The organism is Mesorhizobium sp. ORM8.1 (assembly GCF_053005525.2).
In genome coordinates this window covers 6,032,949-6,148,291 of sequence record NZ_CM132600.1, presented here as the reverse complement: position 1 = coordinate 6,148,291, position 115,343 = coordinate 6,032,949, and the positions used below count along the sequence as shown (strand labels likewise).

Annotated in this window: 90 protein-coding genes and 10 pseudogenes (2 of these 100 cut by a window edge); 50 read left to right on the top strand and 50 right to left on the bottom strand. The window is 64.4% G+C overall.

Features of this window, described 5'->3' with window-relative positions:
• Together pcaC and pcaD are read right to left on the bottom strand one after the other, a co-directional pair.
• Window positions 1-66: the beginning of a 4-carboxymuconolactone decarboxylase gene (pcaC, locus tag ACVDG8_RS30710; RefSeq protein WP_447251807.1), read on the bottom strand. 339 nt of this gene lie to the left of the window's left edge; only the first 66 of its 405 coding nucleotides appear in the window; the start codon lies at window positions 64-66; its stop codon lies off the left edge, out of view.
• Complete coding sequence (gene pcaD, locus ACVDG8_RS30705; protein WP_447251806.1) at window positions 59-871, bottom strand: 3-oxoadipate enol-lactonase; 813 nt, start codon at window positions 869-871, stop codon at window positions 59-61. The genes pcaC and pcaD overlap by 8 nt, the downstream gene beginning before the upstream one ends.
• A gap of 92 nt (window positions 872-963) precedes the next feature.
• Between pcaD and pcaQ the strand changes: the two genes are divergently transcribed.
• The 9 genes and pseudogenes from pcaQ to ACVDG8_RS30660 all read left to right on the top strand — a co-directional run bounded on the left by pcaQ (window position 964) and on the right by ACVDG8_RS30660 (window position 10,854).
• Complete coding sequence (pcaQ, locus tag ACVDG8_RS30700) at window positions 964-1,881, top strand: pca operon transcription factor PcaQ (RefSeq protein WP_447251805.1); 918 nt, start codon at window positions 964-966, stop codon at window positions 1,879-1,881.
• A gap of 179 nt (window positions 1,882-2,060) precedes the next feature.
• Window positions 2,061-3,377, top strand: a complete 1,317-nt coding sequence (locus ACVDG8_RS30695) for an ABC transporter substrate-binding protein (RefSeq protein ID WP_447251804.1) — start codon at window positions 2,061-2,063, stop codon at window positions 3,375-3,377.
• Window positions 3,378-3,410: 33 nt separating this feature from the next.
• Window positions 3,411-4,142 (top strand): ABC transporter ATP-binding protein, encoded by a 732-nt coding sequence (locus tag ACVDG8_RS30690; protein ID WP_447257140.1) that lies wholly within the window; start codon window positions 3,411-3,413, stop codon window positions 4,140-4,142.
• Window positions 4,139-4,867, top strand: coding sequence for an ABC transporter ATP-binding protein (locus ACVDG8_RS30685; protein ID WP_447251803.1), 729 nt, complete (start codon window positions 4,139-4,141; stop codon window positions 4,865-4,867). Before ACVDG8_RS30690 ends, ACVDG8_RS30685 begins: the two co-directional genes overlap by 4 nt.
• Window positions 4,864-5,758 (top strand): annotated as a pseudogene (locus tag ACVDG8_RS30680) (branched-chain amino acid ABC transporter permease). Before ACVDG8_RS30685 ends, ACVDG8_RS30680 begins: the two are co-directional and overlap by 4 nt.
• A 15-nt stretch (window positions 5,759-5,773) precedes the next feature.
• A complete protein-coding gene (locus tag ACVDG8_RS30675) occupies window positions 5,774-6,814 on the top strand; it encodes a branched-chain amino acid ABC transporter permease (RefSeq protein ID WP_455707868.1) in 1,041 nt (346 codons plus the stop codon).
• Window positions 6,815-6,816: 2 nt separating this feature from the next.
• Window positions 6,817-7,602, top strand: a complete 786-nt coding sequence (locus tag ACVDG8_RS30670; RefSeq protein ID WP_447257139.1) for a coniferyl-alcohol dehydrogenase — start codon at window positions 6,817-6,819, stop codon at window positions 7,600-7,602.
• Window positions 7,603-7,642: 40 nt separating this feature from the next.
• Window positions 7,643-9,088, top strand: a complete 1,446-nt coding sequence (locus ACVDG8_RS30665; protein WP_447251800.1) for an aldehyde dehydrogenase — start codon at window positions 7,643-7,645, stop codon at window positions 9,086-9,088.
• 101 nt (window positions 9,089-9,189) lie between these two features.
• The gene (locus tag ACVDG8_RS30660) at window positions 9,190-10,854 is read left to right on the top strand and encodes a sulfatase-like hydrolase/transferase (protein WP_447251799.1); all 1,665 of its coding nucleotides are present in this window, start codon (window positions 9,190-9,192) and stop codon (window positions 10,852-10,854) included.
• On the opposite strand, the gene ACVDG8_RS30655 is transcribed toward ACVDG8_RS30660, so the two are convergent.
• The 5 genes and pseudogenes from ACVDG8_RS30655 to ACVDG8_RS30635 all read right to left on the bottom strand — a co-directional run bounded on the left by ACVDG8_RS30655 (window position 10,851) and on the right by ACVDG8_RS30635 (window position 15,745).
• Window positions 10,851-11,705, bottom strand: a complete 855-nt coding sequence (locus ACVDG8_RS30655) for a sugar phosphate isomerase/epimerase family protein (protein WP_447251798.1) — start codon at window positions 11,703-11,705, stop codon at window positions 10,851-10,853. The genes ACVDG8_RS30660 and ACVDG8_RS30655 overlap by 4 nt on opposite strands.
• A 4-nt stretch (window positions 11,706-11,709) precedes the next feature.
• On the bottom strand, window positions 11,710-12,486 hold the full coding sequence (locus ACVDG8_RS30650; RefSeq protein ID WP_447251797.1) for an ATP-binding cassette domain-containing protein: 777 nt from the start codon (window positions 12,484-12,486) through the stop codon (window positions 11,710-11,712).
• A 97-nt stretch (window positions 12,487-12,583) separates the two neighbouring features.
• Window positions 12,584-13,360: pseudogene (locus ACVDG8_RS30645) on the bottom strand (ABC transporter permease); the annotation flags it as partial.
• A gap of 257 nt (window positions 13,361-13,617) precedes the next feature.
• Entirely contained in the window at window positions 13,618-14,607 is a 990-nt protein-coding gene (locus ACVDG8_RS30640) for a sugar ABC transporter substrate-binding protein (protein ID WP_447251795.1), read from the bottom strand.
• 61 nt (window positions 14,608-14,668) lie between these two features.
• Window positions 14,669-15,745, bottom strand: coding sequence for a LacI family DNA-binding transcriptional regulator (locus ACVDG8_RS30635; RefSeq protein WP_447251794.1), 1,077 nt, complete (start codon window positions 15,743-15,745; stop codon window positions 14,669-14,671).
• Window positions 15,746-15,888: 143 nt separating this feature from the next.
• Here ACVDG8_RS30635 and ACVDG8_RS30630 point away from each other — a divergent pair.
• The 3 genes and pseudogenes from ACVDG8_RS30630 to ACVDG8_RS30620 all read left to right on the top strand — a co-directional run bounded on the left by ACVDG8_RS30630 (window position 15,889) and on the right by ACVDG8_RS30620 (window position 21,567).
• Window positions 15,889-16,919: pseudogene (locus ACVDG8_RS30630) on the top strand (hydroxyacid dehydrogenase).
• A 350-nt stretch (window positions 16,920-17,269) separates the two neighbouring features.
• Entirely contained in the window at window positions 17,270-18,409 is a 1,140-nt protein-coding gene (locus ACVDG8_RS30625) for an efflux RND transporter periplasmic adaptor subunit (RefSeq protein ID WP_447257138.1), read from the top strand.
• The gene (locus ACVDG8_RS30620) at window positions 18,409-21,567 is read left to right on the top strand and encodes an efflux RND transporter permease subunit (RefSeq protein ID WP_447251793.1); all 3,159 of its coding nucleotides are present in this window, start codon (window positions 18,409-18,411) and stop codon (window positions 21,565-21,567) included. Before ACVDG8_RS30625 ends, ACVDG8_RS30620 begins: the two co-directional genes overlap by 1 nt.
• A 25-nt stretch (window positions 21,568-21,592) precedes the next feature.
• Here the strand turns inward: ACVDG8_RS30620 and otsB are convergent, their stop codons facing one another.
• From otsB to ACVDG8_RS30580, 8 genes and pseudogenes are all read right to left on the bottom strand, one after another.
• Window positions 21,593-22,393 (bottom strand): trehalose-phosphatase, encoded by an 801-nt coding sequence (gene otsB, locus ACVDG8_RS30615; RefSeq protein WP_447251792.1) that lies wholly within the window; start codon window positions 22,391-22,393, stop codon window positions 21,593-21,595.
• The gene (locus ACVDG8_RS30610; RefSeq protein ID WP_447251791.1) at window positions 22,390-24,177 is read right to left on the bottom strand and encodes an alpha,alpha-trehalose-phosphate synthase (UDP-forming); all 1,788 of its coding nucleotides are present in this window, start codon (window positions 24,175-24,177) and stop codon (window positions 22,390-22,392) included. The genes otsB and ACVDG8_RS30610 overlap by 4 nt, the downstream gene beginning before the upstream one ends.
• Window positions 24,178-24,427: 250 nt before the next feature.
• A pseudogene (locus tag ACVDG8_RS30605) lies at window positions 24,428-26,589 on the bottom strand (amylo-alpha-1,6-glucosidase).
• Between the two features lie 34 nt (window positions 26,590-26,623).
• Entirely contained in the window at window positions 26,624-27,682 is a 1,059-nt protein-coding gene (locus ACVDG8_RS30600; protein WP_447251789.1) for a glycosyltransferase family 4 protein, read from the bottom strand.
• A 100-nt stretch (window positions 27,683-27,782) separates the two neighbouring features.
• Window positions 27,783-28,601: an ABC transporter permease gene (locus ACVDG8_RS30595; RefSeq protein ID WP_447251788.1), complete on the bottom strand. Its 819-nt coding sequence runs from the start codon at window positions 28,599-28,601 to the stop codon at window positions 27,783-27,785.
• Window positions 28,602-28,603: 2 nt separating this feature from the next.
• Entirely contained in the window at window positions 28,604-29,887 is a 1,284-nt protein-coding gene (locus tag ACVDG8_RS30590) for an ABC transporter permease (protein ID WP_455707360.1), read from the bottom strand.
• 8 nt (window positions 29,888-29,895) lie between these two features.
• Window positions 29,896-30,947: pseudogene (locus ACVDG8_RS30585) on the bottom strand (ABC transporter substrate-binding protein).
• Window positions 30,944-32,107, bottom strand: coding sequence for an ABC transporter ATP-binding protein (locus ACVDG8_RS30580; protein WP_447251785.1), 1,164 nt, complete (start codon window positions 32,105-32,107; stop codon window positions 30,944-30,946). The pseudogene ACVDG8_RS30585 and the gene ACVDG8_RS30580 overlap by 4 nt, the downstream one beginning before the upstream one ends.
• Before the next feature lie 284 nt (window positions 32,108-32,391).
• Between ACVDG8_RS30580 and ACVDG8_RS30575 the strand changes: the two are divergent.
• The 8 genes and pseudogenes from ACVDG8_RS30575 to ACVDG8_RS30540 form a co-directional block, all read left to right on the top strand.
• Window positions 32,392-32,589, top strand: a pseudogene (locus tag ACVDG8_RS30575) (GntR family transcriptional regulator); the annotation flags it as partial.
• 257 nt (window positions 32,590-32,846) lie between these two features.
• Window positions 32,847-33,797 carry an aminotransferase-like domain-containing protein gene (locus tag ACVDG8_RS30570; RefSeq protein WP_455707359.1) on the top strand — a complete coding sequence of 317 codons (951 nt, stop codon included), beginning with the start codon at window positions 32,847-32,849 and terminating at the stop codon, window positions 33,795-33,797.
• Window positions 33,798-33,805: 8 nt separating this feature from the next.
• Window positions 33,806-35,044 (top strand): NAD(P)/FAD-dependent oxidoreductase, encoded by a 1,239-nt coding sequence (locus tag ACVDG8_RS30565; RefSeq protein WP_447251783.1) that lies wholly within the window; start codon window positions 33,806-33,808, stop codon window positions 35,042-35,044.
• 160 nt (window positions 35,045-35,204) lie between these two features.
• Entirely contained in the window at window positions 35,205-36,410 is a 1,206-nt protein-coding gene (locus ACVDG8_RS30560; RefSeq protein WP_447251782.1) for an ROK family transcriptional regulator, read from the top strand.
• 297 nt (window positions 36,411-36,707) lie between these two features.
• The gene (locus ACVDG8_RS30555) at window positions 36,708-38,417 is read left to right on the top strand and encodes a thiamine pyrophosphate-binding protein (protein WP_447251781.1); all 1,710 of its coding nucleotides are present in this window, start codon (window positions 36,708-36,710) and stop codon (window positions 38,415-38,417) included.
• A 70-nt stretch (window positions 38,418-38,487) separates the two neighbouring features.
• Window positions 38,488-41,364, top strand: coding sequence for a peroxidase family protein (locus tag ACVDG8_RS30550; RefSeq protein WP_447251780.1), 2,877 nt, complete (start codon window positions 38,488-38,490; stop codon window positions 41,362-41,364).
• Window positions 41,361-41,522, top strand: coding sequence for a hypothetical protein (locus ACVDG8_RS30545; protein ID WP_455707358.1), 162 nt, complete (start codon window positions 41,361-41,363; stop codon window positions 41,520-41,522). The genes ACVDG8_RS30550 and ACVDG8_RS30545 overlap by 4 nt, the downstream gene beginning before the upstream one ends.
• The gene (locus ACVDG8_RS30540) at window positions 41,506-42,756 is read left to right on the top strand and encodes a hypothetical protein (RefSeq protein WP_447251778.1); all 1,251 of its coding nucleotides are present in this window, start codon (window positions 41,506-41,508) and stop codon (window positions 42,754-42,756) included. The genes ACVDG8_RS30545 and ACVDG8_RS30540 overlap by 17 nt, the downstream gene beginning before the upstream one ends.
• A 12-nt stretch (window positions 42,757-42,768) precedes the next feature.
• Here the strand turns inward: ACVDG8_RS30540 and ACVDG8_RS30535 are convergent, their stop codons facing one another.
• The 11 genes and pseudogenes from ACVDG8_RS30535 to ACVDG8_RS30485 all read right to left on the bottom strand — a co-directional run bounded on the left by ACVDG8_RS30535 (window position 42,769) and on the right by ACVDG8_RS30485 (window position 54,555).
• Window positions 42,769-43,563 (bottom strand): ABC transporter permease subunit, encoded by a 795-nt coding sequence (locus ACVDG8_RS30535; RefSeq protein WP_447251777.1) that lies wholly within the window; start codon window positions 43,561-43,563, stop codon window positions 42,769-42,771.
• Between the two features lie 2 nt (window positions 43,564-43,565).
• Window positions 43,566-44,423, bottom strand: a complete 858-nt coding sequence (locus ACVDG8_RS30530; protein WP_447251776.1) for a 2-aminoethylphosphonate ABC transporter permease subunit — start codon at window positions 44,421-44,423, stop codon at window positions 43,566-43,568.
• Complete coding sequence (locus ACVDG8_RS30525) at window positions 44,416-45,531, bottom strand: ABC transporter ATP-binding protein (RefSeq protein ID WP_447251775.1); 1,116 nt, start codon at window positions 45,529-45,531, stop codon at window positions 44,416-44,418. Before ACVDG8_RS30525 ends, ACVDG8_RS30530 begins: the two co-directional genes overlap by 8 nt.
• Before the next feature lie 64 nt (window positions 45,532-45,595).
• Complete coding sequence (locus ACVDG8_RS30520) at window positions 45,596-46,627, bottom strand: 2-aminoethylphosphonate ABC transporter substrate-binding protein (protein WP_447251774.1); 1,032 nt, start codon at window positions 46,625-46,627, stop codon at window positions 45,596-45,598.
• 255 nt (window positions 46,628-46,882) lie between these two features.
• Entirely contained in the window at window positions 46,883-47,815 is a 933-nt protein-coding gene (locus ACVDG8_RS30515; protein ID WP_455707357.1) for a 2-hydroxyacid dehydrogenase, read from the bottom strand.
• Window positions 47,816-47,896: 81 nt separating this feature from the next.
• Window positions 47,897-48,259, bottom strand: a complete 363-nt coding sequence (locus tag ACVDG8_RS30510) for an aminotransferase class III-fold pyridoxal phosphate-dependent enzyme (protein WP_455707356.1) — start codon at window positions 48,257-48,259, stop codon at window positions 47,897-47,899.
• Window positions 48,260-48,368: 109 nt separating this feature from the next.
• Window positions 48,369-49,241, bottom strand: a pseudogene (locus ACVDG8_RS30505) (aminotransferase class III-fold pyridoxal phosphate-dependent enzyme); the annotation flags it as partial.
• Entirely contained in the window at window positions 49,238-50,356 is a 1,119-nt protein-coding gene (locus ACVDG8_RS30500; protein ID WP_447251771.1) for a TIGR03364 family FAD-dependent oxidoreductase, read from the bottom strand. The gene ACVDG8_RS30500 and the pseudogene ACVDG8_RS30505, both read right to left, overlap by 4 nt.
• Before the next feature lie 6 nt (window positions 50,357-50,362).
• Window positions 50,363-51,774 (bottom strand): annotated as a pseudogene (phnY, locus tag ACVDG8_RS30495) (phosphonoacetaldehyde dehydrogenase).
• A 300-nt stretch (window positions 51,775-52,074) separates the two neighbouring features.
• Complete coding sequence (gene phnA / locus ACVDG8_RS30490; protein ID WP_447251770.1) at window positions 52,075-53,334, bottom strand: phosphonoacetate hydrolase; 1,260 nt, start codon at window positions 53,332-53,334, stop codon at window positions 52,075-52,077.
• A gap of 18 nt (window positions 53,335-53,352) precedes the next feature.
• Window positions 53,353-54,555 (bottom strand): 2-aminoethylphosphonate--pyruvate transaminase, encoded by a 1,203-nt coding sequence (locus ACVDG8_RS30485; RefSeq protein ID WP_447251769.1) that lies wholly within the window; start codon window positions 54,553-54,555, stop codon window positions 53,353-53,355.
• Window positions 54,556-54,705: 150 nt separating this feature from the next.
• Between ACVDG8_RS30485 and ACVDG8_RS30480 the strand changes: the two genes are divergently transcribed.
• On the top strand, window positions 54,706-55,575 hold the full coding sequence (locus ACVDG8_RS30480) for a LysR substrate-binding domain-containing protein (RefSeq protein ID WP_447251768.1): 870 nt from the start codon (window positions 54,706-54,708) through the stop codon (window positions 55,573-55,575).
• A 28-nt stretch (window positions 55,576-55,603) separates the two neighbouring features.
• Here ACVDG8_RS30480 and ACVDG8_RS30475 read toward each other — a convergent pair whose 3' ends face one another.
• Complete coding sequence (locus ACVDG8_RS30475; protein ID WP_447251767.1) at window positions 55,604-56,980, bottom strand: aspartate aminotransferase family protein; 1,377 nt, start codon at window positions 56,978-56,980, stop codon at window positions 55,604-55,606.
• A 197-nt stretch (window positions 56,981-57,177) separates the two neighbouring features.
• Between ACVDG8_RS30475 and ACVDG8_RS30470 the strand changes: the two genes are divergently transcribed.
• From ACVDG8_RS30470 to ACVDG8_RS30460, 3 genes are all read left to right on the top strand, one after another.
• A complete protein-coding gene (locus ACVDG8_RS30470) occupies window positions 57,178-58,290 on the top strand; it encodes an NAD(P)/FAD-dependent oxidoreductase (protein WP_447251766.1) in 1,113 nt (370 codons plus the stop codon).
• A 137-nt stretch (window positions 58,291-58,427) separates the two neighbouring features.
• Window positions 58,428-59,504 carry a pyridoxal phosphate-dependent aminotransferase gene (locus ACVDG8_RS30465; protein WP_447251765.1) on the top strand — a complete coding sequence of 359 codons (1,077 nt, stop codon included), beginning with the start codon at window positions 58,428-58,430 and terminating at the stop codon, window positions 59,502-59,504.
• A 27-nt stretch (window positions 59,505-59,531) separates the two neighbouring features.
• Window positions 59,532-60,449 carry an allantoinase PuuE gene (locus ACVDG8_RS30460; RefSeq protein ID WP_447251764.1) on the top strand — a complete coding sequence of 306 codons (918 nt, stop codon included), beginning with the start codon at window positions 59,532-59,534 and terminating at the stop codon, window positions 60,447-60,449.
• Between the two features lie 24 nt (window positions 60,450-60,473).
• Here ACVDG8_RS30460 and ACVDG8_RS30455 read toward each other — a convergent pair whose 3' ends face one another.
• The 4 genes from ACVDG8_RS30455 to ACVDG8_RS30440 all read right to left on the bottom strand — a co-directional run bounded on the left by ACVDG8_RS30455 (window position 60,474) and on the right by ACVDG8_RS30440 (window position 66,834).
• Entirely contained in the window at window positions 60,474-61,376 is a 903-nt protein-coding gene (locus ACVDG8_RS30455) for an SMP-30/gluconolactonase/LRE family protein (RefSeq protein WP_447251763.1), read from the bottom strand.
• Between the two features lie 72 nt (window positions 61,377-61,448).
• Entirely contained in the window at window positions 61,449-63,866 is a 2,418-nt protein-coding gene (locus ACVDG8_RS30450) for a GcvT family protein (protein WP_447251762.1), read from the bottom strand.
• Between the two features lie 152 nt (window positions 63,867-64,018).
• Entirely contained in the window at window positions 64,019-65,674 is a 1,656-nt protein-coding gene (locus tag ACVDG8_RS30445) for an ABC transporter substrate-binding protein (protein WP_447251761.1), read from the bottom strand.
• A 266-nt stretch (window positions 65,675-65,940) separates the two neighbouring features.
• Window positions 65,941-66,834: a LysR substrate-binding domain-containing protein gene (locus tag ACVDG8_RS30440; protein ID WP_447251760.1), complete on the bottom strand. Its 894-nt coding sequence runs from the start codon at window positions 66,832-66,834 to the stop codon at window positions 65,941-65,943.
• A 166-nt stretch (window positions 66,835-67,000) separates the two neighbouring features.
• Here ACVDG8_RS30440 and ACVDG8_RS30435 point away from each other — a divergent pair, with 166 nt between their 5' ends.
• From ACVDG8_RS30435 to ACVDG8_RS30415, 5 genes are all read left to right on the top strand, one after another.
• On the top strand, window positions 67,001-68,398 hold the full coding sequence (locus ACVDG8_RS30435; protein ID WP_447251759.1) for an MmgE/PrpD family protein: 1,398 nt from the start codon (window positions 67,001-67,003) through the stop codon (window positions 68,396-68,398).
• A 67-nt stretch (window positions 68,399-68,465) separates the two neighbouring features.
• Window positions 68,466-69,374: a dihydrodipicolinate synthase family protein gene (locus ACVDG8_RS30430; RefSeq protein WP_447251758.1), complete on the top strand. Its 909-nt coding sequence runs from the start codon at window positions 68,466-68,468 to the stop codon at window positions 69,372-69,374.
• A gap of 7 nt (window positions 69,375-69,381) precedes the next feature.
• The gene (locus tag ACVDG8_RS30425; protein WP_447251757.1) at window positions 69,382-70,350 is read left to right on the top strand and encodes a D-2-hydroxyacid dehydrogenase; all 969 of its coding nucleotides are present in this window, start codon (window positions 69,382-69,384) and stop codon (window positions 70,348-70,350) included.
• Between the two features lie 53 nt (window positions 70,351-70,403).
• Entirely contained in the window at window positions 70,404-71,945 is a 1,542-nt protein-coding gene (locus tag ACVDG8_RS30420; RefSeq protein WP_447251756.1) for a trimethylamine methyltransferase family protein, read from the top strand.
• A gap of 69 nt (window positions 71,946-72,014) precedes the next feature.
• On the top strand, window positions 72,015-73,505 hold the full coding sequence (locus tag ACVDG8_RS30415) for an N-acyl-D-amino-acid deacylase family protein (protein WP_447251755.1): 1,491 nt from the start codon (window positions 72,015-72,017) through the stop codon (window positions 73,503-73,505).
• Here the strand turns inward: ACVDG8_RS30415 and ACVDG8_RS30410 are convergent.
• From ACVDG8_RS30410 to ACVDG8_RS30380, 7 genes are read right to left on the bottom strand one after another with little or no spacing between them, the layout of a single operon-like run.
• On the bottom strand, window positions 73,490-74,155 hold the full coding sequence (locus ACVDG8_RS30410) for a cysteine hydrolase family protein (RefSeq protein ID WP_447251754.1): 666 nt from the start codon (window positions 74,153-74,155) through the stop codon (window positions 73,490-73,492). The two genes, ACVDG8_RS30415 and ACVDG8_RS30410, sit on opposite strands and share 16 nt — an antisense overlap.
• Window positions 74,152-75,423: a Zn-dependent hydrolase gene (locus ACVDG8_RS30405; protein ID WP_447251753.1), complete on the bottom strand. Its 1,272-nt coding sequence runs from the start codon at window positions 75,421-75,423 to the stop codon at window positions 74,152-74,154. Before ACVDG8_RS30405 ends, ACVDG8_RS30410 begins: the two co-directional genes overlap by 4 nt.
• Window positions 75,420-76,574, bottom strand: coding sequence for an NAD(P)/FAD-dependent oxidoreductase (locus tag ACVDG8_RS30400; RefSeq protein WP_447251752.1), 1,155 nt, complete (start codon window positions 76,572-76,574; stop codon window positions 75,420-75,422). The genes ACVDG8_RS30405 and ACVDG8_RS30400 overlap by 4 nt, the downstream gene beginning before the upstream one ends.
• Entirely contained in the window at window positions 76,571-77,884 is a 1,314-nt protein-coding gene (locus ACVDG8_RS30395; protein WP_447251751.1) for a Coenzyme F420 hydrogenase/dehydrogenase, beta subunit C-terminal domain, read from the bottom strand. The genes ACVDG8_RS30400 and ACVDG8_RS30395 overlap by 4 nt, the downstream gene beginning before the upstream one ends.
• 11 nt (window positions 77,885-77,895) lie before the next feature.
• Complete coding sequence (locus ACVDG8_RS30390) at window positions 77,896-78,810, bottom strand: nitrilase-related carbon-nitrogen hydrolase (protein WP_447251750.1); 915 nt, start codon at window positions 78,808-78,810, stop codon at window positions 77,896-77,898.
• Window positions 78,795-80,216, bottom strand: a complete 1,422-nt coding sequence (gene hydA, locus ACVDG8_RS30385; RefSeq protein WP_455707355.1) for a dihydropyrimidinase — start codon at window positions 80,214-80,216, stop codon at window positions 78,795-78,797. Before hydA ends, ACVDG8_RS30390 begins: the two co-directional genes overlap by 16 nt.
• A gap of 28 nt (window positions 80,217-80,244) precedes the next feature.
• Entirely contained in the window at window positions 80,245-80,595 is a 351-nt protein-coding gene (locus tag ACVDG8_RS30380; protein ID WP_041007422.1) for a RidA family protein, read from the bottom strand.
• A gap of 237 nt (window positions 80,596-80,832) precedes the next feature.
• On the opposite strand from ACVDG8_RS30380, the gene ACVDG8_RS30375 reads away from it, so the two are divergent.
• The 7 genes from ACVDG8_RS30375 (at window position 80,833) to ACVDG8_RS30345 (ending at window position 86,977) form a co-directional block, all read left to right on the top strand.
• Window positions 80,833-82,080, top strand: a complete 1,248-nt coding sequence (locus ACVDG8_RS30375) for an MFS transporter (RefSeq protein ID WP_447251748.1) — start codon at window positions 80,833-80,835, stop codon at window positions 82,078-82,080.
• Window positions 82,080-82,844, top strand: a complete 765-nt coding sequence (locus ACVDG8_RS30370; protein ID WP_447251747.1) for an SDR family NAD(P)-dependent oxidoreductase — start codon at window positions 82,080-82,082, stop codon at window positions 82,842-82,844. Before ACVDG8_RS30375 ends, ACVDG8_RS30370 begins: the two co-directional genes overlap by 1 nt.
• Before the next feature lie 24 nt (window positions 82,845-82,868).
• On the top strand, window positions 82,869-83,891 hold the full coding sequence (locus tag ACVDG8_RS30365) for an NAD-dependent epimerase/dehydratase family protein (protein WP_447251746.1): 1,023 nt from the start codon (window positions 82,869-82,871) through the stop codon (window positions 83,889-83,891).
• Between the two features lie 26 nt (window positions 83,892-83,917).
• Window positions 83,918-84,850: a polysaccharide deacetylase family protein gene (locus tag ACVDG8_RS30360; protein ID WP_447251745.1), complete on the top strand. Its 933-nt coding sequence runs from the start codon at window positions 83,918-83,920 to the stop codon at window positions 84,848-84,850.
• 15 nt (window positions 84,851-84,865) lie between these two features.
• Entirely contained in the window at window positions 84,866-85,345 is a 480-nt protein-coding gene (locus ACVDG8_RS30355; RefSeq protein WP_455707354.1) for an amidohydrolase family protein, read from the top strand.
• Window positions 85,315-86,010 (top strand): hypothetical protein, encoded by a 696-nt coding sequence (locus tag ACVDG8_RS30350; RefSeq protein WP_455707353.1) that lies wholly within the window; start codon window positions 85,315-85,317, stop codon window positions 86,008-86,010. The genes ACVDG8_RS30355 and ACVDG8_RS30350 overlap by 31 nt, the downstream gene beginning before the upstream one ends.
• A gap of 193 nt (window positions 86,011-86,203) precedes the next feature.
• Entirely contained in the window at window positions 86,204-86,977 is a 774-nt protein-coding gene (locus tag ACVDG8_RS30345; protein WP_447251743.1) for an SDR family NAD(P)-dependent oxidoreductase, read from the top strand.
• A gap of 19 nt (window positions 86,978-86,996) precedes the next feature.
• Here ACVDG8_RS30345 and ACVDG8_RS30340 read toward each other — a convergent pair whose 3' ends face one another.
• Window positions 86,997-89,066: an oxidoreductase gene (locus ACVDG8_RS30340; protein WP_447251742.1), complete on the bottom strand. Its 2,070-nt coding sequence runs from the start codon at window positions 89,064-89,066 to the stop codon at window positions 86,997-86,999.
• Window positions 89,067-89,271: 205 nt separating this feature from the next.
• Here ACVDG8_RS30340 and argE point away from each other — a divergent pair, with 205 nt between their 5' ends.
• On the top strand, window positions 89,272-90,429 hold the full coding sequence (gene argE / locus ACVDG8_RS30335) for an acetylornithine deacetylase (RefSeq protein ID WP_447251741.1): 1,158 nt from the start codon (window positions 89,272-89,274) through the stop codon (window positions 90,427-90,429).
• A 6-nt stretch (window positions 90,430-90,435) separates the two neighbouring features.
• Here the strand turns inward: argE and ACVDG8_RS30330 are convergent, their stop codons facing one another.
• The 11 genes and pseudogenes from ACVDG8_RS30330 to ACVDG8_RS30280 all read right to left on the bottom strand — a co-directional run bounded on the left by ACVDG8_RS30330 (window position 90,436) and on the right by ACVDG8_RS30280 (window position 102,241).
• Window positions 90,436-91,365, bottom strand: a complete 930-nt coding sequence (locus ACVDG8_RS30330) for a LysR family transcriptional regulator (protein ID WP_447251740.1) — start codon at window positions 91,363-91,365, stop codon at window positions 90,436-90,438.
• Window positions 91,366-91,410: 45 nt separating this feature from the next.
• Entirely contained in the window at window positions 91,411-92,901 is a 1,491-nt protein-coding gene (locus ACVDG8_RS30325; protein ID WP_447251739.1) for an aldehyde dehydrogenase, read from the bottom strand.
• Between the two features lie 20 nt (window positions 92,902-92,921).
• The gene (locus ACVDG8_RS30320; RefSeq protein ID WP_447251738.1) at window positions 92,922-93,593 is read right to left on the bottom strand and encodes a DUF1028 domain-containing protein; all 672 of its coding nucleotides are present in this window, start codon (window positions 93,591-93,593) and stop codon (window positions 92,922-92,924) included.
• 4 nt (window positions 93,594-93,597) lie between these two features.
• Window positions 93,598-94,014 carry a RidA family protein gene (locus ACVDG8_RS30315; RefSeq protein ID WP_447251737.1) on the bottom strand — a complete coding sequence of 139 codons (417 nt, stop codon included), beginning with the start codon at window positions 94,012-94,014 and terminating at the stop codon, window positions 93,598-93,600.
• Between the two features lie 45 nt (window positions 94,015-94,059).
• Window positions 94,060-95,334, bottom strand: coding sequence for a flavin-containing monooxygenase (locus tag ACVDG8_RS30310; RefSeq protein WP_447251736.1), 1,275 nt, complete (start codon window positions 95,332-95,334; stop codon window positions 94,060-94,062).
• A gap of 144 nt (window positions 95,335-95,478) precedes the next feature.
• Window positions 95,479-97,082: pseudogene (locus ACVDG8_RS30305) on the bottom strand (GMC family oxidoreductase).
• A 95-nt stretch (window positions 97,083-97,177) separates the two neighbouring features.
• Entirely contained in the window at window positions 97,178-97,984 is an 807-nt protein-coding gene (locus ACVDG8_RS30300; protein WP_447251734.1) for an ABC transporter ATP-binding protein, read from the bottom strand.
• An 11-nt stretch (window positions 97,985-97,995) separates the two neighbouring features.
• Window positions 97,996-98,862 carry an ABC transporter permease gene (locus tag ACVDG8_RS30295; RefSeq protein ID WP_455707352.1) on the bottom strand — a complete coding sequence of 289 codons (867 nt, stop codon included), beginning with the start codon at window positions 98,860-98,862 and terminating at the stop codon, window positions 97,996-97,998.
• Between the two features lie 74 nt (window positions 98,863-98,936).
• Window positions 98,937-99,926, bottom strand: coding sequence for an ABC transporter substrate-binding protein (locus ACVDG8_RS30290; RefSeq protein ID WP_447251732.1), 990 nt, complete (start codon window positions 99,924-99,926; stop codon window positions 98,937-98,939).
• Between the two features lie 324 nt (window positions 99,927-100,250).
• Window positions 100,251-101,468 carry an NAD(P)/FAD-dependent oxidoreductase gene (locus tag ACVDG8_RS30285; RefSeq protein WP_447251731.1) on the bottom strand — a complete coding sequence of 406 codons (1,218 nt, stop codon included), beginning with the start codon at window positions 101,466-101,468 and terminating at the stop codon, window positions 100,251-100,253.
• A gap of 8 nt (window positions 101,469-101,476) precedes the next feature.
• Window positions 101,477-102,241 (bottom strand): HpcH/HpaI aldolase family protein, encoded by a 765-nt coding sequence (locus ACVDG8_RS30280; protein WP_447251730.1) that lies wholly within the window; start codon window positions 102,239-102,241, stop codon window positions 101,477-101,479.
• Between the two features lie 100 nt (window positions 102,242-102,341).
• On the opposite strand from ACVDG8_RS30280, the gene ACVDG8_RS30275 reads away from it, so the two are divergent.
• From ACVDG8_RS30275 to ACVDG8_RS30215, 13 genes and pseudogenes are all read left to right on the top strand, one after another.
• Window positions 102,342-103,085 (top strand): shikimate dehydrogenase family protein, encoded by a 744-nt coding sequence (locus ACVDG8_RS30275; protein WP_455707351.1) that lies wholly within the window; start codon window positions 102,342-102,344, stop codon window positions 103,083-103,085.
• 60 nt (window positions 103,086-103,145) lie between these two features.
• Complete coding sequence (locus ACVDG8_RS30270; protein ID WP_447251728.1) at window positions 103,146-103,952, top strand: SDR family NAD(P)-dependent oxidoreductase; 807 nt, start codon at window positions 103,146-103,148, stop codon at window positions 103,950-103,952.
• Window positions 103,953-103,965: 13 nt separating this feature from the next.
• A pseudogene (locus ACVDG8_RS30265) lies at window positions 103,966-104,313 on the top strand (RidA family protein).
• A gap of 49 nt (window positions 104,314-104,362) precedes the next feature.
• Window positions 104,363-105,151, top strand: coding sequence for a FadR/GntR family transcriptional regulator (locus tag ACVDG8_RS30260; protein ID WP_447251727.1), 789 nt, complete (start codon window positions 104,363-104,365; stop codon window positions 105,149-105,151).
• Window positions 105,152-105,419: 268 nt separating this feature from the next.
• A complete protein-coding gene (locus ACVDG8_RS30255) occupies window positions 105,420-106,130 on the top strand; it encodes an SDR family oxidoreductase (protein WP_447251726.1) in 711 nt (236 codons plus the stop codon).
• An 11-nt stretch (window positions 106,131-106,141) separates the two neighbouring features.
• On the top strand, window positions 106,142-106,891 hold the full coding sequence (locus ACVDG8_RS30250; protein ID WP_447251725.1) for an SDR family NAD(P)-dependent oxidoreductase: 750 nt from the start codon (window positions 106,142-106,144) through the stop codon (window positions 106,889-106,891).
• Window positions 106,892-106,976: 85 nt separating this feature from the next.
• Window positions 106,977-107,924, top strand: coding sequence for a LysR substrate-binding domain-containing protein (locus ACVDG8_RS30245; RefSeq protein WP_447251724.1), 948 nt, complete (start codon window positions 106,977-106,979; stop codon window positions 107,922-107,924).
• 89 nt (window positions 107,925-108,013) lie between these two features.
• Window positions 108,014-109,048 carry an amino acid ABC transporter substrate-binding protein gene (locus ACVDG8_RS30240; protein ID WP_447251723.1) on the top strand — a complete coding sequence of 345 codons (1,035 nt, stop codon included), beginning with the start codon at window positions 108,014-108,016 and terminating at the stop codon, window positions 109,046-109,048.
• A gap of 76 nt (window positions 109,049-109,124) precedes the next feature.
• A complete protein-coding gene (locus ACVDG8_RS30235) occupies window positions 109,125-110,288 on the top strand; it encodes an ABC transporter permease subunit (protein ID WP_447251722.1) in 1,164 nt (387 codons plus the stop codon).
• Between the two features lie 3 nt (window positions 110,289-110,291).
• Window positions 110,292-111,371, top strand: a complete 1,080-nt coding sequence (locus ACVDG8_RS30230) for an amino acid ABC transporter permease (RefSeq protein WP_447251721.1) — start codon at window positions 110,292-110,294, stop codon at window positions 111,369-111,371.
• Window positions 111,372-111,382: 11 nt separating this feature from the next.
• Window positions 111,383-112,147, top strand: a complete 765-nt coding sequence (locus ACVDG8_RS30225) for an amino acid ABC transporter ATP-binding protein (RefSeq protein WP_447251720.1) — start codon at window positions 111,383-111,385, stop codon at window positions 112,145-112,147.
• Between the two features lie 52 nt (window positions 112,148-112,199).
• The gene (locus tag ACVDG8_RS30220) at window positions 112,200-113,606 is read left to right on the top strand and encodes an FAD-binding oxidoreductase (RefSeq protein WP_447251719.1); all 1,407 of its coding nucleotides are present in this window, start codon (window positions 112,200-112,202) and stop codon (window positions 113,604-113,606) included.
• Window positions 113,607-113,723: 117 nt separating this feature from the next.
• Window positions 113,724-115,343: the 5' portion of a thiamine pyrophosphate-binding protein gene (locus tag ACVDG8_RS30215; protein WP_447251718.1), read on the top strand. It continues 51 nt past the right edge of the window; the window shows 1,620 of its 1,671 coding nt (coding positions 1-1,620); the start codon lies at window positions 113,724-113,726; its stop codon lies beyond the right edge, outside the window.

Below are 115,343 nucleotides of genomic sequence, written 5' to 3'. Positions count from 1 at the left end.
GAGCACGGAGCGGCGGACTTCCAGCCCGGTCCGGTATCGGTTTGCGGTCTTGGACACATCATCCATGAGCAGGCTTTCCCTCAGGCAACGAGGCGACGAAGTCGCGTATCAAATTGGTCAGCACGTCCGGCTGCTCGACGCAGGGAATGTGCCCGGCATTGCGGATCACTTCGAAGCGCGCGGCGGGGATCAGCGCGGCCAGCGAACGCACGAGGTCGGGCGGCGTCGAACCGTCCTGGTCGCCGACGATGCACAGCGTCGGCACCGCGACACGGCGCGCGCTGTCGGTGAAGTCGGCGTCGCGCACCGCCATGCAGGTGCCGATATAGCCAGGCAGCGGCTGTCGGGTCAGCATGTTGCGGCAGCCGGCGAGTTCGGCCGCACGCCCGGCATGGAATTCCGGCGTGAACCACACCTTCATGATGCCGTCGGCGATCGCTTCGATACCGTCACGCTCGACGATCGCGATACGGGTGTTCCAGCTTTCGGCAGTGCCTATCTTGTGCGCGGTGTCGCTGAGGATCAGCGCCTCGACGATCCCGGGACGGCGGGCATAGAGACGCTGCGCCACCATGCCACCGACGGACAGGCCAAAGAGCACCACTTTGTCAAGACCGAAATGGTCTATGAGCGCGCTGAGATCATCGGCATGGTCGTCGATCGAGCGCACGCCATTGCCAATATCCGACAGCCCGTGGCCGCGCTTGTCATAGACGAGCATCGGCACTTCGCCGGTCAGGTTCGCGACGACCTCGTCCCAGATGCGGAAGTCGGTGCCGAGCGAATTGATGAAGATGACCGGCCGCGCAGTGCTTTTCGCCTCGGTATAGCGGTGATGCAGCGTGACGCCGCCTATGCTGGCAAATGGCACGATTTCGATCCTCCTGAGTCACATTGCACGAGGCGTTTGGTTCGGTAAAATGATATTTTGCGGCGTTTCATTAACTTAGGGGTTATCGAACCATGGCCGAAAGCCGGATCCGTTTCCGCCATCTGCAGGCCTTTCTCGAAGTCGCGCGGCAGGGCAGCGTGGCGCGCGCCGCCGACTTCCTGCATGTCAGCGCGCCGGCCGTGACCAAGACTTTGCGCGAGCTGGAAGAAGCGCTCGGCGTCGCCGTCGTCGAGCGTGACGGCCGCGGCATCCGGGTGACGCGGCTCGGCGAAATCTTCCTTGGACATGCCGGCTCGGCCATCTCGGCGCTGAAGCGCGGCGTCGATTCCGTGCGCCAGGACGGCGCCATCAATCGCGACCCGATCCGCATCGGCGCGCTGCCGACCGTGTCAGCAAAGGTCATGCCAAAGGCCATGAGCCTGTTCCTCGCCGAAAACACCGGCGCCGCGCTCAAGATCGTCACCGGCGAAAATGCCGTGCTGCTCGAGCAGTTGCGCACCGGCGCGCTGGACCTCGTCGTCGGTCGCCTCGCTGCGCCGGAGCACATGACCAGTTTCTTCTTCGAACACCTCTATTCCGAGCAGGTGCTGTTCGTCGTGCGCGCCGGGCATCCATTGACAGAGCCGGGAGCCGACATCTTCGCACGCCTTGACGAGTTCCCGGTGCTGATGCCGACGCGGGAATCCGTCATCCGGCCTTTCGTCGACCGGCTCTTCATCACCAATGGCATGACCGCGCCGGCGACAGAAATCGAAACCGTGTCGGATTCCTTCGGCCGCGCCTTTATGCGCCAGAGCAATGCGGTGTGGATCATCTCGGCCGGTGTCGTCGCCAACGAAATCGCCAGCGGCGCTTTCGTCGTGCTGCCTGTCGACACCGAGGAAACCAAGGGACCGGTTGGCTTGACGATGCGCACCGACACCGCCCCCTCGCCCGCCTTCATTATCCTGTTGCAGACGATCCGCGAGGCGGCGCGGCACAGCGCGTGACAATCGGCACCGTTCAGCCGATTTTCCCTAACCTCACGGTTAATGAAACACCGCAAAATATCATTTTACCGAACCAAACCGCTAGTGCAATGTGACATCGGAGGATCGAACGCCGAGCCGTTTGGCTGCGACCGGAAAACCGGTTGCCGCCACATGGAACGGCGCCAAAGGAGGAGCGCATGTCCAGGATTATCGGTAGCAAATTCGCCGCTCGCGGCATCTCGCGGCGCCAGTTCATCGCCACTTCGGTGGCCGGCGGCGCAGCACTTGCGTTTGGCCGTGGCAAGGCTTTCGCGCAAAGCGCCGAGACGCTCAAGGTCGGCTTCGTCAGCCCGCGCACCGGGCCGCTTGCCGGCTTCGGCGAGACCGACGGTTATGTGCTCGACCTTGCTCGCAAGGCTTTGGCCAACGGCATCGAGATTGGCGGCAAGAAGTACAGCGTCGAGATTCTTGATCAGGATACGCAATCCGATCCCTCCCGCGCCGGCCAGCTCGCCAAGGACCTGATCAACAACCAGGCCGTCGATCTGATGCTCGCCGTCTCGACGCCGGAGGTCATCAACCCTGTGGCCGACGCCTGCGAAGCCGCCGGCGTGCCTTGCCTGTCGACGGTGATGCCTTGGGAAGCCTGGTATTTCGGCCGCGGCGCCAAGCCCGGCGCGCCCTCGCCGTTCAAATGGACCTATCATTTCGGCTTTGGCGTCGGCGAGTTCTTCAAGGCCTATATCTCGCAGTGGAACCTGATCGAGACCAACAAGAAGGTCGGCGTCATGTATCCCAACGACGCCGACGGCAACGCCATCCGCGCCCATCTGGCGCCGCTTTTGGCCAAGCAGGGTTTCACCATCGTCGATCCCGGCGCCTACGAGACCGGCACCACCGACTATTCCTCGCAGATCGCGCTGTTCAAGCAGGAAGGCGTCGAGATCTTCAACTCCTTCCCGATCCCGCCGGACTTTGCCGCCTTCTGGCGTCAGGCCGCGCAGCAGGGGCTGACGCGTCAGATCAAGATCTGCCAGGTCGCCAAGACCGGCCTGTTCCCGTCCGATATCGAGGCGCTCGGCGACCTCGGTAACAAGATTTCGAGCGCCGCCTACTGGCACAAGGCCTTCCCCTATAAGTCGCCGCTGACCGGCGTTTCGGGAACAGAGCTCGCCGACGGTTACGAAGCCACCAGCGGCAAGCAATGGACGCAGCAGCTCGGCGCCTCGATGTCGCTGCTCGATGCGGGCTTTGCAGCGCTGAAGGCAAGCAGCAATGCCAAGGACAAGGCGGCGGTCGCCAAGGCGCTGAGCACGCTCAAGACCGACACCATGATCGGCAAGGTCGATTTCACCAGCGGGCCGGTCGCCAATGTCTCGCCCGGCCCGATCATCGGCACGCAATGGGTTGCCGCCAAGGAAGGCAGCAAATTCCCACTCGACTATGTCGTGACCGAGAACGCCACCGACCCGAACGTGCCGGTCGAAGCCAAGCTCCAGCCGTATAACGGCTGATGTCCCGGCGGTGAGGACTGCATCGTGAACGCTATGCCAAACGCTGCGATCCTCTCCGCCGCCGGCATCCACAAGCGCTTCGGCGCGCTGGTGGTGCTCGACGACATCGACTTCGCCATGGGCGCCGACGAGGCCGTCGGCATCGTCGGGCCGAACGGCGCCGGCAAGACGACGCTGCTCAGCGTGCTGTCCGGCGCCTATCCGCCGAGCGCCGGCTCCATCGCCTTCAAGGGCGATGACGTGACCGCGCTGGCAGCGACGCAGCGCTGCCGCCTCGGCCTGGTCCGTACGCATCAGGTGCCGAAGCCGTTCAGCGGCATGACCACTTTCGAAAATGTGTTCGTCGCCGCTTCGCATGGCGCTGGTCTCGCCCGCGACGAGGCTTACGAGGAAGCACTCAATTCATTGAAGCTCTGCGGCATGCTTGGCGTTGCCAACCGTCGCGCCGAAACGCTCGGCCTGCTCGACCGCAAGCGGCTGGAACTGGCGCGCGCGCTGGCGGCCAAGCCGACGCTGCTTCTGCTCGACGAGATCGGCGGCGGCCTGACCGATGGCGAAGCGAGCGAACTGGTCGAGACCATCCGCGAACTGCGCCGCCGCAAGATCGGCATCGTCTGGATCGAGCACATCGTCCACATTCTTTTGCAGGTGGCCGAGCGGCTGATCTGCATGGACGCCGGAAAGATTATCGCCGATGGCGAGCCGCAAGCGGTGATGGCCGATCCTCAGGTGATCAGCGCCTATCTCGGCGGAGGGCCGAAATGAGCCTGCTGTCGGTCGAGGATCTGGTCGTCCGCCACGGCCTGCTGCAGGCGGTGCGCGGCGTGAGCTTCACGATCGAGCGCGGCGAGACGCTGGCGCTGGTCGGCGCCAACGGCGCCGGCAAGACGACGCTGTTGCGCGCGATCGCCGGCGCGCACCAGGCCGCCTCGGGCCGCGTGCTGTTCGACGGCGCCGACCTCTCCGGCGTGCCGTCGCACAGCCGCGTCCGCAACGGCATCGCACTGGTGCCCGAGGGCCGAAAGCTGTTTGTGCAGATGACCGTCGAGGAGAACCTTCTGCTTGGCCGCACCGCCGGACGTCTCGGCGAGTGGAGTGTCGAGAAAGTGCTGGAAACCTTCCCCAATCTCAAGCCGCGCCGCCACGCCAAGGCCGGACACCTCTCCGGCGGCGAGCAGCAGGCGACGGCTATCGGCCGCGCGCTGATGAGCAATCCGGACCTGCTGTTGCTCGACGAAGTCTCGCTCGGCCTGTCGCCACTGGTCGTCGATCGCGTCTATGCCTCGCTGCAGGGACTGATCAGTTCGGGTACGACGATCATCCTCGTCGAACAGGACCTCAACCGCGCGCTCTCAGTCTCAAACAAGGTCATCTGCATGCTCGAGGGCCGGGTCGCGCTTGCCGGCGACAGCAGGAGCGTGTCGCGCGAGGATGTGACCAAGGCCTATTTCGGCCTGCACCGGAAGAGTGCCGGAGGCGTGCCGGCATGAGCAACCAGATCATCCAGGGCATCCTGCTCGGCGGCTATTATGCGCTGATTGCCTGCGGCCTCTCCTTCATGTTTTCGGTGATGCGCATCATCAACCTCGCGCATGGCAGCCTCGCCGTCTTGTCGGCGTTTGCGCTGTGGCTGCTTGCGTCACGCCTCCACATCTCGCCCTTCTTCGGCCTGATCGTCGTGCTGCCCTTGATGGCCGTGATCGGCTGGGCCCTGCAGCGCTTCCTGCTCGAACGCAGCGCGCGGCGGCGCGCTGTTGCCGATCCTCACCACCTTCGGTCTCGCCATCGTCATCGACAATGTCCTGTTCGAGCAGTTCGGCGCCGACACGCGCTCGCTGGCGCCTTTCATCGGCAGCCTGTCCTACGATTCCTGGGAATGGCCGGGCAGCCTCTATGTCGGCAAGCTTGCCGTGATCATCTTCATCACCGCCGTGGTGCTGCTTGGCGGACTGCAGCTTTTCCTGACGCGCACCGGCATCGGCCGATCGATCCGCGCCACCTCGGAAGACCCTGACACCGCCGGCCTGGTCGGCGTCGACGCGCACCGCGCCATGGCAATCGCCGCCGCCATCGCCATGGTCACGGTCGGCCTCGCCGGCGCCTTCCTCGGCATGCGCGCCACCTTCGATCCCTATGCCGGCGCGACGCAGCTGCTGTTTGCCTTCGAGGCAGCTGTCATCGGCGGCGCCGGCTCGCTGTGGGGCACGCTGATCGGTGGCATCGTGCTGGCGCTGGCCCAGACGCTCGGCGCCCAGGTGCATCCACAAGGCTTCCTCATCGGCGGCCATGTCGCCTTCCTGATCGTGCTGTTCATCCGGCTCTACACATCCGGTCTTGGCCTGCGCGGCCTGCTCCGCCTCTCCACGGGGAAGACGCCATGAGCGTCGCTTCCTCACATCGAACGCGGCACGGCCGCGTCGCGCATTGCCGGCGTTGGCGTGGCGGTGATCATCGTGCTGCTCGCCGTCGCGCCGCAATTCCTGTCGGCCGGCGCCGTCGACCGCATGACCGCGTTGTTCATCTATGTGATCCTCGCCGCGATGTGGAATGCGCTGGCCGGCTTCGGCGGACTGGTCTCGGTCGGCCAGCAGGTGTTCTTCGGCCTCGGCGCCTATTTCGCCATTCGGCTCGCCAACGCCGGCCTTAACCCCTTCGTCTCGCTCTTCGTGTCGGCGGTCATCGTCGGCGCGGTGTCGTGGCCGATTTCGCTGTTCATGCTGCGTCTGAAGAATGGCGAGTTCGCCATCGGCATGTGGGTGATCGCCGCGCTCACCCATCTCCTCGTCAATCTCGACCGGCTGATCCAGGGCGAGACCGGCACGTCGCTGATCTCGCTCAACATCTACGACGCATCGACCAGAAGGGTGACCATTTACTGGCTGGCGCTGGCCTCGATGACGGCGCTGCTGGCGATCCTGTTCGGCCTGCTGCGCGGCAGTACGGGTGCGGCCATCCGCGCCATCCGCGACAACGAAGATGCCGCCGCCTCCGTCGGCGTGCGCGTGACCGGCACCAAGCGGCTGCTGTTCGTGCTCGCCGCCTTCGGCATCGGCGTTGCCGGCGCGCTGTGGCTGGCCACTTCGATTACTTTCCAGCCGAAGACCTATTTCAGCGTGCAGTGGACCGCCTACATGATTTTCATGGTGCTGGTCGGCGGCATCGGCACCTTCGAGGGCGCCATCCTCGGCGCGCTGCTGTTCTTCCTGATCGAGACCTGGTTCGGCGGCACCGGCGTCTGGTACCTGATCGGGCTCGGCGCCACGGCACTCGTCTTATCACTCTTCCTGCCACGCGGTCTCTGGGGCACGCTGGAGGAGCGCTTCGGCTGGCGCCTGCTCCCGGTCGGCTACCGCGTCAGGCTGCCCGCCAGCGCGGCGAATGCGGCCGACGAACCCGCCTCACCGGCACAGACAAGAACGCATCGGGAGAAGGCATGAGCATCCTGTTCGGCAAGACGATCGTCATCACCGGCGTCGCTTCGGGCATCGGCGCGCGCACGGCGGAATTGGCCGGCCAGCTCGGCGCCGACGTGATCGGCGTCGACGTGCGAGAGCCGGCCGGAAATCAGGGCGTCTTCGTCAAGGCCGACATCTCGTCCAAGGCCGGTGTCGAAGACCTCGTCGCACGGCTGCCAAGGCGCCTGGACGCGCTCTGCAACGTCGCCGGCCTTTCCGGCAACACCGGGGCGGCTGCGACACTCGCGGTCAATTTTTACGGGCTGCGCGCGCTTTCCGAAGCGTTGGCGCCGAAGCTTCGCGAAGGCGGCGCCATCGTCAACGTCGCCTCTATCGCCGGTTATGGCTGGCGCGCCAACCTCAACCGCGCCGCGTCGATGGTCGGCATCGAAGGTTTTCCGGATGTCGCCAAGGTGATCGCCGACCACGCGGTGAAGAACGAGGAAGGTTATCCGGTCTCGAAGGAACTGCTCTTGTTGTGGACCTTCCGCGCCGCGCATCAGGACTTGTTCAAGAGCCGTGGCATCCGCGTCAATGCGGTGAGCCCAGGACCCGTGGAGACGCCGATCCTCAAGCAGTTCCGAACCGTGCTGGGTGATGCTCGCGTCGACAGCGACATTGCAAGGGTCGGCCGCGCCGGCACGTCGGGTGATATCGCACCGGTGGTGCTGTTCCTGTGCTCGGACGGTGCGCGCTGGGTAAACGGCGCCAACGTGCCGGTCGACGGTGGGCTCGAAGCCTCCATCAATGCCGAGGTACTCGGCTTCTAATTTCCAACTTACTACGCTCGCCAGAGCGAGGGAGAGAACCATGGATATCGGACTTCTGATCGACGGCGACGAGCGGGACGCGACCGGCAAGGCTTCCTATGACCGCTTGGATCCCTTCACCGGCAAGCTGGCGACACGCGCCGCCGCCGCCAGCGTTGCCGATGCCAATGCCGCCGTCGAAGCCGCCGCAGCCGCCTTTCCCGCCTGGTCGCAGACCGGCCCTAGCGAGCGCCGCGCGCTGCTTTCCAAGGCGGCCGATGTCATGGCCTCCAAGGTCGGCGAGTTCACCAAGCTGATGATGGAAGAGACCGGCGCCACCGGACCTTGGGCCGGTTTCAACGTCATGCTTGCCGCCAACATGCTGCGCGAAGCGGCCGCGATGACGACGCAGATTTCCGGCGAGGTCATTCCGTCCGACAAGCCCGGCACGCTCGCCATGGCGATCCGCCAGCCGGCGGGCGTGTGCCTCGGCATCGCGCCGTGGAACGCGCCGGTCATCCTCGGCACCCGCGCCATCGCCATGCCGATCGCCTGCGGCAACACCGTGGTGCTGAAGGCGTCCGAAATGTGCCCCGGCACGCACCGGCTGATCGGCCAGGTGCTGGTCGAGGTCGGCCTGCCCAAGGGCGTCATCAACGTCGTCACCAACGACCCCAAGGATGCCGCCGGCATCGTCGAAACGCTGATCGCGCACCCCGCGGTCAAGCGCGTGAATTTCACCGGCTCGACCAAGGTTGGCCGCATCATTGCCGAGCTCGCGGGACGTCACCTCAAGCCCGCGCTGCTTGAGCTTGGCGGCAAGGCGCCGCTGGTCGTGCTCGACGACGCCGATATCGACGCCGCGGTCAACGCCGCGATCTTCGGCGCATTCATGCATCAAGGCCAGATCTGCATGTCGACGGAGCGGCTGATCGTCGACGAAGAGGTCGCCGACGAGTTCGTCGCCAAGCTCGCCGCCCGCGCCTCGCAATTGCCGGCCGGCGACCCGCGCGGCCATGTCGTGCTGGGCTCGCTGATCAGCAGCCAGGCGGCCGACAAGATGGAGGAGCTGGTTGCCGACGCGACTGCGAAGGGCGCCAAACTCGTAGCCGGCGGCAAGCGCACCGGCACGGTTGTCGAAGCAACGCTGCTCGACCACGTCACGCCGGCGATGCGCGTCTATGCGGAAGAATCCTTCGGGCCGGTCAAACCAGTGATCCGCGTCAAGGGCGAAGAGGAAGCGGTGCGCGTCGCCAACGACACTGAATACGGCCTGTCCTCCGCCGTCTTCAGCCGCGACATCCGCCGCGCTTTTGCCGTCGCCGCGCGCATCCAGGCCGGCATCTGCCACATCAACGGCCCGACCGTCGGCGACGAGGCGCAGATGCCGTTCGGCGGCGTCAAGGGTTCAGGCTATGGCCGCTTCGGCGGCAAGGCCTCGATCGCCGAGTTCACCGACCTGCGCTGGCTGACCATCGAGGATCCGAACCAGCACTATCCGTTCTGAGGAAGACGCGCTCCAGGTCCCAACAAACCGGTCTCCGCATTGGAAAGCGCTTGCCGTTCTGGCATTACCGTTCGCCTGAAAGCTGCTCAGACGGACAGGCAATGACCTTAAAGCGCAACGTCCTTTTCATCATGTGCGACCAGCTGCGGTTCGACTATCTGAGCTGCGCCGGACACAAGAGCCTCAAGACGCCGAACATCGACTGGCTCGCCAGCCGCGGCGTGCGCTTCACCAATGCCTATGTGCAGTCGACGGTCTGCGGTCCCTCGCGCATGAGCGCCTATACCGGCCGCTATGTCCGCTCGCACGGTTCGACGCACAATGGCGTGCCGCTCAGGGTCGGCGAGCCGACGCTTGGCGATCACCTGCGCGAGGTCGGCGTGCGCTCGGCGCTGATCGGCAAGACCCATATGACGGCCGACGAGGAAGGCATGGAGCGCCTCGGCATCGACAGGGATTCCATCATCGGCGTGCGCGTCGCCGAATGCGGCTTCGAGCCGTTCGAGCGCGACGACGGCCTGCATCCTTCGACCAGCTACGACCCCGATCCGGCCTACGACACCTATCTGCGCGAGCATGGCTTCGACGCCGAAAATCCCTGGGAGCATTGGGCGAATTCCGGTGAAGGCGAGAACGGCGAGAATTTCAACGGTTGGCTGCTCGTCCATGCCGACAAGGCGGCGCGCATTCCCGACGAACATTCCGAAACGCCCTATATGACGCGGCGCGCCATGCGCTTCATCGAAGAGGCCGAGGCCAAGGGCGAAGCCTGGTGCGCGCATCTCTCCTACATCAAGCCGCACTGGCCCTACATCGTGCCGGCGCCCTATCACGACATGTACGGCAAGGCCGACATCCAGCCGCCGATCCGCAGCGAGGCCGAGCGCGCCTCGCCGAACCCGATTTTCGAAGCCTTCCAACAGGAGCGTTTTTCGAGAAACTTCTCACGCGACGAAGTCCGCGAAACAGTCATCCCCTGCTACATGGGCCTGATCAAGCAGATCGACGATCAGCTCGGCCATCTGTTCGACTTCTTGGAAAAACGCGGCCTGTTCGAAAAGACGTTGATCGTGTTCACCGCCGACCACGGCGACTATCTCGGCGACCATTGGCTCGGCGAGAAATACCTGTTCCACGACGTGTCGGTCAAAGTGCCGATGATCGTCTATGATCCGCGCCGCGAAGCCGACACGACGCGCGGCACGACATCGGACGCACTGGTCGAGATGATCGACCTCGCGCCGACCTTCCTCGATTATTTCGGCGGCAAGGCCAAGCCGCATGTCCTCGAAGGGCGCTCGCTGCTGCCGCTCATTTCCGGCGAGCAGAAGGGCCTGCGCAACCATGCAATCAGCGAATACGACTATAGCGGCGATGCGGCACGCCTGAAGCTCGCCATGCCGGTCTCCGACTGCAAGCTCTACATGGTCACCGACGGCCGCTTCAAACTCGTCCATGGCGAAGGCGTCGAGCCGATGCTCTTCGACCTTGGCAACGATCCCGGCGAGCTGCGCGACCTCGGCCGCGAACCCTCAGCGGCGGTGGACATCGACCGGCTTCGTAACGCGCTGATGCGCTGGCTGGCGTTGCCCAACAACCGCATCACCGTCTCCGATGAATGGCTGACGGACATCGACGACAAGGTCGGCTATTTCGATCCCATCGTCGGCTCCGGCGTGCTCATCGGCTACTGGGACGAGGCCGAGCTTGCGGAGCAGCAGGAGGCGCGCCGCCAATGGCTGGCGCGCCGGGACGGCAATAGCTAGCCGAGCGTCAGCCCCGCCTTCTTCGCTTCCTCGCGCAGGAACGGCAGGCCGACTTCGATGACGTCGCGCGGGTCTTCCGCCACCGGCCGCCAGACGGCGAGCCCGCCGGCGATGTCGACATCGACATGGTTCATGCTTTCGAGCGTGATCGGGCCCTCATAGCCGATGTCGGCGATCGCCTTCATGCAGGCCGCCCAGTTCAGCATTCCGCGCCCCGGTACGCCGCGATTGGCTTCCGACACATGCACATAGCCGAGGAAGGGTGCGGCCGCCTCGAAGCCCGAAGCAAAGCTCTCTTCCTCGATATGCATGTGGTAGGTGTCGAGATGGATGAAGATGTTGGGCGCGCCGATGCGCTCGATGATCCGCGCCGCATCGATGCCGCGATTGATAAGATGCGTCTCGTAGCGATTGCAGGGCTCGATGCCGAGCTTCAGCCCGCGCGCCTTCGCAGCCTTCGCCGCACGCTCGAGGAAGCGGCACATGCCGTCGATCTCCTTGCGCGTCGGCGCCCGCCCGGTGGTCTTGCCGATAGTGCCATAGGTGACGCCGCCCAGCGCTTCGGCGCCCACCTCGTTGCAGACCTTGAAGGCCGGCTCGAGGAAGTCCAGCGCCTCCTCCGGCCGCTCCACCACGTCGAGCGAGCGCGGCAGGCCGAGCGAGGGGATGAGCTGGACACCGTAGTGGTTGGCGAAGCCGCGCGTGCGCTTGGTGTCGATCTCCTCGGGGCGCAGCAGCGGGATCTCCATCAGGCCGATGCCGAGTTCCTTCAGCCGGTCCATCTGCGGCTCGATGCGCGCAAGGTCCCAGACCGGAGCAATGGCGAAAGTGTGCAGTCCAAAAGTGTTCATGCGTTCAGCCTCGTTGTTCGTGCGCCGCCGCGGCGGCGATATCGCCGCCGCCGACGATGCGGCTGACGACTTCGTTCATATTGGTGTTGGCGGTGACGAGATCGGCGTCCGCCCGACCATGGCGCAGCACCACAATGCGGTCGGTGACCGACAGCACGTCGTTCAGGCGATGCGAGATCAGGATGACGGCGATACCTTCCGACTTGAGCCGCCGGATCAGGTCGAGAACGCTCTGCACCTCACGCACGGCGAGTGCCGCCGTCGGCTCGTCCATGATGACCAGCTTCGGGTTGAAGGTGAGCGCGCGCGCGATCGCCACCGTCTGCTGCTGGCCGCCGGAAAACGAACCGACGGAGCGGTTGATCGACGGCAGATGCGCGCCGAGCCGCTCGATCATCTTTGTCGCCTGGCGATCCATCTCGCCCTTGTCGACAAAGCCCGGGACAACGCCGAACAACTTCTTCACCGGCTCGCGGCCGAGGAAGATGTTGGAGGCCACGTCCTGCTGCTTGGCCAAGGACAGGTCCTGGTAGATCATCTCGATGCCGAGCCGGCGGCGCTGGCCGGGATCAAGCGCAAGGATATCCTTGCCGTCGAATTCGATCGAGCCGGTGTCGGCGCGGTAGATGCCGGTGATGGTCTTCATCAGCGTCGACTTGCCGGCGCCATTGTCGCCGACCAGGCCGACCACCTCGCCGGCCGCGACCGACAGGTCGACGCCATGCAGCACGTCGACTGCGCCAAAACTCTTGCGGATGCCACGAAGCGAAAGCAGGGTCATACACGTGACTCTTGCGCACCTGGTACTGGTCGATGAAGACCGCCAGGATCAGCACGGCGCCGATCGCCATCTGCTGGTAGTAAGATTGCACCGCAAGCAGCGTCAGCCCGTTCTGCAGCACGCCCATGATCAGCGCGCCGATCATGGTGCCGAGGATCGAGGCGCGGCCGCCGAACAGATTGGTGCCGCCGATGATCGCCGCCGTGATCGCGGTGAGCTCGTAGTTGATGCCGGCCGTCGGATCACCGGCGTTGACGCGGGCGGTAAACAGCAGGCCTGCAAGGCCGGCAAGCGCGCCGGACAGCGTGTAGATGATGCGCCGGTGGTGCTCGACGCGAATGCCGGCCGCGCGGGCAGCACCCTCGCTGTCGCCCAGCGCCAGCGTGTGGCGGCCGAAGCGCGTATAGGCAAGCACCGCATGGGCGACGATCGCGGTGAGCACAAGGATGATGACCGGCATCGGAATGCCGAACGGCCGGCCTTGCCCGATATAGACGATCTCGGCCGGCAGGCCGTAAATCGCCCTGCCCTGCGAGATGACCAGCGCGAGGCCGCGGGCGAGGCCAAGCATGCCGAGCGTGACGATGAAGGCCGGCACGAACGCACGGGTGACGAGCTGACCGTTAATGTAACCGGCAATGCCGCCGGCGATGATGCAAGCGGCTACCGCCAGCGGCGACGGCCAGCCGAGATTGACGGCAACGAAGGCGCCGGCGACGCCGGACAAACCCATGACAGAGCCGAGCGAGAGATCGAGCCCGCCCGAACCGATGACGAAGGTGGCGGCAATCGCCAGCACGCCGATAGTCGATGTAGCGAGGAGGATGTTGAGGAAATTGCTGAGCGACAGGAAATAGGGCGACAAGAGCGCCATCGCCGCGCTCAGCGCCACAAGCACCAGCAGCGACTCCAGCCTGATGTGGAGCCTTTCGACCGATGCGCGCTGCACCCGAGCCCAGAAGCCGGGCTGCGTCGTTTCGGAAGCCATTTTTCACCCTTCGGGGAGTAGGGAGTAGGGGAGTAGGGGAGTAGGACAAGAGCGGAAGGCATTTCCAAGGTAAAGCGAATCCACCCAATTCTTCCCTACTCCCCTACTCCCCTACTGACCTACTCCCCTACTCCCTTCCCTTTCTACTTCACGTATTGCAGCATCGGCTCCTTGCCGGCGTCGATCACGTCCTTGGTCAGCACCAGCGTCGGCACGGCGATGCTGTCCTCGACCTTGTCGCCGGCGAGCGCCTTCTTGACGTTCTCGACCGCCTGCTTGCCGACCAGATAAGGCAGCTGCGCCACCGAAGCGTTGAGGCGGCCTTCCTTGATCGACTTCACCGCGTCGGAATTGCCGTCGACACCGATGATCGTGACCTGCGGGCCTTTGCCGGCCGAATAGACCGATTCCACCGCACCCAGCGCCATGCCGTCATTGGCGCAGAAGATGGCGACGAGGTCGGGATGCGCGGTGAGCGTGTCGGTGGCGATCGAGGCGGCCTTGCCGCGATCCCAATCGCCGGGCAGCGAAGCGACGATCTCCAAGCCCGGCGCCAGTTCCTTCAGCTTGTCGGCAAAACCCTTGGCGCGCTTCTCGCCGGTGATGTTGCCGGAGAGGCCTTCGATCACCAGCACCGGACCTTTGGCGTCCTTGCCGAGCTTGGAGACGAGATATTCAGCACCTTGCGCGCCGGCCGCGATGTTGTCGGAGCCGATATGGAAGGTAACCTTGACACCTTCCTTGTCGAGCACCGCCTGGTCGAGGTTGTTGTCGAGGTCGACGATCTTGATGCCGGCGTCCTGCGCCGACTTCAGGCAGGGCAGAAGATTGGTCGAGTTGATGGCGGCGGTGATCATCGCCGCCGGCTTGCGCTCGAGCATGGTGTTGCACAGGTTGAGCTGCGGCTCGGCCGCCTGATCGCTCTCGGCCGCCTGCTGGAAGTATTTCACGCCGGCTTCCTTGGCGCCGTCGGCAACACCCTGCGCCATCGCGCCCCAGAACGGATTGGCCAGCGTCTTCATCAGCACGCCGTATTCGCCGTCCTCGGCCTTGGCCGCGCCGGCGGCCGAGAACGCAAGCGCCACGCCCACGGCAAGCGTAAATCGATTTATTTTCAAGAAACGCGATGTCATTCTATCCTCCGTTTGATCCTTTGGCCGGCTGCCTGGGCCAGGGCCGGCGCTTTGCTTCCGTTCACGACAATGGGGGCTGTTGTCGGTCTCCTCCCCCGGAATGCGGACCGCTGCCTGGCGAGCCAACGGATTCCCGCATCAAAACCTGGCAGGGTTCGAGCCGCGCCGTGGGTGGTCCCTCGGCGCCCTCGATCCTGCGAAACAAGAGCTTGATCGCCTCGCCGGCGATCCGACGGACCGGCTGCACGACGGCGGCGATAGCCGGCCATGTAACCTGCATCCATTCCGCGTCGTCGAAGCCGACCAGCGAGATGTCGTTAGGGCAATGCCAGCCGCGCCGGCGAAACTCCGACAGCGCCACCAGCGTGCCTTTGAGCAGCAGCGAGTAGACGGCGGTCGGCCGCTCGCCACGCGCGAAATAGTCACGCAGCGAGGAACGCAGCGGTTCGACGCTAACTTCCGCGGTGATGACATCGATGCGCACCGACGGGTCGAGCGCCAGCGCCTGGGCGCGGAACCCTTCCAGGCGGGCACGCACGGTGGCGGCTTGCTCGGCAAGACCGATGACCAGGATATGCTTGTGGCCCTTGCCGACCAGCATTCGTGCCACCTCGGCGCTGGCCGCGGCGCTATCGGCTGACACCGTGTCGAAGGCGTCGTCCGACAGCACACGATCGATCAGCACGCCGGTCATGCCGTTGGCCTTCATGAAGTCGGCCGCCGGCCCGTGCTCGTTGCGCACCGGCGCCAGCACGACGCCGGCCACGCGCCAGTCATGCATGCGGGCGAGGATCTCTTTTTCGCGCGCTTCCGATTCGCGGCTGGAGGCGGCGACCAGCGTGTAGCCGCGCTCCTCGGCAAGGCCTTCCAGTTCGGTGACCATCTGGCCGAAGAACTCGCTCTCGAACTCAGGCATGATGGCGCCGATGATGCGGCGCTTGGCGCGGCGCATATCCGATGCCAGCGGATCGACGCGGTAGCCGAGCAATTCGACGGCATCGACGACACGTTGCGCGTTTTCCGGCCTCACCGTGATGACACCGGCAAGCACCTTGGAGACGGTCGCCGCGGACACGCCGGCATGGCTTGCCACGTCGTGGATCGACGGACGCCGCTGCCGGGCTTCGTGTTGCGCCATTGGCCTCCTCCCGAGGGCAGGCAGCCGCATACTGCCTCGCTGCCCCAGACGGTAAATCGATTTTTCACAGTTGTAAATCGTTTCATCGCGAGTAAAACTGAGGATGTGAGATTGACGCGATCCAATCGCGCCGGGAGGATAAAATGGCCGACAAAACCTTGCCGCTGGTGATCAGCGCGCCCGAACCGCGCACGCTCGAACTGATCTTCACGCCGCCGCAGCTGGCGCGTCTGCGAAAACAGTATCGCATCGTCGAGACGACGCCGGACGGCGTTGCCGCCCTGCCCGTCGAGACGCTCACCGAGGCGCGCTACATCATCGGCCAGCCGCCGATTTCACCCGAGACGCTGGAAAAGCTGCAGGCGCTGCGCTGCGTCTTCAATGTCGAGACCAACCTCATCAACAACATGCCTTACGAGACGCTGTTCGCGCGCGGCATTCACGTCGTCACCACCGGCCTGGTGTTTGCCGAACCGGTCGCCGAGCTTGGCCTTGCCATGGCGCTGAATCTCGCGCGCGACATCGTCGATGCCGATCTCGCTTTCCGACAAGGCAATGAGCTGTGGGGCGGCGACGGCAACCAGACGGCGCGGCTCTTGTCCGGCGCCGATGTCGGCATCATCGGCTTCGGCGATCTCGGCCGCGCGCTCAATCGCCTGCTGACCGGCTTCCATACCCGCACCAAGGTCTACGATCCGTGGCTGCCGCCGTCGATCCTCATCGACAATGGCGTCGAGCCGGCCTCGCTCGACGCCGTGCTGTCGCAGAGCGATTTCATTTTCGTCGTCGCCTCGGTGACCAGCGAGAACCAGGGTTTCCTCGGCGCCGATGCCTTTGCCAGAATGCGCAAGGGCGCCGCCTTCATCCTGCTCAGCCGCGCCGGCGTCGTCGATTTCGCCGCATTGATGGCGGCGGTGAAGAGCGGCCACATCGTTGCCGCCAGCGACGTCTTCCCCGAAGAGCCGCTGGCTAGGGACCATGCGGTGCGCGCGCTCCCCGGCTTCCTGCGCTCAGCCCATCGCGCCGGCGCGCTCGATATCGCCTTCAAGCGCATGGGCGACATGGTGCTGGAGGACATGGACCTGGTCGATCGCGGCCTGCCGCCGCTGCGCTCAAGCGCGCCGAGCGCGAGACGGTTTCAAGGATGCGGTCCAAACCGACCGATCGGAACTAGAGGCGATTTCGGCACACTGCCGATACGCTTCTGGTGCCCATCGCGGCTTCGATTTGCCCGCCTTTCGCAAGCCGGGCTATGACCCAAAATTTGATTTTGCCGCGATGGCGCGATCAAGGCGGCCTCACGCAACCTTGAATGCCGCAGCGCAACATGACCGATCTGTAAGCTGACAGTGCGGCAACGACGGGACTAGTGTTCTCCGATCGGTGAAGGTCGATCCCAACCTCCAACCGCTGAAAAGGCTCGATATTCTTGCCGGCTAGGTGGATTGCGTCATGAGCATTTCATCATCACAGCAAACCAGTCGCAAACGGCCCAAGCGCTCCCGGAGCATCGTCCTGTTGGCCGTGCTCCTGCTGCTCGGCGGCGGCTACTACCTATGGCGCAACCACGCCGACCGCGTGGCGAAGGCGGCAGCGGCAGCGACCTCGGCCCAACCCGCGCCCAAAGTCCCTGTCACCATCGCTACCGTCCAGAAAGCTGATTTCCCGCTTTACCTCTACGCGCTCGGCACGGTCACGCCGCTGAACAGCGTCAGCATCTCGAGCCGCGTCGCCGGTGTCGTCGACAAGGTTCCGGTCGAGCAAGGGCAGATGGTCAAGCAGGGCGACCTGCTCGCCGAGATCGATCCTCGCCCGTATCAGGCAGCGCTCGACCAGGCTAAGGCCAAGGAAGCGGAGGACGAAGCAACACTCAAGAATGCGCAAGTCGTTCTCAAACGCCTCTCCACACTTCTGCAAAAGACGTTCGAAACCCAACAGGATGTCGACAATCAGCAGGCGGTGGTCACGACAACCGCCGCCACGATCGAAGGCGACAAGGCCGCGATAGAAGCGGCTCAGCTAAACCTCGATTATACGAAGGTCACCTCGCCGCTGACCGGCAAGACAAGCTTCCGCACCATCGACCCCGGAAACATCGTTCAGGCCGATCAAAGCGCCGGTCTGTTCACGGTCGTGCAGCTTGAGCCGATCTACGTGTCGTTCACGCAACCGCAGGATGAGGTTTCGACCATCAACAAGGCTTTCGCGGCTGGACCGGTTTCGATCGATGTGCTGAGCGCCGATAGGAAAACCGTGCTGGCCAGCGGCAAGTTGGATGCCGTGCAGAACCAGGTGGACCAGGCGTCCGGCACCATTTCGCTCAAGGCCGCCTTCCCAAACCAGGATCAGGCGCTGTGGCCGGGCCTTTCGGTCAACACCCGCTTGCGCGTCGGCATGATCGCCGGGGCGATTCTGGTACCCGACGAAGCCGTCCAGCACGGTCCCGACGGGCTCTTCGCCTATGTCGTGGGGGACGATGGCAAGTCCCATCGTCAAACGATCAAGACCGGCCCCTCTGACGGTGGCAACACCGTCGTCACAGACGGTTTGAACCCTGGACAGCGTGTCGTGGACACCGGTCAATACCGGCTGGTCGACGGCACGAGTGTCGACGCGCAGCCGGCTTCCGCCGGTGCGGCGCAGCAGCCCAAGGGAGCAAGCTGATGGCAGCCACAGGTGTTTCCGCGCCGTTCATCCGCTACCCCATTGCCACGTCGCTCCTGATGGTAGGAGTTCTGTTCGTCGGCGTGGTTGCTTATTTCAACCTGCCGGTCGCTCCGATGCCGCGCGTCGACTTTCCCACGATCCAGGTGTCCACCAACTTGCCGGGTGCTGACCCGATTACCATGGCGTCGTCGGTGACCCAGCCGCTCGAGACACAGTTTGCGCAGATTCCGGGCATTGCCGAGATGACGTCGAGCAGCCTGTCCGGTTCCAGCCAGATCACCTTGCAGTTCGATCTCAGCGTCGACATCGCGTCGGCAGCCGGGCTGGTACAGTCGGCGATCAACGCTGCCGGCGGCCAACTGCCAAAGAATCTCCCCAACCCGCCGACTTATCGGGAGGTCAACCCCACCGATTCTCCGATCATGGTGATCGGGGTAACCTCGACCGACTTGCCGCTCACGACAGTGAGTGACGATACCTACACCAAACTCGCCCAGGTGATCAGCCATGTGAACGGTGTCGCCCAGGTGCTGGTCGGCGGCCAACAGACACCGTCGATCCGCGTCCAGCTCGACCCGGCCAAGCTCGCCGCAAGGGGCCTGTCGCTGGAAGCCCTGCGCACCTCGCTGTCGAACAACACCGTGGACTTGCCTAAGGGCAACATCGAGGGGGAAATAAGGTCTTTCACCATCTTCTCCAACGACCAGATGACCGCGGCAAGCGACTGGAACAATGCCATCATCGCTTATCGTGACGGAGCGCCGGTTCGGGTGAAGGATGTCGGACAGGCAGTGCTTGCGGCGCAGGACTACACACAGGCGGCCTGGGCCGACACCACACGCGGCGTCGTGCTGATAATCTTCAAGGAGCCGGGCGCCAACATCATAGATACGGTCGACAAGATAAAGGCGGAACTGCCGATGCTGACCGCATCCCTGCCGGCCTCGCTGAAGGTCCAGGTGCTTTCCGACCGGACCCAGACCATTCGCGCTTCGGTGGCGGACGTTCAGTTCACGCTGATGCTCACCATCGGGCTCGTCGTGACGGTGATCTTTCTTTTCCTGCGCAATATCTGGGCGACGGCTATCCCTGCCTTCACCGTTCCGCTTGCCCTCTTCGGCGCATGCGGGCTGATGTGGTTTGCAGGATATAGCATCGACAACCTGTCGCTGATGGCGCTGACGATCTCGGTGGGCTTCGTCGTCGACGATGCCATCGTCATGCTGGAAAACATCGTTCGCCATATCGAGCGCGGCGAAAAACCTATGGACGCCGCGACCATCGGCTCCAGCGAGATCGGCTTCACCATCATCTCGATCAGCATCTCGCTGGTGGCGGTGCTCATACCCTTGCTCCTGATGAGCGGCATCATCGGCCGCCTGTTCAAGGAGTTCGCGATGGCCTTGGCCATGACCATCCTGGTTTCGGCCTTCGTCTCGCTGACGCTCACCCCGATGCTGGCGTCACGTTTCATCAAGCCGGCGGCCGAGGCGCATCATGGCCGGCTGTACCAGTGGAGCGAGCGCTTCTTCGAGGCAATGCTCAACACTTACGAGCGCGGACTCGACCGCGCATTGCGACACCGCTTCGTCACCTTGCTGACATTCATCGCCTGCGTGGCGCTGACTGGCTATTTCTACACGATCGTTCCGAGCGGCTTCTTCCCGCAACAGGACACGGGCATGCTTTACGGGCAGGCGCTCGCTGGACAGGATGTCTCCGCTCTTCAGATGCAGTCCTATATGGAGCAGTTCGCCGAGATCGTGATAAAGGACCCGGCGGTCGCGCATTTCGCGGCGGCGATCGGTGGCAGCGGGAACACGCAGAACACCGGCCGCATGTTCATACAGTTGAAGCCGCGAGACGAGCGCGACGCTTCAGCCGACCAGGTGATCCGGCGGCTCCAGCCGAAGCTTGCGGTCGTGCAGGGTGCGCGCCTAGTCATGCAAGCCTCGCAGGACGTGCGTGTCGGCGGCAAGCTGTCCGCGTCGCAATATCAATACGTGTTGGAAAGCGCCGATGTCGATGCGCTCGACCAATGGGCGCCCAAGCTGTTGAGCGCATTGCAGCGCCTGCCCGAATTGACGGCCGTCACCACAGACCAGATGAGTTCCGGAACTACGCTGACCCTGCAGGTCGATCGCGACCAGGCTGCCCGTTACGGCCTGACTGCCAACGACGTCGACAACACGCTGAACGACGCCTTCGGACAGCGCCAGATCGCACAATATTTCACCCAGCTCTCGACCTACAATGTGATCATAGAGGTGCTGCCGTCGTTGCGCGGCGACCTCAAGGCGCTCGGCCAGATCTACATGACGACGCCGAGCGGTTCGCAGGTGCCGCTTTCGGCCATCGCCAAGTGGACGACGGTGCCCGTGCAGCCGCTGATCATCAACCATGAAGGCCAGTTCCCCTCCGTGACCATCAGCTTCAACCTGGCGCCCAACATCGCCTTGGGCCAAGCCACTGCGGCGATCGACAAGACCGCGGCCCAGATGAGACTGCCGGCGACCATCCAGACCATGTACACCGGCACGGCGCAGGCATTCAACGAGTCGCTCTCTTCGGTGCCGCTGCTCATCTTGGGTGCTCTGGTCGTCGTCTACCTGATCCTCGGTATCCTCTATGAAAGCTACATCCACCCGCTGACCATTCTCTCCACCCTGCCCTCCGCGGGACTAGGCGCGTTGGGCACGCTGCTCGTCTTCCATATGGAGTTCAACCTGGTCGGGCTGATCGGTGTCATCCTGCTCATCGGCATCGTGAAGAAGAACGGGATCATGATGGTCGACTTCGCCATCGCGGCCGAGAGGGACCAGCATCTCAGCTCGCTCGAATCGATACGCCAGGCCTGCCTGCTGCGGTTCCGTCCGATCATGATGACCACCATGGTGTCCATGCTGGGCGCCCTGCCGCTGATGCTGGAGAACGGCACCGGTGCGGAGATCCGTCAGCCGCTCGGTTATACGATGTTCGGTGGACTGCTCGTCAGCCAAGCGCTGACGCTCTTCACCACGCCGGTGATCTATCTCTACCTCGACGGCCTTTCGCACTGGCTGAGCTCGTCCGCAAGGCACGAGGAAAGCCATGACGAGCCGGAACTTCCGCTGGACGAGGTCAGCCTTGCCCGACGCAAACTGGCGGCCGAGTAGTTCGTGGGCGCGGCAGGCGAATAGATCAGGCTGGCAAGGCGCCGCGCAACGGCGAGGTACCGCGGCCCTCCTCTTCGGCCGGCTCCCCGAAATTGGTCTCCAGCCAGGCGATGGCGCCGGCGACGTCTTCAATGACGAAGCGCGCTGCGGTCTCGCCTTGCGGCTTGACCCGGATTGAAATCCCGCCCGCGGCGTTGACGGTCTCAAAACCGCTTTCGTCGGACGTATCGTCGCCAAGGAACACCGGCCGTTTTCCACTGAACGGATCGAGCTGCATGAAGCGGCGGATCGCGGCGCCCTTGGCGGCTCCCAGCGGCATCAGCTCGACGCCGGCGTTGCCGGCGATCACGCGGTAGCCTTTCGGCAACCGGGCAAGTGCTGCCTCGACCAGCTCCGTTGCTCGCGCCAGGAGCTGCGGCGCCGCTCTGGTGTGGATAGCGAGCACAGGTCCCTTGCGCTCGACATAGACAGCCTTGCTCGCCAGCTCCAGCTCGATTTCGTCGGCGAGCGCGGCCATGTCAGCCGGTTCATCGGCAGCCTCGATCCGTCCATTCGGCAAGAGTCGATGCTCCAGCCCGTAAAGGCCGGCGATGCGCAACTTCAAGGGATCGAACAGATGATCGACGGCCGCGATCGAGCGCCCGGTGATGAAGGCGAGCGCGCCGCCCAGCCTTTGCTCGATCGTTGCCAGAAGAGTGCGCAGCTCTTCCTTGACGGATACCGCGTCGGGATGCGCGGCATGTTCCAGCAAGGTGCCGTCAATGTCGAGGAACAGCGCCCAGCTTCCTTCCGGAAGGGGTGGCGTTAGATCAGCTTGACTATTCATCGGTATCCGACCGCCTGTCTGCGTTCCACGATTGAGACGACATTGTCGCCGTTGATATTGGTTGGCCGGTCGGGCGATGTCGTGACCCGGTCGAGCTCGCCGCGCTTGCGCAGACGCGATGCATCGAGCAGCATGCTGCCGGCCCAGCGATAGACATTGTTGTCGCGCACGATCTCACGCATGCGCCGCATGCGTTCGCGCTGTTCGTCAGGCCCCATGGTCAGCGCCTGCTGTATGGCCTCTGCCATCATCGCCGCGTCGTAGGGATTGACGATCAGCGCTTCCAGCAGTTCGCGCGATGCACCCGCGAAGGTACTGAGGATAAGCACGCCCTGCTCGTCGTCGCGTGAAGAGACGAACTCCTTGGCGACAAGATTCATGCCGTCATGCAGGCTGGTGACCAGGCAAATATCGGCGGCGCGATAGAGCTCGTAGACGTCCTTTTGTGCGTGATGCACGGCCACCAGCACAACCGGACGATAGGCTTCGTTGCCGTAGCGCTCGTTGAGTTCCGCCGCATAGCGCTGGCATTCGTCATGCAGTTGCCTATAGGCCGGCAGCGTGCCGCGGCTGGGCGCGGCGATCTGCAGGAAGACGACCTTGCCGATCGTTTCGGGATGGCGGGCGAACAGCTCGTCCAGTGCATGAAAGCGGTCGAGGATACCCTTGGTGTAGTCGAGGCGCTCGACACCGACGCACAGCGTGGCATCGGCCGCGATGCCGAACCGTTCGCGGATGCGCTCGCGGCATTCCTCAACGCTTGGCAGGCTCTTCAGCAGCTCGACCGGCCACTCGATCGAGATCGGATAGGCGTGCACCAGCGTCATCTGACCGCCATAGGAGATGGCTGCGTCGGCCCGTTCGATGCGGCTTTCCATGAAGCGATCGACGCTCTCGGTGAAATTATTGGCATGGAACTGGGTGTGGAAGCCGATGATCGAGCTGCCGAGCAGTCCGTCGAGGATGCGCTCGCGCCACGGGCAGATGCTGAACACTTCGGAATTCGGCCACGGGATGTGCCAGAAGGTGATGACGATCGCCTCCGGCAGCCGCTCGCGGATCATGCGCGGCAAAAGCGCGAAGTGATAATCCTGGACCAGCACGATCGGCCGCTCGTTGCGCGCCTCGGCAACGACCGTGTCGGCGAATTTGCGATTGGCCGCCTCGTAAGCTTCCCAGTCGGACTCGCGAAAGATCGGACGGGTGAAGGCGATATGGCAGAGCGGCCACAGGCCCTCGTTGGCGAAGCCAAGATAGTAGCCCTGATATTCCTCATCGGTCAGCCAGACCCGGCGCAGCGTGTAGGACGGATGGCCCGGCGGCACCTGCAGGCGGTCGTCGCTGTCGACCACCGTGCGGTCGGCGCTGCCGCCGCCATAGGCGATCCAGGTGCCGGCGCAGGCGCGCGTGATCGGTTCCAGCGCCGAGACCAGCCCGCTTGCCGGCACGACCAGCTCGACCTCGCCGTCCTTCTTCTCGTTGTGGATGTAAGGCTCGCGGTTGGACACCACGATGACCTGCGCGTCCGGCAAGTCCTCCGCCAGGATCTTGCGCAGCGTATCGGGCGACCAGGTGACGAGCGCCGCGTCGACCGACTGCCCGTTCTTCTCGAATTCACGCAGCACCTTGCGCGCGGCCTCCGAAGCGACGTCCTCACCTGCGGCCGGGGTGGCCCGCAACTGATGGCGGCGCTGTCGGGAGATGGACATCAGGATCGCGAGAGTGGAAAGCCCGAGACTTACGAGAATAAAGACCCATAAAAGATCGACGCCATACTGTGTCATTGACGTGCCAGCTTGCCTCCGGTCTGTCCGCGTTTTTCTTGTTTTGCCGGCTGCGGACCTTAGGCCGGTAACGAGTGTGCAACGCACAAGCCGGCGCTCGGTTCCGACATTTCGCGATTGTTGACGCAGGCTTGGCGCGATCCGTTCCAACGCATGTCGCCCGGAAGTGTGGAGCGGTTCCGGGACAACGACATGCATTGGAACAAAGACTTAAGGCGCGTCGCTTGCGTCCGTTTCAGCACGACGCACTTTAAGTCCGCACGATGAGCGGCACCTGGCCCTCGTACCGATCGGACAGAAAGGCGACGACACGGTCGCCGACCCGCTGGAAGGTCAGATCGACAGAGCGTTCGCCCACGCTCAAATGCCGGAGCGTCAAAGTGTCGATACCGATGGGGAGCCGCGGGTTCGTCACATGCAGTTCGCCGTCCCAGCCATCGATTTCCAGGCCGAGGCAGGCCTGCATTAGCATGAAGGCCGAGCCCGCCGACCAGGCCTGCGGCAGGCAGGCGACTGGATAGGCGATCGGCGCCTCGCCGGGAGAGCGGGTGAAGCCGCAGAACAGCTCGGGAAGCCGCATGTTGAAATGGACGGCGGACTCGAACGTGCCGCTCATCAGCCGCACCACGCTGTCGCGCTCGCCATAGCGCGCCAGGCCGACACCGCAGAGCGCGGTGTCATGCGGCCAGATCGAACCGTTGTGGTAGGACATCGGGTTGAAGAAGATCGCGTCGTCCGCGAGCGTCCTCAAGCCCCAGCCGGAATGGAAGGAAGCGGAGAGCAACTGGTCAGCGACCAGCTTTGCGCGTTCGGGTTGCGGCAGTCCGACAAAAAGCAGGTGGCCTGCGTTCGAAGTCCGGACCTTGCAGGGCTGGCCCTCGCCATCGATGGCCAAAGCGTAGAAGTTCACGTCGTCCAGCCAGAAATCACGCTCGACGGCGATCCGGATTTCCTCGGCCCGACCTTCCCAATGCTCGGCGTCCGCATATTCGCCCCGGCGGCGTGCAAGCGCCGCCAGGCCACGATAGGCGGCGAAGACATAGCCCTGCACCTCGACCAGCGCGATCGGCCCTTTGGGGATGCGGCCGTCGGCATGGAAAACCGAGTCGAAACTGTCCTTCCAGCCCTGGTTGGCGAGGCCCGATTCAGCGGCGCGCTGATAAGTGACAAAGCCGGTAGCGCGGCTCGCTTCCTCCATCCATTCGGCGGCGGCCTTGAGCGACGGCCACAGCTTGTCGATGAAAGCCATGTCGCCGGTGCGATCGGCATAGGCCGCGGCGAGATGGATGTAGAGCGGGGTGGTGTCGACGCCGCCATAGTAGCGGCCGAAGGAAGCTCGCGCAGCGCCGCCATCTCGCCCTTGCGCGTCTCGTGCATGATCTTGCCCGGCTGCGAATCGCTGAAGGGCGACGTCTCGGTCGCCTGGTGCTCGGCCAGGAAGGCCAGCACGCCGCGCGCCAGGCCCGGATTGAGCCACAGCATCTGCAGCGCCGATATCACGCCATCGCGCCCGAAGGCCGTCGAGAACCACGGAATGCCGGCATAGGGATAAGGTCCGGTCGAAAGCTCCGTGGTGAGTAGCGCCACATCGGCGCGGGCGCGCTCGATCCAGTCATTGAAGACACGGCCGGAGCTGCGCGTGGTGGCGCCATGCCGGCGCTTGGCGCGCATGCCGAAGCGGGCGCGCGCCGCGGCTGCACGGAAGCGTTCGCTACCGGGCGTGTCGGCGACCTCGGAGCCGACCTCGACATAGAGCACCTTTTGGCTGCGCTTGGTCACCGCGATCATGAAATCGGCGCGGCTGTCGCTCAATTGGTCGGGCGTCTGCGAGAATGAGATTGCCGACAGCCGCGGCAGCCCATCCAGGCCATCATAACCAAGCTGCACCGACACCTTGTCGGTCTTGGCGATGTGCGCCGTTCCGCGCTTCTGCCGGGTCGAGCCGCGCACCTCGAACATGTCGCGAAAGTCGGCGGCGAAATGCAGCGAGACGGCAATGGTCGAATGCTCGCGGCTGTAGTTGGAAAGCGTGATGCGCTCGAACAGCCTGTCCTGCCAGATCAGCCGGACCCGCTCGATGTGGATGGCGCCCTGCGGAATATCGCGGCCGCCGGCGCTCTGGATCGGCAGGTTGGTGAGATTGCTGGTGAATAGCACATTGTCCTGGCTGAGAGAGGCGCCGAGCAATGACATCTGTCGCCCGCCGACGGTCAGCCTGAATTCGGACAGCACGCGCGTATCATCGCGGAAGAAGCCGTCGCCTGAACCCCTGATGTCGCCATAGCCGTCGGCGACGATGAAGCAGTCGCCCTGCTTGAGCGCAAACAGCCGATGCGGTTCGCGTGGCGCCGTTTCGTCCAGCGAGGCAAGGGCCACCGCGGGATCGAGCTTGCGCTCGTCGAGCTCTGTCATTCGTCACCTCTTCATTTGCCCCGCCACGTGCGGCTCAGGAGGCTTTCGCCTCGCTGGTGCCGATCAGGCGCGCATAGGCCGCAAGATAGTCGCGCGCCATTCTAGTGGCCGAAAACCGCTTTTCGAAGGCCGCCCTCACCTGCCGGCGATCCAACTGAAGCAGGGACGGCACCACGGCCACCGCTTCGTCCACCTTATCCACGACGAAACCGGTGACAGCATTGTCGACGATCTCCGGCAAGGCGCCGCAATTCCAGGCAATCACCGGCGTGCCGCACGCCATCGCCTCGATGGCGACGAGGCCGAACGGCTCCGGCCAGTCGATCGGGAACACCAGGCCGGCGGCATTGCCGAGAAACTCTGCCTTCTGGTCTTCCGTGATCTCGCCGACATACTCGATCCGCTGGCCATCGATCAGCGCCTCGATCTCATCGTGGAAATAGGCGCGGTCGTCATCGCCGATCTTGGCCGCCAGCTTGAGCCTGAGGCCGGAGCGGCGGGCGATCTCGATGGCGCGGTCCGGGCGCTTGTCGAGCGACAAGCGCCCGAGGAAAGCCAGATACGGCTCCTCCGACTGCGGCTCATAGGTCGGCTGATAGGCGTCGAGCGGCAATCCATGGTGGATCGTCGCCAGCCAATTGGCATCGGGCAGTCCGCGCTTCTGGCTGTGCGAGACGGAGATCATCGGAAAGCGCGGAAAGCGTTGGTAGGCTGGCGCCAGGTCGACATAGTCGAGACGGCCATGCGGGGTCGTCACCGTACGTCCCGCCATCTCCTCGAAGAACGGGAAATGCAGGAAATGGCTGAGATGGAAATGGATCACATCGAATTCGCCGGCGCGCTCGCGCACATCGGCGAGCATGGCGAGATGCGCCGCGATTTCCGATTTCTTCGGCCGCGGATCGAGGCGGATCGCCTGGTCACGGGCGGACACCAGCCGCGCCGACGTGACGCTGTCGCCGCTTGCGAACAGCGTCACATCGTGGCCCAGTTCCACCAGGGCTTCGGTGATGTAGAAAACGATCCGCTCCGTTCCACCATAAAGTTTCGGCGGCACGGATTCATAGAGCGGCGCGACATGGGCGATGCGCATCGGGTCCCTCAGCTGTTGACGCGAAGCAAAATGCGTCAGTGCCGAGATCGTTCCTGCCCAATTGGTCGCGGGTAACTGATGCGGGGCCGAGACCGGCCGGTTAAGTGGACGCCTTGCGCCCACGCCTTGCCAGAATATTCGCGACCAGGAGCAGCAGGATCGACAGTCCCATCATCAGGGTCGCCGCCGCGGTGATTGCCGGGCTGAGCTTTTCACGCAGGCCGATGAACATTTCGAGCGGCATGGTGCGCTGCCCAGCGCTGGCGAGGAACTGCACGACGACCACTTCGTCGAAGGAGGTGACGAAGGCGAAGGCCGCGCCCGAGAGCACGCCAGGCAGGATCAGCGGCAGCATGACCCGGAAGAACGCGGTCAGCGGCTTTGCGCCGGAGATCGCGGCGGCGCGCATCAGATTGCGATCGAAGCCGGTCAGGCTGGCGCCCACCGTCACCACCACGAAGGGGCTCGCCAAAGCGGTGTGCGCCAGGATGATACCGGCATAGGTGCTGGCGAGCCCGACGCGAGCATAGAACAGATACGAGCCAACGGCGGTGATCACCACCGGCACGATCAGCGGCGACAACAGCAGTGGCATGATGATGCGACGTCCAGGAAACTTCTCGTCGGAAAGCGCGATCGCCGTCAATGTGCCGAGCGTCGCCGCAATCATCGTCGTCCCGAGGGCGACGATCAGGCTGTTGCCGATCGCCGATTGCCAGCGTTGCGTGCCGAGCACCACTTCGTACCAGCGCGTCGACAGGCCTTCGAGCGGAAAGATGAAGAAGGCGCCGCTGTTGAAGGAGAGCGGCACCGGAATGAGGATCGGCACCAAGAGGAACAGGATGACCAGGCCGCACCAGATCCAGAGCAAGGCGATGCGGATTCGTTCGCCGGTTGTAGGGTAAGGGGACAACAGCATGGCTACACCAGCTTCAGACGGTCGAGGCCGAGGATGCGGGCGAAGATGCCGAACAGCGCCAGCGTGAAGACGAGCAGGATGAAGAAGAGCGCCGCCGCCATCTCCCAGTTCAGTTCGACATTGACGTAGTTGGCGATGAAGTTGCTGATTAGCTGGTCGCTGGCGCCGCCGATCAGCGCCGGCGTGATGTAATAGCCCAGGCACAGGATGAAGGTGAGCAGGCAGCCGGCCATCACCCCCGGGAATACCTGCGGGATGTAGACGCGCCGGAAGGCGGTGAACGACCGCGCACCAAGCGAATAGGCGGCCTTCATCTGCGAGGCCGGAATGGTGCGCATGACGCTGTAGATCGGCAGCAGCGTGAACGGCAGCTGGATATGCGTCATGGCGATGATCAGCCCGATGCGGCTGTACATCAAATCGAGACGGTCGCTGGCGATACCGGTAAAGAGCAGCAGGTCGTTGACCAGGCCGAATTTCTGCAGAAGCACCGTCCAGGCCGCGGTGCGCACCAGGATCGAGGTCCAGAACGGCAAAAGCACCGCCACGATCAGGATCGCCGCCAGCCCCTTCGGTACATTGGCGATGAGATAGGCGAGCGGAAAGCCGAGGATCAGCGTTGCCAGCGTCACCGCCGCCGCGACGAAGAAGGTGCGTAAAAACACCTGCACGAAGATCGCCTGCTCCGCCGGCACCCGTTCGATGCCGCCGTCGGCGTTCCAGCGCAGGTCCAGCGCGCTGAGCAGATAGAAGGAGGTGAAACTCTGAGTGCCGCCCCGGACCGCCGGCCAGGTCGATGGCGCGGACCATAACGGCACCGATTTCACCGCATCGAGCGCGGCCTGGCCGTCGACGCTTTCAAGCTTGCGCACCGTCTTCAGCACCTGGCTGCGTGCGCCTGGCAGGCGGGCGTTCAGGCTCTTGGCCAATTCATAGGCCGTGCCCTTGGCCTGGTCGTCCTTGAGGTCGGCAGCCAGCGCCGCGAAGGCATCGTCGGCCGGCAGGCCCTGGCCGTTCCAGCCGCCCAGCGCCGTGGCGGTCCTTGGCAGGCCATCCGCAATGGTCGGATCGTAGACGGCGCGCGAGAGCAACAGCACGATCGGGATGCCGAAGCTCAATGCCAGGAGGATGAGCAACGGCGCCGCCAGCGCCAGCGAGCGCATCCGGTCGCCGAATTCGGCGCGCCGGAGCGCCGCCGACACGGATTTGAGATCCGCGTCGGCGGCCGCAGACCGGCCGCGGGCCAGCGCGGGCCGGTCGAGTTCGCTGGGCTGGAGCGCCGACATGCCGTCCCCTACTGGGCGAGCCAGGCGTTGAAGCGCTTGACCAGGTCCTCGCCATAGTCGCCCCAGAACTCGGTGTCGGCGACCAGATAGGCGCCGGCGAGATGGTCGGGAGCGTTGGGCAGTTTCGGCAGCGCGTCGGCGGCGACGAAGGACGCCGCGTCGGTGCGCACTGGACCGTAGGTGATGTAGCTGGCGAGCTTGGCGTTGTTCTCGGGTTTGCTGATATAGGCAAGATACCTATAGGCAAGCTCCGGATTGCGCGCGCCCTTCGGAATGGCGATCATGTCATATTCGAGGATCTGGTTGTTCCAGACGATCTTGAACGGCTTGCCGTCGGTGTCGATGGCGTTCTGGATGCGGCCATTCCAGGCCGTCGTCATCACCACTTCCTTGAGGCGAGAAGCTGCGCCGGCTGCGCGCCGGCATCCCACCAGACGATGTCCTTCTTGATCGTGTCGAGCTTTTTGAAAGCGCGGTCGACGCCTTCCGGCGTTGCCAGCACCTTGTAGACGTCCGCAGGCGCCACGCCATCGGCCATCAGCGCCCATTCAAGGTTCTGCGCCGGGAACTTGCGCATGGCGCGCTTGCCCGGGAATTTCTTCGTGTCGAAGAGGTCGAGCACCGAGGTCGGCGCTTCCTTGAGCACGGTCGGGTCATAGGCGAGGATGTCGCCGTAAGCATCGAGACCAACACCGCAATCCAGCGCCGAGCCCTCGATGAATTTGTCGCGCGGCCCGATCTTGGAATAGTCCAGCCGCTCCAGGATACCGGCGTCGCAGCCCTGCAGCACGGTCGCGGTCTCCACCGTCACTAGGTCGATCGGCACGTTGCCGGTCTCGACCATGGCTTTGACCTTGCCGAGATCGCCGAGATATTCCTGCTCCAGGATTTTGGCGCCGGTCTCCTTCGCGAACGGTTCGAACCAGGCCTTGCGTTGCGCGTCCTGCCAGGCGCCGCCGCTTGCCATGATCGACAGCTCATCGGCGAAGGCGGCGCCGGCGATGGTCATGCAGGCCGTGGCGGCCGCGAGCGCGAGTAAGCGTGTTCTTATCTGTGTCATGTCGTTTTCCCCTGTTTTGGAATGGAGCCGCCCGCTCCGGCCTCGGCCGGAAAGGCGCGGCAATCGTTGGGCGCGCACGAGACCGTCACGGTCTCGCCGTTTGCCATCGTCGCTTCGGGGCCGACCTTGACGGTCAGCACCTGGTCGTTGGCGAGCCTGGCGACAAGACGCAGGTGATCGCCGAGATAGATCCGTCCGTCGACCGTTGCGGGCAACGCGTTGGCGTCGTTGCCGGCCGCTGACAGAGTGAGCCGCTCCGGCCGCACCGCGACGTGGCAGGCAACGCCTTGCGCGACGCCGACAGCCAATGCGGTGAGTTCGCCACCGCCGTTGAGGCGCACCCGGCATTCCTTGCCCGAGATGCGATCGACGACGCCTTCCAGAGTGTTGTTCTCGCCGATGAAGCTCGCCACGAAGGAGCTATGCGGGGTGTTGTAGAGATCGTCCGGCGAGCCGAGTTGGGCAATGCCGCCCTGGTTGAACACGGCGACGCGGTCCGACATCGTCAGCGCCTCGCTCTGGTCATGCGTGACATAGACGATGGTGACGCCGAGCATGGTGTGGATCTGCTTGATCTCGAGCTGCATGTGCTCGCGCAGTTTCTTGTCGAGCGCGCCGAGCGGCTCGTCCATCAGGACCAGGCTCGGCTGGAACACCAGCGCGCGGGCCAGCGCCACGCGCTGCTGCTGGCCGCCGGAAAGCTGCGCCGGGCGGCGGGCACTGAATTGCCCGAGCCGCACCATGTCGAGCGCGCGGCCGACGCGGACCGCGATATCGGCTTTGCTGACCTGGCGGACGGAGAGCGGTAAACCGACATTCTCCTCGACGCTCATATGCGGAAACAGCGCATAATTCTGGAACACCATGCCGATGTTGCGCCGATAAGGCGGCAACCGGTCGACCGGCTGTCCCTCCAGCGTAATCGTGCCATGCGTCGGCCGCTCAAAGCCGGCGAGCATATTGAGCGTCGTCGTCTTGCCGGAGCCGGACGGCCCGAGCAGCGTCAGGAATTCGCCGCGCGCCACCGAGAGGTTCATCCGTGTCACCGCGAAGCTCCGCCCGTCATAGGACTTCTCGACATCGGCGAACTCGACGAAGCCTTGGCTGGCGGCGGATGGCGCCTGTGGGAACGCCGCCGGCGCGGTTTGACCGGCGCTCATCGCACGCAATCCCGATGCGTGCTGCTCATGCGGCAGGCTGAAGCTGTATTCGGTTTGTGACGCATGTCTCCATCCCTTCGGGAGTCGGCGATTTTTGGCCAAACGCCGAAACTTGTATGCTCACACAATCAATCTGAATTCGACCATAGATGCATACAAGTTTGGCCGTCAAGTCGATTTATGCCGTGATTGTGTGATAATTTTTATCCCAAAACGCTGATTGTGTGGCCACACAAGCAGTATTGCCCGGAGCATTGTCCTGTGCTAGAGCCTTGGAAACAATCATGGCCGAATCCGCCCGTATGCTCGAAGACCTCCGCCTTGCCGAGGATGAAAATCCGGTTTATCGCCGCCTCGCCGACGCGATCGCCGAGCGTATTGCGACCGGCAGCCTCGCCATCGGCGAAAGGCTGCCGCCGCAGCGCGAGATCGCGCGCGCGCTCGGGATCAACGTCACCACCGTGACGCGCGCCTTGTCGACGCTTCAGGAGCGCGGCTTGCTCGAAGCCCGCCCAGGGCGGGGCACCACGGTTGCCGCGCGCGAACAAGGCGAACGGCCAGGCTTCGTCTCGGCACCGAGCGACGAGACAGGCATCATCGATCTTTCGGTCAACCGGCCCGCCACCTCGGCCTATCTCGATGCGGTCGCGGCCCTTTGCCGCGCCTGTCCAGGGACAGGCATTACCTGGCGCTGCAGGATTATCACCCGCCGGAAGGACCGCTGTGGGCACGGGTGGCGGTGGCCGACTGGTTCAAATCCGTTGCCGGCGATGGCGACCCAGGTCGTGTCGTGCTCGCCGCCGGCGCCCAGCATGGGCTGGACTGCGTGCTCGGCGCCGTCACCAGGCAAGGCGAGGTGATACTCGCCGACGAGGTGACCTATCAGGGGATCAACGCGCTCTGCCGCGTCCATGGCCTCGACTTGCGCGGCGTCGCCATGGATCGCGGCGGCATGCGCCCCGATGCCTTCGAGACTGCTTGCGCACAGCTGCGTCCCCGCGCGGTTTTCCTGGTGCCGACACTGCACAATCCAACGACCATCACTTTGAGCGCGGAGCGGCGGCTTGAGCTGGCCGCGGTCGCCCGGCGCCACAACGTGCTGATCATCGAGGACGACGTCTACCGGCCGCTGGCCGACGATCCGCCGCCCTCCTTCGCCAGCGTCGAGCCGGAACTCACGATCCATCTCGGTGCGCTGTCGAAATGCTTGGCGCCTGGCCTGCGCTTCGGCTTCGTCATCGCCCCGCGACCGATCGCCGGCCAAGTCGCGGCGGCGCTGCGCATCAATTGCTGGAGCATCAGCCCGCTGACGGCGCTGATCGGTGCCAGGCTGATCGAGGAAGGCACCGCTGCCCGCATCATCGACATCCAGAAACAGGAACTGCGCCAGCGCCAGGCGATCCTGAGCGAGATCCTCGGCCGCTTCGACATCCAAAGCCATCCGACCTCGACTCACGCCTGGCTGCGCCTGCCTGAGCCGTGGCGCGGCGCCGGCTTTGCCCGCACCTGCCTGGAGCGTGGCGTCGCCGTGTTGCCTGGCGATGCCTTCGCGGTCGGCCGCGAGCCGGTGCAGCATGGCGTGCGCATCAATGTCGGCGCGGCGCGCTCGCAAGAGGACCTGCGCTCCGCGCTCGCCACAATGGCAGACCTGCTCGCGGCCGGTCACCTGCAATTGCCTGGCTTCGTTTAGGAGCTGACATGTCAAACACTGTCGAGATCGCCGTTGTCGGCGCCGGCGTTGTCGGACTGGCGACGGCCTTGCGGCTTGCCACCGAGGGCCGCGAGGTGATGCTCATCGACCCCAACGCGCCGGGCTCCGGCGCCTCGTTCGGCAATGCCGGAACGCTCGCCGAATACGCCTGCGTCCCAGTCGGCACGCCGGCCGTGCTGCGCGCCCTACCGAAACTATTGTTCGATCCGGATAGCCCGTTCTCGCTGCGCTGGCCGGCGCTGTTCCAATTGGCGCCGTGGCTGATACGCTTCGCGCGCCAGTCGCTGCCAGCGGCGACCCGCGCCAACGCCACCGCGCTTGCCGGCCTGTTGGCCGACGCCTTGCCCGCCTGGGAGGAGATGGCCGCCGAGGCCAAGCTCACCGATCTGTTGCGCCGCAACGGCTGCCTCTATTTGTACCGCAACCCGACCGACCTCGCTGGCTCGGCTTCGAGCCGCGCCTTGCGCGCCAGTTTCGGCATCCACCAGCAGATGTTGACACCTGGCGAAGTCGCGGCGCTGGAGCCCAACCTGCCGCCGGTCATGGGTGGCGGCCTCTATTTCCCGGATTCGATGAACGTCACCGATCCATCGCTTGTGATGCGGCGGCTGTTCGAGGCGGCAACGGCGCGCGGCGTCACGTTGGCCCAGGCGAGGATCACCAGCCTCGAGACGCGCGGCGGTGAAGTACGGCTAAGCGGCCAGGGCTTCGGCATCTCGGCGAAGACCGCCGTGATCGCGGCAGGCGCCTTCTCGCGCCCGCTGGCCGCGCAGGCTGGCGACACGATCCCGCTCGAGACCGAACGCGGCTACCATCTGGAATTTGAGGCCGGCACGCCCCTGCTGACGCGGCCGGTCTGTCCGGTCGACCTCGGCTTCTACATGACGCCGATGGCCGGCCGGCTGCGGATTGCTGGTACGGTCGAGCTTGGCGGCCTGGTCGCACCGCCCAATCCGCGGCGGCTGGCGCTGCTCGATCGTGGTGTGCGGCAGTTCTTCCCCGATCCCGGCCGCCCCTCCTCGCAATGGCTGGGCTTCCGGCCGTCGCTGCCGGACTCGCGCCCGGTCATCGGCCCTTCGGCGAGGTCGCCGAATGTCCTCTATGCCTTCGGTCACGGTCATCTCGGGTTGACGCTGGCCCCGGTGACGGCCCGCTGGATCGCCGGCTTCATCGCCGGCCGCGACATGCCGTCGGCAGCCGATTTCGCCGCAGCGCGCTTTGGCTGAGCGTCGGCGTCCGGCGCGCGACATTTCTCAGACATCCCTGCAATGCAGAGCCTGACGCGGCCCGGCTCAGCCTTTAGCTGGCGGCCGCACGCTTGTATAATTAAATCAACTTGATTTTCTAAAGTGGTATCATACACTTGGCGTGGCTGGTAAGTATCTCATGTCTCTCAAGAAAGCCATCTCCGGCACCAATCTCGAACAGGCCAAGTCGCACAACAGGCGCGTGGTCATCGAGGCTATCCGCACCAATGGCTCCTTGTCGCGCGCGGCGATCGCCCGGCTGACGGCGCTGTCGTCGCAGACAATTTCCAACATCGTCGAAGAGCTGGAAGCGGCCGGGCTGCTGCGGCCGGAGGCGACGCTGAAGGGCGCGCGCGGCCAGCCGGCCGTGCCCTATTCGATCAATCCCGACGGTGGCTATTCGATCGGCCTGCAGCTCGATCATCAGCTTGCCGTCGGCGTCGTCACCGACCTCTCCGGCACCATGCGCGCCCGCGTCGAACAAAGCGTCGACCGGCCGACGCCGGCGGAGGCCATGCCGCTGCTTGCCGCGATCTGCGGTGATCTGATCGCAACCTCCCGCCTCGACCGGACAAGACTGTTCGGCATCGGCATGGCGATGCCCGGCCCGTTCGGCGTCGAAGGCATGACCTCGGTCGGCCCGACTGCACTGCCGGGCTGGAATGACTTCCCCGTGGCCGAGGAATTGCAACGGCTGACCGGCATCGCCGTCACCGTCGAAAACGACGCCACCGCCGCGGCAATAGGCGAGCGGCTTTACGGCGTTGCCCGCAAGCTCGATAGCTTCGTTTATCTGTTCATCGGAACGGGTCTCGGCGCAGGCCTCTTTCTCGACGGCCACCTCTATAAGGGCAGCCGCCACAATGCCGGCGAGATCGGCCACATCATCGTCAAGCCCGGCGGCCTGCCTTGCGACTGCGGCAAGCACGGCTGTCTGGAGCGCTATGTCTCGCTGCGCGCGGCCTATGACAGGCTCGACCTGCCGGATCCCGATCATGCCTCACCCGACATGCTGGAAGAACTCCTGACAAACGGCGACAGCCGTTTCGAAGCCTGGCTTGCCGAGGCAGTCGATCCGCTGCGCCAGGCCATCGACGTGCTCGAAATGGCGCTCGACCCCGAGACCGTCGTGCTCGGCGGCTTCATGCCGCTGCCGGTGATCGAGGAACTCGCCAGCCGGCTCGAGCCGCTGCATCTCTCGGTCAGCTCGACCAGCGCTCGTGTGACGCCGCGCGTTCTTGTCGGCGCCGCCGGCAAGGACACGTCCGTGCTCGGCGCCGCGGCCTTGCCGATCTTTTCGGAAACCAACCCGCAATTCGACGTGCTGCAAAAGCCGGTGGGCTGATCTCATGGCGGTTCGTCAACCCTGACTGTGGAAAGTCGCTGACTATCTCGTCGCCTCGCCAACGAGCCGGCCCACGCAGGAGCTTGCCGTTCACGCCAAGAGAAATACTTGGCTCCCGCGAAGCAACCATCGCCAGCATTCAGCAGCAAATGTTAGCTGCTTCACAGTCAACGCCCGTCAGACAGCACAAATTCCGCCTGTATCGATTTCATTTCTAAATACTGTTGCGCCTCGCCGCCACATTGACATCGGAGTTGTTCCGCTTGGCTGGCCGCAGGGCAATCCGGGGGCATGCCAATGAGGGTCTACGAGGCGATCGTGAAAGGCCTGGAAGGCATTGGCGTCGGTGCCGCATTCGGCGGCGCCGGCGAGAATGCCGCCGGGCTGATGCTGGCGCTGAAACACTCCAAATCGATCCGGCCTGTGATCACCCGCCACGAACAGGCGGCGTCCTTCATGGCCTGCGGCAATGCGATGTTCTCGGGCCAGCTCGGCGTCTGTTTCGCCACCGCCGGTCCCGGCGCCTTCAACCTGTTCTCAGGGCTGGCGGTCGCCATGTCGGATTCTTATCCGGTGCTTGCGATATCCGGCTTCGCCTCGCGCAAATGGACTGGCAAGGGCGCGCTCAACGAGACTTCGGGCGTCAGCCGCACGCCCGACTCGCAAGCGATGTTTGCCGCGACGACGAAGAAATCCTTCCTGCTCACCGATGCAGCGAAGACCTGCGACGTGCTCGAAGAAGCCGTCAACATCGCTTTCGAAGGCAGGCCAGGTCCCGTCCATATCCATGTGCCCGAAGACCTCACCGAGCATGATGTCTCGGTCGACAATTTCCGCCCGGTCAATCTCCAGGTGAGGCCCGTCCTGCCGGACCCTGCAAGGCTGCAGGATGTTGCCGAGACGCTCGTGGAGGCGTTGGAGAAGGGCAGGAAGGTTCTCGCCCTCATCGGCTTCGGCGCGGTGAAAAGCGACGCCGGCCACGAACTGAAGCAGTTGGTCGAGCGCTATCAGATCCCCTTTGCCACCACGCTTGACGGCAAGGGCATCATCGCCGAGCGGCACCCGCTCTGCGTCGGCATCTTCTGCGACAGCGGCCATAGCGCCGCCTGGAAAGCCTTCCTCGATGCCGACATCGTGCTGGCTGTCGGCAACTCCTTTGCCCAGCATGCGACCTTCGGCTTCCGCGACGATCTGTTCGCCAATCGCAAGCTCGTCCACATCAACATCGACATCAACGAGATCGACAAGGTCTACAAGGCTGACGGCGCCATCATCGGCGACGCGAAACTCGCGGTCGGCGCGCTGCTCGACAAGATGTCGGACATGCTCGAGCCGAGCCCGCCGACGGACCGTGAGGCGACCGACTATAGCGACGAGCATATCCTTCATCTGACGGGCAAGATCCATCCTGGACAGATGGCGCAGGCGCTCTCGAAACGCCTGCCCGACAATGCCATCGTTCTCGCCGATGCCGGCGCCCATCTCGCCTGGCTCGGCTATTACCTGCAGATCGCGCCCGGCCAGAATTTCCGTAAGCCTGGCGGCTTCGGGCCGATGGCCGGCAGCGTCAACGGCGCGCTCGGCGTCAAGCTCGCCCATCCCGATCGCCCGGTGATCGTCGGCTGCGGCGATGGCTGCTATCTGCTCTCCGGCTTCGAGCTGCTCACCGCCGTCCAGTACGACATCCCGGTGATCTGGATCGTCTTCAACAACAACGAATTCCAGCTGATCAAGCTCTACCAGCTGCAATCCTACCAGGAATACGGATTGGTCGATTTCGACAACCCCGACTATGTCGGCTTCGCCCAGGCTTGCGGTGCCAAAGGCTATCGCGTCGAGACGCTGGAGGACTTCGAAACCGCGCTCGAAGAAGCGCTGGCGCTTGGCAAGCCGGCCATCATCGACGCGCACATCACGCGACTGGCGCTGCCGCATTACAGCCCCTCGCCCGAAGGCCTGTTCGCGGGCGTCGCGGAGATGATCGAAAGACGCATCCGCTCGGACTGAGCAATTCCAGGAAAGTGCCTAGCGGTTTTCCGTCCGGAATTGCGTGAAACAAAGAGCACGGAGGCTTATCGTGTTGACGCAACCTGGCAAGCACGCAACGACGAACTGGCGCGAGACACCGCAAGGCTCCGACGAGCGGGAACGCAAACTGTTCGAACAGCTGGCGCAGGACATGATGCATGTCCAGTTGAAGACCAAGCAGCGCTCCAAGGCGGCCGGCATCCAGCGTGCCTTCCACGCCAAGCCGATCTTCGCTTCGATCGACGCCACGCTGCGCTTCAACGACGACCTGCCCGCCGAATTCCGCGCCGGTTTTGCGCAAGCCGGACAATCCTATCCGGCGATCGTGCGCTTCTCCAACGCCAACGGTTCGGGCCAGGCCGACTACAAGCCCGACCTGCGCGGCGTCGCGCTGCGTATCAAGGTCTCTGACAAGGAGCAGCACGACCTTCTAGCCACGAACTTCCCGGTTTCGCATGCCCGCGATGCCAGGCAATTCGTCGCCTTCGCCAAGGCCACGGCCGGCGGCACGATCGGCAAGGTCTTCGGTCTCATCGGCCTCGCTTTCCGCTTCGGCCCGGCGGAAGTGATCCGGATGCTGAGGAACATCTCGGCCGGCCGCAGCCACAAGGTACGCAGCGTCGCGCTGGAGACTTTCTGGAGCCGCGGCGCCATACGCTGGGGTGAGACGCTGGCCGTGCGCTATCTGCTGCGTCCGGTGCCGAGCGCTGCTCCCGCTCCCGATCCGTCGGAGAACGATGCGAGCTATCTGGCAAACGAATTCGCCGCGCGGCTGGCGGCGGGCGATGTCCGCTTCGAGCTCTGTGTCCAGCCTTTCGTCGACGAGCGTTCGACGCCGATCGAGGACACGGCGATCGAATGGACGCAAACCACCTCGCCGCCGGTCAAGGTGGCGGAGCTCACCATCACTCGGCCGTCGGCGGGCACCTCCGAAGCCTTCACCAACACCAGGGTGATCGACGAGCTCGCCTTCAATCCCTGGAACACGACGGAGGAGTTCAAGCCGCTCGGCAATCTCAACCGGGCGCGCAAGGTCGTGTATGACGCAAGTGCGGCGCACCGCCTTGCCTATCGTTGGCGCACGGAGACGCCGCTGCGCAACCGTCTGCTGAGCGCCATCGCCCGCCAGTCCTTCCTGGTGATCAATCGCCGCATCGAATGGCACAGACTGCCGCTTCGGCTCAGCCTGCTCAATCTCGACGCCTTCCGCTATGTTTTGCGAGAGAAAAACCTCATCAACACCGAAGTCGTCGAAGAGCCGCCGCAAGCGCGGCCCGAGCCGCAATCGCCGATCGCGGAGGACGTCCGCCAGACGCGCACCTATGACGGCAGCTACAACGACCTGTCGATGCCCACAATGGGCGCGGTCGGCGCCACCTTCGGGCGCAATTTGACGCCGGCCTACAAGCCGGACCTGTTCGACACGCCGAACCCGGTGATCGTCGCCGAAAAACTGCTGCACCGCGACACCTTCGTCCCAGCGCGGTCGCTCAACATCCTGGCCGCCGCCTGGATCCAGTTCCAGGTGCATGACTGGGTGAACCATGCGCGCAATCCGCTCGGCAAGGATGATGTCATCGTCCCGCTGCCGCCCGGCATGAAGTGGACCAACGCCGTCGGCGGCAAGCCGGAAGATGTCATGCGCATTGCCGGCAACCAGGCGCTCGACCGTGGCCCCGGCCAGCCGCCGATCTATTTCGGCAACGCCGCCTCGCACTGGTGGGACGGCTCGGAGGTCTACGGCCCCAACAGCACCAAGGCCAACATGCTGCGCGAAGGCGCCAAGATCCGGCTCGTCGACAACCATCTGCCCACCGACATCCACGGCTTCGAGGTGACCGGCTTCAACGAAAGCTGGTGGCTCGGCCTCAGCGCCATGCACACGCTGTTCGCGCGCGAGCACAATCTGCTCTGCGACGAATTGCGGCTGCGCTACAAGAACTGGGACGACGAGCGCATCTACCAGACCGCGCGGCTCATCGTCTCGGCGCTGATCGCCAAGATCCACACCGTGGAATGGACGCCGGCGATCCTCGCCACGCGGGCGATCGAGGTCGGCCTGTCGAGCAACTGGAATGGTCCCCCGGCCAATGACCGGGTGACGAAACTCGGCCTGTGGCTGGTCGACGAGCACGCTTCCGTCGGCATCCCGAAGACGATGCCCGACCATCACACGGCGCCCTACTCTCTGACCGAGGATTTCACCACCGTCTACCGCATGCATCCGCTGCTGCCGGACGACTATTGCTTCTACCACCACAGATCGGGCGAGAAGATCGCCGAGAAGGGCTTCCTCGACATCCAGGGCGCCGGCGCCGACGACATCATGCGTAGTTTCGGTCTGCGCAACACGCTCTATTCCTTCGGCATCGCGCATCCCGGCGCCATCGCGCTGCACAACTTCCCCAAGGCGCTGCTCAAGCTCGAGCGCGACAACGAGATCATCGATCTCTCGGTCGTCGATATCGTGCGCACCCGGCGTCGCGGCGTGCCGCGCTACAATGATTTCCGCGCCGGCCTGCACCGGCCGCGCATCCGGAGCTTCGAGGAGGTCACCACCAGCGCCGAGGATGCCCGGCTGCTCAAGGAACTCTATGGCGATGTCGACAAGATCGACACCGTCGTCGGCTTGCTCTCCGAACCGGCACCGGCTGGCTTCGGCTTCAGCGACACCGCCTTCCGCATCTTCATCCTGATGGCCTCGCGGCGGCTGCAGAGCGACCGTTTCCTCACCGTCGACTACAGGCCGGAGATCTATTCGCCTTTCGGTATCGACTGGATCGCCAACAACGGCATGACCAGCCTGATCCTGCGCCACTGCCCCGATCTCGCCTCGGTGCTGCCGAGGACGCAGAGCGCCTTTGCGCCCTGGCGGCCGATCGTGCCGGCGAGCACCGATCCGGCGATGACGGGAGCAAGACCATGACCGCGCCAATGAAGCCAGCCCAGGCCGCAAGTGGCAGCATCGCTTCCGGGCTCGACCAGCTTTTGAAGCGGCCGCTCATCGAGACGATCTTCCGCCGCCGCACACCGCGTCAGCCAGGGCAGTTCGGTGCTGGCCGGCAGCATGAGCTATGTCTCTGACCAGCCGCGCGAGCCGTTGTCTGAGCTTGAGGAGGCCGTGCTGATCGCCATGACGGGTTGCACCGGGCTGACCATGCCCGACCGGCCTTTCGAGGACCCGGCGACCAGGAAACCGATCATGGCCAAGCCCAATCTGACCATGGCCGGCCGCACCGCCGGCAGCCCTGACAATGCGCAGGGCACGCATTTCTTCCTGATCAATGACTCAGGCACTTATTTCCTGCGCAAGCTGCCGCCGCCCGCCGACGGCAACACCGCCTTCACGCTGGAGCGGTTGATCGAGCGGGCACGAGACGCCAAGGTTCGCATCCTCGACAAGCGTCTCGATGTTGCCGAGAGCCTGCGCGACTTTCCCGCCTATCTCGATTCCAACCGCTTCCTGTCCAACCTGCCGGGGACGACGATCCTGCTGCCGGTCGTCGACCTCTCGCGCCAGTACATCAACGGCATGATGTACCTGTTGACGCAACCGGATGGTGCGCGGCCCAACATCGTCGACGACCGCAATTTCTATCGCCCAGCCGGCGTCAAGCGCTGGGTGAAGAACGGCTTCCTCAACAAGGACCTGAAGATCTCGCTCGGCGCCATCGGTTCGCTGCGCACGCAGATCGAGGCGGACCTTTTGGTGCAGAACCTCTTCCTCGTCGCCGACGCCATGGGGCTCGGCGCCTGGATCCATGGCTCGATCAGCCCGCCGGTACTGCTCGGCGATCCGAAATTCTCGAAGACCTATGGCCCGATGCTCGGCTTCGACGTGGCCGTGCCGCGCTGGCGCCTCATGGACCTTCTGCGTTGGCAGGTCCCGTTGCCGAAATATTCGAACCTGCGCAGCAACCCGATCGGCCTGCGCTTCAAGGGCGAGCATTTGATCAAGGGCATGTCGCCGCCTTACTACGACACGATGGCCGACGCCGTCGCCGAAGTGGTCGAGGAGAAATTCGGCAAGGCCGGATTGTTCTCCGACGAGAAGCTGTTCTCGGAAATCTACAAGGGCGACTACGGCCATCGCTATCTCAGCGAGGCGGCGGTCTACACGCAGGACGTGATCGACTGCGTGCGCGACATCTGCACCTACATCTACGAGACCCACGGCCGCTTCCCGGCACATTGCGACGCCATCCATGTGCCAGGCATATGGCTGCAAGTGCACCATGTCGATGTCGGCTACTATGAACGCTTCTTCCGCAACGGCCTGACCGACGCGCATCTCAACCACGCGCGCGATTGGCATTAGGGCGCTCCGCTACTATCGCGTCTGGCGCCCGGTCAGTCGTTCGAGCCCGAGCAGCAGGACCAGCGTCGCCGCCACCAGGATCATGGTCAGCGCGGCGCCGGCAAAGACATCGCCGCGGTCGGTGAGGCTGAAGATCGATACCGGCAGCGTCACCCAGCCCGGCGGATAGACCATGACGGTCGCGCCAAGCTCGCCCATCGACAGCGCGAAGCTCAGGCCGAAGGCGGCAACCAGATAGGGCGCAAGCAGCGGCAGCGTGACGTGCCGGAGCCGGTAGGCCGGACGCGCGCCGAGGCTCGACGCCACCTGTTCGAAGTCGGGCGAAAGCCGCGCCAGTCCGGCCGAGACATTGCCGAAGGTGAAGGCCGAGATCAGCACGAAATGCGCGATCATGACGATCGCGATCGTACCGTTGAGCAGCAGCGGCGGATGGCTGAAGGCAACCAGCAGGCCAAGGCCGACGGACACCGAAGGCACGGCGCTTGGAATGAAGAACAGCAAGCCGAGCACCTTCGCCAGGGTGGCGCCTTGGACACGCAGCGCAAGTGCCGCCCAGGTGCCGCTGACCAGCGCCAGCGCGCTGGCCAGGAAGCCGGTGATCAGGCTGGCCTTGACCGCGTTCCACGCCGCCCCGCGCGCGACGTCGGTGTAGTGCTCGAACGTCAGCCCGCTGGGCAGCACGCCGTTCCACTGGCCGGCAAGGCTGGACAGCAGGATGACCGCCAGCGGCGCCAGGAACAGCACGCCGAACACCAGCGCAAAGACAAGCCAGATCAGCATGCGACCGGGGCGCGACCAGACCAGCATGGCTAGACCCCCAGCCGGCCGGCGGCGAACCGGTAGAGGCTGAACAGCCCCAGTGACAAGACGATGTTGATCACCGCGATGATGCAGGCGACCTGATAGGCCGATTCCTGGATCGCCTTGCTGTAGATCAGCAGCGGCAAGGTGATGACACCTTTTGCGCCGATGAACAGCACGATGCCGAACTCGTTGACGGTCAACAGCAGGCACAGGCTCCCGCCGGCAATCAGCGCCGGGATGGCGGCGGGCAGGATCACCTGGCGGACAATGCGGAACGGCCTTGCGCCAAGCACGCTCGCCGCTTCGATCTGGCCGCGGTCGACAAGCGAGAAGGCGGCAAGCAGCGGACGCAAGACGAAAGGCGAGTAGACGGTGACCTCAGCCAGGATCACACCCCAGGTCGAATAGAGGAAATCGACGGGCGGCGCCTGCAGCGAGAACACTTCCATCAATCCGGCGTTGAGCATGCCGGCCGAGCCATAGAGGAAGGTGAAGGCAAGCGTCACCAGGAAGGTCGGCAAGGCGATGAAGGTGTCGATCAGCCGCGCGATGACGCCGCTGCCGGGAAACGGCACGAAGGCGAGGATCAGCCCCAGCACCAATCCGACGATCAGGCATCCGGTTGTCGCGGCAACCGAAATGGTGATGGTGTTGATGAGCGCGTTGAGGAAGAAGCGCGCATGCAGCACGCGCGCGAACTCCGCGACATTGGCCACGCCGCTGTCGTCGAGAAAAGCCTGCCGCGCAATCAGCGCCAGCGGATAGAAAAACAACAGCGCCAAGAGCGCCGTCGGCGGCACGATCCAGAGCCTGCCGGGCACCCTTCTGGTGATCGGCGCGGGAAGAGCGACCGCGTCAGCCACGGACGTCTTCCGGAACGAGCGACGTATCGCCGGGCGTGAAGAACAGCGGCATCGCCGAGCCGCGCTCCGGCAGGCTCACCGGCAGCCTGGTCGCCGAGACGCGTACCGGCGTGCCGTCGACATCGAGCACCAGATGGGTGAGCTCGCCCTGCCAGTGCACCTCCTTGAGCGTGCCGACGATCCTGTTCGTATGCTCCTCGTCGCCGGTGAGGCTGAGATGCTGCGGCCGGATGCAGAGCAGGCTCTTGTCGCCAGGTTTCTCGCTGCGTCCCGCGCCGGCAAGCACGGCATCGCCGAGTTTCGCGGTGGCCATCCCCTTCGGTCCTGCGGCTCCTTCAGCGACCGTGACCGGCAACAGGTTGGCGCGGCCGAGGAACTCAGCCGTGAAGCGGTTCGGCGGCCGCCGGTAAAGCTCACCCGTCGGCCCATGCGAGGACACCCTGCCGTCGCGCATAATGGCGATCTTGTCGGCAAGCGTCAGCGCTTCGGTCTGGTCGTGGGTAACGTAGAGGATCGTCAGCCCCGGCAGATCGCGATGCAGCTTGGCGATCTCCTCGACCATGTTGCGCCTGATCTGCGCGTCGAGCGCCGACAGCGGCTCGTCGAGCAGAAGCACGCGCGGCCTGACCGCCAGGGCGCGCGCAATGGCGACACGCTGCTGCTGGCCGCCGGAAAGCTCACGCGGATAGCGCCCGGCAAAGCCGGACATGCCGACGGTCGCGAGCGCGTCCTTGACGCGCTCGCCGATCAGCGCCTTGTCGGCGCCTTGTGCCCTCAGGCCGAAGGCGACATTGTCCTCGACCCGCATATGCGGGAACAGCGCATAGTTCTGCACCACCATGCCGAGCCCGCGCTCATAGGGCGGCAGATCGGTGACGTCGGTGGCGCCGATGCGGATGCGGCCGCTCGCCGGTTTGACGAAACCGGCGACGGCGCGCAGCGCCGTCGTCTTGCCGGAGCCGGAGGGTCCGATCATCGCCAGGATCTCGCCCGGCGCGATGTCGAGCGTCAGCGGGTGCAGCACGACATGCGTGCCATAGGCGACGCTGACCTTGTCGAAGTGGACATTGGAGCCGGCGCCGCGAATTTTCGCGGCGTCAACGTCCATGACATTGCTTCCCGTGAAAGCGGGCACCGACATGGTTTGTCCTCCGGATCCGGTCACCAGGAGATCAACTTCCGGTCGCTTCGTTCCACTTCTTGACGTAGTCGGGCAGCTTGGTCAGCGCGTCATCCCAGTTCGGCGCCCAGATGGTCACGCCCTTCATCATATCCTGCGCCTTGGCGAAGTTGGCGTCGTCAGGCTTCACATCCCTGCGTGCCGGCAGGCCGAGCGCCACGGAGCTCACCGTCGACTGCGCTTCCTTGGACAGCAGGAAGTCGATCAGCTTCTTGCCATTGTCGCTGTTGGGCGCGCCGGTGACCAGGCCGACCTCGTAGGGCAGCGCGAAGGTCGAGCGGGTGCCGTCCGGGCCGGCTGGCCAGAACACCTTGATGTTGGGATTGCCGGCCATCTGCGACAGGTTCATCTGCAGGTCGCCATTGGCGACATGCAGTTCGCCCTTGTTGACCAGCGCGGTCAGCTTGCCGGTCGAAGCGGACGGACCGACATTGTTTTCCTGCAGCTTCTTCATGAAGCCGAAGCCCGCGTCCTCGCCGCCGAAGGCATGGATGATTTGCAGCATCACGGCGGTGCCATCGCCGGCCTGCCCGGGCGTCGAATACTGGATCTTGCCCTTGAACTTCGGATCGAGCAGGTCGTCATAGCTCTTCGGCGCTTCCGACAACACGGAGGCGTTGTAGATGAAGTTCATGTAGTTGTTGACCAGCGGCCGGTACTTGTCGGTGCCGCCGTCGATCTGGTCCGACCCTTCGGGCTTATAATCCTGCAAAAGGCCGTCAGCGGCGGCGCGCTGGATGAAGGGCGGCAGCGTCACGAGGACGTCGGCCTGCGGGTTCGATTTCTCCTTGGCGACGCGTTCGACGACGCCGCCCGAACCGCCCTCGATATACTGCACGGTGATGCCGGTCGCCTTGGTGAAGGCGGCGAATTCGGTCTCGTACCAGCTGCCGTTGCCGTCATGCAGGCCATCGGCCGAGTAGATGGTCACGACGCCATCGGCGAGCGCCGGCGCGACGAGCGCGGATGAGCCGAGCAGCGCTGCGGCAAAGGTCATGGTTACAATAAGATTTCGCGATTTCATGGTCAGTTCCCCTTTTGTGGAATGCACATTTTGCGACGCACTCGTGGTTGCGCTGACTGGTCCGCTATGGGTTCCTTAGCGCTGGTGCATGTCGTCGTTGTGTCAACTTTGGGGGTTCACGATCGATAAGTAAAATCTATTTATTTTATGACAGACAAACTTCTTCTGATATTTGTCATGAAACTGTCGCATGCCCATTGCAGGCACGTTTTTTCCACGCACCGGCGGTGTTTTCTCCCGGAAATGTCGGATTTTTCAGCGAAATTCGACGCCTGCCGTCTGCGCTCGCAACCGCGGATCATGCGAGCGGATGGTCACCGGCCGCCCGTCGAGCACCTCGAAGCAGCGCGCCAGCGTGTCATCTTCGAGCCGGCGCATCGCCTCATGCGTGAAGAAGGTGAGATGCGGAAACAGGATCACATTGTCGCGATTGAAAAGCGCGCTCATCGGATGGCCGGACCGCGCCAGCGGTTCCAGCGAATAGACGTCGAGCCCGGCGCCGCCGATCCGACCGGCAACGATCGTCTCGACCAGCGCCATCTCGTCGATCAACGCGCCGCGCGAGACGTTGATGAGAATGGCGGAAGGCTTCAGGCAGGCGAGCTCCTGGGCTCCGATCAGGCCGCGCGTCTGATCGTTGAGCACGCAGTGGATCGAGACAAAATCGCAGACGCGCAGCATGGCTTTCAGGTCGTGGACCTTCTCGATGCCCGCGGCCTGCATCGTCGCTCCATCGACGCCGGGATCGAAGCCGAGCACCTGCGCCCGGAATCCCTGCCCCGCCATGCGCGCCATGCTGCGGCCGATCTTGCCGCAGCCGACCAGGCCAAGCGTCGATCCGGAAATGTCGCGGCCGAGCCAGCGCTGCTCGGGCCAGACCCAGCCGTCGCGCGCAACCGCCGCCGTGATCGCCGGCAACCGTTTCGCCAGCGCGATCATCAGTGCGAAGGCGCCCTCGGCCACCGTCTCTTCGGCATATTCAGGAACATTGACGACCGGAATGCCGCGCCGCATCGCCGCCTGGATGTCGATGGCATCGATGCCGACGCCGTATTTGACGATCCCTTTCAGTTTCGTTGCAGCCTCGATGACCCGCGCGGTGATCGGCGTGTAGCACATCAGGATGAGGTCGGCGTCGGCCACGGCTGTCATCAGCTCGGCTTCCGGAATGCCGTCCGGCAGCGTCACCAGTTCGACGCCGCGCGCTCAAGCCCGCGTCGATGCCCGGGCACTCGAGCTCGCCGTCGGTGCGGACCGCCTTCATCGCGCTCAGGCCGCGAGCACGGCCGCCTCGACAATGTCGAGCGCATGGTCGAGATCGGCGCGCGAAATCACCAGCGGCGGCGACAGCGTCAGCACATTGCCCTGGCTGATCTTGAAGCTCAGCCCTTCGTCGAGGCAGCGATAATAGATCCGCTCGGCAAGCGCGCGCGCCGGCGCGCGGCTTGCCTTGTCCTCGACCATCTCGACACCGAACATCAGCCCCCTTCCCCTGACGTCGCCGACGAAAGGCGAGCGCTGCATGAGGTCGTTCATGCGGGCAAGTGCGTGGGCGCCGAGCTCGGCCGAGCGCTCGACCAGGCCCTCGTCGTGAATGATGGCGATGGTCGTCAGCGCAGCGCGGGCCGTCACTGGATTCTTTTCGTGTGTAGTGGCCGATCGCATAGTCGCCGGCGACGTCGAGGTCGCGCCGAGCGATCACCGAGGCTATAGGCAGGATGCCACCGCCGAGCGACTTGCCGAGCACGATCATGTCGGGCGTGACGCCATCATGTTCGGAAGCGAAGAACTTTCCGGTCTTGCCGAGGCCGGTCGGAATCTCGTCGAAAATCAGCAGCGTGCCATGCCGGTCGCAGGCTTCGCGCACCGCCTTCCAGAAGCCTGCCGCCGGCACCAGGGGTGTCGCGCGCATCGGCTCGGCGATGAAGGCGGCGAAATCGCCCTCGCGTCCCAGCACATAGGAAATCATGTTGGCGCAGGCGCGGGCCGAATCCTCAAGCGAACTGGTGCCATACGGACAGTTGTTTGACGCCCAGGGCGCGACATGCTCGGTGCCGGGCAACAGCGGGCCAGCGATGCCGGAGCGGAACGTCGCCTCGCCGCCGACGCTGGAAGCGCCGAAGCCCGCGCCGTGGAAAGCATCCCAGAACGACAGCGTCTTGAACCGGCCGGTCGCCGCGCGCGCCAGCTTCAGCGCGACTTCGATCGCATCCGACCCACCGGTGGTGAACAGCACCTTGCCTAGGTCTCCCGGCGCCAGGGCGCCGAGCGTCTCGGCAAGCTCGATCGCCGGCTCGCAGGTGAAGCGGCGCGGCGAGAACGGCAGCTCGTCCATCTGCTTGCGGATCGCTTCCTTGAGCCGCGGATGGCCGTAGCCGATATGGTGGACGCTGTTGCCATGGAAATCCATGTAGCGGCGCCCGGCAGTGTCCTCGATCCAGATGCCTTCCGCCTTGGCGATGGCCGAGACGCAAGGGCTGGACAGGCTTTGGTGCAGGAAGGCCGCGGCGTCACGGCGCAGCAATTCCTGCGACGGCGGGTGGCTTTGCCTGGCGCTCCATTCCTGTCGCGCCGCCGCCTTGTTGGATTCGCCTTCGGTATGGACAAGCGTCATTGGCCGAACAACTCCACGATGGTTTCCTCGCCAAGCTCAAATCCGGTGCTGGCGCCGGTGCCGCTGGTGACGATCACCAGCCGCACATCTTCGTGCGGGATGTCGCGCAGCACGGCATTCTGCGCCGAAGCGTAGCTGCCGGTCCAGCGCGCCAGCACGTCCGGCGCCTTGCCGAACAAGATCCTGAATTCATCGAGGATCAGCTGGTCGACGGCTTCCGACCCAAATGGGTCGAGCGACAGGCCGTAGTGATGGGAATCGCCGACGACGAGCGAGCCATCGGCGCTCTGCACGACAATCAGGTGGACGCCATTGGCCAGCGCCGCTCCGCGTTCCTCGCTCAATCTCTTCCGCAGCGCGCCGGCTTCCGGCAGGACAGCGAAGCCGCCGTAGCGCAGCAGGCTGAGATCCGACATCAGCGCCGACTGAAGCTTGAAGCCGGGATCGGCCAGGCGCAGCATCTGCAGCTTGCAGCGTTGCAAACCGTGCTTTTCAATCAGCCGCGGATAGAGCGAACTGAAGTCGTCGCCGGGGCAGACGACGATCTTTTCCGCCTGAAGGCGCCCGCCGCTCGTCTCGACGAAGGGCGGGGCGATCTCGGTGACCGAGATACCGGTGCGGAACGCGACGCCATGCTTCTCCCCTAGGAATGCAGCCAGCCGTGGTAGTACCTCGCGCGACTCCACACGCAACTCGAGCGGGCTGTAGAGACCGCCGATGATCGCCGCCTCATCGAGGCCGGTTTGATGCGCGGCCGCCTCTCGCGCCGTCAGCAGCCTGCACTCGTCGCCATGCTCGCCGGACTTGAAGGTCTCCAGCAGGGCAAGCGCCTCCGGCCGCTGCGCGGCGATCAGCTTGCCGCGATGGAGGATTTCCAGTCGCGCCTCGTTCGCCAGCTCCAGCCAGATCTCGCGGCTGCGTTCCGCAAGACGGCGCGGAGGACCAGGCTCCTGCCCGGTGACGACGACGAGGCCGAAATTGCGGATCGAGGCGCCGTTGGCTTTCTGGTCGCGATCGATGACGACGACGCGCAGGCCGCGCCGCGCGGCGGCCAAGGCGTGCGCCAGCCCGATGATGCCGGAGCCGACCACGGCAAGATCATAGGTATCCGTCACGGTGGATTACCAGGGCAAGGAGAATGTCTTGACGTTGGTGTAACTCTTCATCGCCTCGATGACGCCTTCCTTGTAGCCATTGCCGGAGTCCTTGATGCCGCCGAAGGGGCTCATCTCGATGCGGTATCCGGGCACTTCCCAGATATTGACGGTGCCGACCTTGAGGCCGGTGATGTATTTCTGCATGCGGCGGAAATCGTTGGTGCAGACGCCCGACGACAGGCCGAACGCTGTCGAGTTCGACAGCGCGATCAGCGCTTCGTCATCATCGGGAGCGCGCACGATCGGCACGATCGGACCAAAGGTTTCCTCCATCACCAGCTCTGATTGGTGTGGCACGCGGTCGACGACGATCGGCGGCAGCAGCGCCCCTGACGGCCGGGGTTGTAGAGCACCTCGGCTCCCTGCTCTGCCGCCATGTGGACACGTTTCTCGAACAGAGCCGCCGCCTTCTCATGCACCACCGTGCCGAGCTGGGTTGCAGGATCGCGCGGGTCGCCGAAGCGGATCGCCTTGGCCCGCTCCAGCACCATAGGGACGAAGCGGTCGGCAACCTTTTCCTGCACCAGGATGCGCTTGACCGCCGTGCAGCGCTGGCCGGAATTCTTCGTGGCGCCGGCGACGGCGAGGTCGGCGGCCTTCGCCAAATCCTCGTCCGACAGGTCGTTGAGCACGATCAGCGGATCGTTGCCGCCGAGCTCGAGCACCTGGCGCTTGTAGCCGGCCTTGGACGCGATCATCTTGCCGACCGGCACGCCGCCGGTGAAGGTAATCAGGTCGATGTTGGGATTGGTGATCATCTCGTCGCCGATATCGGTCGGCCATCCCGTGACGACGGAGAGCATCTCCGGCGGCAGCCCGGCTTCATAGAGAATATCGGCCAGCATCAGGGCGGTGATCGGCGTCAGCTCGGTCGGCTTGACCACGATGCAATTGTTGGTGGCGATCGCCGGCGCGACCTTGTGCGACACCATGTTGAGCGGATGGTTGAACGGCGTGATCGCCGAGATCGCGGTAAGCGGCTCGCGGGTGGTGAAGATCTTGCGCTGCTTGCCATGCGGAGTTAGATCGCAGGAGAAGATCTGCCCGTCATCCTGGATGCATATCTGGCCGGTCAACGTAAAAACGTCGAAGGCGCGGCCGACTTCGTAGAGCGAATCCTGCTTGGAGATGCCAAGCTCAAGCGTGATGAGATCGGACAGTTCGTCCTTGCGGGCATCGAGCAGCTCGGCGGTCTTAAGCAGTATCTTCTGCCGCTCATAGCGGGTGAGCTTCGGCTGGTAGTTTGCCGCGATCTCGAAGGCGCGCCGCGCATACTCCGCCCCGCCCGCCGGCACGGTGCCGATGACGGTGTCGTTCCAGGGAAACCGCACCTCCAGCCGGCGCTCGGCATCGACCTTCCGGCCGGCGATGCGCATCGGCTCGTGGCGGACTTTGATTGCGGGATCGAGTTGGGTCATGTGAGTCTTCCCGGTGCTCAGTGAGCAACATTGATCTTTTGTCGGCGAGGCCATCGCGTCCTAGCTATGGCTTCCCCCACTCCGTCGCCGCTTCGCGGCGCCACCTCCCCCCTCCGGAGGAGAGGAAGGGAGCCAAGGTCGGCGGGCTCAGCGCCGTTCCTCTCCCCGTCGATCGGGGAGAGGTGGCCCGAAGGGCCGGAGTGGGGGTCGACCAGCGCCATCATGGACATCTACACGCCCTACTGGCGTCTAACTCGCTCAGCCTGCCTGCGCCGCCGCCATAGTGGCGTAGTAGAACGCATCGAAATTGCGCAGCGCCGGCTCGTTCGGCAGGTCCGGCAAAACGCGGTTGACGATGAACGGCACCTCCTGCTCGGTCAGGCCGCCATGCGAACGGAGCGGCTCGTTGAGGGCCGCCAGATCGTGGCGGTGTTCCGAGGTGCCGATCGTCTTGTTCTCGGTCGAGATCAGCACGATGTCGCCGATGCGGTCGGCCGGCAGTTCGAAGCGCTGACAAGCCGTCGCGCTGTCCACGACCAGCATGATGCCCTCGATCTTGGCCAGCCGGGCCATGATGTCGGCCTGGTTGGCGCCCTTCGGCAGATAGGCGGTGGCGAAGGAACCGAGCGCGCCGTGATGCACGACATAAGGGTCGGTGATCGGCAGGATGACGCGGGCCGCGTCCTTGCCCAGCCACTCGTCGAGCAGGTCCTGGACGTAGACGACATTGGGCGAGCCGTCGGCGTGATGCTTGGGCTTCATGCCGTGGTCGGCGGTGACGACGATCGCAGCGCCCAATGCATCGAGTTCGGTCAGGTACTTGTCGAACATTTCGTAGAAGGCGTTGGCCTGCGGTACGCCCGGCGCGTATTTGTGCTGCACATAGTCCGTCGTCGTCAGGTACATGATATCGGGGCGGAATTCCTTGAGCAGCTGGACGCCGGCGGCGAAGACGAATTCCGACAGTTCCGCCGAATAGACTTCCGGCACCGGTAGCCCAAAATGCTTCGAGGCATTGTCGATGCCGTGCTCGGCCTTGGTCGTTGTGTCGGACTTCTCCGCCGAGAAGCACAGCGCGCGGCCGTCGTCGAAGGCAAGCCCCTTGCCCAGCAGCGCGCGCAGCTTGTCCTTGGCGGTCACCACCGCGACCTTGGCGCCGGCATCGTAGAACGCTTGGAAAATGGTCGGCGCGCGCAGGAAGCGCGGGTCGTTCATCATCACTTCCTTGCCGGTCTCGCGCTCGTAGAGATAGTTGCCGCAGATGCCGTGCACCGATGGCGGCCGCCCCGTGGCGATCGACAGATTGTTCGGGTTGGTGAAGCTCGGGATCACCGAATGGGCAAAGCGCACCGTGCCCTTCTGCTTGATCCTTTCCAGCGCCGGCATCAGCCCGGCCTTGATCGCTTCATCGAGATAGGCCGGCTCGCAGCCGTCGAGGCAGATGGCGATGGCCGGCACGCGCGGCCAGGCATAGGAGCGGCCATTGGCCGTGACATTGACGGGAGACATCTGGTTCATCGTAAATCCTCAAAACCTCTAGGCGGCGAGCTTGGCGCGCTCGGCGATTGCGGCGGGTGACGGAGCGGCGCTGTCGACGCCCATTTCATGCAGCGAGAAGGCCGCCGCCTCGACGACGCGACGCATGACATGCTCGTCCATCTGGCCGATGCAGCCGATGCGGAAGGAATCGACCACCGTCAGCTTGCCAGGATAGATGATGAAACCCTTGTCCTTCATCAGCTCGTAAAAGCGGTTGAAGGCGAAGTTCTCATGCGCGGGGTTGAAGAAGGTGACGATGATCGGCGAGAGCCAGCGGTCCTTGAGCAGCGTCTCGAAACCGAGCTCGCGCATGCCGGCCACCATGACGTCGCGGTTGCGGAAGTATCGCGCACCCCGGCCAGCGACGCCACCTTCGGCCTCGTGCAGGCGCAGCGCCTCGAGGAAGGCCGCGACGACATGCGTCGGCGGCGTGTAGCGCCACTGCCCGGTCTTGTTCATCGCCGCCCATTGGGCATGGACGTCGAGCGACAGCGAATGGCTGCGGCCCTTGGCGACCTCGAGCTCGCTCTTGCGGGCGATGACGAAGCCGAAACCAGGCACGCCCTCGATGCATTTGTTGGCGGAAGACACCATCGCTTCGTAGCGGATGTCGTTGACGTCGAGCGGGATGGCGCCGAAGGCGCTCATGGAATCGACCAGAAGCTTGCGGCCATTGGCATAGACGGCTTCCGAAATCTCGGCGACCGGATTGAGGATGCCGGAACTGGTCTCGCAGTGGATGGCGATCACATGCGTGATGGCCGGATCGGCCTTCAGCGCCGCCGCCACCTCGTCGCCGCGCGGCGGCAGGTAGTCGCCCTTGTCGATCAGCGTGTAGGCGCGGCCGATATACTGCATGGTTTGCGCGGCGCGCAGCCCATAGGCGCCGTTGGCCAGCACCAGCACCTTGCCGTCCTTCGGCACGAACGAACCGAGCATCGCCTCGACGCAGAAGGAGCCGCTGCCTTGCATCGGCACGCAGTCGAATTCATCTTTGGTATCGCCGGTCAGCGCCAGCAAGCGACGGCGCAGATCGGCCGTCATGGCGCGGAAATCGCCGTCCCAGGAGCCCCAGTCGCGCAGCATCGCCTGCTTGACGGCATAAGACGTGGTGAGCGGTCCGGGCGTCAGCAGATAAGGTTCGCCCAGAGCCGGCCTGTCCAGCGGCTTGGCCGCCGCGTGTTTCATCTCAGCGAGCATGCCGCCCTCCCACTTCGATCCTGTCATTGGATTATGACGGCCATATTCGGTCGACGGCACATATTTGTAAAATCGTTATTTTGTATTGATGTATCGATCTGATCGATGATAGGAATCTGAGGCATAAGCACCGCCACGGGAGCCACGCCAATGCGCTATGTACAGCTCAGGGCATTTCACCAGGTCGCGATTTCCGGTGGTTTTTCACGCGCCGCGGAAGCGCTGTTCCTTACCCAGCCGGCCATCTCGGACCAGGTGCGCAAGCTCGAGGAAGAATATGACGTGCTTCTGTTCAACCGCAACAAGAAGCAGGTCACGCTGACCACGCAAGGCCAGAGGCTGCTCGAGATCACGCACCGCATGTTCGAGACCGAGCAGCAGGCGCTGGAGCTGTTGACGGAATCGCGCGCGCTGCGTTCCGGCACATTGCGCATCGTCGCCGACGCGGCGCACCATCTTCTGCACATCCTGGGTGCCTTCCGCGCCCGTTACCCAGGCGTCCAGGTTTCGCTGCGTTCCGGCAACACCGACACGGTGATCGGCAGCCTTTACAGCTATGAGGCCGACATCGGCGTGCTTCCCGAAGTGCCGGCCGGCCGCGATTTTGAGATGCTGAAACTGAACTCGACGCCGATCATCGCCTTCGTGTCCGCCGACCACCCGTTGGCGGGGAAGAAATCGCTGACGCTGAAACAGCTGGCGCAGGAACCGCTGGTGATGCGCGAGCGTGGTTCCAAGACACGCAAGAAGCTGGAGGATCTTGCGGCGGCTTCGGATATCGAGCTCAAGCCCGCGATCGAGGCCGAGGGCCGCGAGGCGGTGCGCGAGATCGTCGCCTCGGGCGCCGGCGTCGGTTTCGTCTCGGCGGCCGAGTTCGGCCACGATCTGCGCTTGGCGCAGATCGCGATCGATGCCCCCGAAACGCTGATGGACGAAGCGCTGATCTGCCTGCGTGAGCGCAGCGGCGGCAAGCTGGTGCGCGCCTTTCTCGATGTCGCGCGCTCCATGTCGGGCGACTGAGCGCCAGGCCTTCCCTGATCTAGGCCGCTCAGCCTTGCGGATGAACCTGCGGCAGCGCCGCTTCGAGGGATCGCTCGAACGCATCGACCACTGCGTCGATCTGGGCTTCGGTGATGATCAGCGGCGGACAGAAGGCGATGGCATCGCCCATGTTGCGCGAGATGACGCCGTTCTGCTGCAGGAAGCCGTTGACCAGCGCGCCGAGCGCCGCCGGCTTGCCCCATGACGCCTTGGTCGCCTTGTCTGCGACCAACTCGACCGCGGCGATCAGGCCGACGCCGCGCACCTCGCCCACCAGCGGATGCGACGCGAGCTTGCGCAGCCGCGCCTGCAGATGCGCGCCGACCTTGCGCGCATTGCCGACAAGGTCGCGTTCCTCGATCAGCTTGATGTTCTCCAGTGCTACCGCCGCGGCCACCGGATGGCCGCCGCCGGTGAAGCCATGTCCGAACGTGCCGATGCGGTTGCTCTCATCGGCAATCGGCTCGAACACCTTGTCGTTGATGAGCAACGCCGAGATCGGCAGGTAGGAGGACGAGATCTGCTTCGACAGCACCATGATGTCGGGTTTGATGCCGAAAGTCTGCGAGCCGAACATCTCGCCGGTGCGGCCGAAGCCGCAAATCACTTCGTCGGCCACCAGCAGGATGTCGTATTTCGATAACACCGCCTGGATCTTCTCCCAGTAACCGGCCGGCGGAACCACGACGCCGCCGGCGCCCATGATCGGCTCGCCGATAAAGGCCGCGATGGTTTCGGGATCTTCGGCGAGGATCAGCTTTTCCAGATCGTCGGCAAGACGGGCGGAGAACTGCTCCTCGCTCTCGCCAGGCTCGGCATCGCGCCAATGATGCGGCGTCGAGGTGTGCAGGATGTTGGCGATCGGCAGGTCGAAGGAGAGATGGTTGGTGGGCAGACCGGTCAGGCTTGCGGAGGCGATGGTGACGCCATGATAGCCGCGCTTGCGGCTGATGATCTTCTTGCGCGCCGGCTGGCCGAGCGCGTTCGACCGGTACCGGATCATCTTGATCGCCGTGTCATTGGCCTCGGAGCCGGAATTGGTGAAATAGGCCTTGCTCATCGCCACCGGCGCCATCTGCACCAGTCTCTCGGCCAGGTCGATCAGCGGCGAATGCGCCTTGGAGCCGAAGTCATGATAGAAGGGCAGCTTCGACATCTGCCTTGTCGCGGCGTCAACCAGCCGCTTTTCCGAGAAGCCGACGGCGACGCTCCATAGGCCTGCCATCGCCTCGATGTAACGATTGCCGGAGATGTCCTCGACATAGACGCCATCGCCCTTTTCGATGACCAGCGGCCCGGCTTCCTGATGCCTGCGGGCGTTCGTGTAGCCGTGCATGTGGTAGCGGATATCGCGGGCTTCGGGGGAATTGGGTGTGGCGTCCATGATGGTAGCTCCTGTCTGCAGGCGTCGAAGGCGGAAAGGACCTTGTATCCGAAAATTCCGCCTTGCATTGTTGCGGTTGATGCCTCATCGCGCAGGCTGATCGCAAGAGCCGCGATATCGGAATCGATAGCTCCAACAGGTCTCGCTTTCGGGCCATGGCGGCGGATGATGTGAAATAGGTGCAGCCGGATCACAGCATGGTACAGGTCGATTGCATCGTCGCCGGCGCCGGCGTGATTGGTCTGGCGATCGCGCGCGGATTGGCCGCGCGGGGTTTTGAAACGCTGATCGTCGAGGCGGCGGACGCCATCGGCACCGAGACCAGTTCCCGCAACTCGGAAGTCATCCACGCCGGCATCTATTACCCGCAGGGCTCGCTGAAGGCCCGGCTCTGCGTCGCCGGGCGCGACATGCTTTACCGCTACTGTGCGGACCACGCGATCCCGCACCGCCGCTCGGGCAAGTTGATTGTCGCAACCGACACGGCGCAAGAGCCGAGGCTTGGCTCCATCCAAACCAACGCCGTCGCTTGCGGTGTCGAGGATCTGCGATTTCTTTCAGCCAAGGAGGCGCTGGAATTGGAGCCGGCTCTCCATTGCACGGCGGCACTGCTGTCGCCCTCCACCGGCATTATCGACAGCCACGCACTGATGCTTGCCCTCCTCGGCGATGCCGAAGCGGGCGGCGCGGTGCTGTCGCTCAATACCCGCATTGTCTCTGGTCGCGTCGAGACCGGCCGCATCGTGCTCCAGACGGTGGACACGACGAGTGGCGAGCAGTTCGAAATCGCCGCGGCCCATCTCGTCAACGCGGCCGGTCTTGGCGCGGTCGCGCTTGCGGATTCACTCGAAGGCTTCGACCGGCAATTCCTGCCCAGGCTTCACTACGCCAAGGGCAACTACTTTTCGATGGCGGGCCGGGCGCCGTTCTCAAGACTTGTCTATCCGGTGCCGGAGCCGGGCGGGCTCGGCGTCCACCTCACGCTCGATCTTGGCGGCGCAGCCCGTTTCGGACCTGATGTCGAATGGACGGACACGCTCGACTACCGCGTCGATCCTGCCCGGGCCGAACGTTTCTACGGCGCCATCCGCAAATACTGGCCGGAGCTTGGCGATGGCGCCTTGCAACCGGCCTATAGCGGCATCCGGCCAAAACTCTCTGGCCAGGGCGAAGGCAACAGCGATTTCGTCATCCAGGGTCCGGCGACGCATGGCACCAAGAGCCTCGTCAATCTGTTCGGCATCGAAAGTCCGGGATTGACCTCCAGCTTGGCAATCGCCGAGCAGGTGACGCAGATCATCGCGCCATAGCAAACTCAGATCCGCGACACTCCATGGGCCAGATTTTCGAGGCCATTGCGCGGCTAGATTTTGCTTTGTGCGGCCCCTGACGTGCCGTAGCGTACTTATGGCAACATGCCCGAACGCCGGATCCGCAGGAACCGACCATGACCCCGAAAGCCAACGCCCATATCGAGGCCATGTCCGCTTTCGCGCTTGCCAATTTCGGCGGTTACGACCAGGCGACGCTGGCTCAGAACGAAAGCGCCTTTCCGCCCAGCCCGAACGCGATCGAAGCGGGTCGGGATGCCGTGGCGCGCAGCCATCTCTATCCCGACCCGGACTGGACGCAGCTCCGTGACGCCGTCGCATGGACCTATAGTGTCGAACGCGAGTTGATCCTGTGCGGCGCCGGCTCGATGGACCTGATCGCCTGCACCATCGCCGCTTTTGCCGGCCCCGGCAGCGAGGTTCTCGGCACGGCCTATGCCTATAATTTTATCGCCTCCGCCGCCGCGCGTGTCGGGGCGACCTACGTCAAGGCAGCCGAGCGCGACTTCACCGTTTCGATCGACGCCATCCTGGCCGCGGTGACACCGGCAACGCGCATCGTTTTCGTCTGCAACCCCGGCAACCCGACCGGCACGTGCATCCGCAATACCGAATTGCTGCGCCTGCGCGCCGCGCTGGCGGGAAACGTGCTGCTGGTCATCGACCAGGCCTATGGCGAGTTCGACGATCAGGACCCCGAGCCCGTCTTCGCGCTCGCCGGGCGAGGCGACACGATCGTGCTGCGCAGCCTGTCCAAGGCCTATGGGCTTGCCGGCGCGCGCGTCGGCTGGGGCTTGTTTGCGCCCCGCATCGCCGCTGAACTGCGCAAGATGCAGAACTCAAACCAAGTCTCGACGGTCAGCCTCGCCATGGCGCTCGCTGCGGTTGAGGACCAGTCCTACATGCGCGCAACGGTGGCGCGCACGGCCGAGATCCGTGATCGCTTCATGCGCGACCTGAGGGCCGCCGGCTATTTGGTGCCTGAGAGCCGGACGAATTTCGTGCTGGTCCGCTTCCCCGATGCGGCCGCCGCCGAGATCGCCGACAAGAGCCTGCGCGGCGCCGGCATCATCATGCGCGGCCTGAACGGCTACGGCCTGACCGACTGCCTGCGCGTGACCGTCGGTCCGCAAGAGATCATGGATCGCACGTTGCGCATTTTCACCGGCATGCGCGGACGGCGCTGCTGGTGACAGATTGACCGAGGGGAATCTCTTAAAGTGACATCCAACACGCCCTACCTGCCCGCCCGGGATTTCATCGGCTATGGCGAGAAGCCGCCGCTGGCGCAATGGCCCGGCGGTGCTAAGCTCGCACTCAACATCGTCGTCAACTACGAAGAAGGTGCCGAGTACAGCATCGGCGAAGGCGACGGTGTCTCCGAGGCGATCCTGTCCGACCTTGCCGTGTCGCCAGCCGTGCCCGGCTTGCGCAACCGCAACATGGAATCGCTCTACGAATACGGCTCGCGCGTCGGCGTCTGGCGGCTCACCTCGCTGTTCCAGGACAAGGGCGTCATTCCCACTTTCTATGTCGTCGGCCGCGCGCTGGAGCTCAATCCAGCGGCCGGCAAGGCGATCGCGGCACTGGGCAGCGACATCGTCTGCCATGGCTGGCGCTGGATCGACTATGCGCCGCTAGGCGAAGAGGAAGAACGCCAGCATATCGCCATGACCGTGGACACGGTCCGCCGCCTCACCGGCATCGATCCGGCGGGCTGGTACACGGGACGGCCGAGCCTCAACACGCGCCGGCTGGTCGTCGAGCACGGCGGCTTCCTGTTCGACTGCGACGACTACAATGACGACCTGCCCTATTTCGTCGACGTCGGCGGCAAGAAGCACCTGGTCGTACCGCATTCCTTCGACAACAACGACAGCCGTTTTTCGCGCGGCTCCGGCCTCGAGACCGGCAGCCAGTTCTTCGACTATGTCAGCGACGGCGTCGACTGGCTGCTGAAGGAAGGCCGACAGACCCCGCGCATGATGACGGTATCGCTGCACTGCCGGCTGGCGGCTCGGCCGGGCCGCATGATCGGACTGGAGCGCTTCCTCGACAAGATCACCGCCAACCCCGACATCTGGGTCTGCCGCCGCTCCGACCTCGCCCGCCACTGGCTGAGCCGGTTCGGCGGCTAAGCCGCCGCCGGCTGTCAGCGAATATTACTTGTTCGGCACCTCGTAGACTTTACCGTGCCAGGGCGCGGCGTCGATCTGGTCGAGCGCCATCACGTAAAGCACCTTCTCGTCTGGTCCGAAGGCGAAGTTCGGCATCGACGGCGACGGTACCGAAAGCGTGCGTAGAAGCTTGGCGTCCTTGTCGACGACCAGGATCTTGCCGGGTGCGTCGAGCGAGCGCGGGCTCTGGCCGATATACATCTCGCCGGCCCTGTCCATCTTGATGCCGTCGGGCCAGATATGCGGCTGGTTAGGGAAGAGATCGTCGAGCCGCAGGAAGACGCGACGGTTGCTCAAGCTGTGGTCGGACGAGACGTCGAATTCGATGATCCGGTTGTCCTCGGTTTCGACCAGATAGAGGATCTTGCCGTCATTCGACATCACGAGGCCATTGGCATTGTGCAGGTCGCCGGCGACCTTCTTCACGCTGCCGTCCCTGCCGATGTAGTAGGCCGAGGCATCGATCAGCGCACCGCCCTTGCCGGAGCCGGTGAAATAGACGCCGCCATCCTTGTCGGGCGCGAAATCGTTCGGTCCGCTGAATGCGTTGCCGTCCGTGTCCTTGGCGTAGGCGGGCAGCGTCTTGCCGTCGGCCGAGATGCGGCCGATCGTGTTGTTGTCGTAGCAGGTGACGAGGAACTCGCCGGCGGTTGTTGGCAGCACGGCCGAAGGACCGCAGCCGTCCATCTTCCAGAAAATGTCGTTCTTCTTGCCGTCCCAGACGGTCACCGTGCCGCGGCCATATTCGACGTAGAACAGCTTGTCCTGATACCAGATCGGACCTTCGGCGAACCAGGCATCGTCATTGACGACCTTGATGTCCGCCGCCTGCGCGGAGGATGAGAGGACCAGGGCGAACATTGCGCCCAGAAGATGCCGTTTGAACATGCGATTCCCCTTTGTTTTTAGTTGGTTGCAGTCCTTTTTCGAATGTCCTTCTCCAATCGTGTGCGATCGCCGCTACGACCGCAGCCGCTTGCCTTCCGGGTCGAAGGGCGGATGCGCGAGCAGCACCGCGTCGTGCGGCCTGCCCAGGATGGCGACGGTTACCTTGTCGCCGGCCTTGGCGGTTCCGGCCTTGACGTAGCCCATCGCCAGCGACTGCTCGACGAAGTAGCCATAGGCGCCCGACGACACCTGGCCGATCGGTGTTCCATCCGGTAGGAAGATCGGCTCGCCGCCGGTGGCGTCCGCATCCTTGGCCGACACGGAAAGCATGATCAGCTGATCCCGCGCCGGCTTGTCGGCGACGGCGAGATACGCCTCGCGGTTGAGGAATTCCTTGTCTGTCTTGATCAGGCGATCAAGCTGGACCTCTTGCGGCCAGTATTCGGGCGAATATTCACGGCTCCAACTGCCGTAGCCCTTTTCGACGCGCAGCGACATCAGCGCCCGCGAGCCGACTGGTCCGGCGCCGACCTCCGCGCCGGCCTTGAGGAGCGCGCTGTAGAGCTCGATCTGGTCGGCGGCCTTGCAGTGCAGCTCCCAGCCGAGATCGCCGGTGAAGGAAACCCTGAGCGCCACCACATCGACGCCGGCCACCGTGATCTGGCGCGAACGCATGAACGGGAAGGTCTCGTTCGACAGATCGTCATTGGTCAGCCGCTGCAAGAGCTCGCGCGATTTTGGGCCGGCCACGTTGAAGCCGCCGAGTTCCTCGGTGCGCGACCGGAACGTCGTGCCTTCGGGCAGCGGCACCGACTTGAAGAAGCGCTGATGAAAACGCTCGGCCATGCCCGAGCCGATCACCATGAATTCGTCTTCCGCCAGCCTGGTGACGGTGAAGTCGCCGGCAATGCCGCCACGCTTGCCGATCAGTGGCGTCAGGCAGGAATTGCCGACCTTGGTCGGCATGCGGTTGGCGAACAGCGCATTCAGCCAGGCTTCGGCGCCCAGACCCTTCACCTCGTATTTGGCGAAATTGGAGATGTCGATGATGCCGGCATGCTCGCGCAGCATGCGCGCCTCGCGGCCGACCGGAGCCCACCAGTTCTGCCGCGTGAAGCCATTCGTCTCCTCGCGCGGCTCGCCTTCCGCCGCGAACCAAAGCGGATGCTCCCAGCCGAAATTGAGGCCGAAGACGGCGCCCATCTCCTTCTGCATTTCATAGACGGGCCGCGTCCGCACCGGACGGCCGGCGGCGCGCTCTTCGTTCGGGAAATGGATCTTGAAGCGGTGGCTGTACTGGTCCTGCACGCGATCCTTGGTGAAGGCCTTGCCGGCCCAGTGGCCGAAGCGCGCCATGTCCCAGCCGAACATGTCGAGCGTCGGCTCGCCCTCGATCATCCACTCGGCGGCGAGCTTGCCCATGCCGCCGGACTGGGAGAAGCCGGGGATGATGCCGTTGCAGCAGAAATAGTTCTCGAGCTCCGGCACCGGCCCGAACAGCACCGCGCTGTCGGGCGACCAGATCATCGGACCGTTGATCACCTTCTTGACGCCGGCGGTCGCGGCTGCGGGAACACGCTGAACGGCGCGCATCATGTTTTCTTCGATGCGGTCGAGATCGTCGGGGAATAGCTCATGGCCGAAATCCAGCGGGGTCCCTTCCTCGGCCCAGAACTTCATGTTGCGCTCATAGGCGCCGATCAGAAGGCCGAGGCCTTCCTGGCGCAGATAATATTCGCCATCGCGGTCGGCGACCGAAGGCAGGCGGCGGCCCATGGCGGCGATTTCGGGGATGGTCTCGGTGACGAAATACTGGTGCTCGGTCGGGATCAACGGCAGCTGCAGCCCGGCCATGGCGGCGACCTCCCTGCCCCACAGGCCGGCAGCGTTGACCACCCATTGCGTGTGGATGTCGCCCTTCGGCGTGCGCACGATCCAGCTGCCGTCTGCCTGAGCCTCCGTCGCGGTGACCGGCGTGAAGCGATGGATCTCGGCGCCGCGCTGACGCGCGCCAGCGGCGTAGGCAGCGGTCACGCCCGACGGGTCGACATTGCCGCCCTCCGGCTCATACATGATGCAGCGTATGCCGTCGAAATCGACCAGCGGATGCAGCCGTTCCGCCTCGTCGCGGCCGACTTCGTAAAAATTCATCTTGTAGCGCCGCGCCTTGGCCTCCTGCAGCCGTAGCTGATGCTCGCGCGCCTCGGTCTGGGCGAGATAGAGCGAGCCCGGCTGGAAGATACCGCAGCCCTGGCCGGTCTCGGCCTCCAGCTCCTTGTAGAGCGCCATCGTGTAGTGCTGCAGGCGGCTGATGTTGGTGGAATCATGCAGGCCATGGATGTTGGCCGCCGCGTGCCAGGTCGAACCGGAGGTCAGCTCGCTGCGCTCCAGCAGGACGACATCCGTCCAGCCGAATTTGGCAAGGTGATAAAGGATCGAGCAGCCGATCAGACCGCCGCCGATGACAACGGCTTGTGCATGAGTACGCATATTTGAGGTTTCTTCCCTTTGTTCGGCGACTTTGTTTTTCGCGCTTCCTCGAAGCGTCTTGAGTTTGATTTAGCCGACTGATCAATCGCAGTCGCCGGCGGATTCAGGGGCGCAAGCCGCACCCCTGAGATACTTGTGATGATCGGCCCAACCTATGCCTTGTCCAGCCAGACCTTATCCAGCTGCAGTTCGAATGTCTGATGCATGCCGAGGTTCTTCACATAGGTGGCATGGTGGCGGTAGAGCGAGCGCCAGAAGGCCTGGATGAGAATGCCGGAGTCCTGCAGGATGAACTCGACCTCCTTCATCACCTCCTTGCGCTTTGCGGGATCGGGTATCGCGAGCGCCGCGTTGAGCTTCTTGTCGAAATCCGGATTGGCATAGCCGGACTCGTTCCAGGCCTCGCCGCTGCGATAGGCGATCGCCAGCACCTGCACGCCAAGCGGCCGCATGCCCCAGTCGGTGGTCGACCATGGATATTTCGTCCAGTCGTTCCAGAACGAGGAGCCCGGGATGATGGTGCGCTTGACCTTGAACCCGGCCTCGCGCATCTGCGCCGCGACGACATCGGCCGGGTCCTTCACGTAGTCCGCGTCATAGGAGATCAGCTCGAACTCGTGGTCCGTCTGGCCGGCCTCCGCCATCAGCGCCTTGGCCTTGGCCAGATCGCGCGGAACTTTCGGCAAGGCGTAATATTCCGGATGGATCGGGCAGACATGGTGGTTCTCGGCGATCTGGCCGAGGCCGCTATAGCCCAGTTGCAGCACCGTCTCGTTATCGACCGCAAGCTGGATGGCGTTGCGCACCCGCTTGTCGTCATAGGGCTTGTTGGTGACATTGGTGCGCAGCACGATAGTGCCGGCGGTGACGACGGATTCCTTGACCAGGCCCATGCTGTCATAGAGGTCGACCGTGCCGCCCACCGTCTGGTAGTTGCAGTCGATCTCGCCGGCCTCGAACGCGCTGCCGATGGCGGGGTTGGACGCGTCCGATCCATAATCGGTCCAGTCGACGCCGTCGAGATAGGGCTCGCCGCCGAACCAGGTGAAATCCTTGCGCCGCCGCACCGAGGCCGACTCGCCGACCTTGTATGAGATCAGCTCATACGGACCGGTGCCGGGCGTTTTGAGCATATCGGCGCCGTTCTTGTCGAAGTCGCGGTGCACGATAACCGCCGGATAGTCGGAAAAGCCCGGGATGATGGTGACGTCCGACTGGCCGCATTTCAGCTTCACCGTATGATCGTCGACCTTGGTGATGGCGCCGGCGGCCGCCTTCTTGGTGGCGGGATCGATCAGCGAGCCCATCCGCCCGGCCATCGAGTTGCCTTCGGCCGCCTTGTCGCACCAGCGTTCGATGTTGTGGACGATGTCGTCGGCGTTGAAGTCGTCGCCGTTCGACCATTTCACGCCCTTGCGCAGATGCAGCGTGTATTCGGTGGCGTCGTCGCTCACCTCCCAGCTCTCGACCAGATGGCCCTGGAAGGTGAAGTCGGTGGTGTAGCGGATCATGTAATCGTTGCACTGGCGCATGACGTTGGCGATTTCCGACCAGTCCCAGGCGCGCGGATCCTTCATGTCCTTGATGATCATCTGCATCTTCAGGATGCCGCCCTTCTTGCCGGGCACGATCGCCGCGGCCTTGGCCGGTTCGATACCGGCCATCGAATAAGCGAGCGCCGTGGAAGCGCCCATCACGCTCGCCATGGCGAGGAACTCGCGGCGGTCCATCCTGCCGCTTTTGACTTCGGCCGCGTAGCTTTCGATGACCGTTGGGACGCGGTCACCGTTGCTTTTGAACATTGCCATCGTTGTTCTCCGGTTCAGGGCTTTTTGCCCGTTCTTTCCCCTTGCGGCCGGCATGTTAGGGGCGATGCAAAAATCCCGGAAGGGCTCGGTCCTTCACAAACCGCAGAAACGCGGTCGCAGAGGCCTAAAAAAACGATGCCATTGGCCCGTCAAATTTTTGAAGGCGAGAACGGCGCCAATGCGTGTCGCCCAAAAGTGCACAGCGGCTTTGGGACAACGACATGCATCAAACAAAAGACTTGAAGCGCGCCGCGGCGCGACGCGCTTCAAGGCCGCGCGGCGTCTTCCCTGGCCCTGGAAAGGATCCATTCCTTGACCGTGCGCGCGATGTTTCCCTTCGAAAGCTGGCTCTCGGTCAGATAATAATTCCAGGGGCTTGGCGGCCGCACGGGGAACGGCTCTATAAGCAGCCCGCGACCCATATAGGCATGCGCGAGCGAGCGCTGCGTGGCGACGAGCCCGGCCCCCATCGCCGCGAGTTCGAGCGCAATGTTGGAGGCATTGGTCGACATCCCCTTGTCATGGTCCTCCATGTCGACGCCAAGCGCGTCCGCGACCACCTGCCAGTATTCCTGGCGGCCATGCACGAAGATCCAGTCGACCTTGAGCATATCCTGAGGCGTCTTCAAAACATGCTGACCCTCGAGCATGCTGGGCGCGCAGAGCAGGACCAGTTCGTCGTTCCAGAGCGGAATGGCCGCGGGCGGGCGATCGTCGAAGCGCCGCGTCGAGATGGTGATGTCCGCGATCTGCTCGCTCAGATCTTCCCAGATCGTGCCGTGCAGCACGATCTCGATCTCCGGATGCTTCTTGCGGAACGCAGCCATGCAACCCGCGAGCCAGTTTTCGGCAAGGCTCATCGGACAGGAAACGACCACGGTCCGGTTTCGCGAGGAGGCGACGATCGCTTCGGTCGCCTGGTCGATCTGGTCGAGCGCCTGACGCAGCGTCGGCAGGAACGCCTCGCCCATCTCGGTCAGCTTCAGACTGCGCGGATAGCGGATGAAAAGTTGCCGCCCGATATAGTGCTCGAGCGCACGCACATGCGTGCTGACGGCGGCCTGCGTATATCCCAGTTCCTTGGCGGCGGAGGTGAAGCTCAGATGCCGGGCGGAACTCTCGAACGAGCGGATATAATTCAAAGGGGGTGGCGGCTTCATCGCGGACTCCTGCATTCGCCATAGCTATCGCACCGACTGAGAGGTGTTCAATCACAGACAAACGACAAGGCATGGATATTTTTGGCCAAAGCCGCCAAACTAATCGCGTGAAAGGGCGATGAACCCAATTTACTGATGTTGTGAGCAGAGTGGGGAGATACGCCAAGTGGCTGTGCCGTCGCATCGGCGTGAAGGGCCTGTCGTCAGTTCGGACACGTTCGCACGCCTCTCCGATTTCGTGCTGCGACGCCCCGCTTCCGTCTTCCCCGCGTCGGTGCTGGAGCAGGCGCGCTACCTTCTCCTGGATACGCTCGGCATCGCCATCGCGGCGGGCCCGATGGAAGCCGGCCGCATCGCCCGTGACGTCGCCGTGCTGCTCTATGGTTCCAGCGATCCGCACCATTCCGCCCGCATGCTGTTCGATGGACGACGCGCCAGCATCGCCGGCGCGGCCTACGCGATTGCCACGCAGACCGACAATCTCGACGGTCATGATGGCTATAGCCCGACCAAGGGCCATATCGGCGTCGCGGTCGTGCCGGCGCTTGCCGCGCTCGCCGAAGCAAGGCCCGACCTCACCGGGCCGGAGGCGCTGGCGTCCCTGGTGATCGGCTACGAAGTCGCCGGACGGGCCGGCATCGCGCTGCATGCAACGGTGAGCGATTACCACACGTCGGGCGCCTGGAACGCGTTGGGTGTGGCCGCGGTCGCCGCGCGGTTGCGGCGGCTGAACGAAGCGCAATTGCGCGAGGCGCTCGGCATTGCCGAATATCACGGCCCGCGCAGCCAGATGATGCGCGAGATCGCCACGCCGACCATGCTGCATGACGGCTCCGGCCCCGGCGCGCTCATCGGGCTCTCGGCGGCCGTCCTTGCCGAGCGCGGCTTCACCGGCGCGCCGGCGATCACGGTCGAGGCGCCCGAAGTCGCCGAACATTGGCGCGATCTCGGCGTGTTCTGGCAGTCGCTGCACCAATATGTGAAACCCTATCCGATCTGCCGCTGGGCGCATGCGTCGATCGACGCCGTGCGCAGGCTCTGCCTGGCGCACAACCTCGGTGCCTCCGACATCGCCAATGTCCAGGCCAACAGCTTCCACTATGCCGCAACGCTTTTCGATGGCATGCCCGACACGACCTCGAAGGCGCAGTACAGCCTGCGTTTCGCGGTCGCCACCTTCATCATCCATGGCCGCATCGGGCTTGAGCATATTTCCGGCGCCGGGCTGGAGGATGCGGCCGTCGCAGGCATGCTCACCCGGATCACGGTGACCGAAACCGAACGCCACAGCGCCCGCTTCCCGGCCGGCCGCTGGGCCGATGTCGTCATAACCACCAACGACGGGCGCGTGCTGGCGTCAGGCGACGTGCATGCGCGCGGCGGGCCGGAAGCGCCAATGACGCTGCAGGATGTCGAGGCGAAATACATGGAGTTCGCGGCACCGGTGCTCGGGCCTAATCGCGCAATGACGATCCGCGACGCGGTATTGTCGTTGAACGACCGCGATAGCCGCTTCTCCGATCTATCGGCGCTGCTCTACGATCCTCCCGGGACTGAGGGCTGAGCGCCGCCATGCCCCTGGGGCGGTGGCGAGACACCGCGCAGACCAGCATCATGCATAAAGGACCATCATGACCCGCCCGCAAGGAACCATCGCCCCGATCCTTACGCCCTTCGAAGACGACGGCCGCATCGCGCGCGATCTCTGGGTGTCCCACGCCAAATGGGTGCTGGACCAGGGCGCGCATTTCCTGTCGCCCTTCGGCACCACGGGCGAGGCGCTGTCGTTATCGCTCAGCGAGCGCAGGCAGGCGTTGGAATGGCTGGTCGATGCCGGCATTTCTCCCAGCCGCATGATGCCCGGCACCGGTGTCACGGCGCTGCCCGAAACCGTCGAACTGTCGAAGCACGCGATCGGCCTCGGCTGCGCCGGCGTGATGGTGCTGCCCTCCTTCTTCTACACGGGTACCGGCGACAATGGGCAGGCGCGGTATTACAGCGAGCTGATCGAGAAGGTGGCCGACCCCGCCTTGAAGATGATCCTCTACCACATCCCGCAGAACTCCGGCGTGCCGGTCAGTCCCGCGTTGACCGCACGGCTGAGCAAGGCGTTTCCGGATACAGTCGTCGCCTACAAGGACAGCGCCGGTGACTGGGACAACACCGCCGCCGTTATTGCCGCCGCGCCCGATGTCGCGGTCTTCCCGAGCTCGGAGGCACAGCTCACCAAGGGTCTCGCCAGCGGCGCCGCCGGCTGCATCTCGGCCACGGTCAATCTGAACGCCGCGGCCATTCGCCGCCTCTATGACGCGGCCCGCAACGGCGAAGACGTCACCGAGGCGGATGCCGCGGTCAAGGCGTTCCGAAAGGTCATCCAGGACGCCGGGCTGATCCCGGCGATGAAAGCTGTGCTTGCGGTCAAGTCCGGCGACAAGCGCTGGCTGAACCTGCGCGCGCCGCATGAGAACGCGACGCTGGAAAGCGGCAGTGCATTGCTCGCCGCGCTCGGCGGCGCCGCCGACCACATCGGCCGCAACTGAGCCCCCGATGTCGGCGCGCCCAACAGTCATCCTGCACACCGACAAACCTGCCGGCGCCATGGCCGTGCTGGCGGAGACGCATCCGGATCTCGCCGTGCATGCCTGCGAGACCTATGCCGGCCTTCCCGCCCTTGTCGAACTGACAGGCGCGGAGGTGGTTTACTCGGTGCGCTTTGACGGCACGCCGCGCTATCCGCGCCAGGCCCTGGTCGAGAGCGCCACGGTAAGGTGGGTGTCGATCGGCGGCTCAGGCACCGACCATCTCGGGCGCTGGGATCCAATGCGGGTGACAGTGACGAATTCGGCTGGCGTCGCCGCCGGCATGCTGGCGGAATATGCGCTCGGCGCCATGCTCTCCTTCTCGCTCGACCTGCGCGGCTTCGAGCGCCGGCAGCAGGCTCGCCAGTGGGGCGGCGGCCGGGTCGAGCCAATCGAAGGCAAGACCGTGTTGATCGTCGGCCTCGGCAAAACAGGCGAGGCTGTCGCGCGCCGCGCGCAGGCGATGGGCATGCGCACGCTGGGCATTCGCGCGCGCCCAAAGCCGACGCCATGTCTCGACGAGGTTCACGGGGTCGATGCCCTGTTGCCGCTGATCGGCCGCGCCGATTTCATTGTCTGCTGCGTGCCTCTGCTTCCGACAACGCGCGGCCTGCTCGGAGAAGCGGCTTTCGCCGCGATGAAGCCGTCCGCCGTCCTCATCGACATTTCGCGCGGCGGCGTCATCGAGGAGACAGCCCTTCTGGCCGCGCTCGATAACGGACGGATCAAGGGCGCGGCGCTCGATGTCTTCACGACCGAGCCACTGCCTGCCGGGCATCCGCTATGGGGCTACGATAACGTCGCCATCACGCCGCATTGCGCGGCGGTCTATGACGGCTGGGACATCAAGTCGGTGCGCATGTTCGCCGACAATCTGGCGCGTTATCGCAACGGCGAGCCGCTTGAGAACGTGGTCAATCCGGAACGCGGTTACTAGGAGCAATTTTCCGTCCGGAATTGCGAGAAAAAGAAAAAAGGGAACAAAGTCTGATGTCACAGGACAGGCGCGGGGGCGGCCGCAAATCAAAACTTGGACGCGGCGGGGGCGGCATCGCGCAACTGCCATGGCAGAACGTGAAGAACCCCTATCCGCCCATGCAACTGCTCGACGAAGAGCGGATGCAGCAGCTGCACGACACCTCGATGCGCATCCTGTCGGAGCTCGGCATCCGCGTCATGAGCGAGAAGGTGATGGATCTGTTCGCCGCCGCCGGCGCCATTGTCGACCGCGAGAACAACACCATCCGTGTCGACGAGAGCATCGTCACCGAGGCACTGCGCAACGTGCCGTCATCCTTCACGCTAACCAGCCGCAATCCGGAAAAGCAGGTTCATTTCGGCGGCAATTCGCTGGTCTTCGGACTGGTTGCCGGTCCACCCAATGTGCATGACCGTATCAACGGCCGCCGTCAGGGCAATCTGCCCGACTACCAGAACTTCATCCGGCTCGCGCACCACTTCAACGCCATCCACATCATCGGCAATCAGGTGGTGGCGCCGATGGAGCTGCCCGCCAATGCGCGTCATCTCGACACCTATCATGCCAATCTGACGCTGAGCGATCTCTCCTTCCATTGCACCGCGATCGGCCGCGCCCGTGCGATGGACGGCATCAACATGATGGCGATCGCGCGCGGCATCTCCGTCGAGGAAATGCGCGCCTCGCCGGGCGTGACGACGATCATCTCGATCAACTCGCCGCGCCTGTTCGACGATGCGATGGCCGAAGGCCTGATCGCGATGGCCGAGCATGGCCAGCCGGTGACCGTCACGCCGTTCACGCTGATGGGTGCGATGACGCCGGTGACGCTTGCCGCCGCCCTTTGCCAGCAGAACGCCGAAGCGCTGTTCGGCGTGGTGCTGACGCAGCTCGTCAATCCCGGCACGCCGGTGATGTACGGCGCCTTCACCTCCAATGTCGACATGAAGTCGGGCGCGCCGGCCTTCGGCACGCCGGAGAACGCCAAGGCCAACATCATCGCCGGACAATTGGCGCGGCGCTACAATCTGCCCTACCGCACCTCCAACGCAAATGCCTCGAATGTCGTCGACCTGCAGGCCGCTTACGAAACCGAGATGGCGACCTGGGGCGCGGTGCTCGGGGGCGCCAATTTGATCTATCACGCGGCCGGCTGGCTCGAGGGCGGGTTGACGGCGTCCTATGAAAAGCTCGTGCTCGATGTCGAGATCTTGCAGAACATGATGGAGTTCCTGCGGCCGCTGCCGTTCCAGGAGGATGACCTCGGCTTCGAGGCGATCAAGTCGGTGCCGGCCGGCGGCCATTTCTTCGGCGCCGAACATACCATGTCGCGCTACACCACCGCCTTCTACCAGCCGATGCTGTCCAACTGGCAGAACCATGGCGCTTGGGAGGAAGCCGGCGGCAAGGATGCGCTGGAGCGTGCGACCGAGCTCTGGCAGCAAGCGCTGCACGATTACGAAGAGCCGGTGATGGACGTGGCAATCCGTGAGGAGCTCGACGCCTATGTCGCGCGCCGCCGCGAGGAGATCGCGGCCAACCCGGAAGGCTAAGCATGATCCCGAAAAGTGGGAACCGGTTTTCGGAAAAGATCATGCTCCAAAGAGTTGGAAATCCGCCTAGTGCCTTATGATCTCGTCATTCGTCACGCGACCCTCATCGCCGGCGACGGCTCGAAACCGTTCGAAGCCGACATCGCCGTCACCGGCGACAGGATTGCGGCGATCGGCCGGCCGGACGATATGCGCGCCACCGAAGAGATCGACGCCAAGGGCAAGGTGGTCGCGCCCGGCTTCATCGACGTGCACACCCATGACGACGGCGCGCTGCTGGCGCCGCGCGGCATGGATCCGAAGATCAGCCAGGGCGTGACGACGGTGATCGCCGGCAATTGCGGTGTCAGCCTGGCGCCGCTGCTTCTCGACAAAACACCGCCGCCACCTTTCACGCTGGTCGGCGGCCGCGAGAATTTCCGCTTCGATCGTTTCGCCGACTATGTCGCCGAGCTCAAGCGGCGCGGCATCGCCACCAACGCGGCCCTGCTCGTCGGCCACACCACTTTGCGCCAGCGCTGCATGCCGGTAACCGACCGTCCCGCCAACGAAGCGGAAACGACGGCAATGCAGGTAGCGGTTGCCGAAGCGATGGCCGAGGGCGCGTTCGGTCTCAGCACCGGGCTCGACTATCCGCCGGCCGTGAAGTCCTCGACAAAGGAGGTCAAGGCACTGGCTGCGACCGCCGCACAAAATGGCGGTCCCTACGTCACCCACACGCGCAACTATTTCGAGGCGATGGACGAGGCAATCGAGGAAGCAATCGACATTGCCGATCATGCCGGCGGCAAGCTGTTCATCTCGCACCACCAGTGCACCGGCCGCGCCAATTTCGGCAAGAGCGAGCCGTCACTGGAGCGCATCGACCGGGCGCGCGAGACGATGGACATCGGCATGGATGTCTATCCCTATGCCGCGAGCTCGACCGTGCTTCGCCTGGAGCGCTGCGACACCGGGCTGAAGATCCTCGTCACCTGGTCCGATCCGCATCCCGAGATGGCCAGGCGCGAGATCGCCGACATTGCGCGCGAATGGAACTGCACTGAGCGCGAAGCGGGCGAGCGCCTGTTGCCGGCCGGCGCCGTCTATTTCCAGCTCGACGAGACCGATGTGCGCAACATCATCGCGCATCCGCGCACCATGATCGGCTCGGACGGCCTGCCGCATGACATCCATCCGCATCCGCGCCTGTGGGGCACGTTTCCACGCGTGCTTGGCCATTATGCACGCGATGTCGGTCTATTCAGCCTGGAGGAAGCGGTATTCCGCATGACCGGCTTGCCGGCGCGCGAGTTCAGCATCGCGCAACGCGGGCTGCTGGCCGAAGGCAACTTCGCCGACATCGTCATCTTCGATCCGGCGACGATCATCGACACCGCAACCTTCGAGGAGCCGCGCCGGCCCGCCGCCGGCATCGAGCATGTCTTCGTCAACGGCGTTTCGGTCTGGCGCGGTGGCAGGGCGACCGGAGCGCTGCCGGGAACGGTCCTCAAGCCTTCCGCGTCAAAGACGGTCGTCAGGGCCGCACGCGGATGCGGCGCCGATCACAGCGCCTCGTAGATCCGGTCGACGCTCTCCAGCGTGTAGGCGAACTCCACCGGCCGCGTGCAGCGCCAGCCATCGAAAGGCTGGCAGGCAAGCGCCTTCAGCGCCTCGGGCAGACGCAGGATGCCGCCGCCATAGAGCCGGTTCGCCATGTCGAGCATGCCGGTGCGGTGCATGGCCTCGGTCATGCTGCCGCACGCATCCTTGACCAGCCAGACGCGAAAGCCCTGGTAAACCGCGTCGAACACACTCTCGGTCACGCAGCTGTCGGTCAGCACGCCGGCGACGACGAGGTTTTCGATGCCGAGCGCGGCGAGTCGTTGTGAAAGATCGGTGCGGCGAAAGGCGCTCGGCCAATGCTTGTGGATGACGATATCGCCCGACATCGCCGCCACCTCGGCGCAGATCGCGGCGCCCTCGCTGCCCGCGATGGCGGAGCGGAATTCCTCGGTCAGCATTTCTTCCTGCCGCGCATAGCCGTCGCGTTCCTCCGGCTTCACCCAGGCCTGGGCGTGGATGACCAGTATGCCTGCCGCGCGAGCGGCTTCGATCAGTTGAGCTGTATTGGCGAGCACCGCGTCGTAGCCGACGACCGGCCAGGCCGCATCGGGCCGATATTCATTCTGCAGGTCGATGACCAGCAAGGCGGTCGCGGCACGGTTCATGTCAGGTCCTTGTCGAAGTCGGTGACGAAACGCAGAAGCACCCGGATCGCCTGGTCGAGATCGGCGATCTCCATCGCTTCATGCGGATTGTGGCTGCCATTCTCGTTGCGTACGAACAGCATGACGGTCGCAATGCCGGCACCCGCGAAGGTGGCGGCGTCATGCCCTGCGCCGCTCGGCACATGCGGCGCCTGCATCTGCAAATCAGCGGCGGCGCGATCCATTCGCGCGATCAACGCAGGCGACATGGTCGCCGGCTCCCAGGTGAAGCCCGGCCCGGCCTCGAAGGCGACGCCACGCTTGGCGGCAATTTCGGCGAAAATCGCCTGCAGTCGCGTTTCGATGCGATCCAGAACGGCTGCCTCGGCGCTGCGCACGTCGAGCGTGAAGCCAAGCTCGCCCAGCACCCGGCTGCCGCCATGCTGCGTCGGGTCAGATTGAACGCGGCCGAAGGTGATGGTCGCCCCGTGGCCGTCGCGTTCGAGCGTGTCCCATTCGGTTTCGAGCGCGGCGACAAGGTCGGCAAAGCCAAGCACGCTGTCATGCCGGGCAAAGCGCGGCTCGGCGCCCGAATGGGCGTAAGCGCCAAGACATCTCGCATCGACATAACGGAACCCGCCGGCAATGCCGGTGACGATGCCGACCGGCGCGCCGGCAGCAATCAGGCGCGGTCCTTGCTCGATATGCACTTCGACGAAGGCCGCGATCCGGCCGGCATCGATACCGGGCACGCCGCGACGCACAGCATCGGGGTCGAAGCCTTCCTCACGCATGTGATCGGCCAAGGTGCGGCCGCTGTCGGAGCGCTTCGCTTCGAGTGCCAGCGGCTCAAGCAGCCCGAGAGCCGCCTGGCTGCCTGGATAGGACAGCGGAAACCAGACGGCTTCCTCCGCCCGCGTCGCCAGCACGATAAGGTCGCGCCGCAATCGGACGCCTTGCCCAACCAGTTCAGCCATCACCGCCAGGCCGGCCGCGACACCCGCGGCGCCATCGAAATTGCCGCCATGCGCCACGCTGTCGAGATGCGAGCCGATGACGATCGCCGGCAGAGCCGGATCACGGCCGCCGAGCGTCAAATAGAGATTGCCGGCCGCATCGAGGCGCCCAACGGCGCCCAGTTCTTCCGCTTCTTGGCGCACCAGATCATGGGCAAAGCGTTCGCCAGGTCCGTAGGCGACGCGCGTGATCCCCGGCGCATCGGCCGTGGCCTGCGCAAGTCTCGCCAGCACACGTTCCGCCAGCCTGCCGCCGGTCGTCAGCTTCGTCATGAGGCAGCCTGGCGGGAGGCGACGCTCCGCAGCCGATGCGGTGTAAGATCGTCCAGCGCCACGCCATGCCTCGCGACATCATGGGGCAGGCCGCCGCCGGCGATCAGGCTGGCGCAGACGCGCGACAGCGCCGGCGAGGTCTTGATGCCATAGCCGCCCTGCCCGACCAGCCAGACGAAATCCGGCACCTCGTCATCGGGTCCGACCACGGGCGAGCCGTCGGCGACGAAGGTCCGCAACCCAGCCCAGGAGCGTGACACGCGCTGCACTTCGATGGTGGTCGCGCGTTCAAGGCGCTCGGCGCCGATGGCGACATCGATGTCCTCGGCATAAGCGTCCATCGGCGGCGACAGCGTTGCATCCGCCGGCGAGACGAACAACTGCCCGGCGTCCGGCTTGAAGTAGAATTCGGCGCCGACATCGTTGACCAGCGGCCAGTCGGCAATGTCGACGCCCGCCGGGGCTGGAATGTTGAAGGCGGTGCGGCGCTTGGGCTGCAGGCCGACCGGACGCACGCCGGCCATGAGGGCGATCTCATCGCCCCAGGCGCCGGCGGCATTGACAACCAGCGGCGCGACGAATGTCCCAGCCTCCGTCTCCACCCGCCATTGGCCGCCCTGCCTGTCGATGGCTCTGACGCCGGCCTTGGTAACTATGCGCGCGCCATGCGCTCGCGCGCCGCGCAAAAAACCCTGGTGCAGACCGTTGACGTCGATGTCCATCGAGTGCGGTTCGATATAGGCGCCGGCGAGATAATCCGCGCGCAGCACCGGCACGCGCGCGATTGCTTCGGCCGGCGTCATCGCGACGATCGAGGGAACCAGGGCCTGCGCGGCCTGCAGATCCTCACGCAACAGATCAAGCTGATCGGCGCGCGCCACCGTGATCATGCCGCGCTTGCTGAGCAGCGGATAATCGCAAAAACCCGTTGACGGCTCGGTCAGGAACGCGCGGCTGGCGAGCACGATGCGGCGGATGACGCCATTGCCGTAATTCTCGGTGAAGCTCGCCGCCGATCGGCCTGTGGTGTGGTAGCCGCAGTGGCTCTCCCGTTCGAGCAGCACCAGCTTTGCGCTGCGCGAAATCTCGAAGGCAGCGCCGGCGCCGGCCATGCCGCCGCCGATGATGATGACGTCGGTCTGCTCGCTCATGGTCGCCCATCCTCTGAGACTGTCTTGCGCGGCACGGCCGGCGGCTCACCCAGGCGGCCGCGCCGGGCGCGGTCGCGGGCGCCACGGCCCTCGGCCAGGTTCTCGGCCAGAGCATTCTGTGAAGCACATTCACGCAAGGCGAGGTCGGTGACAAAGGGCACCGGCTTGCCGGCGATTGCCATGCCTTTCAGCCGCGCCCAGACGGCGCGCCGCTTGCGCACCTGGTGCGACTGCAATTCGCTGATTTCGGCAATGTCGGTCTCGCGCTCGATCTCCAGCGCGCCGGCCTCGACCGCCGCGTCGAACAGCTCGAGCCCGCGCTTTGTTCGCACGATGATGCTGTTCAGCGCCTCGTCCTCGACCGCCGGCCCGCCATTCAGCCAGGCATCATGCACGGCGATATCCGCCACCTGGCCGATCGCATCCGGGCAGATCTTGCAGCGCGGCTGGATCATCCATTTGTCCTCGTCTTCCCACAGCTGCCGGTAGCTGATCTCGAAGGCGCGGCCGTCCCTGGTTTCAATCCGATTGAGACCGGGATTGCCATGTCCCCGGTAGCGGAACAGCGCGAGCTCGTCCTCACGCAATCCGAAGCGCTGCAGCACCTGTTCCGACTTCGTCAGATCCGAAGCCCCGCCGCAGACGAAGGCCAGCGCATAGCGCATATACCGATCAACGCGCGGATCGAGCCGCGCCAGGTTGCGCACGGCGGTGATGTCGCATGGCTTGGCGATCAGCGCGAATGGTTCGCCGCGGTCGAGGATGTCGTTGAAGTCGACCAACGTCGCCGCCGGCCCGTAGCGCGAGCCGGCGCCTACAAGCACCGAAACCGCGTCGAAGCTCAGCCGTCGTTCCGTACGCATTGGCATGGATTGCGATGCCGCGACATGCAGCACGAACTTGACGCGCCCCGAGTTCAGCAGGAACTGCCCGAGCGCCGTCAGCGTTCCGCCGCCTGAGCCGACAAACCGCACCGTCGGGTCTCCTGCGTGGCCGAGCACCAGCCTTTCGACAGGTCCCCAGACGGGGTCCGTCAGTCTGGCCTCTCTCAGTTGCGCCGGTGGCGGACCGGCGATCCGGGTTCCCGGACAGACGGCGTTGATCCGCGTCAGAGTCGGCCGGTCCAGCAGCCGTTTCGCCAATGGCCGCTCGCGACCTTCCGGCGTCATCACCATGTCGACCTCGCCGGCACCGGCTATCGAGCGGCAAAGGCCGCAGCCGATGCAAAGCCCGTTCTCGACGATCTCGCTGAGCGACAGCGGATCGGCAGCACCAGGCACCGTGTCCTGACTGGTTTGGATGAGGTCCATCTCGTTCGATCTCAGACCGGTTCCGAAATACGCTTGTACTGATCGGGACGGCGATAGAGGGCGAAGTTGAAATTCACTTTACGGCAGACCTCGATCAGGTCGAGATCGGCGCGATGGACGATGACCTCATCGTCGAGCGACATCGCTTGCGCGGCGATCTCGCCGGTCGGCGCGATGATGCAGGAGCCGCCGATCAGCGCCTGGCCGTCTTCCAGCCCCGCCTTGGCGGCGGCGCCAATCCAGAGCGTGTTCTGGTAGGCGCCGGCCTGCATCGGCAGATGGTTGTGGAACATCCTGAGATGCGCCAGCGCAGGCGCCTCGTCGAGCAGCAGCGGCGTGTTGTAGCCGAGCAGCACCACTTCCGCCCCGTTGAGACAGAGCATGCGATAGGTTTCCGGCCAGCGGCGGTCGTTGCACAGCGCGAGGCCGACGCGCACGCCGCGATAATCGAACACCGGGAAGCCGAGATTGCCCGGCTCGAAATAGCGGCGCTCAAGATGCGTGGTCGTGCCCGCTTCCGGCTCGCTCGAACCCGGCACATGCATCTTATGGTAGCGCCCGATGAAGCCGCCATCCGGCCCGACAAGGTCCATGGTGTTGAAATGGCGCGCGCGGCCGTCTTCCCGCGTGAGCTCGCAGTAGCCGAGCGCAAAGCCGACCTTCAGGCGCGCCGCCGCATCATAGAGGCGCTGCGTCTGCGGCCCCGGCATCGAAGCCTCGTAGAAGGCATCGATCTCGGCCTGGTCGTCGATGCGCCAGCGCGGGAAGAAGGTGGTGAGCGCCATTTCCGGAAACACCGCGATCTCGGCGCCGGCGGAGGCGGCTTTCTCCAGGAGGTGCACCAGGCGGTCGACCGTCTCGGCGCGCGACGCGCTGCGCTGGATCGGTCCGGTCTGACAAACGGCAATGGTCAGGCATCGAGCCATGGTGTCCAATCCTCGACTGGTTTTCCCGAAAGCGCCGGATCGGCGGCACTGCGCGCCACAAAGCGCCCGAACCCCGGGTCCGCCTGCAGCTTGCCCTCGGCAACCACCGGCACGCCGCGTACCAGAACCGTGGTCGGCCTGCCGGTGACGATCCTGCCTTCGTAAGGGGTGAAGTCGACGCGCGAATGCAGCGCCTTGTGTCCGAGCGTCCACCGCGCCGTCGGATCCCAGAGCGCCAGGTCAGCATCGAGCCCGACCGCGATGCTGCCCTTTCGATCCGCGAACCCGTAGATCGACGCGGCATTGCGTGAGGTGAGATCAAGATAGCGATCGAGCGTCAGGCGGCCGGTCAAAAGCCCTTCCGAGAACAGCAGCGGCAGGCGCGTCTCGATGCCGGGAATGCCGCTCAGCGTCGTGGTAAAGCCGGGCGTCTCGGAGCGGCCGACCTTGTCGGCGAAGAAATAAGGCGAATGGTCGGACGACCACAGGTCGATGCCGCCGTCGATCAGTTCCTGCCACAGATGCTCGTGACTGCGCGGCGAACGCGGCGGCGGCGAGAAGACGAAGCGAGCCGCATCGACTGCGGGGCGGTCGAGATCGGCGCCACCGAGGAACAGATATTGCGGACAGGTCTCGGCTACCGCCTCGACGCCGCGCAGTTTCGCCCGCGCCACCTCTTCCGCAGACTGCCAGGAGGAGACGTGGACGATGGTCATGCGCGCGCCGGTCATCTCGGCGAAGGCCAGCGCGCGATGTGTCGCCTCGCGTTCCATCGTCTCGCTGTGAGCGACGACGTGGTAGCGGATGTCGGTGCGGCCGAGCTCGATCAGCCGCTGGCGCGTGCGGCGGATCGCGGCGTCGTTCTCGGCGTGGACCATGACGATCCAGCCAAGACTACGGGCGGTATCGAGGACCTTGAAGAACAGGTCGTCGTCGACCGCAAAGCCCTGATAGGTCATGAACAGCTTGACCGAGGCGATGCCACGGCCGGCGAGCGAACCAAGCTGGGCCTCGACGTCCGCGCCGGTGCCCATGGTCACCACGGCATGCAGCCCGTAGTCGATCACGGCGCGTCCCGCTGCACGATCCATCGCGCGGTCGATGGCGCCGACGGTTGTCAGCTCCGGGCCGGGCATGCCGAACGGCACGATGCAGGTGGTACCGCCAAAGGCGGCGGAGATCGTGCCGGACTCGAAATCGTCGGCATTGCCCGCCCCACCCCAGACCGGCTGGTCGAGATGGCAATGCGCATCGATGCCGCCCGGCATCACCCAGTGGCCGCCGGCGTCGATCACTTTATCTCCGGAAAGGCTCTGGCCGATGGCGGCGATACGGCCGGTGTCGATGCCGACGTCGCATTCGGCCCAACCGTCGTCGAGCGCCACGCGTCCGCCTCTGATCACCATCTCATGCATCTGCCCGCCCCCGACCGGCCTAGCCGACGGCCGCCGTCACCATGATCTCGACGCGATACTGGTCGCCGGCAAGTCGCGCTTCCACCGTGGCGCGCACCGGCATGGCGCTTCGGTCGATCCAGGCATCCCAGGCGGTGTTCATCATCTCGAAATCGGCGATGTCGCGAAGCCATATCTGGGCGCTGAGCAGCTTCGACTTATCGCTGCCGGCCTTGGCAAGCAACGCGTCGATCTTGGCCAGGATCTGCTTCGTCTGGCTGGTGGTGTCGCCGGAAAGATCGTCCGCGGTCAGGCCGGCGACATAGACGGTGCCGTTATAACGAAGCACCCGGCAGAAGCGCTGCCCGTTCTCGAGGCGTTCGATCGTCATGCTGTTCCCTTCCGCTGGTTTTGGAATTTTTGGCTTTTGCCTATGGTACGGAGGGTGCAAAACCACTGTAAAGCCCGCAGAGAGGCGAGAAGCCGCTTTCCTTGATCCACATGGCCAAAAAAATTATGGCCATAGCCGTACCAATCTTCGTTTGTAGCGGACGCCGCAAAGTGTAGCCTGCCATAGGGCTGCCATCGATCAACGGTGTCGCCAAGGGGAGCCACCGCAGCCGCATCCATGAAGTCGATCGCTCAATCCGCGATGCGGCTCTGGCAAAATGCAGAGCGCTCCCGCGCCATGTTGCCGATCATGGTCGGCGTTTGCCTGGCTTGTATCGGCAGCGCCATGCTGACCACCGCCGTGTCGTTGCATCTCGGCAAGCCCGGCATCTCTCCCCAAATCGTGCAGATCGTGCTGACCGCCTATCCCGTCGGCTTCCTCATCGGCTGCCTGGTCGCGCGCCCCGCGGTCGCCCAGTACGGCCACGAACGCACCTTCATCGCCATTCTCGTCCTCGCGCTGCTGGCGGCTTCCGGCTTTGTCTTCACCGATTTCCTGCCGAGCTGGATCTGCTTCCGCCTGCTCGGCGGCATGTCGATGGCCTCGCTGTTCGTCGTCTGCGAGAGCTGGATCAACCTCTATGCCGAGCAGCACAATCGCGGCGCGCTGTTTTCGCTCTACATGCTGACGACGGCGATAGCGGTTCTGCTTGGGCAGTTGCTTGTCGCACTGGTCGGTCCGCAATCGCCGCATCTGTTCCCGGTCGCGGCCGCGACCGTGCTTCTGGCGCTGATCTCCAAATTCATCGGCGGGCGCTGGCCGGCGCTGCCTGCTATCGATCTGGAGCACGCTGGTCCAGCAAGGCCGGTGAAGCGGCTTGGCCCGCTGGCGCTTTTCCGGTTGGCGCCGGTGACCGTCGTCGCCATCTTCCAGGGCGGCATCACCAATATGAACATCTTCGTGCTGACACCGATCTACGGCACCCAGATCGGACTGTCGGCGGCAACGACAGTCGGGCTGGTCACCACCGTCAGCATTGCCGGCATGCTCGCGCAGACGCCCGTCGGCTGGTTGTCGGACAGGTTTGAACGGCGCATCATACTGCTTGTCCAGGGCGTGCTGTCCGTCACGCTCTGCGCCGCGATCGCCTGGCTCGGCAATTTTTCGGAGCCGCTGCTCTTCGTCCTGTTCTTCCTCTATGGCGCGACGGCGCTGACCGTCTATCCGGTGGCGATGGCGTTCGGCGCTTCGCAATTGCACAGCCGGCATATGGTCGGCGCCTCCGGCACCCTGCTTCTGCTCTATTCGATCGGCAATGTCGCGACGCCCGGCGTTTCCGCCGGCTTGATGGAGCATATGGGCGCGCCGGCCATGTTCCTGCTTCTAGGCGGCGGCGCCGTGCTGGTGACTTTAGCCGCCTGCTATAACCTCCTGCGCCGGCCGGTAACCGCACAGGCCATGCAGGCGATAGAGGAGCGGGTCTGATGACCAACCCAGTCATGAACCGCCTTGCAGATCGCGTCATCCTGATCGCGGGCGCGGCCAGCGGCATCGGCGCGGCGATTGCCCGCCGCTGCGTTGACGAAGGCGCAAAGATCGTCTGCGCCGATCATGATCTCGAGCCGGCGACCAAGCTTGCCGAAGCGCTCGGGTCTTCCGCGGCCGCTTGCCAATGCGACGTGACGAAGATCGAGTCCGCTAAAAGCGCCATCGACTTCGCCCAGCAAAAATTCGGCCGGCTCGACGGGCTGGTGCACAACGCCGCCGCGGCTTCGACCAGCGCCACCGTCGTCAATCTCGACGAAAGCGCCTGGCGGCACGAGATCGATGTCGGCCTGACCGGCGCCTTCCTGATGAGCAAATTCGCCGTACCGCTGATTGCCGCAAGCGGCGGCGGCTCGGTCGTCTTCATCGGCTCGCAATTCGGCCGCGTCGCCACCACCAGGGCCGTCGCCTACTGCGCCGCCAAGGCCGGACTGATCCACCTCGCCAAGGCGATGGCCGTCGATCACGCGCCCGACAAGGTCCGCGTCAACAGCCTTTCGCCGGGTGCGGTGGCGACGACGCGGCTGCTGCGCAGGTTCGCCGATTATGAAGCGGCCAATGCCGGCCTCGGCCCTGCCCATCTGCTCGGTCGCATCGCCGAGCCGGACGAGATTGCCGCGGCGGCTGCCTTCCTGCTTTCAACCGACGCGTCCTTCGTCACCGGATCCGACATGCTCGTGGACGGCGGCTATGCGACCCGCTGAGCCCGCGTTTTCAAAGGAGTTTGCATGACCCTGCTTGTCACCGGCGGCACCGGCTTTGTCATGAGCGTGGTTGCACGCGCATGGCTGGACCGCGATCCGCAAGCCCGCGCAGTGATCCTCGACCGGTCCGGCCTCGACGCAACAGCGGAAAAGTTCTTCGCCCCGGTGCGCGATCGCCTCACCGTCATCACCGCCGATATCCTCGACCCGGCGGCCTGGGCAGCAGCGCTCGACAAGCAAGGCATCACGGCAATCGTGCATGGCGCGACGATCACGCCGATCTCGCGCGGCAGCGCGTCGGAAGCAAAACGCCAGCCGGAGGCCGAAGACCCGGCCCGCATCGTCGACGTCAATCTCATGGGCACCGTGCGGATGCTGGACTGGGCGCGCGCGCGACCGGAACTAAAGCGCTTTGTCTATGTCAGTTCCGGTTCCGTCTATCGCCACAATGGGCCCGACTGGGACGGCGAGCCGCTGCCGGAAGACGGCTACGTCGCGCCGCTGACGCTCTACGGCATTTCGAAATTCGCCGCCGAGATGGTCACCAACCGCTATGCCGACCTGTTCGGCCTGTCGGCGATCTCAGTGCGGCTTGCTTCGGTCTATGGTCCGATGGACCGCGCCACCGAGAGCCGCAACTTCCGCCATGTTCCCAACCGCGTCGCGCATATGGCGCTGGCCGGCGAGACGATCAGGCCGAACAGCCTGGAACCGGTCGGCGACTATGCCACCTCGACCGACGTTGCCGCCGCGATCCTCGCGCTGATCGATGCGCCGCGCCTCAACTACCGCCACTACAACATCGGCTCCGGCTCCAGCCAGACCATCGGCGAGATCATCGGCTGGGCAAGAGAACGCGTGCCCGGACTGAAGGCCGAGGTGACATCAGGAGAAGGCGCCAATATCGTCCAGGATGTGAGGCTGAAAGGCGGCATGTGGGGCGCCTATGACATTGCCCGCATCCTGCGTGACACCGCATGGCGGCCGCGTCCGGGCAAGGAAGCGTTCCATGCCTACATGGATTGGATTGCCGCCAACGAAAGCTGAGCCAATCAATCACAGGAGACCAACCGATGCCGACCGACCCGCAGCAAGCGCCGCAGCCGCGCGACTTCGTCGGCTATGGTCCGCGACCGCCTTTCGTTACGTGGCCGGGCGGCATCAAGCTCGCCATCAACCTCGTGGTCAATTACGAGGAAGGCTCGGAATACTCTTGGGCAGAAGACGGTCGCAACGACAATTGGGGCGAGTATAACCTCACGTCCAGCCCACCGGTGCGCGACCTCGGCACCGAGACGCATTTCGAATATGGCAGCCGTGCCGGCGTCTGGCGCCTGGCAAGGCTGTTCGACCGCCACGATATCCCGGTCACCATCTCCGCCTGCGCCGTGGCGTTGGAGCGCAATCCGCCCTTTGTCGAATGGATGAAGACGCGACGCCACGATCTGCTCGGCCACGGCTTGCGCTGGATCGACTACACGACGATGGAGCGCGCAGAGGAAAAGCGCCATTTGCATGAAGCAATTGCGCTCTACGAGAGGCTGCTGGAAAAGCGGCCTTTGGGTTGGAACTGCCGCTCGCTGCCCAGCATCAACACGCGTGACCTTTTGGTCGAGGAAGGCGGCTTCCTGTACCACTCCGATCCCTGCAATGACGACCTGCCCTATTTCCTCGATCACCGGGGGACCGAGATTCTCGTCGTCCCCTATTCCAAGACGCTCAACGACAGCCGCTATCTGGTGGCGCCGGGCTACAGCAATCCGCGCGACTTCGCCGAGGACTGCCGCTCGGCGATCGACTACTTGCTTGGCGAGGCCGACGAGACTGGTGGCCGGATGCTGACGATCGGCATCCATGCGCGCTGGACGGGCCAGCCCAACCGGGCATCTGGCCTGCGCGAGGTGATCGAGCACGTCCAGGAAAGCGATGGCGCCGCCTTCATGCGCCGCGAGGATATTGCTCGCTTCTGGCAGGCGAACCATGCGCGCTTCGAGCAGCGCGGCTGAACGGAGAGCCGCGAAATGTTCGAGGCGCTGATCCGCGGTGCAACGCTGGTGAACGCCGAAGGGCCAAGACGTGCCAATGTCGGCATCGCGGCAGGCCGGATTGCCGCACTCGTGCCTCCTGGCGAGACGGTGGAGGCCGGCAAAACCATCGATGCTTCAGGCTGTTTCCTGCTGCCCGGCCTGGTCGACGCGCATGTGCATCTGCGCGACCCCGGCCTGACCCACAAGGAGGACTTTTCCTCCGGCACCCATGCGGCGGCACTCGGCGGCATGACCACCGTGCTCGACATGCCGACCGACGAACCCTGGACGGCGACGTCCGGGCAGCTCGCGGACAAGATGGCGATCGCCGAAGGCCGCCTCCATGTCGATGTCGGCCTGCAGGCTGTGGTCAGCCGCGACCTGTCGCTCCTCCCCGCCTGCTCGATCTCAAGCCGGTCTCGTTCGAGCTGTTCACCGCCGACGTGCCGGACGCCTTCCTCTTCGCAACACTAGACGCGGTCGCGGAAGCGCTGAGGGCTTTCGATGGCGCCGACACGCTGATCGGCATTTCGCCCGGCGACCAATCGATCCTGAGCGGCAGTGCGGCGCGCGATCGCTCCGGCAGCATCGCCGCCTTCCTGGACAGCCGGCCGCCGCTGGCGGAGGCCAACGGCATCGCCCGCGCGCTTATCGCCGCTGCCTCGGCCGAGGCCAGGATCCACGTTCGCCAGATCAACTCCGAACTCGGCGTCGAGACCTGGAGCCGGCTGCGCGGCATGGCCGACGCCAGCGTCGAAACCACGCCGCAGAACCTGTTCTTCACCGCCGCGGATTACGAGACGCAGGGCGCCAGGCTGAAGGCTTCGCCGCCCTTGCGGTCGCCGCATGATGTCGACGCGCTGCGCGCAGCATTGAGCGCCGGACTGATCGATATCGTCGCCACCGATCATGCTCCGCATGCGCCGGTGGAAAAAGCCGCATCCTATGCCGCTTTCGCCGACATTCCGGGCGGCATGCCTGGGCTGCAGACGCTGCTTTCCACCATGCTGAAGCTGGTCGACGAAGGGCTCATCGCCCTGCCAGACCTGGTGCGCATGTGCGCCAGCAATCCCGCCGAGCGCTTCGGTCTCGGCCGGCGCAAGGAAAGATCGCCCCCGGCTACGATGCCGATCTGCTGATCCTCGATCCGCGCCAGCCCAGTTCCATATCCGACGCGGAGCAGGTCTCCCGTGCGGCCTATACACCCTTTGACGGCTGGAGGGTCAAAGCACGTCTGATGAGCGTCTTCCTGCGCGGCCGCGAGATCGTGCGCGAGGGCAAGCTGATCGCATCGACATCTGGAACCATCGTCACCCGGGAAGGCTGAAAATCATGCCGTTGCTTGCCAACAAAATCGCAGTCGTCACGGGAGCCAGTTCCGGCATCGGCCGCGCCATCGCCCTTAAATTCGCGGCCGAGGGCGCGAGCGTCGTCGTCGCCGACACGGTCGAGCAGCCGATCGAGGGCGGTGAGACCACCGTCGAGTTGATCCGCTCGGCCGGTGGCGCTGCCATCTACATCCGGACCGACATCTCGGACTGGAACGCTGTCGATGCGCTGGTCGGCGCGACGGCCGCGCGGTACGGGCGGCTCGACGTGATGATCAACAACGCCGCGATCTACACCAGCACCAACCTGATCGAGACCACGCCGGAACAATGGCAGCGCGTCATCGGCGTCAACCTGACGGGTTTCTTCTACTGCTCGAAGCGCGCCGTCATGCAGATGCTCACCCAGGCGCCGGTCAACGACGTGCGCGGCCGTATCATCAACATCTCCTCGCAGCACGGCATGGTGGCCTGCCCCGGCGACTTGCCCTATTCGGTGAGTAAGGGCGGCATCGTGCAGATGACGCGCCAGATCGCAGTCGACCATGCCGACGACCTGATCGTCTGCAACGCGATCGCGCCGGGCAAGATCATCACCGGCAAGCCCGGCGTCGCCAACGATCCCGATGCGCTCGACTATTCGCGCCGCCGAACCCCCTGGCCGCGGCTCGGACATCCGAACGACGTCGCGGGCTCGGCTTTGTTCCTTGCCAGCGATATGGCGAGCTACGTCACCGGCATCAACCTGATGGTGGATGGCGGCTGGATGGCGGGCTGAGCGGACCGGCCCTTCCTGTCTACTCCGCCGCCAGAGCCGTGACTTCCCTGCGGAACGGCAGGGCGTCGCCGATATCGGGTTCGTCCAGCTCGCGCGCGAAACGGTGGCCGGCATAGGTCGCCCAGGCGATCGGACCTGGCGCCTCGGCATCGCCGAAGACCTTGATCGAGCGGATGCCATTGTCGGCCCATTCGTCCCGCCGCGCTTTCAGGTCACGCCAGACCGTGTCGTCCTGCTGGCGCGACGTCACCAGCACCACGGCATCCGCGGCGATATCGCGTTCGGCGCCAGTGTAGGCGCAAGCGGCGGCGACGCCTCCCGGCACGATGCGCGTCACGATCCGGTTCAGCACGATCTCGACGCCAAGCCCGGCCAGCCGGCGATGGATGGCGCCCTGCTCCAGCGTGTTGCGGGTCCAGTCCGACACATAGGCCGACGGCGTCACCAGCGTCACCTTGGCGCCGTTGCGCGCCATCAGCTCGGCCAGGACGCCGCCCATATAGTAGTGGTCGTCATCGAACAGCACGACATTGCCGGTCGGCACATTGCCGCCCATAAGATCGTCCGGCGTGTAGACCGGCATGGCGGGATCGATCGGCATCGGCACGACATGGGCGCGCGCCACGCCGTCGCGGCGCCATGTCGAGCCGGTGGCAATGGCGATGTTCTGGAAGCCGAAGGCCAGTATGTCCTCAGCCGACAATCGGCTTTCGAAATAGACGTCGACATTGGACATCTGGCTGAGCTGGTACTGGCGATAGTCGCGCACGCGGCCCCAGGCCGACAGGCCAGGCAGGCGGCATTCGCGCGCCACGCGACCGCCGAGCTCGGTGCCGGCCTCGGAGATCGCCACCTGGTAGCCGCGCAGCCCAAGCGCACGGGCGGCCTCCAGCCCGGCGGGGCCGGCGCCGACGATCAGCACGCTGTCGCTGTCGCCCTTGGCCTGCATGCGTTCGGGATGCCAGCCCTTGCGCCACTCCTCCATGAAGGTCGGGTTCTGCGTGCAGCGCGAGATCGACATGGTCATGTCGCCGGTGATGCAGATGTTGCAGCCGATGCATTCGCGAATGTCCTCGATACGTCCCTCCTCCACCTTCCTGGGCAGGAAGGGATCGGCGATCGACGGGCGCGCGCAGCCGATGAAATCCAGCGTGCCGGATTTGATCATCCTGACCATGACATCGGGCGAGGTGAAGCGACCGACGCCGACGACCGGTTTCGAGGTCAGCCTCTTGATGCCGGACACCAGGCTCTCCTGCGCGCCCTCCTCCTTGAACCGCGACGGCCCCGAGCAATCCTCCCAGGCGCCATGCGCCAGATCCCAGAGGTCGGGCAGGTCGGCATGCATCTCGATCATGTCGCGCACCTCGGAGTTGGCAAAGCCAAGCTCACCGATCATCTCGTCCAGCGACAGCCGCAGCGTCAGGCCGCAGGTGTCGCCGATGGCATCGCGCCCCTCCTCGATCAGCTCACGCATCAGCCGCGAGCGGTTTTCCAGCGAGCCGCCATATTCGTCGCTGCGCTGGTTGGTGGCGGTGGACAGGAAGTGCTGGATGATGCCGAAGCCGTGCGCGCCGTAGAGGCAGACAAGGTCGAAGCCCGCCTGCTTCGCACGCTTGAAAGCGTTGCGGTGCCAGCGGCGCAGGTCGCGGATATCCTCCCTGTCCATGGCGCGCGCCTGGACCGGATCGTTGGTGAAGGTGCGGATGGGCAAGGCCGACGGCCCGCGCGGCACTTCCTTGGTGTAGAGGTTCGGGCCGTTGATGCCGGAATAGGCGAGCTGGACACCGGCCAGCGCGCCATGCTGGCGCATGGCCTTGGCCATCCTGGCCAAAGCCGGGATATCGGCATCGTCCCACAGCCTGAGCTCGATGAAGGGCGTGATCTCGGAGGTGTGGTGCATCTCGGTCTGCTCGGTGAAGATGACGCCCCAGCCACCTTCCGACTTCATGCGCCGCATCTCGGCCGCGGCCGAGGGGTCGCGATAGCCGCCGCCATTGCAGTGCGGCACCTGGTAGAAGCGGTTCTTGGCGGTCACCGGGCCGATCTTCATCGGCTCGAACAGAATGTCGTAGCGTGGGTCGCGCATGTAGGCTTCCTTCCTGCCGGCTCCGGAGATTACTCATAAGATGGCGCAGGCGCGGGAAAACTACGGATTTCTTCTGCGCCGATTAGGGCGCGCCTAATCGCGCATCCGGCGGATTAGCCTGCGATGAAGCGGAGCTGAGCCAAAAGCGACTTCTACGCCACGGCGCCACGATGCTACACAACCGGCTGCGGCAATGGGAAAAGACATGGACAGCATCACCATCCTCGAACGGCTGATCGCCTTCCCGACGGTGAGCCGCGACTCCAATCTCGATCTCATCGGCTATGCGGCGGAGCTGCTGGCAGCGAACGACATTGCCTGCCGGATCATCCCCAGCGCCGATGGCCACAAGGCCAATCTCTTTGCCACCATAGGCCCAGCCGGCAAGCCCGGCATCATGCTGTCCGGCCATACCGACGTCGTTCCGGTCGATGGCCAGAACTGGACGCTGCCGCCATTCGCGATGACCGAGCGCGACGGCAAGCTCTATGGGCGCGGCGCGGCGGACATGAAGGGCTTCGTCGCCGCAGCGATTGCCGCCTGTCTCAAAGCTTCGAAGATGACGCTTCAAACACCCTTGCACCTGGCGCTCTCCTACGATGAGGAGGTCGGCTGCCTGGGCGTGCGCGACCTGATCGAAATGCTCGGCGCAGCACCCCAACGCCCGCTTTTGTGCATCGTCGGCGAACCGACGAATATGCAGGTGGCGACAGGCCACAAGGGCAAGCTGGCGGCGCGCGCGCTCTGCAAGGGACGCGAAGGCCATTCGGCCCTCGCCCCCTTGGCGCTCAATGCCATCCATCTCGGTTGTGATTTCGTGCGGGCCTTGCGCGACGAACAGGATCGGCTCACCCGCGACGGGCCCCGCGACGGCGACTACGACATTCCCTACACGACCGTGCATGTCGGCAAGATCAACGCCGGCGTGGCGCTCAACATCGTGCCCAATCTCTGCCACGTCGATTTCGAGATCCGCAACGTTGCCGCCGACAATGCGGCCGCCATTCTCGACAGGCTGCGCGACGCCGCCGAGCGCATTGCCCGCGATGCCGCCTCGATCGCCGCCGAAGCCGCGATCGACATCGAGATCACCAACACCTACCCCGGCCTCGACACTCCCGCCGCTTCGCAAGCCGTGGCCTTCGTCAAATCGCTGACCGGCGCCAACAACACCATGAAAGTCGCTTTCGGCACCGAAGGCGGATTGTTCAGCCGTGATCTCGGCACGCCGGCCGTCGTCTGCGGTCCAGGCTCGATGGCGCAGGGGCACAAGCCTGACGAATTCGTCAGCGTCGAGCAGCTGCGGCGTTGCGACGAGATGCTGGAAAGGCTGCTGTCGCGGCTCGCCGACGGCTGGCCGTGACCTTCGTTATTTGACGATGCGCTCGGTGCCGAAGACGCCCTGCTCCAGGACGAAGCGGCGGCAGTGCTCGATGAAGGCCTGCACCGTCAGCGTGCGGTGCTCGGCATTGGGCAAGGCGATGCCCATGGTCAGCGGCCTGAGGTCGCCCAGCAAGGGGACGAAGACCAGCAATTTGCCGTCCGGCGACATGGTGTTGAGCGGCCGCATATTGGCGATGCCATAGCCGAAGCCATTGCCGACCATCGAGCGCATGACGGCGATGTCGCCGGTGCGTTCGGCGATCTTGGGTCGCAGGCCCTGGAAGGCCGAGAGGAAATATTCCCTGCTGTAAGGCAGGTCGAGCAGCACCATCGGTTCGTCGACCAGTTCCTCGGGCGTGATGCCGGCTTTCGCTGCCAGGCGATGCGCGGACGGCAGCATCACATAGGCCGGCAGCTGGATCAGCGGCTCGAACATCATGTCCTGCGACAGTTCGAGGTCGTAAGTCAGCGCGGCGTCGATTTCGCCACGCTGCAGCATCTCGAACAACTGTCCCTGGTTGCGCTCGAATTGCCTAAGGCGCACATCCGGATAGGCGTCCTCGAATTTCCGGCGCAGCGCCGGCAGCACGATCTGCGCGAATGTGAGCAGGCAGCCGATCGCCAGTGGTCCGCGCACCTTCTCGGCAATATCGCCGGCGATGTCGTGCAGCGCATCGGCGTCGGTGAGCAGGCGCGCGGCTTCTTTCAAGAACAGGCGGCCGCCGGCGGTCAGCGCCAGCGCGTGCGAGTGCTTGCGCACGAAGAGCTGGACGCCGAACTCCGCTTCGAGTTGGGCGATCGACGCCGAGATCGACGGCGGCGAGACATTCACCTGCTCGGCCGCCTTGGCGATCGAACCCGCTTCGCCGACGGCGACGAAATATTCGAGTTGTCTGAGGGTGAAGCGGAGCGGCATGGTCGCTATGTTGCCGGTTTGCGGCCGGTGATCAAGTCGCGGCCCTCAGTACTTGATCCAGGTGGCCTTCAGCGCGGTGTATTTGTCGAGCGCGTGCAGCGACAGGTCGCGTCCGAAGCCGGATTGCTTGAAACCGCCGAAGGGTGTCATCGGGCTCAACGCATCGACCGTGTTCACCGACACCGTGCCGACCCGAAGCCGCTCGGCGATGCGATGCGCCCGCGACAGGCTGTCGGTCCACAGCGATGCCGCCAGGCCGTAGATGCTGTCATTGGCGATCCGAAGCGCCTCGTCCTCGGTGTCGAAGGCGATGACCGACAGCACCGGACCGAAGATCTCATCGCGGGCCAGCGGATCGTCGGGCGAGACATTGTCGAAGATCGTCGGCTGCACGAAGCTGCCACGGCCATCGACGGCGGTCCGGCAGCCGCCGGTGACCAGTCGTGCCGACTTCTTGCCGCCATCGATGAAACGCATGACGGTCGCGGCGTGCCGCGCATCGACCATCGCACCCATCCTGGATGCCGGGTCGAGCGGATCGCCCGGCTGGGCCGCGGCCGCGCGCTCCGCCAGCTTCTCGACCAGCGCATCCTTGACCCGGCGCTCCACCAGCAGCCGGGAATTGGCCGAGCAGACCTGTCCCTGGTTGAAGAAGATGCCGAAGGCGGCCATGTCGACGGCGGCATCCAGATCGGCGCAATCGGCGAACACCAGATTGGGGCTCTTGCCGCCGGTCTCCAGCCAGACCTGCTTCATGTTTGACTGGCCGGAATACTGCAGGAACATCTTGCCGACGGCCGTCGAGCCGGTGAAGGCCAGGCAATCGACGTCCATGTGGCGGCCGAGCGCCTGGCCGGCCGTCTCACCGAGGCCGGGCACGACATTGAGCACGCCGGCGGGCAGGCCCGCCTCCATGGCGAGCTCGGCCAGCCTGAGCGCCGAGAAAGGCGATTGCTCGGCGGGTTTGAGCACAACCGAATTGCCCGCCGCCAGCGCGGGCGCGCATTTCCTGGTCGCCATGTCGAGCGGGAAGTTCCATGGCACCACCGCGCCAACGACGCCAAGCGGCTCGCGCCGCACCAGAGCAAGGTCGCCCTGGCTGGTCGGCGCCACCTCGTCATAGATCTTGTCGATCGCTTCGCCATACCATTGGAAGATCGCTGCTGATCCAGGCACGTCGATGGTGGCGGCGTCCTTGACCAGCTTGCCCATGTCCAGCGATTCCAGCAGCGCCAGTTCCTGCAGGTTCTCGCGCAGCAATTCCGCCAGCCGCAGCAGCACTTGCTTGCGATGTTGGGGGCTCGTTCGCGACCAGACGCCGGCCTCGAAACTGCGTCGTGCGGCGGCGACGGCAAGATCGATATCCTCTTCGCCGCACGAGGCGACCTCGGCAAGCGTGGCGCCCGTGGCCGGGTTGACGCTGGCGAACGTCCGGCCGGAGCGCGCCGGCACCGCCTTGCCGTCGATGAAGGCCTTGTCGCGAAAACGGATCGCCGACGCCTTGCCGACCCATTCCTTATGGCTGAGTTCGCTCATGCTCGCTCCAGATCGTCGGATTACTCGTCACCGGGAACGCCATAGCTCGGCGCATCGGACGGGTTGAGGGCGCGGGTGACATAGGCGTCGAGCTGAGGCTTGTAGATATCCCACAGCGTTGCCAGTTGCTCGACCGGGCACGCCTCGGTCCAGTCGCAGCGCAGGTCGGCGACTGGCCATGACACATCGCGGACCAGCTTCATCCCGGCGGAGCGAACAGGCCCCGCCTCGCCGCCGGCCTTAAGCGCGGCGCGCATCGTCGCGATCAGCCGATCGCCAAGATGGCCTTCGGAGGCAAGGAACGCGTCGACCATGGCCTGCGGGATTGCATCATTCGCCAGCAGATTGCCGCCACAGGCGACGTCTGCGCCACGCGCCTCGGCCCAGATGCCGAGCGCTTTCGGTCCCGAATGAATGGCGCTGCCGCCAGCCGCATCGACCGCCAGGACCTGCCGGTACTCCGCGAACGCCGTGCGCTTCAGGATCGCCACCGCCTCGGCGGCGGAAGCACCGCCTGCCATTAGCCCAAGTGCACGCGGCCCGAGCGTCGGGTCGGTGACGTTCTGGCTGGCAACGGCGCCTACGCCGGCTTGCGCGTAGGCGCAACGCGCCGCTACAGCCGGAGACGATGAGGACACCGCGACCCCGAACATGCCGGTGCGCCGGCACCGCGCGACAATGGAAAAGGTCATGAGCTTAATCCGGGATCACGGCAGTGCCGTCGATCTCGACCAGCCAGTCCGGCCGCGCCAGGGCCGACACGACAAGGCCGGTCGAAACCGGGTGCACGCCTTTGATGTATTCGCCCATCGCCCGATAAACGGCTTCGCGATGACGCACATCGGTGATGTAGACCACCACCTTGACCAGATGCTCCATCGTGCCGCCGCACTCCTCGATGAGTTGCCTGATGTTCTGCATCACCTTGTGGGTCTGCTCGACCGGATCGTGGCTGTCGATGTTCTTGGCGGTGTCGAGGTCCTGTGGGCACTGGCCGCGCAGATAGACCGTACGGCCGCCGCGCGTGACGACCGCTTGGCACAGATCATTGTCGAGCTTCTGCTCGGGATAAGTGTCCTTCGTGTTGAAGGTGCGGATTCTTGTATGCTTCATCTAGGGTCTCCATCAGGTCGGGCTCGCCGCGGTCGTCAGCTCTGGTCAGGCATCCACGGCCTCGCGCTGCGCTGCGGCGTGATAGGCCAGATATTTGCGCTGCGTCGAAATCCGGTCGGCGACATGCTTGGCATCATGCCAGACGCCCCAGATGAAACTGGAGCCTCTTCGTGACTGCCAGGGCAGGCCGAGAAAATAGATCCCGGGCTCGCTCGAGACGCCGCGCTGATGCCTTGGCCGGCCCTTCTCGTCAAAGGCATCGACCTTCAGCCAGCTGTAATCGACGGCAAAGCCCGTCGCCCAGATGATCGTCGCAATCCCTGCATCGGCCAGGTCGAGCTCGCGGATCGGATTGGCCACGCATTCCGGGTCCGGCTCGATCCGGCGCAGAGCCGGCTCCTCCGGAAGGTCGAGACCGTTGCGCGCGACATAGGCATCGGCCTCGTCCAGCAGCGACATCAGGCTGGCGTCGCCGCGAGCGATGTTCTTCGCCAGATCGGGCGCGAAGGTCAGCACGCCGTCCTGATATGTTTTCGTCATGCCGACCAGGATCAGCCCCCGCGCCGCCAACCGGCGGAAATCGATCGTCTCGCCGCCACGCGCGCCGCTCACCGCGATCGTGACATGTTCGGTGCCGGGTCCGGGCGTTTCGAGGTCCCATTTGCCGAGAACGCCCAGCCACCAGCAGAAATCGCGCCCGCGATAGGCGCGCGGCGGACGGTCATGCGGGCCGACCGAGAGGTAGACACGCCGCCCCGAGCGCTGAAGCTCGTCGGCGATCTGCACGCCTGAGGATCCCGCCCCAACCACCAGCACCGCGCCCTTAGGCAACTGTGCGGGGTTGCGGTAGGCGCTGGAATGGATCTGCAGGATATCCGCATCGCCGGGAACAAGCGCGGGGATGACCGGAACCTGGAACGGCCCGGTCGCCGCAACGATGCTGTTGGCCTCGATCACGCCATCCGACGTCTCGACGCGGAACCCGGGTCGCCCGACATTTCTTTGCGCCAGCTTGACCTCGACGCCGCAACGGATCGGCGCATTGATCTGCTTCGCATAGGCGACGAAATAGTCGGCAACCTCCTCCTTGGAAGGAAAGCCATCGGGACCCGTCATCGGAAATTCCATGCCCGGGAACCGGTCGTGCCAGGCCGGGCCATTGGCAACGAGCGAATCCCACCGCTGCGAACGCCAGCGCTCGGCAATTCGGCCGCGCTCGAGAACGAGATGCGGCACGCCGCATTTGCTCAGATGCTCGCTCATAGCCACCCCCGCCTGGCCGCCGCCGACGACAAGCGTGTCTATTTTTTCCACCGACATTTCTGCGTCCTTTCCCCGAATTTTACGGCTGTGACGGAGCCCAGATCGTTGATGTACTTTAGGGGTCAGGGAGCGAAAATTACGATTTCATGTGGCAGTGGTTAGCCTGTCCCTAAATGCCGGCGGGCATTGCGGAGCGCGGGCCTATGACAGGATCGCGGTCGCCGCCTTCTCGCCGATCATCATCGATGGCGCGTTGGTGTTGCCGCCGATCAGCGTCGGCATGATCGAGGCGTCGGCCACGCGCAGATTGGCGAAGCCGCGCACCTTCAGGCTGGTCGGATCGACCACCGCCATCGCGTCAGTGCCCATCTTGGCCGTGCCGACGGGATGATAGACGGTCAGCGCCTCGGCACGCAGATAGGCAAGGATTTCATCGTCAGTACGTACATCGGCCCCAGGCAGGATTTCCGCCCCACGAATGCCGGCAAAGACCGGCGAAGCCAGGATCGAGCGCGCCACCTTGATACCCTCGACCAGAGTCAGGGCATCCTGCCCGTCACTGAAGAAGCGGTGGTCGATCAGCATTTTGCGACGGGTGCCATCCCGCTCGAGCGTGATCTCACCGATGCTCTTCGGGCGTAGTACGCAGGTGTGCACGGCATAGCCGTGGCCATATTCGACAAGGCGTCCGCGATGACTGCGATAACCCGGAACAAAGTGGAACTGGATATCCGGAATGTCGCCAGCATACTTCGTCTTCGCGAAGCCGCCGGCCTCGACATAATTGGTCGTCAGCATGCCCTTGCGCCGGGTGAAATACTGAAAGGGTGCGGTCAGCATTGCCGGCAGATTGGCCAAGGACAGGCCGAGCGTCCTGCTGCTGTTCGACCGCACCGTGATCATGCCGTCGACATGGTCGCGCAAATTCTTGCCGACGCCGGGCACGTTCGCGACCGGCTCTATGCCCCCGCTTTCAATTCGCCGGCCGGGCCGATGCCGGACGCAAGCAGGATGCGTGGCGATCCGATCGCGCCGGCGCTGAGGATCACCTCGGCCCGGCATGCCAGCCGCTGGGTCGCCCCATCCCTGATCACATTGACGCCGGCGACGCGTCCGCTTTCGATCGCCAGGTCGAGCATCTCGACGCCCGAGAGAACCTGTAGATTCGGGCGGCCGAGAATGGGGCGGACGAAGGCGGTGTAAGCCGAGAAACGCTCGCCCTTGTCCTGCGTGACGTTGTAGATGCCGAGGCCGAGCTGGCCATCGGCATTGAAGTCGCGGTTCTCGGGCAGGCCTATCCCCCGGCCCGCCTCCACCCAAAGCCTGGACACGACATTCGGATCGCGCGGATCGTCGACCAGCAGTTCGCCCTCGAAGCCGTGATAGGCAGGATCCTGCGACAGCAGGTTGTGCTCCAGCTTCTTGAAGACCGGCAGCACGTTGGCATAGGACCAACCGGCACAACCGAGCGTCGCCCATTCATCGTAATCCTGCGCGGCGCCACGGATATAGACCATCGAGTTGATCGAACTCGACCCGCCGAGCAGCTTGCCGCGGTTGACCGGTATGCGGCGGTTGTTGAGCAGCGGCTGCGGCACGCCCTTGTAGCCGTAGTCGAATTTCGGATTGCCGTAGAGCGAGAGGATGCCGGCCGGCACGCGCACCCTTGTGCGGTCGTCGCTGCCGCCGGCCTCGATCAGGCAGACACGGGTTGCGGGGTTGGCGCTCAGCCTGTTGGCCAGCACGCAACCGGCCGAGCCCGCGCCTATGACGATATAGTCGAACTCCGCGCCTGCAATGCTCATGCTATGCCTGTTTCGTGATGCACTCGGGAGACCACGCTCTTTGTTGGAGCATGATCTTTTCCGAAAACCGGTTCCCACTTTTCGGGATCATGCTCCTAGTGGTCGTCCTCATCTTCGTCGTTCTTGAGCAGCTCGAGGATTTCCCGCTTCATAGTGATGAAGCTCGGCTCCATCACCAGATCCATGCTGCGCGGGCGTGAAAAACCGACGCGGATTTCCTTTTTGATCTGGCCTGGCCGGCCTGACATGACCAGCACCCGATCCGCCAACAGGATCGCTTCGTCGATGTCATGGGTGACGAACAGCACCGTCTTCTTGGAGTGGTCCCAGACCCTGAGCAGCAGCCGCTGCATCGAGTGGCGGGTCTGGCTGTCGAGCGCCCCGAACGGCTCGTCCATCAACAGCACTTCGGGATCGTTGGCCAAAGCGCGTGCGATCGCCACGCGCTGCTTCATGCCGCCCGAAAGCTGCGACGGGTAATGGTTGGCGAATTTCGCAAGGCCGATCTCATGCAGGAAATGCTCGACGATCGCCTTGCGCTCGGCCGCGGGCATGCCCTTGCGCTTCGGGCCGTATTCGACATTCTGCGCCACGGTGAGCCAGGGAAAAAGCGTATAGGCCTGGAACACCATGCCGCGGTCCGGGCCCGGCTCGGTGACCGGTTTGCCGCCGACGGCGATCATGCCGCCGGTGCGTTCCTCGAGACCAGCGACCAGGTACAGCAGGCTCGACTTGCCACAGCCGGATGGACCGACGATGACGCAGAACTCGTTCGGCGTCACATGGAACGAGATGCCGTCCAGCGCCAGCACGGCGTTGTCGCCATTGCCGTAGCGCAGGACGACATTGTCGATGCCGATGTCGGAGCTCTTCGGCTTGGTCGCGAGATTAAGGCCGTCCATATGCGCGTTCCTCAATTGGCCCAGGGAGCGACGAGGCGGCGGATGCCCCGGAACAATTGGTCGGTGCAAAGACCAAGGATGCCGATCATGGCGATGGCCATGAAGATGACGTCGACCTGGAAGCCGCGCATCGCCTTGAGCGAGATGTAGCCAAGTCCGCTGCGCGCGGCGACAAGCTCGGCGACGACGAGATAGGTCCAGGCCCAGCCCATGGTGACGCGCAGCACATCGAGCACATTGGGCAACGTCGCTGGAAACACGATGTGGAAGACCGTGTGGCTTCGCTTCGTGCCGAGCGTATAGGCGGCATTGACGAGGTCGCGCTGGACGCCGCGGGCGCTGTCGGCGATCATCACCATCTGCTGGAAGAAGATGCCGAAGATGATGACGGCGACGCGCTGCTCGATGCCGATGCCGATCCACAGGATGAACAGCGGCACGAAGGACGTCACCGGCAGATAGCGGATGAAATTGACGAGCGGGTCGAGCGCCGCCTGGACGATGCGGTAGGTGCCCATCGTCAGCCCGAGCGGCACCGCCACGATGCTTGAAAGGACGAAGCCGATCAGCACCACCTGGACGCTGGCGAAAACGTGTTCCCACAAGGACCCATCGAGCGCCATGTTGATGGTGGTGGCCAACACGGATTCGGGGCGCGGCAGGAACATCTCCTTGACCGCTCCGGAATAGGTCAGCGCGAACCAGCCGCCGATCACCGCAACCCAGACCAGGATGCTGAGCGTTATGGCCAGAGGGCGCGGCACCGCCCGGAAAGGCGTGGCGATGACTTTCAGGATGGATCGGCCGGCCTGACCTTTCTCAGCGCTTGTGGTCACGATATGGCCGATCGGAGACGTTGCATTCGGTGCCAATGTCACAGGAGAATCCTTTGCTCGCTTGGGCCGGAGGCGCGGGACACGCCCTCCGGTCCAGCCAGGTCATTTTGCCCGGATTACTTTGCGAGGAAGGACGAATCGACCAGGTCGTCGTACTTGATGTCCATCTTGAGCTTGCCGAAGCCGCCCCAGACATCGCCACCGAGCTTGATCAGCTTGCCGGCTTCGCCGGTCTCGCCGCCAGCAAAGAATTCGGCGTTGCGCGCCTTGCCGTAGAAGTTCACGCCAGCGGCGGAGGAGGCGAAATCCTTGGGATCCTTGAGCCAGCCGCCGACGCCCTTGGCCATCACCTCATAAGCCTTCGCAGGATCTTCCTTGATGAGCTCATTGGCCTTGTACAGACCCTTCACCAAGGCTTCGACATCTTTCGGGTTCTTGGCGATGTAATCGCAGTTCAGCGCCACCACATCGACGATCAAGCCAGGCGTCTTCGAGGAGTCGATCAGCACCTGTCCCTTGTTGGCTTTCTTGGCCAGCGTCAGATGCGGCTCCCAGGTCACGGCAACCGGAATGCGATCGGCCATGAAGGCGGCCGCGGCATCGTCCGCCGTCATGTTGGTGATCTTCACGTCGTTCTGGGTAAGACCGGCCTGCTTGAGCAGGATGTTGAACCAGAACTGCGACACCGAGCCTTCGTTCAGCCCGACTTCCATGCCTTTGAGACCGGCGACGTCCTTGACCTCGCTGGGCGCCAGGATGCCGTCGCCGCCATGGCTGTCGTCGAGCGCATAGACCGATTTGAAGCAATCGTCCTTCGAGCGGTATTTCATGATCTCGTCGACGGTCGAGGCGCTGCCGTCGAGCTCGCCGGCGGCGCCCGCCGCCATATACATCGATGCTTCCTCGATGATCTCGAGCGAGACATCGAGGCCTCCTTCCTTGAAGTAGCCCATGTCGCGCGCCAGGAAGAGCGGCCCGTAGCCGACCCAGGTCGTCATGCCGAGTTTCATGCTGCCGGCTTCGGCGTGGAGGCTCACCGAGAGGGCGCTCAAGGCAATCCCGGCCGCAAGCGCGGCCCGGCGAAATTTTGAGAATAGTGTCGTCATCACGTTCCCCTGTCATTTTCTGAGGTCAGGCGTTATCCCGCGCCGTAACAGACCCGCTTCGGGCTCATCGCCGAAGGCCGCCGACCGAGGCTCTTTTCTGTTCTCTTTCAGCCGGCCCATGGAGCAAAGCACGCTGTGTGCGCTGCAAAAATAATGTTTTTCGATAATTCTGCTTAGGCTGGACCTAATCGGGCCAGGGCCGTCGCGCTGGCGCGAATGGCAACGCGTGGCCGCTTGCGCGAGCGCATTGGCTGCCGCTGACATTTGTGACGAGACGCAACAGGGGACAGCGACAGAGGCGCCGCTACCGGGCTGGACAACCTCTCAGATCACCGCTTCTTCCAGGAACGGCTCGTTGCGCGGGACGCGCTCGTAGCAGAATGGCGAAAGGTCGAGCGTCTGGAAAGCACCGTGGACGATCAGTTCCGAAACCGCACGGCCGAGCGCCGGCGACTGCTGCAGGCCGTGCCCGGAGAAGCCGTTGGCGAACATGAAGTTCTTCACCTCGGGGTGGAAGCCGACAATGCCGTTGTGGTCGAGCATGTTGTACTCGTAGTGACCGGTCCAGCTGGTCTGGACCTTCAGCGCGTCGAAGGCCGGGATACGGTGCCAGAGCGCAGGCCAGATATGGTCGTCGAACTCCTCGAAATGCATTTCGAAGTCGTCATAGTCGGCTGGACCGTCGCCCTGCGGCGTGTTGCCGGTGAGGAAGAGTTCGCCTTCCGGCCGCACGAAGGTGCCTGAAAGGTCGATGACATTGGGCATCCGTCCAGCGATCGGGTTGGCGCTGGCGAAGACGAAGCTGTAGCGCTTGTAGGGCGCGACGGGAATGGAGAGCCCGGCCATGGCCGCGACCTGCTGCGCGCGCGGACCGGCGGCATTGACCAGGGTTCCGCAGCCAACCGTTTCGCCGGTCGCGAGACGCGCGGAAGTGACCAGCCCATCGACAAGGTCGAGACCGGTCACCGCATTGTCGATATATTCGACGCCGCTGGCGCGGGCGGCGCGGCGGAACCCGTTCAGCAGGCCCATGGAATCGAACCAGCCCTCTTCGCGCGCGCCCCAGGAGCCGCCGCCGAGATCGTCGACATTGAGCCAGGGGAAGCGCTCCTTCAACGGCCCCGGTTCGAGGAAGACGGTGTGGGCGCCGAGGTCGCGCTGCAGTTCGACGCGCTCACGTGCCGCGTCGACGCCCTCGGGCGAGCAGCAATAGAGATAGCCATGTTCCTTGAAGCCCAGATCGGGAGCCGGCTCGTCCGTGTAGAAAGGCGCCATCCGTTCCTGGAAGCCGCGAATGATCTCGATGCCGAACTGGCTGATCTTCACATTGATCGGATTGGAATATTGCTGGCGGATGGCGCTGGTGGACAGCGCGGTCGAGGAAAACTCGTAGGTCGAATCGCGCTCGACCACGAGGATCGAGGCCCGGTTGCCCAGCGCCTGGCTCAGCCAGTAGGCGGTCGAGGAACCGACGACCGCGCCGCCGACGATGACGATGTCGTATGCCGAGCGTGAGGGCGCTTTGTAGCGAGGGATAGCCATGAATTTTCCTACTGCTTGAATGAGGCGACCAGGGCGTCCGAGCCCCGGGCCAGCAAACCGAGGTCGGAACCGACGGCGACCATGGTGAAGCCGTCGGCGAGATAGCGGTCGGCATCGGCCTTCACCGACGCCAATATGCCGCTGGCCTTGCCCGCCGCGGCAGCGGCCTTGCGCACCGAGGCGATCGCTTCCTGGACATGCGACGCATTCGGATTACCGATCGCGCCCATGTTTGTCGAGAGGTCGCCCGGACCGACGAAGAGAACATCGACGCCGTCCACCGCCGCGATCGCGGCGGCATTGGCCACGCCCGCCTCGTCCTCGATCTGCACCGCCAGCAATTGCTGCTCGCGCGCCTTCGCGTGATAGCCGGCGATACGGCCGAAGGCGTTGGCGCGGTGCGCGACGGAGAAGCCGCGGAAGCCGCCCGGCGCGTAGCTCATCGCGGCGACGATGGCACGAGCCTGGTCCGCGGTCCGCACATTGGGAACCATCAGGCTGCGGGCGCCGATGTCCAGTGCCTGCTTGATCATATTGGCATCGTCCGAAGGCAGGCGAACAACCGCTTCGCAAGGAAACGCCGCCGCGACCTGAAGCTGCGCCATGATGCTGCGCAGATCGTTTGGGCTATGCTCGCCGTCGATCAAGAGCCAGTCCGCTCCGGCGCCGGCGACGACCTCGGTGGTGAGTGCGGAAGCCAGCGAGCACCAGATGCCGATATGAGGCCGGCCAGCCCCAACGGCCGCCTTCAGCGAATTGACCCGCTCCAGCATTTTGCAATCGCTCTCCAAGGTGCATTGAAATTTGTATGATGTCCTATATCATACAGCTGGATCGAGCTGCAAGACGCTATCAAACGGAAGGAATGAACCGATGCGCGGAACCGGCAAGGCGGAGGTCTTCGTGATGCTGGCCCACCCGGTGGGACATGCGAAAAGCCCCGGCATGTTCAACGAGATTTTCGAGCAGAAAGGGCTCGACAGCCTGATGGTGCCGCTGAGTTGCCGCCCGGAGGATTTCGACACCTTCTGGGCCGGCATCACGGCGGCGGAAAACATCCGCGGCGTCATCATCTCGGTGCCTTACAAGGTCCCGGTCTACCACAAATGCGCGGCTGCCCACGATCGCGCCGCGCGCGTGCAGAGCGCCAACTCGGTGCGCCGGCAAGCGGACGGCACCTGGTACGCCGACAATTTCGACGGCGTCGGCTTCATCGATGGGCTGAAGGCAGGCGGCCACCGGATTGCCGGTCGGCGTATCCTGCAGGTCGGCGCGGGCGGCGCCGGATCGTCGCTGACCTATTGCCTGGCCGAGGAAGGTGCGACGGAAATCCGTCTCGCCGACATCGATCACGATCGCGCCGCGAAGCTTGCCGCGCTGGTGAGCAAGGCATTTCCAAACTGCCGCATCGAGGTTGGCGAGCCCGATCCGTCCGGCATGGACATGGCGATCAACGCGACACCTGCCGGACTGAAGGCCAGCGATCCCCTGCCGATGGATGTGAGCAAGCTGAAGCCGGAGATGATGGTGGTCGACATCATCATGGAGCCGGCTGAGACGGCGCTGCTCAAGGCTGCAAGGAGATCGGCTGCCGTATCCAGCCCGGACGCCCGATGATGGATTTCCAGGTCGAGGCGATGTCAGCTTTCTTCGATATCGAGCGCAAGGACCGCAGCCATGGCTGATGCGTCGACCGCTGTCGTCATCGGCGGCACATCCGGCATCGGCCGCGCGATCGCGCTGCGCTTCGCCGAGGACGGCTACCAAATGGTGGTCGCCGGCAGGGACGCCGAACGAGGCCGGCAAACGGCTGCCGCCTGCGCGAGCGAAGGCTCGCCGCGCACGCTGTTCGTCCAGACGGACGTCGCCGATCCCGCCTCCGTGGAGGCGCTGGCGCAAGCTGTGACGGATGCGTTCGGCACGCCGCACATCGTCGTCAACTGCGCCGGCATCCTGCAAAGCGGCAAGCATGTCCTCGACCAGGATCTGGAAGAAGACGAGACGATGTGGCGGGTGAACTATCGCGGCACGCTGCTCGGTTGTCAGGTGTTCGGCCGGCTGATGTCGGCGGCGGGGCGCGGCGCCATCCTCAATGTCGGCTCGCTCGCCTCCTTCGCGCCGCTGTCGCTGCCTGCCTATACGCCGGGAAAGCATGCGGTGCTGGCGCTGACCCAGATGCTGGCTGCCGAACTCGGCCCGCATGGCGTGCGCGTCAATGCGGTGGCACCCGGCTACACGCTGTCCGATGGGCTGAAAGCCAGGATCGCCAAGGGCGAGCGTAACCCTGAAGCCATCCAGGCGACCACGGCGCTGCGTCGTTTCGTCGAGCCGCGCGACGTGGCCGAGGCGGCACTGTTCCTCTGCTCGGATCGCGCGGCGTCGATCACCGGCGTCACCTTGCCGGTCGACGCCGGCTGGCTCGTCCAGGCGCCTTACGCGCAGTACCTGCAAGGCAATCCGATCCGACCAAAACCGGCGATCTGACAAAGGAAACCCAGTGAGCGACATCCAGCGTTTCGACTTCGACACCCGCATCCACCACGGCGTCATCCACAACGGCACGCTCTACCTCACCGGCCAGGTCGCGAAACCGGGCCAGTCCGCCGCCGACCAGATGCGCGAGGTGCTCGGCAAGATCGACGCCCTGCTGGCCAAGGCCGGCACCGACAAGACCCGCATCCTGCACGTCCAGATGTAGCTTGACGACATCAGGGACTTCGACGAGGTCAACACCGTCTGGGACGCCTGGATGCCGAAGGAACACGCGCCGGCGCGCTCTTCGGGCGAAGGACGGATGGCCAAGGCCGGCATGCTGGTCGAGCTGATCGTGACGGCGGCGGTTTGAATGGGCCTTCCGGTTCGGGCATCATCCCGAATCTGGCGAGGGAAGACCGATGACGAAGCGCAAGCCGCTTTCCACCGTGGTGGCGGAGAATCTGTCTGAAAAGATCCGGTCCGGATCGCTGCTGCCTGGCGCGCAGCTGCCGACGGAAGCGGAGCTTTGCGCCGAATATGACGTCAGCCGCACCGTCGTGCGCGAAGCCGTGGCGCGGCTGCGCTCCGAAGGCATGGTGGTGCCGCAGCAAGGGCGCGGCATGTTCGTCAGCGAAACGCCGACGCCGCGAAAATTCTCGATACCGGACGAGGCACTGAGGACCTTGCCGGAAACCATCGCCTTGCTCGAACTGAGGCTGAGCGTCGAAGTGGAATCCGCAGGGCTGTGCGCCGAGCGCCGAACCGACAAGGAAGTCGGCGAAATCCGATCCATGATGGATGAGATCGACGCCCGCCACGCGGATCCCGCCGCTGTCCAGATCCATTACGATTATGATTTTCATCTCGCGATCGCCAAGGCGGCGCGCAATGAATTCATCCACGGCTTCCTGAGCTATCTCGGGCCGATGATCGTGCCGCGCTTCCAGCTGGGCTATGTGGTCGAGCCGGCGCTGAAGGACAGTTATTACGCACGCATCCATAGCGAGCACAAAGCGATTATCGATGCCATCGAAAGGCAGGACGGCCGCGCCGCTCGCCAGGCTATGCGCAAGCATTTGCAAAACAGCCTGGGACGCGTGCGAGCCCTGGCGAAGGCCTCAGGCGTCGAGGCAACCGAAGCGGAGCAAAAAGCCGCCGCGGCCTCGCTTTTCACGGACCTGCGAAAACCCTCGCCAGTGGCAAGATAGGCTTCGCCGGCTTCGGTACCGATGCGCGACCGACCGCCCTTTTGCGAAAGCCATGTTTTTTCTTGATTAGCCGCCGGAAGACTAGTTCCACGATCCCAAGGAATTGTTTTCCTTGAACTATATTTCCTAGCCACCGCACAGGGGCGTTGGAATATTCCAACCGCCGGAAAGGCTTTCGAAAGTTTATCTTTCCTTTTTGCTGGTTTTCTTGGTTTCGCGGCACCGGCCAGCGCCGCACACTGAAATCCAGGCAAATGGGGAAGTCCACGTGACGACAGCCTTCATCACAGGAGCGACAAGCGGCATAGGGCGGGCCATGGCGATCGCATTGAGCGATGTCGGCTACGACGTCTATGCGGTTGGCCGCAGCAAGGCCGCGCTGAAGGAATTGCAGGCCGAGCGTCCAGGCATCGTGCCGATCGCCGTCGACGTCACCGATCGCGAGGCGCTGGAAGCGGTGCTGGTCGATCTCACCATCGACGTACTGATCAACAATGCCGGCATCATGCCGCCACTCGGTAATTTCGCCGACATGAAGATTGCCGATATCGACGCCACGCTGGAGATCAACCTCAGCGCCGCGATCCTGCTCACACGCCTCGTCGTGCCACAAATGCGCGAGCGGCGGTCCGGCCACATCCTGTTCACCGGCTCCGTCGCCGGCCACGCGGCCTTCTCCAACATCGCCGTCTACGCGGCCACCAAGGCAGCGATCTCGGGCTTTGCCGGCGCGCTGCGCGCCGACCTCTCCCCGTCCGGCATACGCGTCACCGAGATCGTCGCCGGCCGTGTCGAGACACAGCTCTACCAGGACATCCTCGACGCCGACGCACGCGCTGCCATGTACGCCTCGAAAGTGGTGCAGCCGGATGACGTGGCCAGGATGGTCGTCGCGGTGCTTGCGCTCCCCGCATGGGCCGACGTTACCCGTTTCGACATCATGCCGACCTGGCCGACCTCGCCAAGCGGCACCAAGTAAGGATAATGGGAATGAAGGATCTTTCCGTTCTGATCGTTGGCGGCGGCGCCGGTCTCGGCGCGCTTCTGGCCGAGATGGCTGTCGAGGCCGGGGCGGCGAAGATCGGCATCATCGACATCAACAAGGAAGCAGCCGAATCCGCACTCGCGCCGGCGAAGGCCAAGGGCCTGCCGACCGCGGCGGCGGCATGCGACATCCAGGTGGGTCCGCAATCTCACGCCGCCTTCGAAGCCATCGTTGCCAAGCTTGGGCGCGTCGACACACTGATCAATTGCGCCGCGATCTATCCGCGCCGTCCGCTGCTCGATATCACCGACGCCGACTGGGACGCATCCAACGGCATCAACATCAAGGGCACCTATCACATGATGGTGGCGGCCGTGCGCCACATGCAGACGCAGGAGCCGAAAACCCATGTGCGCGGCCGCATCGTCAACCTGACCTCCGTCGACGCCTTCAAGGCGCATCCGCAGAACGCCCATTACGCGGCGACCAAGGCCGCCGTCGTCAGCCTGACGCGATCCTTCGCCCATCACGTGGCGAAAGACGGGATCCTGGTGAATTCGGTGGCGCCGGCCGGCATGGCGACTGAGAAGGCAAAGGCGCTCGGCTTCCTCGAGGAACTGGCCAAGGCAAGCCCGCTCGGCCGTGGCGCCGAACCCACCGAGATTGCCGAATGGGTGCTGATGACGGGCGGGCCGAGGAACACCTATATGACCGGTGAAAACGTAATCGTTTCAGGTGGTTATATCTACGCCTAAATGTAATTTTCCGTGGCTGGCAGGTAACGGAAGTCCAGCAGTGCGTGAGCAACGGAGTCTCGAACGAAAGGAGGCGGACTTCACGATGACCGGCAAGCTTCGCCTTCCTTCGCTGAATGCGCTGCGCGTCTTCCACGCCGTCGCGCAGCATAAGAGCTTTCGGCAGGCTGCCGACGAATTGCTGGTCACGCCGCAGGCGGTCGGCCAGCAGATCAAGCTCCTGGAAGACACGCTCCAGGTGACGCTGTTCGAGCGCAAGGGCCGGTCGATCGAGCTGACGGAATCCGCAATCCTTTTGTCGCACTATATCAAGGCCGGCTTCAACGAGTTTTCCGAAGGCGTTCGCCGCGTCACCAAATCGACCTACCGCGACCGCATCAACCTCAATGCCAGCCCGTACTTCGCCACGCACTATCTGCTGCCCAGGCTCTCGCTGTTCCGCGAAATCCTGCCCGGCGCCGACCTTCGCCTGACGACGATGGTCGACCTGCCCGACTTCGGCCGCGACGACATCGATATGACGGTACAATGGGGCTACGGCAACTGGCCGGACTACGAGACCACGCTGCTGGTACCGGACCCAAAGATCATCTGCTGCACGCCGGCGATCGGCGAGAAGATCAAGTCGGCGCGCGACCTGACGAAGTTCACGCTGCTCGACACCGTCAAGTCGAAGCGGCTGTGGCCGGATATCTTGCGCCACCTTGGCGTGGAGCTGACGGAGGGCGATCGCAGCATCAGCTTCGACGACGCGGCGACCATGCGCCGGGCGACCTTGCAAGGCATTGGCGTCGGTCTGGTCTCCGTCATCGATGCCGAGGAAGATTTCCGCTCCGGCACGCTGGTGGCGCCGATCGGCCGCGACGCCATTGCCGATATGCGGCCGGAGGAAATCCCCGGCTTCTACCTCGTGGTCCCGCGCGGGCATCTGCGCGTCAAGGCGGTGGCCGCGCTGCATCGATGGCTGGCTCAGCAGGATTGGCGCAGCGATCTGAAGATCCCCTTGCCGACACCGACACCGCTTTCCGACTGAGAAGCGGCTTCGAGACCGGGCTCCGAAGTACAGCTTGCGGAGCTCCAATAACAAGAAACGGAACAACCTTAACAGTGGAGATTATCAACATGAAAATGATCAAATGGGGGGCCGCCGCCATGGCCCTGGGCCTCGTGCATCTGGCGGTGCCGGCGCAAGCCGCCGGCGGCAAGACGCTGGAAGCCGTGAAGGCGCGCGGCATGCTCAATTGCACCGGCCATGACGGCTCCTATCTCGGCTTCGCCGAGGTGGACGACAAGGGCAATTGGAAGGGCATGGACATCGACCTGTGCAAGGCGGTGGCGACCGCCGTGTTCGGCGACCCGGCGAAGCTGAAAATCGTCCCGATCAGCTGGGCGCAGCGCTGGCCGTCGCTGCAGTCGGGCGATGTCGACATCATCATCAAGGCCTCGGGCGGCACGCTCAGCCGCGACACCGAGCTCGGCCTGCAGTTTTCCATGTCCTATTACCTCGGCACGACCAAGGTGATGGCGCATAAGGAACTCAATCTGAAGTCGCTCAAGGATGCCAATGGCGGCACGATCTGCATTCCCGCCGGCACCTCGCAGGAACAGCAGGTCGCGGCCTATACGGCCAAGCTCGGCATCAAGCTGGAGCCGGTGCTGATCGAAAAGACCGAGGAGCTCGAGCAGGCCTATTTCTCGGGACGCTGCGATCTCTATGCGCAGTGGGGACCGACGCTGGCCATCGCGCGCATCGCCAAGGGCAAGGTCGAAGACCACGTCATTCTGCCCGACGTGCTGGCGGTCGAGCCCGAAGTGATGATCATGCGGCAGGGTGACGACAATTGGGTCGACATCGCCAACTGGACTTTGAGCACGCTGATCTTCGCCGAGCAGGAAGGCATCACTTCCAAGAATGTCGATGAGATCAAGGCCAAGCCGACCTCGCCGCAGGTGGCGAAATTCCTCGGCGTCACGCCGGGCATGGGCAAGGGTCTCGGGCTATCCGACGACTGGGCCTACAACGTGATCAAGAAGGTCGGCAATTACGGCGAAATCTTCGAGCGCGATCTCGGCAAGGGTTCGCCCTACAAGATGGATCGCGAGCTCACCAACCTGTGGAACAATGGCGGTGTCCTGTTCCCGCTGGTGATCGACTGATCCGCTCTCAACGCGTCCGCTTTGTGCCCTGCCCGGCTTGCCGGGCGGGGCCGGCGTCAATTCGGGAAAGATCTCGATGGTCCGCCTGCTGAGAAATCAGAAGGTCCGCAACGCGCTGTTGCAGCTTCTCTATGTCGGCTCGCTCGCAGCGCTTGTGCTGGCCGGGGTCGTCATCGCGCGGCGGAACCTGGCCGAGCAAGGGATCAGCTCCGGCTTCGACTTCCTCTACAAGTCGACAGGCTGGGATGTGAACTTCTCGCTGCTGCCCGCCACGGCCAACGATCCCTATTGGTGGTTCTTCCTCATCGGCATCGTCAACACGCTGTTCCTAGGCACCGTCGGACTGATCCTGGCGACGATCGTCGGAACCATCGTCGGCCTGGCGCGGACGTCGTCCAACGAACTGGCGCAGTTGCTCGGCCGCACCTATGTCGACATCTTCCGCAACATCCCGCTGATCCTGCAGGTCTTCTTCTGGTACGCGCTGATCACGCATCTGCCGACGCCGCGCGCGGCGCACGAAGCCTGGGGGCTTCTGCTCACCAGCCGCGGCCTCTACGTGCCGGTCCCGAATGTCGGCGTCGTGGCAATGGCGCTCGCCATATTGGCCGTGATCGCCGCAATTGCGCTGCCGCTCTGGCTGGGCCGGACGTCGCGTCTCAGCCGACCGGTCGGCGAGCGGTCAGCGATCCAGCTTGCCGGCGCGGCAGCGGCGCTCGTCTGTGCGGTCCTCATCCTGATCGTCGGCCATTTGCCTGACGCACCCTTCATCGATTTCCCTGCCCTGCAAGGCCTCAACCTCAGGGGTGGCTTGCGCATTCCGCCTGAGTTTTCCGCTCTGGCTATCGCCATCGCCATCTATGGCGGCTCCTACATCGCCGAGATCGTGCGTGGTGGCTTCAAGTCTGTCGGCAAGGGCCAGATGGAAGCGGCGCTCTCGCTGGGGCTCAGCCCGTGGCGCGTGTTCACGCTGGTGCGTTTGCCGCTGGCGCTGCGCGCCATGCTGCCGATCCTCGCCAACCAGTATGTCTGGTTGATGAAGGCGACCACGATGGGCATCGCTGTCGGCTTCACCGACTTCTTCATGATCGTGGCGCTGGCCATCAACCACTCCGGCCAGACGCTGGAAGCGATCGGTATCCTGATGGCGGGCTTCCTCGCGATCAACCTCAGCCTCGCCGCCATCTTCAACCGCATCAACAAAGCGATTGCCCTCAAGGGCAATCAATTGCGGGGCTGAGCGATGGAGCCGGTCGTTATCGCTCCCCCTGCCCCAGGAAAGCTGGAGGACCTGAAGCGGCGCTTCTTTGCGACGCCGCTTCAGGCGCTGCTGTCGTTGATCTCGCTCGCAATCATGGTCTTCATAGCCTGGAAGCTGCTCAACTGGGCTGTGTTCTCGGCTGTGTTCACCACAAGCGGCGGGCCTGAAGCCTGCCAGGCGGCGGCGGGCGCCTGCTGGTCGGTCATCGCGGCAAGATGGCGGATCATCCTGTTCGGTCTCTATCCCTTCGAGGAGCAGTGGCGCTCGGCGCTGGCCTGCCTCACCGTCGTGGTGATGACGGTGCTGAGCTGCATCCCGGCGTTCTGGACCGGGCGCCGGATCGCGATCGTCTGGGGAGCCGGGACGGTGCTCTTCTACGTGCTCATGAAAGGCGGCGTGCTCGGCCTGCCCTATGTCGGCGAGGAAGCCTGGGGCGGGCTGGCGCTGACCCTTTTCATCTTCGTCACCACCTGCCTGATCGGCTTCCCCTTGGCGATCTGCCTGGCGCTGATGCGCCGGTCGGAGCTGCCGTGGATATCACGCACCACCGGTCTCATCATCGATGGCGTCCGTTCCCTACCGCTGATCTCGATCCTGTTCACCTTCGCCATCGTCCTGCCCTTCGCGCTGCCGCAATGGCTGGCCGGCGATAAACTCTACCGGGTGATCTTGGGATCGGCCTTGTTCTTCTCCGCCTATCAGGCCGAGATCGTGCGCGGCGGCATGCAGGGCGTGCCAGTGGGGCAGGAAGAGGCCGCCATGGCGCTCGGCATGAGCTATAGGCAGCGCATCGGCCGCATCGTGCTGCCGCAGGCCATGCGAAACGCGCTGCCGGCGACGATCAACCAGTTCGTCATCTCCTTCAAGGAAACCTCGCTGGTGGTGATCGTCGGCTTCTTCGAGATCCTGGCGTCGGGCAATGCCGCCTACGGCACCGGCGAATGGCGCTTTGCCTATGTCGAGGTCTACGCTTTCATCGCCTTTATCTATTTCATCTTCGTCTTCAGCCTGTCCCGCTACGGCGCTTTCCTCGAGCGTCGCATGGCGGTCGGCGAGCGGTAGGGAGGCGCATCGTGAACTCCGGCAATTCGAGCACATCCGGCGGAGCTGCCGTCCGCATCGAGAATGTCGACAAACACTATGGGACATTCCAGGCGCTGCGGAAGGTGAACCTGTCCGTCGAGCGGGGTGAGAGGATCGTTGTCTGCGGTCCATCAGGCTCAGGCAAATCCACCATGATCCGCTGCATCAACCGGCTCGAGCAGCACAATGGCGGCCGCATCACCGTGCTCGGCACCGAGCTCAACGACGATGTCACCAACATCGACGGCATCAGGCGCGAAGTCGGCATGGTGTTCCAGCACTTCAACCTGTTCCCGCATATGACGGTGCTGGAGAACTTGACGATCGCCCCGATGATCGTGCGCAAGGTGCCGCGCGCCGACGCCGAGGCGACCGCGCGGCGCTACCTGGAGAAGGTCCGCATCCCGGAGCAGGCGATGAAATTTCCCGGCCAACTCTCCGGCGGCCAGCAGCAACGGGTGGCGATTGCGCGCGCCCTTTGCATGCAGCCGCAGATCATGTTGTTCGACGAGCCGACCTCGGCGCTCGACCCCGAGATGATTGCCGAAGTCCTCGACGTCATGGTGACGCTTGCCTCCGAAGGCATGACGATGATCTGCGTCACGCATGAGATGGGCTTTGCCCGCAAGGTCGCGGACCGTGTGGTCTTCATGGATGCAGGCGAGATCGTCGAGGAGGCGCCGCCGGAAGAATTCTTCACCGCGTCACGCAATGAGCGCACGCGGCAATTCCTGTCGCAGGTGCTGGGTCATTGAGCCGGGCGGCGCACCTGTCTATACGCGGCTATTCCTCACCTCAGGTATCCCGATGACTGATCCCGTTAGTGCATTGCAGGCAATTCTCGGACCGAAAGGCTGGCTTTCGGGCGTTGACGCCGAGCCCTACCAGCGTGATTGGCTCAACCGCTACGGCGTCGTGCCATTGGGCGTCGCGAGGCCCACGACCACCGCCGAAGTGGCCGCGGTCGTCAAAACCTGCCGGGAGTTTGGGCTGGCGGTCGTCCCGCAAGGCGGCAACACCGGCCTTTGCGGCGGCGCCGTGGCGGAGCAGCCGAACGCGGTGATCGTCTCGCTGTCACGCATGGCCGCGATCGGCGAGCCGGATCTGGACAGCGGGTCGATCGCGGTGGAAGCAGGCGTCGTGCTTGCCGCACTGCACGAGGCGCTGGAACCGCATGGCCTGATGTTTCCGATGCATCTCGGCGCCGAAGGCAGCGTGCGGATCGGCGGCCTGATCGGCACCAATGCCGGCGGCAGCCATGCGTTTCGCTTCGGCATGATGCAAGACCTCGTCCTCGGCCTCGAAGTCGTGACGTCGGACGGCACGGTGTGGGACGGAATGCGCGCGGTGCAGAAGGACAATGCCGGCTACCAGCTGCGCAAGCTGTTCTGCGGCGCGGAAGGCACGCTCGGCATCGTGACGCGCGCGGTGCTGCGGCTCTACCCCACGCCAAGGCAGCAGGCGAGCGCACTGCTGGTGATGTCCGACTTTGCCGCTGCCGTTTCGTTCGGCGCCTTCCTGCGTGCCGAAGCGGGCGAGTTCCTGACCGGTCTGGAATTCTTCAGCGATCTCGGCCTGCAGCTCGCCCTCAAGCATGTGCCCGACCTCACCTATCAGTTGGGGACACGAGGCGACGTCTACCTGCTTGTCGATCTGGCATCCGGTTCAACCCGCGTACCGCTGGACGAGATCCTGAATTCGGCGCTGGAATCGGGGATGGAGCAAGGCCTGGTCCTGGACGGCGCGCTGGCGACGTCGGGCGCGCATCGGGCCCAATTCTGGCGGCTGCGCGAAGAACAGCCGGAGGGGCAACGGCTGGAGGGCGAGCAGCTCAAGCACGACATCTCGGTGCCGCCGGGCGCGATCGCCCGCTTCATTGAGGCCGGCACGACAGTCTGCGATGGTATTCTGCCGGGCGTGCGCATCAATCCGTTCGGCCATCTCGGCGACGGCAACATCCACTACAATCTGTCGCCGCCCGAAGGTCGCGCCGATTTCGACGGCAAGGCCGTGGCGTTCGCTGACGCGCTGTCGGCGCTTGCCACGGGCATGGGCGGCAGCTTCGCCGCCGAGCATGGATTGGGTCGCGCCAAGATCGCCATGGCTGATCGCAACCGCGGTGCAGTGGAGCGCGAACTGATGGCGCGGGTGAAGGGCGCGCTCGACCCAAAGGGCACAATGAACCCCGGCGTCCTGGTGATCTCACCATTGTAAAGAAAAACTTTCGAATGAACCGCATTTCTTGATTCCGTCGCGAGCCGCCACAGTGCAGGTATGAATCCGAAAAGGCAGGCTCGGTCCGCTTGCCGCCAATCGTGAGGATGTCGCAGCATGGCCCGCAATGGCGGTCACCTTCTTGTCGAGTGCCTGATCGCTCTCGGCGCGACCAAGAGCTTCGGCGTTCCCGGCGAAAGCTATCTCGCTGTTCTCGATGCGCTGCACGACACCCACGGCAGGCTCGACTACGTGCTGTGCCGCAACGAGGGTGGCGCAGCCTTCATGGCCTCGGCCTATGGCAAGCTGACCGGATCGCCGGGCATCTGCTTCGTAACGCGCGGCCCGGGTGTGACCAATGCCAGCATCGGCGTGCATACGGCCATGCAGGACAGCTCGCCGATGATCCTCTTCGTCGGTCAGGTCGGCACCGACATGAAGGGCCGCGAGGCTTTTCAGGAGATCGACTACCGCGCTGTCTACGGCACGGTCGCCAAATGGGCGGTTGAGATCGACGATGTTGCGCGCCTGCCGGAAATCGTCGCGCGCGCCTGGACCACCGCCCTGACCGGACGGCCCGGCCCTGTCGTGGTCGCGCTGCCGGAAGACATGCTGACCACCCTGACCGAGGCTGCACCGCTCAGCGGCCCGGCGACGGTTTTCGAAGCTGCTCCAGCACCGGATGCGATGACTTCGGCACTCAAGCTACTGGTCGAAGCCGAAAGACCGGTCCTGCTCATGGGCGGTGCCAACTGGACGCAGGACGGACGCGCATCACTGCAGGCCTTCGCCGAAGCCTCCAACATCCCGGTCGTGGCGGCGTTCCGCTACCAGGACCAGTTCGATAATCATTCGACAACTTTTGTCGGTGAAGCCGGCGTCGGCATGGTTGCGCATGTCAAGAAGCTGATCGGCGACGCCGATTTGATCCTGGCTATCAATGTGCGCTTCGGTGAGATGACCACCGATGGCTACACGCTGCTCTCCGTTCCGGTGCCGCGCCAGAAGCTGATCCATGTCCACGGCTCAGACCGCGAGATCGGCAAGATCTATGTGCCGACAATCGGCATCCATGCCGGCCCGAACGCCTTCGCCAAAGCGCTGACGCCGGTCAAGGGCGCCTGGGCCGACTGGCGCGCGGCGGCGCGCAAGGCTTATGAAGGCGCATTCACCGCGCCTGTGCAGCCCGGTCCGGTCGACATGGTGGCGGTCAGTGCCTGGCTGCGCGAGACGCTGCCATCCGACGTCATCCTGACCAATGGCGCCGGCAATTTCACTGTATGGCCGAACAAGTTCTTCAAATTCGGACCGCAGGCACGGCTGCTTGCCCCGCAATCCGGCGCGATGGGCTACGGCCTGCCGGCTGCGGTCGCCGCCAAGGTCGCATTCCCGGAGCGCACCGTGGTCTGCTTTGCCGGCGACGGCGATTTCCAGATGAACTGCCAGGAGCTCGGCACCGCCATGCAAGCCGGCGCACAGCCGATCGTGCTGATCATCAACAACGGCATCTACGGCACCATCCGCGCGCATCAGGAGCGCCACTATCCCGCCCGCGTCTCGGGAACCTCGCTGGAGAATCCGGACTTCGTGACGCTGGCGAAGGCCTATGGCTTCCATGCCGAGCGGGTCGAATCCACCGGGGATTTCGCGGCGGCGTTCGAGCGTGCGCTGAAATCTGCCACGGGCGCCGTGCTCGACATCGCCATCTCGCCCGAAGCGCTGACGCCCCGGCAGACC

Coding starts and splice junctions, on each gene's coding strand:
- ACVDG8_RS30290 (WP_447251732.1), bottom strand. CDS start 99,926: ATGACGACACTATTCTCAAAATTTCGCCGGGCCGCGCTTGCGGCCGGG.
- ACVDG8_RS30240 (WP_447251723.1), top strand. CDS start 108,014: ATGAAAATGATCAAATGGGGGGCCGCCGCCATGGCCCTGGGCCTCGTG.
- ACVDG8_RS30220 (WP_447251719.1), top strand. CDS start 112,200: ATGACTGATCCCGTTAGTGCATTGCAGGCAATTCTCGGACCGAAAGGC.
- ACVDG8_RS30560 (WP_447251782.1), top strand. CDS start 35,205: ATGTCTCTCAAGAAAGCCATCTCCGGCACCAATCTCGAACAGGCCAAG.
- ACVDG8_RS30595 (WP_447251788.1), bottom strand. CDS start 28,601: ATGCTGTTGTCCCCTTACCCTACAACCGGCGAACGAATCCGCATCGCC.
- ACVDG8_RS30235 (WP_447251722.1), top strand. CDS start 109,125: ATGGTCCGCCTGCTGAGAAATCAGAAGGTCCGCAACGCGCTGTTGCAG.
- argE (WP_447251741.1), top strand. CDS start 89,272: ATGGACAGCATCACCATCCTCGAACGGCTGATCGCCTTCCCGACGGTG.
- ACVDG8_RS30655 (WP_447251798.1), bottom strand. CDS start 11,705: ATGAACACTTTTGGACTGCACACTTTCGCCATTGCTCCGGTCTGGGAC.
- ACVDG8_RS30425 (WP_447251757.1), top strand. CDS start 69,382: ATGTCGGCGCGCCCAACAGTCATCCTGCACACCGACAAACCTGCCGGC.
- ACVDG8_RS30245 (WP_447251724.1), top strand. CDS start 106,977: ATGACCGGCAAGCTTCGCCTTCCTTCGCTGAATGCGCTGCGCGTCTTC.
- ACVDG8_RS30355 (WP_455707354.1), top strand. CDS start 84,866: ATGTTCGAGGCGCTGATCCGCGGTGCAACGCTGGTGAACGCCGAAGGG.
- ACVDG8_RS30400 (WP_447251752.1), bottom strand. CDS start 76,574: ATGAGCGAGCAGACCGACGTCATCATCATCGGCGGCGGCATGGCCGGC.
- ACVDG8_RS30280 (WP_447251730.1), bottom strand. CDS start 102,241: ATGCTGGAGCGGGTCAATTCGCTGAAGGCGGCCGTTGGGGCTGGCCGG.
- ACVDG8_RS30535 (WP_447251777.1), bottom strand. CDS start 43,563: ATGCTGGTCTGGTCGCGCCCCGGTCGCATGCTGATCTGGCTTGTCTTT.
- ACVDG8_RS30420 (WP_447251756.1), top strand. CDS start 70,404: ATGTCACAGGACAGGCGCGGGGGCGGCCGCAAATCAAAACTTGGACGC.
- ACVDG8_RS30275 (WP_455707351.1), top strand. CDS start 102,342: ATGCGCGGAACCGGCAAGGCGGAGGTCTTCGTGATGCTGGCCCACCCG.
- ACVDG8_RS30325 (WP_447251739.1), bottom strand. CDS start 92,901: ATGAGCGAACTCAGCCATAAGGAATGGGTCGGCAAGGCGTCGGCGATC.
- ACVDG8_RS30610 (WP_447251791.1), bottom strand. CDS start 24,177: ATGACACAGTATGGCGTCGATCTTTTATGGGTCTTTATTCTCGTAAGT.
- ACVDG8_RS30555 (WP_447251781.1), top strand. CDS start 36,708: ATGAGGGTCTACGAGGCGATCGTGAAAGGCCTGGAAGGCATTGGCGTC.
- ACVDG8_RS30545 (WP_455707358.1), top strand. CDS start 41,361: ATGACCGCGCCAATGAAGCCAGCCCAGGCCGCAAGTGGCAGCATCGCT.
- ACVDG8_RS30540 (WP_447251778.1), top strand. CDS start 41,506: ATGAGCTATGTCTCTGACCAGCCGCGCGAGCCGTTGTCTGAGCTTGAG.
- ACVDG8_RS30340 (WP_447251742.1), bottom strand. CDS start 89,066: ATGCGCGACCCACGCTACGACATTCTGTTCGAGCCGATGAAGATCGGC.
- ACVDG8_RS30485 (WP_447251769.1), bottom strand. CDS start 54,555: ATGCTCGCTGAGATGAAACACGCGGCGGCCAAGCCGCTGGACAGGCCG.
- ACVDG8_RS30520 (WP_447251774.1), bottom strand. CDS start 46,627: ATGAAATCGCGAAATCTTATTGTAACCATGACCTTTGCCGCAGCGCTG.
- ACVDG8_RS30365 (WP_447251746.1), top strand. CDS start 82,869: ATGACCCTGCTTGTCACCGGCGGCACCGGCTTTGTCATGAGCGTGGTT.
- ACVDG8_RS30455 (WP_447251763.1), bottom strand. CDS start 61,376: ATGTTCAAACGGCATCTTCTGGGCGCAATGTTCGCCCTGGTCCTCTCA.
- ACVDG8_RS30665 (WP_447251800.1), top strand. CDS start 7,643: ATGGATATCGGACTTCTGATCGACGGCGACGAGCGGGACGCGACCGGC.
- ACVDG8_RS30450 (WP_447251762.1), bottom strand. CDS start 63,866: ATGCGTACTCATGCACAAGCCGTTGTCATCGGCGGCGGTCTGATCGGC.
- pcaQ (WP_447251805.1), top strand. CDS start 964: ATGGCCGAAAGCCGGATCCGTTTCCGCCATCTGCAGGCCTTTCTCGAA.
- ACVDG8_RS30685 (WP_447251803.1), top strand. CDS start 4,139: ATGAGCCTGCTGTCGGTCGAGGATCTGGTCGTCCGCCACGGCCTGCTG.
- ACVDG8_RS30260 (WP_447251727.1), top strand. CDS start 104,363: ATGACGAAGCGCAAGCCGCTTTCCACCGTGGTGGCGGAGAATCTGTCT.
- ACVDG8_RS30390 (WP_447251750.1), bottom strand. CDS start 78,810: ATGGCTCGATGCCTGACCATTGCCGTTTGTCAGACCGGACCGATCCAG.
- ACVDG8_RS30405 (WP_447251753.1), bottom strand. CDS start 75,423: ATGACGAAGCTGACGACCGGCGGCAGGCTGGCGGAACGTGTGCTGGCG.
- ACVDG8_RS30650 (WP_447251797.1), bottom strand. CDS start 12,486: ATGACCCTGCTTTCGCTTCGTGGCATCCGCAAGAGTTTTGGCGCAGTC.
- ACVDG8_RS30320 (WP_447251738.1), bottom strand. CDS start 93,593: ATGACCTTTTCCATTGTCGCGCGGTGCCGGCGCACCGGCATGTTCGGG.
- ACVDG8_RS30395 (WP_447251751.1), bottom strand. CDS start 77,884: ATGGACCTCATCCAAACCAGTCAGGACACGGTGCCTGGTGCTGCCGAT.
- ACVDG8_RS30380 (WP_041007422.1), bottom strand. CDS start 80,595: ATGACGATCGAACGCCTCGAGAACGGGCAGCGCTTCTGCCGGGTGCTT.
- otsB (WP_447251792.1), bottom strand. CDS start 22,393: ATGAATAGTCAAGCTGATCTAACGCCACCCCTTCCGGAAGGAAGCTGG.
- ACVDG8_RS30285 (WP_447251731.1), bottom strand. CDS start 101,468: ATGGCTATCCCTCGCTACAAAGCGCCCTCACGCTCGGCATACGACATC.
- ACVDG8_RS30300 (WP_447251734.1), bottom strand. CDS start 97,984: ATGGACGGCCTTAATCTCGCGACCAAGCCGAAGAGCTCCGACATCGGC.
- ACVDG8_RS30430 (WP_447251758.1), top strand. CDS start 68,466: ATGACCCGCCCGCAAGGAACCATCGCCCCGATCCTTACGCCCTTCGAA.
- ACVDG8_RS30580 (WP_447251785.1), bottom strand. CDS start 32,107: ATGAGCGCCGGTCAAACCGCGCCGGCGGCGTTCCCACAGGCGCCATCC.
- ACVDG8_RS30370 (WP_447251747.1), top strand. CDS start 82,080: ATGACCAACCCAGTCATGAACCGCCTTGCAGATCGCGTCATCCTGATC.
- ACVDG8_RS30475 (WP_447251767.1), bottom strand. CDS start 56,980: ATGGACGCCACACCCAATTCCCCCGAAGCCCGCGATATCCGCTACCAC.
- ACVDG8_RS30690 (WP_447257140.1), top strand. CDS start 3,411: ATGCCAAACGCTGCGATCCTCTCCGCCGCCGGCATCCACAAGCGCTTC.
- phnA (WP_447251770.1), bottom strand. CDS start 53,334: ATGAACCAGATGTCTCCCGTCAATGTCACGGCCAATGGCCGCTCCTAT.
- ACVDG8_RS30620 (WP_447251793.1), top strand. CDS start 18,409: ATGGCAGCCACAGGTGTTTCCGCGCCGTTCATCCGCTACCCCATTGCC.
- ACVDG8_RS30660 (WP_447251799.1), top strand. CDS start 9,190: ATGACCTTAAAGCGCAACGTCCTTTTCATCATGTGCGACCAGCTGCGG.
- ACVDG8_RS30695 (WP_447251804.1), top strand. CDS start 2,061: ATGTCCAGGATTATCGGTAGCAAATTCGCCGCTCGCGGCATCTCGCGG.
- ACVDG8_RS30565 (WP_447251783.1), top strand. CDS start 33,806: ATGTCAAACACTGTCGAGATCGCCGTTGTCGGCGCCGGCGTTGTCGGA.
- hydA (WP_455707355.1), bottom strand. CDS start 80,216: ATGGTGATCAGAGGCGGACGCGTGGCGCTCGACGACGGTTGGGCCGAA.
- ACVDG8_RS30410 (WP_447251754.1), bottom strand. CDS start 74,155: ATGAACCGTGCCGCGACCGCCTTGCTGGTCATCGACCTGCAGAATGAA.
- ACVDG8_RS30315 (WP_447251737.1), bottom strand. CDS start 94,014: ATGAAGCATACAAGAATCCGCACCTTCAACACGAAGGACACTTATCCC.
- ACVDG8_RS30310 (WP_447251736.1), bottom strand. CDS start 95,334: ATGTCGGTGGAAAAAATAGACACGCTTGTCGTCGGCGGCGGCCAGGCG.
- ACVDG8_RS30480 (WP_447251768.1), top strand. CDS start 54,706: ATGCGCTATGTACAGCTCAGGGCATTTCACCAGGTCGCGATTTCCGGT.
- ACVDG8_RS30345 (WP_447251743.1), top strand. CDS start 86,204: ATGCCGTTGCTTGCCAACAAAATCGCAGTCGTCACGGGAGCCAGTTCC.
- ACVDG8_RS30635 (WP_447251794.1), bottom strand. CDS start 15,745: ATGGCGCAACACGAAGCCCGGCAGCGGCGTCCGTCGATCCACGACGTG.
- ACVDG8_RS30375 (WP_447251748.1), top strand. CDS start 80,833: ATGAAGTCGATCGCTCAATCCGCGATGCGGCTCTGGCAAAATGCAGAG.
- ACVDG8_RS30640 (WP_447251795.1), bottom strand. CDS start 14,607: ATGACATCGCGTTTCTTGAAAATAAATCGATTTACGCTTGCCGTGGGC.
- ACVDG8_RS30445 (WP_447251761.1), bottom strand. CDS start 65,674: ATGGCAATGTTCAAAAGCAACGGTGACCGCGTCCCAACGGTCATCGAA.
- ACVDG8_RS30230 (WP_447251721.1), top strand. CDS start 110,292: ATGGAGCCGGTCGTTATCGCTCCCCCTGCCCCAGGAAAGCTGGAGGAC.
- ACVDG8_RS30330 (WP_447251740.1), bottom strand. CDS start 91,365: ATGCCGCTCCGCTTCACCCTCAGACAACTCGAATATTTCGTCGCCGTC.
- ACVDG8_RS30465 (WP_447251765.1), top strand. CDS start 58,428: ATGACCCCGAAAGCCAACGCCCATATCGAGGCCATGTCCGCTTTCGCG.
- ACVDG8_RS30600 (WP_447251789.1), bottom strand. CDS start 27,682: ATGCGCATCGCCCATGTCGCGCCGCTCTATGAATCCGTGCCGCCGAAA.
- ACVDG8_RS30470 (WP_447251766.1), top strand. CDS start 57,178: ATGGTACAGGTCGATTGCATCGTCGCCGGCGCCGGCGTGATTGGTCTG.
- ACVDG8_RS30270 (WP_447251728.1), top strand. CDS start 103,146: ATGGCTGATGCGTCGACCGCTGTCGTCATCGGCGGCACATCCGGCATC.
- ACVDG8_RS30440 (WP_447251760.1), bottom strand. CDS start 66,834: ATGAAGCCGCCACCCCCTTTGAATTATATCCGCTCGTTCGAGAGTTCC.
- ACVDG8_RS30250 (WP_447251725.1), top strand. CDS start 106,142: ATGAAGGATCTTTCCGTTCTGATCGTTGGCGGCGGCGCCGGTCTCGGC.
- ACVDG8_RS30360 (WP_447251745.1), top strand. CDS start 83,918: ATGCCGACCGACCCGCAGCAAGCGCCGCAGCCGCGCGACTTCGTCGGC.
- ACVDG8_RS30590 (WP_455707360.1), bottom strand. CDS start 29,887: ATGTCGGCGCTCCAGCCCAGCGAACTCGACCGGCCCGCGCTGGCCCGC.
- ACVDG8_RS30525 (WP_447251775.1), bottom strand. CDS start 45,531: ATGGACGTTGACGCCGCGAAAATTCGCGGCGCCGGCTCCAATGTCCAC.